The sequence below is a fragment of the Haloarcula sp. Atlit-120R genome (genome assembly GCF_003665885.1).
GTDB lineage: Archaea > Halobacteriota > Halobacteria > Halobacteriales > Haloarculaceae > Haloarcula > Haloarcula taiwanensis.
In genome coordinates this window covers 1-115,343 of sequence record NZ_QPLN01000005.1, presented here as the reverse complement: position 1 = coordinate 115,343, position 115,343 = coordinate 1, and the positions used below count along the sequence as shown (strand labels likewise).

Annotated in this window: 100 protein-coding genes, 1 tRNA gene and 1 pseudogene (1 of these 102 running past the window's edge); 53 read left to right on the top strand and 49 right to left on the bottom strand. The window is 62.1% G+C overall.

Annotated features, from left to right (window positions below):
* A protein-coding gene (locus DVK01_RS17170; RefSeq protein ID WP_121537718.1) for a hypothetical protein crosses the window boundary here: on the top strand, nt 1–437 show its 3' portion. It extends 64 nt beyond the left edge of the window; 437 of the gene's 501 nt are visible here — the last part of the coding sequence; the start codon falls outside the window, past its left edge; it ends in the stop codon at nt 435–437.
* 32 nt (nt 438–469) lie between these two features.
* Here DVK01_RS17170 and DVK01_RS17165 read toward each other — a convergent pair whose 3' ends face one another.
* Entirely contained in the window at nt 470–2,281 is a 1,812-nt protein-coding gene (locus DVK01_RS17165) for an ABC transporter ATP-binding protein (RefSeq protein WP_394337680.1), read from the bottom strand.
* A gap of 148 nt (nt 2,282–2,429) precedes the next feature.
* On the opposite strand from DVK01_RS17165, the gene DVK01_RS17160 reads away from it, so the two are divergent.
* The 4 genes from DVK01_RS17160 to DVK01_RS17145 all read left to right on the top strand — a co-directional run bounded on the left by DVK01_RS17160 (nt 2,430) and on the right by DVK01_RS17145 (nt 5,699).
* Nucleotides 2,430–2,726: a PqqD family peptide modification chaperone gene (locus DVK01_RS17160; RefSeq protein ID WP_101349881.1), complete on the top strand. Its 297-nt coding sequence runs from the start codon at nt 2,430–2,432 to the stop codon at nt 2,724–2,726.
* Complete coding sequence (locus DVK01_RS17155; RefSeq protein ID WP_342764906.1) at nt 2,653–3,144, top strand: lasso peptide biosynthesis B2 protein; 492 nt, start codon at nt 2,653–2,655, stop codon at nt 3,142–3,144. Before DVK01_RS17160 ends, DVK01_RS17155 begins: the two co-directional genes overlap by 74 nt.
* 423 nt (nt 3,145–3,567) lie before the next feature.
* Complete coding sequence (locus DVK01_RS17150) at nt 3,568–4,482, top strand: hypothetical protein (RefSeq protein ID WP_101349879.1); 915 nt, start codon at nt 3,568–3,570, stop codon at nt 4,480–4,482.
* The gene (locus DVK01_RS17145; protein WP_121537716.1) at nt 4,476–5,699 is read left to right on the top strand and encodes a nucleotidyltransferase family protein; all 1,224 of its coding nucleotides are present in this window, start codon (nt 4,476–4,478) and stop codon (nt 5,697–5,699) included. Before DVK01_RS17150 ends, DVK01_RS17145 begins: the two co-directional genes overlap by 7 nt.
* A 77-nt stretch (nt 5,700–5,776) precedes the next feature.
* On the opposite strand, the gene DVK01_RS17140 is transcribed toward DVK01_RS17145, so the two are convergent.
* Complete coding sequence (locus DVK01_RS17140; RefSeq protein ID WP_121537714.1) at nt 5,777–7,354, bottom strand: DUF790 family protein; 1,578 nt, start codon at nt 7,352–7,354, stop codon at nt 5,777–5,779.
* A 68-nt stretch (nt 7,355–7,422) separates the two neighbouring features.
* Nucleotides 7,423–8,757 carry a DEAD/DEAH box helicase family protein gene (locus DVK01_RS17135; protein ID WP_121537712.1) on the bottom strand — a complete coding sequence of 445 codons (1,335 nt, stop codon included), beginning with the start codon at nt 8,755–8,757 and terminating at the stop codon, nt 7,423–7,425.
* A gap of 151 nt (nt 8,758–8,908) precedes the next feature.
* Here DVK01_RS17135 and DVK01_RS17130 point away from each other — a divergent pair, with 151 nt between their 5' ends.
* The 3 genes from DVK01_RS17130 to DVK01_RS17120 all read left to right on the top strand — a co-directional run bounded on the left by DVK01_RS17130 (nt 8,909) and on the right by DVK01_RS17120 (nt 11,618).
* Entirely contained in the window at nt 8,909–9,994 is a 1,086-nt protein-coding gene (locus DVK01_RS17130) for a nitrous oxide reductase family maturation protein NosD (RefSeq protein ID WP_121537709.1), read from the top strand.
* Between the two features lie 95 nt (nt 9,995–10,089).
* A tRNA-Pro gene (locus DVK01_RS17125) sits at nt 10,090–10,160 on the top strand.
* 207 nt (nt 10,161–10,367) lie between these two features.
* Nucleotides 10,368–11,618, top strand: a complete 1,251-nt coding sequence (locus tag DVK01_RS17120; protein ID WP_101349874.1) for a mandelate racemase/muconate lactonizing enzyme family protein — start codon at nt 10,368–10,370, stop codon at nt 11,616–11,618.
* Nucleotides 11,619–11,700: 82 nt separating this feature from the next.
* On the opposite strand, the gene DVK01_RS17115 is transcribed toward DVK01_RS17120, so the two are convergent.
* The 8 genes from DVK01_RS17115 to DVK01_RS17080 all read right to left on the bottom strand — a co-directional run bounded on the left by DVK01_RS17115 (nt 11,701) and on the right by DVK01_RS17080 (nt 21,384).
* Nucleotides 11,701–13,572, bottom strand: coding sequence for a PAS domain S-box protein (locus DVK01_RS17115; protein ID WP_121537816.1), 1,872 nt, complete (start codon nt 13,570–13,572; stop codon nt 11,701–11,703).
* Nucleotides 13,573–13,626: 54 nt separating this feature from the next.
* A complete protein-coding gene (locus DVK01_RS17110) occupies nt 13,627–15,255 on the bottom strand; it encodes an AMP-binding protein (RefSeq protein ID WP_121537707.1) in 1,629 nt (542 codons plus the stop codon).
* Nucleotides 15,248–16,102 (bottom strand): alpha/beta fold hydrolase, encoded by an 855-nt coding sequence (locus tag DVK01_RS17105; protein WP_121537814.1) that lies wholly within the window; start codon nt 16,100–16,102, stop codon nt 15,248–15,250. The genes DVK01_RS17110 and DVK01_RS17105 overlap by 8 nt, the downstream gene beginning before the upstream one ends.
* A gap of 73 nt (nt 16,103–16,175) precedes the next feature.
* Nucleotides 16,176–17,339: a branched-chain amino acid ABC transporter permease gene (locus tag DVK01_RS17100; protein WP_101349872.1), complete on the bottom strand. Its 1,164-nt coding sequence runs from the start codon at nt 17,337–17,339 to the stop codon at nt 16,176–16,178.
* A gap of 136 nt (nt 17,340–17,475) precedes the next feature.
* Nucleotides 17,476–18,465, bottom strand: coding sequence for a branched-chain amino acid ABC transporter permease (locus tag DVK01_RS17095; RefSeq protein WP_121537705.1), 990 nt, complete (start codon nt 18,463–18,465; stop codon nt 17,476–17,478).
* Nucleotides 18,462–19,160 carry an ABC transporter ATP-binding protein gene (locus DVK01_RS17090; RefSeq protein ID WP_101349870.1) on the bottom strand — a complete coding sequence of 233 codons (699 nt, stop codon included), beginning with the start codon at nt 19,158–19,160 and terminating at the stop codon, nt 18,462–18,464. The genes DVK01_RS17095 and DVK01_RS17090 overlap by 4 nt, the downstream gene beginning before the upstream one ends.
* On the bottom strand, nt 19,157–19,969 hold the full coding sequence (locus tag DVK01_RS17085; RefSeq protein WP_121537703.1) for an ABC transporter ATP-binding protein: 813 nt from the start codon (nt 19,967–19,969) through the stop codon (nt 19,157–19,159). The genes DVK01_RS17090 and DVK01_RS17085 overlap by 4 nt, the downstream gene beginning before the upstream one ends.
* A 2-nt stretch (nt 19,970–19,971) precedes the next feature.
* A complete protein-coding gene (locus DVK01_RS17080; RefSeq protein WP_101349868.1) occupies nt 19,972–21,384 on the bottom strand; it encodes an ABC transporter substrate-binding protein in 1,413 nt (470 codons plus the stop codon).
* A 119-nt stretch (nt 21,385–21,503) separates the two neighbouring features.
* Here DVK01_RS17080 and DVK01_RS17075 point away from each other — a divergent pair, with 119 nt between their 5' ends.
* Complete coding sequence (locus tag DVK01_RS17075) at nt 21,504–21,899, top strand: hypothetical protein (RefSeq protein WP_101349867.1); 396 nt, start codon at nt 21,504–21,506, stop codon at nt 21,897–21,899.
* 8 nt (nt 21,900–21,907) lie between these two features.
* Here the strand turns inward: DVK01_RS17075 and DVK01_RS17070 are convergent, their stop codons facing one another.
* The gene (locus DVK01_RS17070) at nt 21,908–22,612 is read right to left on the bottom strand and encodes a helix-turn-helix domain-containing protein (RefSeq protein ID WP_101349866.1); all 705 of its coding nucleotides are present in this window, start codon (nt 22,610–22,612) and stop codon (nt 21,908–21,910) included.
* 153 nt (nt 22,613–22,765) lie between these two features.
* On the opposite strand from DVK01_RS17070, the gene ppc reads away from it, so the two are divergent.
* Both ppc and DVK01_RS17060 read left to right on the top strand, forming a co-directional pair.
* A complete protein-coding gene (gene ppc / locus DVK01_RS17065; RefSeq protein WP_101349865.1) occupies nt 22,766–25,462 on the top strand; it encodes a phosphoenolpyruvate carboxylase in 2,697 nt (898 codons plus the stop codon).
* A 97-nt stretch (nt 25,463–25,559) separates the two neighbouring features.
* The gene (locus tag DVK01_RS17060) at nt 25,560–26,012 is read left to right on the top strand and encodes a universal stress protein (protein WP_121537701.1); all 453 of its coding nucleotides are present in this window, start codon (nt 25,560–25,562) and stop codon (nt 26,010–26,012) included.
* Nucleotides 26,013–26,019: 7 nt separating this feature from the next.
* Here DVK01_RS17060 and DVK01_RS17055 read toward each other — a convergent pair whose 3' ends face one another.
* Genes DVK01_RS17055 through glpA form a run of 3 tightly spaced genes read right to left on the bottom strand, consistent with a single transcriptional unit; the run spans nt 26,020 to nt 30,384 of the window.
* Nucleotides 26,020–27,396 carry an anaerobic glycerol-3-phosphate dehydrogenase subunit C gene (locus tag DVK01_RS17055; RefSeq protein WP_101349863.1) on the bottom strand — a complete coding sequence of 459 codons (1,377 nt, stop codon included), beginning with the start codon at nt 27,394–27,396 and terminating at the stop codon, nt 26,020–26,022.
* On the bottom strand, nt 27,393–28,667 hold the full coding sequence (gene glpB / locus DVK01_RS17050) for a glycerol-3-phosphate dehydrogenase subunit GlpB (RefSeq protein WP_101349862.1): 1,275 nt from the start codon (nt 28,665–28,667) through the stop codon (nt 27,393–27,395). The genes DVK01_RS17055 and glpB overlap by 4 nt, the downstream gene beginning before the upstream one ends.
* The gene (glpA, locus tag DVK01_RS17045; protein ID WP_101349861.1) at nt 28,657–30,384 is read right to left on the bottom strand and encodes an anaerobic glycerol-3-phosphate dehydrogenase subunit GlpA; all 1,728 of its coding nucleotides are present in this window, start codon (nt 30,382–30,384) and stop codon (nt 28,657–28,659) included. Before glpA ends, glpB begins: the two co-directional genes overlap by 11 nt.
* Nucleotides 30,385–30,732: 348 nt before the next feature.
* Between glpA and DVK01_RS17040 the strand changes: the two genes are divergently transcribed.
* The 4 genes from DVK01_RS17040 to DVK01_RS17025 all read left to right on the top strand — a co-directional run bounded on the left by DVK01_RS17040 (nt 30,733) and on the right by DVK01_RS17025 (nt 37,301).
* A complete protein-coding gene (locus tag DVK01_RS17040; RefSeq protein WP_121537699.1) occupies nt 30,733–33,276 on the top strand; it encodes an extracellular solute-binding protein in 2,544 nt (847 codons plus the stop codon).
* A 128-nt stretch (nt 33,277–33,404) separates the two neighbouring features.
* Entirely contained in the window at nt 33,405–34,937 is a 1,533-nt protein-coding gene (glpK, locus tag DVK01_RS17035; RefSeq protein WP_121537697.1) for a glycerol kinase GlpK, read from the top strand.
* Between the two features lie 42 nt (nt 34,938–34,979).
* Entirely contained in the window at nt 34,980–36,071 is a 1,092-nt protein-coding gene (locus DVK01_RS17030; protein ID WP_199722361.1) for a hypothetical protein, read from the top strand.
* Nucleotides 36,072–36,125: 54 nt separating this feature from the next.
* Nucleotides 36,126–37,301, top strand: coding sequence for a Cdc6/Cdc18 family protein (locus tag DVK01_RS17025; RefSeq protein WP_101349857.1), 1,176 nt, complete (start codon nt 36,126–36,128; stop codon nt 37,299–37,301).
* Nucleotides 37,302–37,329: 28 nt separating this feature from the next.
* Here DVK01_RS17025 and DVK01_RS17020 read toward each other — a convergent pair whose 3' ends face one another.
* The 3 genes from DVK01_RS17020 to kdgK1 all read right to left on the bottom strand — a co-directional run bounded on the left by DVK01_RS17020 (nt 37,330) and on the right by kdgK1 (nt 41,204).
* Complete coding sequence (locus DVK01_RS17020; RefSeq protein WP_101349856.1) at nt 37,330–38,301, bottom strand: ROK family protein; 972 nt, start codon at nt 38,299–38,301, stop codon at nt 37,330–37,332.
* 52 nt (nt 38,302–38,353) lie between these two features.
* A complete protein-coding gene (gene pyk, locus DVK01_RS17015; RefSeq protein ID WP_101351421.1) occupies nt 38,354–40,144 on the bottom strand; it encodes a pyruvate kinase in 1,791 nt (596 codons plus the stop codon).
* A 100-nt stretch (nt 40,145–40,244) separates the two neighbouring features.
* Nucleotides 40,245–41,204 carry a bifunctional 2-dehydro-3-deoxygluconokinase/2-dehydro-3-deoxygalactonokinase gene (gene kdgK1 / locus DVK01_RS17010; RefSeq protein WP_121537693.1) on the bottom strand — a complete coding sequence of 320 codons (960 nt, stop codon included), beginning with the start codon at nt 41,202–41,204 and terminating at the stop codon, nt 40,245–40,247.
* Nucleotides 41,205–41,540: 336 nt separating this feature from the next.
* Here kdgK1 and DVK01_RS17005 point away from each other — a divergent pair, with 336 nt between their 5' ends.
* The 6 genes from DVK01_RS17005 to DVK01_RS16975 all read left to right on the top strand — a co-directional run bounded on the left by DVK01_RS17005 (nt 41,541) and on the right by DVK01_RS16975 (nt 49,919).
* Nucleotides 41,541–42,749, top strand: a complete 1,209-nt coding sequence (locus DVK01_RS17005; protein WP_101349854.1) for an ABC transporter substrate-binding protein — start codon at nt 41,541–41,543, stop codon at nt 42,747–42,749.
* A 2-nt stretch (nt 42,750–42,751) separates the two neighbouring features.
* On the top strand, nt 42,752–44,674 hold the full coding sequence (locus tag DVK01_RS17000) for a HAMP domain-containing protein (RefSeq protein WP_121537691.1): 1,923 nt from the start codon (nt 42,752–42,754) through the stop codon (nt 44,672–44,674).
* A 56-nt stretch (nt 44,675–44,730) separates the two neighbouring features.
* Nucleotides 44,731–45,156: a hypothetical protein gene (locus DVK01_RS16995; RefSeq protein WP_121537689.1), complete on the top strand. Its 426-nt coding sequence runs from the start codon at nt 44,731–44,733 to the stop codon at nt 45,154–45,156.
* A 777-nt stretch (nt 45,157–45,933) separates the two neighbouring features.
* On the top strand, nt 45,934–46,404 hold the full coding sequence (locus DVK01_RS16990) for a hypothetical protein (RefSeq protein ID WP_121537687.1): 471 nt from the start codon (nt 45,934–45,936) through the stop codon (nt 46,402–46,404).
* A gap of 2,067 nt (nt 46,405–48,471) precedes the next feature.
* Nucleotides 48,472–48,885, top strand: coding sequence for a DUF5805 domain-containing protein (locus DVK01_RS16980; RefSeq protein ID WP_101351420.1), 414 nt, complete (start codon nt 48,472–48,474; stop codon nt 48,883–48,885).
* Nucleotides 48,882–49,919, top strand: coding sequence for a tyrosine-type recombinase/integrase (locus DVK01_RS16975; RefSeq protein WP_121537683.1), 1,038 nt, complete (start codon nt 48,882–48,884; stop codon nt 49,917–49,919). The genes DVK01_RS16980 and DVK01_RS16975 overlap by 4 nt, the downstream gene beginning before the upstream one ends.
* Before the next feature lie 249 nt (nt 49,920–50,168).
* On the opposite strand, the gene DVK01_RS16970 is transcribed toward DVK01_RS16975, so the two are convergent.
* The 9 genes from DVK01_RS16970 to DVK01_RS16930 all read right to left on the bottom strand — a co-directional run bounded on the left by DVK01_RS16970 (nt 50,169) and on the right by DVK01_RS16930 (nt 59,362).
* A complete protein-coding gene (locus tag DVK01_RS16970; RefSeq protein ID WP_121537681.1) occupies nt 50,169–50,885 on the bottom strand; it encodes a helix-turn-helix domain-containing protein in 717 nt (238 codons plus the stop codon).
* Nucleotides 50,886–50,927: 42 nt separating this feature from the next.
* Nucleotides 50,928–51,914, bottom strand: coding sequence for an amino acid ABC transporter permease (locus tag DVK01_RS16965; RefSeq protein ID WP_121537679.1), 987 nt, complete (start codon nt 51,912–51,914; stop codon nt 50,928–50,930).
* A complete protein-coding gene (locus DVK01_RS16960; RefSeq protein ID WP_101349847.1) occupies nt 51,911–52,663 on the bottom strand; it encodes an amino acid ABC transporter ATP-binding protein in 753 nt (250 codons plus the stop codon). The genes DVK01_RS16965 and DVK01_RS16960 overlap by 4 nt, the downstream gene beginning before the upstream one ends.
* Nucleotides 52,660–53,340: an amino acid ABC transporter permease gene (locus tag DVK01_RS16955; protein ID WP_121537677.1), complete on the bottom strand. Its 681-nt coding sequence runs from the start codon at nt 53,338–53,340 to the stop codon at nt 52,660–52,662. The genes DVK01_RS16960 and DVK01_RS16955 overlap by 4 nt, the downstream gene beginning before the upstream one ends.
* 4 nt (nt 53,341–53,344) lie before the next feature.
* Nucleotides 53,345–54,133 (bottom strand): basic amino acid ABC transporter substrate-binding protein, encoded by a 789-nt coding sequence (locus tag DVK01_RS16950; protein WP_101349845.1) that lies wholly within the window; start codon nt 54,131–54,133, stop codon nt 53,345–53,347.
* 59 nt (nt 54,134–54,192) lie between these two features.
* Nucleotides 54,193–55,515 (bottom strand): aspartate aminotransferase family protein, encoded by a 1,323-nt coding sequence (locus DVK01_RS16945; RefSeq protein ID WP_121537675.1) that lies wholly within the window; start codon nt 55,513–55,515, stop codon nt 54,193–54,195.
* 92 nt (nt 55,516–55,607) lie between these two features.
* Nucleotides 55,608–56,555: an arginase gene (gene rocF, locus DVK01_RS16940; protein ID WP_394337678.1), complete on the bottom strand. Its 948-nt coding sequence runs from the start codon at nt 56,553–56,555 to the stop codon at nt 55,608–55,610.
* A gap of 6 nt (nt 56,556–56,561) precedes the next feature.
* Nucleotides 56,562–57,845, bottom strand: coding sequence for a glutamate dehydrogenase GdhB (gene gdhB / locus DVK01_RS16935; RefSeq protein ID WP_121537673.1), 1,284 nt, complete (start codon nt 57,843–57,845; stop codon nt 56,562–56,564).
* Nucleotides 57,846–58,555: 710 nt separating this feature from the next.
* A complete protein-coding gene (locus DVK01_RS16930) occupies nt 58,556–59,362 on the bottom strand; it encodes an IclR family transcriptional regulator (RefSeq protein WP_101349842.1) in 807 nt (268 codons plus the stop codon).
* A gap of 478 nt (nt 59,363–59,840) precedes the next feature.
* Between DVK01_RS16930 and DVK01_RS16925 the strand changes: the two genes are divergently transcribed.
* The 7 genes from DVK01_RS16925 to DVK01_RS16895 all read left to right on the top strand — a co-directional run bounded on the left by DVK01_RS16925 (nt 59,841) and on the right by DVK01_RS16895 (nt 67,431).
* The gene (locus tag DVK01_RS16925) at nt 59,841–60,566 is read left to right on the top strand and encodes a hypothetical protein (RefSeq protein ID WP_121537671.1); all 726 of its coding nucleotides are present in this window, start codon (nt 59,841–59,843) and stop codon (nt 60,564–60,566) included.
* 239 nt (nt 60,567–60,805) lie between these two features.
* On the top strand, nt 60,806–61,318 hold the full coding sequence (locus tag DVK01_RS16920; protein WP_101349840.1) for a plastocyanin/azurin family copper-binding protein: 513 nt from the start codon (nt 60,806–60,808) through the stop codon (nt 61,316–61,318).
* Nucleotide 61,319: 1 nt separating this feature from the next.
* On the top strand, nt 61,320–63,299 hold the full coding sequence (gene nosZ, locus DVK01_RS16915; protein WP_121512467.1) for a TAT-dependent nitrous-oxide reductase: 1,980 nt from the start codon (nt 61,320–61,322) through the stop codon (nt 63,297–63,299).
* A 29-nt stretch (nt 63,300–63,328) separates the two neighbouring features.
* Entirely contained in the window at nt 63,329–64,120 is a 792-nt protein-coding gene (locus tag DVK01_RS16910; RefSeq protein WP_101349838.1) for a hypothetical protein, read from the top strand.
* On the top strand, nt 64,117–65,508 hold the full coding sequence (gene nosD, locus DVK01_RS16905) for a nitrous oxide reductase family maturation protein NosD (protein WP_121537669.1): 1,392 nt from the start codon (nt 64,117–64,119) through the stop codon (nt 65,506–65,508). Before DVK01_RS16910 ends, nosD begins: the two co-directional genes overlap by 4 nt.
* Nucleotides 65,495–66,490, top strand: a complete 996-nt coding sequence (locus DVK01_RS16900; RefSeq protein ID WP_101349836.1) for an ABC transporter ATP-binding protein — start codon at nt 65,495–65,497, stop codon at nt 66,488–66,490. The genes nosD and DVK01_RS16900 overlap by 14 nt, the downstream gene beginning before the upstream one ends.
* On the top strand, nt 66,487–67,431 hold the full coding sequence (locus tag DVK01_RS16895) for an ABC transporter permease (RefSeq protein WP_101349835.1): 945 nt from the start codon (nt 66,487–66,489) through the stop codon (nt 67,429–67,431). The genes DVK01_RS16900 and DVK01_RS16895 overlap by 4 nt, the downstream gene beginning before the upstream one ends.
* A 12-nt stretch (nt 67,432–67,443) precedes the next feature.
* On the opposite strand, the gene DVK01_RS16890 is transcribed toward DVK01_RS16895, so the two are convergent.
* The 3 genes from DVK01_RS16890 to DVK01_RS16880 all read right to left on the bottom strand — a co-directional run bounded on the left by DVK01_RS16890 (nt 67,444) and on the right by DVK01_RS16880 (nt 70,488).
* Nucleotides 67,444–68,340, bottom strand: a complete 897-nt coding sequence (locus tag DVK01_RS16890) for a hypothetical protein (protein WP_101349834.1) — start codon at nt 68,338–68,340, stop codon at nt 67,444–67,446.
* A 39-nt stretch (nt 68,341–68,379) separates the two neighbouring features.
* Complete coding sequence (locus DVK01_RS16885; protein ID WP_121537667.1) at nt 68,380–69,483, bottom strand: hypothetical protein; 1,104 nt, start codon at nt 69,481–69,483, stop codon at nt 68,380–68,382.
* Between the two features lie 171 nt (nt 69,484–69,654).
* Nucleotides 69,655–70,488 carry an MBL fold metallo-hydrolase gene (locus DVK01_RS16880; RefSeq protein ID WP_101349832.1) on the bottom strand — a complete coding sequence of 278 codons (834 nt, stop codon included), beginning with the start codon at nt 70,486–70,488 and terminating at the stop codon, nt 69,655–69,657.
* A 180-nt stretch (nt 70,489–70,668) separates the two neighbouring features.
* Here DVK01_RS16880 and DVK01_RS16875 point away from each other — a divergent pair, with 180 nt between their 5' ends.
* Nucleotides 70,669–71,118 carry a universal stress protein gene (locus DVK01_RS16875; protein ID WP_101349831.1) on the top strand — a complete coding sequence of 150 codons (450 nt, stop codon included), beginning with the start codon at nt 70,669–70,671 and terminating at the stop codon, nt 71,116–71,118.
* A 111-nt stretch (nt 71,119–71,229) separates the two neighbouring features.
* On the opposite strand, the gene DVK01_RS16870 is transcribed toward DVK01_RS16875, so the two are convergent.
* Nucleotides 71,230–71,628, bottom strand: a complete 399-nt coding sequence (locus DVK01_RS16870; protein WP_008309674.1) for a YlbF family regulator — start codon at nt 71,626–71,628, stop codon at nt 71,230–71,232.
* 218 nt (nt 71,629–71,846) lie between these two features.
* On the opposite strand from DVK01_RS16870, the gene DVK01_RS16865 reads away from it, so the two are divergent.
* From DVK01_RS16865 to DVK01_RS16835, 7 genes are all read left to right on the top strand, one after another.
* Entirely contained in the window at nt 71,847–73,121 is a 1,275-nt protein-coding gene (locus DVK01_RS16865; protein WP_121537665.1) for a methyl-accepting chemotaxis protein, read from the top strand.
* Between the two features lie 55 nt (nt 73,122–73,176).
* Nucleotides 73,177–74,223 carry a diphthamide biosynthesis enzyme Dph2 gene (gene dph2, locus DVK01_RS16860; RefSeq protein ID WP_101349829.1) on the top strand — a complete coding sequence of 349 codons (1,047 nt, stop codon included), beginning with the start codon at nt 73,177–73,179 and terminating at the stop codon, nt 74,221–74,223.
* A gap of 60 nt (nt 74,224–74,283) precedes the next feature.
* The gene (locus tag DVK01_RS16855) at nt 74,284–76,215 is read left to right on the top strand and encodes an ATP-binding protein (protein WP_121537663.1); all 1,932 of its coding nucleotides are present in this window, start codon (nt 74,284–74,286) and stop codon (nt 76,213–76,215) included.
* Nucleotides 76,208–76,654: a response regulator gene (locus DVK01_RS16850; protein WP_101349827.1), complete on the top strand. Its 447-nt coding sequence runs from the start codon at nt 76,208–76,210 to the stop codon at nt 76,652–76,654. The genes DVK01_RS16855 and DVK01_RS16850 overlap by 8 nt, the downstream gene beginning before the upstream one ends.
* Before the next feature lie 2 nt (nt 76,655–76,656).
* A complete protein-coding gene (locus DVK01_RS16845; protein WP_101351418.1) occupies nt 76,657–77,730 on the top strand; it encodes an ATP-binding protein in 1,074 nt (357 codons plus the stop codon).
* A gap of 96 nt (nt 77,731–77,826) precedes the next feature.
* Entirely contained in the window at nt 77,827–79,386 is a 1,560-nt protein-coding gene (locus tag DVK01_RS16840) for an ATP-binding protein (protein ID WP_101349826.1), read from the top strand.
* 50 nt (nt 79,387–79,436) lie between these two features.
* Nucleotides 79,437–80,063, top strand: a complete 627-nt coding sequence (locus tag DVK01_RS16835) for an METTL5 family protein (protein WP_101349825.1) — start codon at nt 79,437–79,439, stop codon at nt 80,061–80,063.
* On the opposite strand, the gene DVK01_RS16830 is transcribed toward DVK01_RS16835, so the two are convergent.
* Both DVK01_RS16830 and DVK01_RS16825 read right to left on the bottom strand, forming a co-directional pair.
* Nucleotides 80,060–81,712 carry a rhomboid family intramembrane serine protease gene (locus tag DVK01_RS16830; RefSeq protein WP_101349824.1) on the bottom strand — a complete coding sequence of 551 codons (1,653 nt, stop codon included), beginning with the start codon at nt 81,710–81,712 and terminating at the stop codon, nt 80,060–80,062. The genes DVK01_RS16835 and DVK01_RS16830 overlap by 4 nt on opposite strands.
* Before the next feature lie 109 nt (nt 81,713–81,821).
* Nucleotides 81,822–82,241, bottom strand: a complete 420-nt coding sequence (locus DVK01_RS16825; protein ID WP_101349823.1) for a DoxX family protein — start codon at nt 82,239–82,241, stop codon at nt 81,822–81,824.
* Between the two features lie 136 nt (nt 82,242–82,377).
* Between DVK01_RS16825 and DVK01_RS16820 the strand changes: the two genes are divergently transcribed.
* Nucleotides 82,378–82,728, top strand: coding sequence for a helix-turn-helix domain-containing protein (locus tag DVK01_RS16820; protein WP_101349822.1), 351 nt, complete (start codon nt 82,378–82,380; stop codon nt 82,726–82,728).
* 46 nt (nt 82,729–82,774) lie between these two features.
* Nucleotides 82,775–83,101, top strand: a complete 327-nt coding sequence (locus tag DVK01_RS16815; RefSeq protein ID WP_101349821.1) for a hypothetical protein — start codon at nt 82,775–82,777, stop codon at nt 83,099–83,101.
* A gap of 1 nt (nt 83,102) precedes the next feature.
* Here DVK01_RS16815 and aglJ read toward each other — a convergent pair whose 3' ends face one another.
* Nucleotides 83,103–84,149, bottom strand: coding sequence for an S-layer glycoprotein N-glycosyltransferase AglJ (gene aglJ / locus DVK01_RS16810; protein ID WP_121537661.1), 1,047 nt, complete (start codon nt 84,147–84,149; stop codon nt 83,103–83,105).
* Nucleotides 84,150–84,477: 328 nt separating this feature from the next.
* Between aglJ and DVK01_RS16805 the strand changes: the two genes are divergently transcribed.
* Complete coding sequence (locus DVK01_RS16805) at nt 84,478–85,326, top strand: TrmB family transcriptional regulator (RefSeq protein ID WP_101349819.1); 849 nt, start codon at nt 84,478–84,480, stop codon at nt 85,324–85,326.
* On the opposite strand, the gene DVK01_RS16800 is transcribed toward DVK01_RS16805, so the two are convergent.
* From DVK01_RS16800 to DVK01_RS16790, 3 genes are all read right to left on the bottom strand, one after another.
* Nucleotides 85,317–86,771: a sulfatase gene (locus DVK01_RS16800; RefSeq protein WP_101349818.1), complete on the bottom strand. Its 1,455-nt coding sequence runs from the start codon at nt 86,769–86,771 to the stop codon at nt 85,317–85,319. The genes DVK01_RS16805 and DVK01_RS16800 overlap by 10 nt on opposite strands.
* 2 nt (nt 86,772–86,773) lie before the next feature.
* Nucleotides 86,774–87,751 carry an alkaline phosphatase family protein gene (locus DVK01_RS16795; RefSeq protein WP_101349817.1) on the bottom strand — a complete coding sequence of 326 codons (978 nt, stop codon included), beginning with the start codon at nt 87,749–87,751 and terminating at the stop codon, nt 86,774–86,776.
* 68 nt (nt 87,752–87,819) lie between these two features.
* Complete coding sequence (locus DVK01_RS16790) at nt 87,820–89,001, bottom strand: glycosyltransferase (RefSeq protein WP_101349816.1); 1,182 nt, start codon at nt 88,999–89,001, stop codon at nt 87,820–87,822.
* A 125-nt stretch (nt 89,002–89,126) separates the two neighbouring features.
* Between DVK01_RS16790 and DVK01_RS16785 the strand changes: the two genes are divergently transcribed.
* Nucleotides 89,127–90,551: a sulfatase-like hydrolase/transferase gene (locus DVK01_RS16785; protein ID WP_101349815.1), complete on the top strand. Its 1,425-nt coding sequence runs from the start codon at nt 89,127–89,129 to the stop codon at nt 90,549–90,551.
* A 13-nt stretch (nt 90,552–90,564) separates the two neighbouring features.
* Here DVK01_RS16785 and DVK01_RS16780 read toward each other — a convergent pair whose 3' ends face one another.
* The 3 genes from DVK01_RS16780 to DVK01_RS16770 all read right to left on the bottom strand — a co-directional run bounded on the left by DVK01_RS16780 (nt 90,565) and on the right by DVK01_RS16770 (nt 95,111).
* A complete protein-coding gene (locus DVK01_RS16780) occupies nt 90,565–92,001 on the bottom strand; it encodes an oligosaccharide flippase family protein (protein ID WP_101349814.1) in 1,437 nt (478 codons plus the stop codon).
* A 164-nt stretch (nt 92,002–92,165) separates the two neighbouring features.
* Nucleotides 92,166–93,305, bottom strand: coding sequence for a glycosyltransferase family 4 protein (locus DVK01_RS16775; protein WP_101349813.1), 1,140 nt, complete (start codon nt 93,303–93,305; stop codon nt 92,166–92,168).
* 105 nt (nt 93,306–93,410) lie between these two features.
* A complete protein-coding gene (locus DVK01_RS16770) occupies nt 93,411–95,111 on the bottom strand; it encodes a glycosyltransferase family 39 protein (RefSeq protein WP_101349812.1) in 1,701 nt (566 codons plus the stop codon).
* 311 nt (nt 95,112–95,422) lie between these two features.
* On the opposite strand from DVK01_RS16770, the gene DVK01_RS16765 reads away from it, so the two are divergent.
* Genes DVK01_RS16765 through DVK01_RS16750 form a run of 4 tightly spaced genes read left to right on the top strand, consistent with a single transcriptional unit; the run spans nt 95,423 to nt 100,241 of the window.
* Nucleotides 95,423–96,349, top strand: coding sequence for a glycosyltransferase family 2 protein (locus tag DVK01_RS16765; RefSeq protein WP_232794535.1), 927 nt, complete (start codon nt 95,423–95,425; stop codon nt 96,347–96,349).
* A 2-nt stretch (nt 96,350–96,351) separates the two neighbouring features.
* Entirely contained in the window at nt 96,352–97,647 is a 1,296-nt protein-coding gene (locus tag DVK01_RS16760; RefSeq protein WP_101349810.1) for a sulfatase, read from the top strand.
* A gap of 39 nt (nt 97,648–97,686) precedes the next feature.
* Nucleotides 97,687–98,790 carry a sulfatase-like hydrolase/transferase gene (locus DVK01_RS16755; protein WP_101349809.1) on the top strand — a complete coding sequence of 368 codons (1,104 nt, stop codon included), beginning with the start codon at nt 97,687–97,689 and terminating at the stop codon, nt 98,788–98,790.
* The gene (locus tag DVK01_RS16750) at nt 98,790–100,241 is read left to right on the top strand and encodes a lipopolysaccharide biosynthesis protein (protein WP_101349808.1); all 1,452 of its coding nucleotides are present in this window, start codon (nt 98,790–98,792) and stop codon (nt 100,239–100,241) included. The genes DVK01_RS16755 and DVK01_RS16750 overlap by 1 nt, the downstream gene beginning before the upstream one ends.
* A 21-nt stretch (nt 100,242–100,262) precedes the next feature.
* On the opposite strand, the gene aglG is transcribed toward DVK01_RS16750, so the two are convergent.
* Complete coding sequence (aglG, locus tag DVK01_RS16745; RefSeq protein ID WP_101351417.1) at nt 100,263–101,198, bottom strand: glucosyl-dolichyl phosphate glucuronosyltransferase; 936 nt, start codon at nt 101,196–101,198, stop codon at nt 100,263–100,265.
* A gap of 96 nt (nt 101,199–101,294) precedes the next feature.
* Here aglG and DVK01_RS16740 point away from each other — a divergent pair, with 96 nt between their 5' ends.
* The gene (locus DVK01_RS16740) at nt 101,295–104,111 is read left to right on the top strand and encodes an oligosaccharyl transferase, archaeosortase A system-associated (RefSeq protein WP_101349807.1); all 2,817 of its coding nucleotides are present in this window, start codon (nt 101,295–101,297) and stop codon (nt 104,109–104,111) included.
* Between the two features lie 134 nt (nt 104,112–104,245).
* Here DVK01_RS16740 and DVK01_RS16735 read toward each other — a convergent pair whose 3' ends face one another.
* From DVK01_RS16735 to DVK01_RS16720, 4 genes are all read right to left on the bottom strand, one after another.
* Entirely contained in the window at nt 104,246–104,425 is a 180-nt protein-coding gene (locus tag DVK01_RS16735; protein ID WP_004593110.1) for an HEWD family protein, read from the bottom strand.
* A gap of 121 nt (nt 104,426–104,546) precedes the next feature.
* Nucleotides 104,547–105,002: a hypothetical protein gene (locus DVK01_RS16730; RefSeq protein WP_121512482.1), complete on the bottom strand. Its 456-nt coding sequence runs from the start codon at nt 105,000–105,002 to the stop codon at nt 104,547–104,549.
* Between the two features lie 111 nt (nt 105,003–105,113).
* A complete protein-coding gene (locus DVK01_RS16725; protein ID WP_121537659.1) occupies nt 105,114–105,557 on the bottom strand; it encodes an acyl-CoA thioesterase in 444 nt (147 codons plus the stop codon).
* A gap of 57 nt (nt 105,558–105,614) precedes the next feature.
* A complete protein-coding gene (locus DVK01_RS16720) occupies nt 105,615–105,890 on the bottom strand; it encodes a PadR family transcriptional regulator (RefSeq protein WP_004515723.1) in 276 nt (91 codons plus the stop codon).
* Between the two features lie 247 nt (nt 105,891–106,137).
* Here DVK01_RS16720 and DVK01_RS16715 point away from each other — a divergent pair, with 247 nt between their 5' ends.
* Genes DVK01_RS16715 through purM form a run of 3 tightly spaced genes read left to right on the top strand, consistent with a single transcriptional unit; the run spans nt 106,138 to nt 109,405 of the window.
* Nucleotides 106,138–107,670 (top strand): TraB/GumN family protein, encoded by a 1,533-nt coding sequence (locus DVK01_RS16715; protein ID WP_121537657.1) that lies wholly within the window; start codon nt 106,138–106,140, stop codon nt 107,668–107,670.
* Nucleotides 107,670–108,344, top strand: coding sequence for a metalloprotease (locus DVK01_RS16710; RefSeq protein WP_101349803.1), 675 nt, complete (start codon nt 107,670–107,672; stop codon nt 108,342–108,344). The genes DVK01_RS16715 and DVK01_RS16710 overlap by 1 nt, the downstream gene beginning before the upstream one ends.
* A 53-nt stretch (nt 108,345–108,397) precedes the next feature.
* Nucleotides 108,398–109,405, top strand: a complete 1,008-nt coding sequence (purM, locus tag DVK01_RS16705; protein WP_101349802.1) for a phosphoribosylformylglycinamidine cyclo-ligase — start codon at nt 108,398–108,400, stop codon at nt 109,403–109,405.
* A 29-nt stretch (nt 109,406–109,434) separates the two neighbouring features.
* Here the strand turns inward: purM and DVK01_RS16700 are convergent, their stop codons facing one another.
* The 3 genes from DVK01_RS16700 to DVK01_RS16690 form a co-directional block, all read right to left on the bottom strand.
* Nucleotides 109,435–109,614: a hypothetical protein gene (locus DVK01_RS16700; RefSeq protein ID WP_121537655.1), complete on the bottom strand. Its 180-nt coding sequence runs from the start codon at nt 109,612–109,614 to the stop codon at nt 109,435–109,437.
* Nucleotides 109,615–109,700: 86 nt separating this feature from the next.
* Entirely contained in the window at nt 109,701–110,243 is a 543-nt protein-coding gene (locus DVK01_RS16695; protein ID WP_005534977.1) for a CBS domain-containing protein, read from the bottom strand.
* Between the two features lie 70 nt (nt 110,244–110,313).
* Entirely contained in the window at nt 110,314–110,685 is a 372-nt protein-coding gene (locus DVK01_RS16690) for a DUF555 domain-containing protein (RefSeq protein WP_004515717.1), read from the bottom strand.
* Nucleotides 110,686–110,958: 273 nt separating this feature from the next.
* On the opposite strand from DVK01_RS16690, the gene DVK01_RS22320 reads away from it, so the two are divergent.
* The 5 genes from DVK01_RS22320 (at nt 110,959) to DVK01_RS16670 (ending at nt 114,709) form a co-directional block, all read left to right on the top strand.
* On the top strand, nt 110,959–111,129 hold the full coding sequence (locus DVK01_RS22320) for a hypothetical protein (protein ID WP_198560228.1): 171 nt from the start codon (nt 110,959–110,961) through the stop codon (nt 111,127–111,129).
* A gap of 90 nt (nt 111,130–111,219) precedes the next feature.
* Nucleotides 111,220–111,942, top strand: coding sequence for an archaeal proteasome endopeptidase complex subunit beta (psmB, locus tag DVK01_RS16685; RefSeq protein WP_101349800.1), 723 nt, complete (start codon nt 111,220–111,222; stop codon nt 111,940–111,942).
* Between the two features lie 132 nt (nt 111,943–112,074).
* Nucleotides 112,075–113,442 (top strand): phosphopentomutase/phosphoglucosamine mutase, encoded by a 1,368-nt coding sequence (locus DVK01_RS16680; RefSeq protein WP_121537653.1) that lies wholly within the window; start codon nt 112,075–112,077, stop codon nt 113,440–113,442.
* Between the two features lie 59 nt (nt 113,443–113,501).
* Entirely contained in the window at nt 113,502–113,888 is a 387-nt protein-coding gene (gene cdd / locus DVK01_RS16675; RefSeq protein WP_004593122.1) for a cytidine deaminase, read from the top strand.
* Entirely contained in the window at nt 113,885–114,709 is an 825-nt protein-coding gene (locus tag DVK01_RS16670; RefSeq protein WP_121537651.1) for a nucleoside phosphorylase, read from the top strand. The genes cdd and DVK01_RS16670 overlap by 4 nt, the downstream gene beginning before the upstream one ends.
* A 233-nt stretch (nt 114,710–114,942) precedes the next feature.
* On the opposite strand, the pseudogene DVK01_RS16665 reads toward DVK01_RS16670, so the two are convergent.
* Nucleotides 114,943–115,343, bottom strand: a pseudogene (locus tag DVK01_RS16665) (NAD(P)/FAD-dependent oxidoreductase); the annotation flags it as partial.

Genomic DNA, 115,343 nt, shown 5'->3' with positions numbered 1-115,343 from the left:
ACCGGGCGACCCGCGACGAAGTGCTTGAGTTCTGGCAGGACCGCTTTGGCGTCCCGGCGGAGACCTTCGAGGGGTACTCCTTCTGGGAACGCGGCGCTGGCAAACTGTGGCTGTATCGGGGTCGCCCGCCGTCACCGGTGGACATCGAGGGGCTTGGGATGACGTTCCTGCGGACGCGCCAGGAACACTGGAAACCGACGCTGGAGGCCGTCCAGCGGTTCGGCGACCGCGCCTCGAAGAACGTCATCCACCTCGATGAGGACGCCGCCCGAGCGTTCGTGGCCGGCGAGGACCGGGAACTCGACTGGGACGGCGACTGGGGGTATCTCGTCGTCACCCACGACCTCGCCGGCGAGGCCGAACCGGCCGGCGTCGGCCTGTACGTCTACGGCGAACTCAGGTCACAGGTGCCGAAAGGGCGCCGTCGAGAGGTCTGATCTGGTGGCCCACCCGTCCCAGTGAGCGCCGCTCAACCGCTTGAAGACTGTGTGGCTGGCGTTCCCTGCATCGCGTACAGCTCCGCGTACGTCCCGCCGTCGTCGAGTAGTTCGGCGTGGCTGCCCTGTTCTGTGACCTGCCCGTCCGCGACGGTGTAGATTCGGTCGGCGTTCGAGACGGTCGAGAGCCGGTGGGCGATTGCGATCACGGTCTGGTCCCCGTCAAGCGTCTCGACAGTACGGTGGATTTGCCGTTCCAGATTCGAGTCGAGGTCGCTGGTTGCCTCATCGAGTACGAGTATCTCTGCATCCGTCAGCAGCGCGCGGGCCAGTGCGACGCGCTGGCGTTGCCCGCCGGAGAGTTTCACGCCGTCGTCGCCCAGCACCGTGTCGAGCCCTTGCGGGAGGTCCTCGAGAAATTCGAGAACGAGGGCCTTCTCTGCGACCTCGTACAGCGTCTCGTCGGAAATATCCCTGCCGATGGTGAGGTTGTACCGCAAGGAGTCGTTGAAGATATGCGGGTCCTGTCGGACCATCGCAACAGCGTCACGCCATTCGTCGAGGGCATATGTCGAAATCGGCGTCCCGTTTGCCAGGATGTCACCACTGTCCGGCTCGTAGAGCCGAGCGAGCAACGAGACGACTGTTGATTTACCGCCGCCGGATTCGCCGACGATGCCAACGAACTCCCCCCGCTCGACAGCCATCGAGAAGTCCGCAAGCACTGGCTCGTCCTCGTAGGCGAACGAGACGTTCTCGAACGCGAGGGCCTCGATTCGGGCCGGAACCGACTGCCCGTTAGTTGGCTCCTGCTGGGCCTCAAGGCGGTCGATAAACTGGTGGGTTCGGACCAGATGTGGGAGCTCCCCCTCGATAGCGTAGATGGTAGAGTTGAGCGAGCTCAGCCGGGGGGCGAGTCGGAGCATCGCGAACAGGAACACGCCGAGTTCCGCGATAGACAGCGCCCGAAAACTGATGGCGACGTAGACGAGCCCAAACAGGAGCAGCGAGACTGAGAGCCGATAGAGGCTTCCGATTGCGACCTGGTTCCGGCGAACGGCGACACTGGTTGCAGTGTATCGGTCGAGTGTATCCCGGAACTCAGCAAGCAGTCCGTCGCGCATACCAAACAGCTTCACGTCACGGATCCCCTGCGTCCCCGCCTGTGTTGTCTCCTGCAGTTGTTCGTTTGCCGTCGCCACACGGTCGCCGACAGCGTAGCCGGGCTCGATGCCGTATCTGATAATCGCCGTGACGCCGCCGAGGGCGACAGCCGCACCGACTGCCAGCACCGGTGCGATAGCCAGTGCGATTCCGATATACACCAGGCAGAGGATTCCCTGCTGGAAGAACTGGATGATCCGACCGATGACACGGCCAGCGTACCGGGTCTGTGTCAGAATCGTGTTCATGATGTCGTCGGACCCCTTGTCGTCGTAGTAGGCAACCGACGCGCCCATCGCCAGTTCGTAGGCCCTGTTCTTGAGATCGCGTTCGTACGTCTGTGTAAGCTTCGCTGCGAGCCATTTCACCGCAAACGATGCCGTGTATCGGATAACCATCACGCACGCGAGGCCGACCAACATGAATTCGAGCGTGAGCGGCAGTCCTGCAGCGGCGTACGCCGAAAGGAACTGACCGGTGACGCCGTCCGCCTGAAGCGGGAGACCCTGCCCGGCCTGTGCGGCGTCGAGTATCGGAAACAGGAACGAGAGGCCAACACCCTCCAGTAGCATCACGAAGAGGCTGGCTGCGACGATACTCCCTGTCAACGCCGGACGGTACAGTGCCACGCGGCGCAACGATGCGTATTTTTCACTGACGGAGGGAGTAGCAGCCACCATTGTTCCCGATGCGGTTTCTATGCGGCATAGTTACCGACTTACTACGGTCGGTTCCTACGGGCGCGAAGGGCACGTCTTACGGTGATCAGAATTGCCACGGGGGTGAAAAGGGGCCATAACAAATAGTGCGAGTATCGCCGATATCCACATGGTCGCAATAGATTCCGGATCGACTGTCGTCGCAACTGACGACTGTGTCACCACAACTATCGACGGCGAGATCGTGCTGCTCAACAACGAGACGGGGCAGTATCAGGGCCTGACAGGGGTTGGCCCGGATATCTGGGATCGGGTTCAGGAACCGACGGAACCAGCGGACATCGTCTCGGCGCTGGTCAGAGAGTACGATATCGACAGAGACCGAGCAGTAAATGACGTGGAACGTTTTCTGGAAACGCTTGCCGCGGAGCAACTCATCAAGGTCGATGAGAGCCCGGCTCCGTGATTTCAGAGCGTTGTCATGGGCGCAGAAGCTATTCCTCTGTGAAGCAGTGGTACTGATCGTTACGAGCAAAGTACTGCTTACAGTCGCTGGGCTGGAAGACGCAGAGCGCTGTTTCGGCACGGTCTCTCAGTTTCTCCCGTGTCATCGTCAGTCTGGATCACCAGAAGTGGTACGCTGGGCGGTTTTGACAGCAGGGTCACATCTTCCGGGCACCTACGACTGTCTTGATCGAGCACTGACTGGTAGCACACTGCTGGAGGCGAGCGACTTGCCACACTGTCTCCGCTTCGGCGTGGATACGCAATCCAACACTTTCGAGGCCCACGCCTGGATCGAGTCGAACGGTGAGGTCCTCATTGGGGATGTCGACAACTTTGGGCGTTTCCAAATACTCACTGAACACGAAGTGCGTGGCTAACGGATAGTAAATACCCTATTCTCTCGAAATTTAGCAGTAATAGATTATATAACAAATACAAAAACATCTGAAAGCAGAGGTGGGGGTAACCCATGAAGGAATACGAAACGCCGTCGGTAGAAACGTACGGAACTGTCGAAGAAAAGACGAACTGGTGGGACCACGACGACGGATACGGGAAGTGGGACTAGCGTCCACAGCCGGTTCACATATCTAACAGTTTCCTTTTTATCGGCACTCGACATTGGCACCGTTCAGTGGATACATCGCGACGGTTTTGTGCCTGTGTGCTGGGAGTAGAGAGTCCATTCTTATCCACCACAGCAGTCAAGCGGTCTGGTATGAATCAGGGGCGCCGTCGATGGGGTGTATTTCAGCATGGATGGAACCAATGGACAGCCACGCAGGGAGGCAACTAGCAGGATGGCAACGGCAAAGACAGCCACGTACGAAGCCTTTGGACTGACAGTCCGCTCTGCTTTCGACGTACCGGAGCTTCCGCTCGCTGAGCCAGCGCCCGACGGGCAGGCTGACGTCACCATCACTGACGAATGTATTCCTCGCCCACTGGCTGCAGACCCCCGGTCGACCTTTCACGCGGTAGACGAGCGCGAATACTATCTGCTATACGACGCCGCAACGGTCAGAATTCTCGACGGGAAATCCATCGCTGTAGACCCGGCCTCGGACGTGCCAAGCGAAGTCCTCCGCCACGTACTGGTTGGCCCGGCGTTGAACCATCTGCTGGATCAGCGCGGCTACTTCGTGCTGCATGCCAGTACCGTCAGCATCGACGGGCGTGCAGTGGCGTTCGTCGGAGAGTCGGGGGTCGGAAAAACGACAACTGCGATGGCCTGCCTGCTCGATGGACACCGTGTCCTCAGCGACGACGTGGCTGCGATAGCGCTGGACGATGAAGGACCGATTGTCCGGAGCGGCTACCCATCGATGAAACTCGACCCGGAGGCGGTCGAGATGTTTGACCCCCCGGTCGAACCGCCGGAACAGGTCCACAGCGGACGCCCTCGACATTTCTACGGACTCAGGCACGACCAGCCCGCGACTCCGGTGCCGCTAGAACGGATTTATTTGCTCGAAGACGGCGAGACAATCGAGGTGGACGCAGTCAGGCCGGACAAACAGGTCATGGCGCTCGTAGATAACACGTATACGCTGGGCGCGCTGGAAGCCGACGGCCAGGCTGTATCCAATTTCAACGCCTGTGGTGAGATTGTCGATGTGACAGATATAAAACGGCTCCGCCGGCCGCGTCATCTCGATGCGATCCCGGATGTCGCAGCCCGGATTCAATCTGATCTCCAGAGTGACTCATGCTGACGGAGGCTGAACCCGAACTCCGACTGGTACTCAATTGTACTCGTACCGCAACTATCACCGGCGCTTCCCCCGAGCCTCCCACGAGGGATGGCACGCCGGACTGGGACCGCGTCGTTGAACTCGCCCGGTACCACGGCGTCGTGCAACTCCTCTATGAGGGGCTGGAAGCGATGGCACGCAAGTGTGGTGATGACTTCACCGTGCCGGAGGCCGTGTTGACACGACTTAGCAGCATCGTACAGGGAAAGCAGATGCGAAATCTCGCGTTCACGACCGAGCTGCAGCAGATACTGAAACGTTTCGAGGCACGCGGGGTGCGCGCGATACCGTTCAAGGGGCCGGCGCTGTCAGCCGCTGCCTACGATGACGCAACGGTGCGTGAGTACAACGACTTGGATCTGCTCGTCCATCCGGAAGATATCCCCGTCGCTGCGGATATTCTGGAAGAGAGGGGATACGAATGGCACGGGGGCACGCCGCGGCTGGACGACGCCGCGCTGTTAGGTGGTCCTGTGACGAAAGCTATCGTTCACGAGTACGAGATGCGAGGTCCAGATTTCGACGTGGAGCTTCGCTGGCGTGTTGGCGATGCCGAGCGACCGTTCTCCATACCGTTCAGTGAACTCTGGGATCACCGCGACACCGTATCGGTCGGCGGTCAACCGCTTCCAGCGCTTGCACAGCCAGACCGACTGCTCGTGCTGGCTTTCCACGGAACCAAGCACCGCTGGTATCTCCTGAAGTGGCTCTGTGATTTCGTTGCGGCACTGGAGTCGACAGAAGCCGACTGGCCACACGTCCTTGCTCGGGCGCGGGAAACCGGCGTTGAGCGGAATCTACTGCTCGGGGCCGCACTCGCCCATTCTGTCTTCGGATATTCCCTCCCAGCGCCGATACTGGACCGCCTTCGCACGGATAGCCGCGTCTCCGAATTAGTCGAGGACGTCGTCGAGTCGCTGGCTGCCGGGACGCCAGAGGCGCCCACGAAGTTCGAAGCCGCTCGGTTTTACCTGACTGCCAGCGATTCGATGACTGCGCTGGTTCCGTTCTTGCTGTTGTATTCGCCACTTCACCCGACCTACTCGGAGTATCAGTTTTACCCGCTTCCTGGTCCATTGCATCCGCTGTACTACGTTATCTGGCCGCTCCGACTCCTCCTCGAAACGCCACAGTGGCGGCGACAGTCTTCTGAGAAGCAACTTGACGAGCCGACCTGAGCGACGGTGGCTCCATTCATTGCGGTGTGGATCTGCTGTATTTGAGAGCGGGTTCCCCGCCGTTTCTCACAGCCCATTCACTCCCGTGGCTGGATTGTCCCCTCACCAAGTCCTTTCCAGACGACGCGATAGCCAAGGCGTGCGAGCGCAGCGCTGTCGTCCTTGATACCGTAGTCGGCCAGCCGGTCGGTCGCCGCCTCGTATGCCATCCCGGGTTCAATTTCATCAGCCAGTTCGTCCAGCACAGTGGGATCGATGAGCGTGCGGCCGACGCGCTCGTGAGCCGGAAAGGCCACGTTTTCTAGCGCATCCTCGCTGACACCGTACTCCGCGGCGAGGTCGGCGAGCGAGATAACGCTGGCATCCGGACGCAGTTTGTCGGGTATCTCCGCAGCGCTCTCACGCACGAGTCGCTCCTCGTAGGGTCGCAGGGCGTCCCGCACGTCTTTCACGCTGACTGTCCCGGCATACGGGATTGCCCGGTTGTCTGTCGCTTCGATTTCCTCCCCGACGCCGAGCGATTCGTCGACGGCGACCAGCATCTCCACGTCCTCCAAGGCGTCGAGGCGGGCGAGTTTTTTCTCGACGTACTCCGGCGTCCAGAAGCCCATAATCTCGAAGAAGACGCGGAAGGGGGCGTCCTCACCGGCAGTCCCGTCAGCCCTGTCCGAATCTCTGCCGCGCCCGGTGTCCCGAACCCCGGTGTCGGCCCCGGGTCGCCACTCGAAGGCGAAGTCCGGGATGACGACGTGTTCGCCCGCGGCCAGGGGCTCCGGCTCGCGGACGAGGTCCCAGTCGAGATCCAGCGCGGCGAATCGGCCCGCGAAGTCCGCTTCGACCCCGCTGTCGTAGCTGACCTCCGTTACGGGCTCGACACCGGGCACGGAGATGTCTCCGTCTGAGACGGTGAGTTCCCGCTCAGTACCCCGGTCGTCGATGGTCGCCGTCAGCTCCCACTCGCTCGCAGCCGCGACCGTGCGCAGGAGGCGGGCGAACCGGGTCCCGTACCGGCGCGTGTTCGAGAACAGTGCGTCCGGCCCCGTGACGACCACTTCGCGGCCGGTCTCCGTCCGGCGAATCTCGTACATCAGCCGGAGGCGTTTGACCGCCGAGACGAGTGCCTTCGGGTCCGAAGAGCGGACCCGAAGTTCCGTTGCGTCGAACAGCGCCGTCTGCGCCAGCGAGAGGTTGTACTGGGTCCGCAGTTCGGCCGGCCCCCAGCGGGAATCGACATCGGTGAGAATCTGTCGTGAGTCCCGGTCGGCGTACAGCGCGTCGGCCAGCGCGGCGGCGTCCGTGTCGAAGTGGTCGGCGGCCTCTGCGAGTGCCTGTTCGCGCTCGGCCTCGCTCACGACGCCGACGCCCGCGGCGGCTTCGAACACCCGGCGACGGGCTCGGACAGGGTCGACCGGTGCTCGCGTCTCGAAGGTGGCCTCTCGCTCGACGAGCTTCGCCAGCCCGCGGACCAGCTTGAAATCGTCGGCTTCACGCTCTACGTCCACAAGTGCCGCCTCCAGCGTCTCGCGGGACTCGCCGACGTGGCCCTGGTAGATCCCGAGCACGCGGGCCGCCAGCCGCTCCGCGTCGGCGTCGGCGAACTGCAAATGATAGCCGCCGCCGGCCCGCGAGACGCGCAGGAGGTCTTTCGTCAGCACACGCGTGCCTCCGCCGTGGAGCGACAAAAACGCTGTCGACAGCCGCCGCGGTGCGGAACGACGGCGCGCTACCGCCGCCGCCTGGCGACCCGCTCTTCCGCGGTCTCTTCGGTCACGAGTTCGTACAGTAGTGCCCGTCCGCTGTCGGCTTTCGGCCGGAGAATCCGGCCGAGTCGCTGGGTAAACTCCCGCTCTGAACCGCTCCCCGAGAGGACTACGGCGACGTTCGCGTCGGGCACGTCAACACCCTCGTCGAGGACGTTCGCCGTCACGACCCGCGAGTACGTCCCGTCGCGGAACCGCTCCAGAATCTCCCGGCGCTCGCTCGCCCCAGTTTCGTGCGTTATCGCCGGAATCAGGAACTGCTCGGAGAGCCGATACACGAGGTCGGTGTGGGCGGTGAAGACGATGATTCGGTCCCCGCGGTGGCGGTCCAGAATCGTCGCCAGCCGGTCGACCTTCCGCTGGGCGTTCATCATCACCTCGCGGGCGCGCTGTTTCGCCAGCAGCGCCTCGCGGGCCGCCGGGTCGTTACCGGACCGCTTCACGAGTTCCTGGTAATCGCTACCCGACCGGAGCTGGATGTTTGACTGCTTGAGGTAGTCGGTGAAGATTCCCTGCTGTTCCTCGTAGCGCTCTCGTTCGTCCGGCGTGAGCGAAACCTCGATCCGCTTGATGTCGTAGTCCGCGAGATGCTCACCCGCCAGGTCGTCGACGCTGACTCGCCGGACGAGCGGCCCGACGAGTTCTTCGATGACCTCGTGGGCTCCGTCCGCCCGCTCGAACGTCGCCGTCAGTCCCAGTCTAGCCGGGGCAGCGAACAGGCGGGCGATGTCGCGGTATCCCTCGCCGCCGAGGTGGTGGACCTCGTCGAAGACCACGAGCCCGAACCGGTCGCCGAGTTCGTCGGCCCGCAGGTACGCGGAATCATACGTCGAAACCGTGATATCCTCGATTCGCTGTTCGCCCCCGCCCATGCGGCCGACCGGCTGGTCGAACTCTCGCTGTAGCTCGCGTTGCCACTGCTCCAGCAGGTCGATGGTCGGAACCACGATCAGGGCTGGCGTCCCCAGCGCGACCAGTGCTGCGATGCCGATAACGGTCTTGCCACTCCCCGTCGGTAATTCGAGACACCCCCTGTCGTCGGCTTCGCGCCAGGCGTCTAGAGCCGCCTGCTGGTAGTCTCTGAGGTCGTACGCCGTCGAGAGCGACAGGGACGGGAGAGAGCAGACGCAGTCCTCGTATGCTAGCCCACGCTCATCGAGTTCGGCTGCGAGTTCGGCGTACCGGTAGGCCGGCGCTCGCCCTGTCTGTGAACGCCGGTCGTACTCGACAGCGGGCAGGTCCGACGGCGGGTCCCCTGACACGCGGATTGTTCCCGACTCGTACCTCAGCTCCAGCACATCCGGTGATTCGCCGGTCCGGCCGATAACGCTTTCGCGGGCTGCGCCGCCACGTGCGTCGCCGGTACTTCCAGCTTTACTGCAGTGTACTGCCGGCGACGAGTAAACGAACACTACGGTTTACATCTATTCGCGCCCTATCATCCCAACTATGAGACGTACGCGTACGAGGCTACGTGCTATCCTGTTGTCGATACTGCTGACACTGGCTGTCATGCCAGCCAGCGTAGCTGGGTCCCAGACAGCAGCGGAGACATTGACCGTCGACAAATCCGGGAGTGCCGATTACCGGTCGATACAGGCCGCCGTGGATGCCGCCGATAGCGGCGACACTGTCGAGGTCAGGCCGGGCACCTACCGTGAGGAGATCCGGATCAACGAAAGTATCACTCTCGTCGCCCCTGACCGGGCGATACTGGACGGGTCGCGCTTCGTCAACGGGACCGGCATCACGGTGGCCGGCACAGCTGAAGCGAACGTCACCGGATTCACCGTACGGAACTACCGCTTCGGTCTCGCGGCCAACGGAACCAGCGGCGACTGGACGGTCACTGATACGACAGTTATCGCTACCGATGTCGGCGTCTACGCGCCCAACACGACTGGAAACTGGACTATCGAGGACGCCGCCGTCGCCAGCACGACCTACAGCGGCGTGTTCGCCCGCGGCACCAGCGGCGACTGGACGATTCGCGATACCCGCTTCGTCGAAGTCGGCGGTGACGGCGTCGACGTCCGCAAGTCCGCCGGTGACTGGACGGTCGCCGCGGTCGTCGTTGACCGGTCCGGCGCAGACGGCGTCGACGCATCCGGAACGACTGGCGACTGGACGGTCCAGAACACGGAGGTCCGTCGTAGCGATACTGGCGTCAAAGCTATCGACAGCGACGGCGACTGGACGGTGACCGACCTGACGGTCACTCAGAGCGACACCGGCCTTGTGACTGCCTTTTCGACTGGCGCGTGGGCACTCGAAGATACCACGCTCGAAACCCGAGATATTGGGGTCTTCACTGCTCGCACGACCGGTGCGTGGACCATCCAGAACACGACTATCGAGAGCCGACTGCAGGGAATCCACGCCGTCAAGACGAACGCCTCATGGACTGTCTCTGACTCGACAATCTCCGTGACCGCAGGGCAAAATGCCATCGGTGTCGATGCCCGGTCTGCGACCGACGGCTGGTCGCTTACCGACGTCACCATCGAAAGCCCCGGTATCGAAGTCGCCGAGTGACCGGCCGCTCCGCCACTGCTCTTCCCCGTCACGGGCTGGCACTCTCGTCATCAAAGCGAAGCTCTTAATTAAAACACCCACCTCTCCCAGAGTGCGGGACCGTGGGGTAGCGGTATCCTCGGCGCATGGGGTGCGTCGGACCTGAGTTCGAATCTCGGCGGTCCCACTTCAACTTCTCTAAAGCTATCTCAGATAGCAACAGCGACACTCGACTAAGTCGACTTCTAACCTATAATCAGGGAGTAACAGGCATCAGCGTAGCAAGGGCGGTGAGCTGAGCGCAGGGCTGTGAGGCAAAGTGAGTGTCGTGTAGCCGTGGCAGTGTGAAACCGATTTCCTCTACACTTTTGTGACGCCACTAGCAAGCGGGGGTATGGGAAAGGCAAACGACGTAGACTACGCTGACCTGCACGACCCGAACGCAGAGTACACAATGCGGGAGCTCTCTGCGGAGACGATGGGCGTCACCGCAAAGCGCGGTGGTGGCCGCGACGTGGAGATCACCGACGTACAGACGACGATGGTCGACGGGAACTTCCCGTGGACGCTCGTCCGAATCTACACTGACGCAGGCATCGTCGGCACGGGCGAGGCCTACTGGGGCGCTGGCGTCCCGGAACTCATCGAGCGGATGAAGCCGTTCGTCGTCGGCGAGAACCCACTGGACATCGACCGCCTGTACGAACACCTGATCCAGAAGATGAGCGGCGAGGGGTCCGTCGAGGGCGTGACCGTCACGGCCATCGCCGGTATCGAAGTGGCGCTACATGACCTCGCGGGCAAGATTCTCGAAGTGCCAGCCTACCAGCTCTTGGGTGGCAAATACCGCGACGAGATGCGCGTGTATTGCGACTGTCACACCGAGGAAGAGGCCGACCCCGAGGCCTGCGCCGAGGAGGCGCGCCGCGTCGTCGACGAACTGGGCTACGACGCCCTGAAGTTCGACCTCGACGTGCCAAGCGGCCTGGAGAAGGACCGCGCGAACCGCCACCTCCGTCCGGGCGAAATTCGACACAAGGCCGAGATCGTCGAGAAAGTCACCGAAGAGGTCAAAGACGAGGCTGACGTGGCCTTCGACTGTCACTGGACGTTCTCGGGTAGCTCCGGGAAGCGCCTCGCAGAGGCTATCGAAGAGTACGATGTCTGGTGGCTGGAAGACCCCGTTCCGCCGGAGAACCTCGAGGTACAGGAGGAAGTCACCAAGTCCACGACCACGCCGATCACCGTCGGCGAGAACCGCTATCGTGTCACTGAGGAGCGGCGGCTTATCGAAAACCAGGCTGTCGACATGATCGCGCCGGACATGCCGAAGGTCGGTGGCATGCGCGAGACGCGGAAGGTCGCCGACGTGGCGAACCAGTACTACATCCCGGTCGCGATGCACAACGTTTCCTCACCGATTGCGACGATGGCGAGCGCCCACGTCGGGGCCGCGGTCCCGAACTCGCTGGCTGTCGAGTACCACTCCTACGAACTCGGCTGGTGGGAGGACCTCGTCGAGGAGACGGTCATCGAGGACGGCTATATCGAGATTCCGGAAGAGCCGGGGCTCGGAGTCACACTCGACCTCGACGCCGTCGAAGAGCACGTCGTCGAGGGCGACACCGTCTTCGACGAAGCGTAAGGTTCAGCCCCCATCTGTTGGTGTTGACTGGGACGGCACCGGGTGACGTGGTGGTCACCCGAGAGTACTCACGGCGGTACAGTTACGCCGTCTCGAACTCGACGCCGGTGACCTCGAAGCGAGCACCGCCGGCGTCGCTTTCCGTGACCGTTATCGACCAGCCGTGGGTACCGACGATCTCACTGACGATTCGGAGGCCGAACCCGGGACCCGAAGCCAGCGAGTAGCCGCCCTCGAACACGTCTTCACGCTCGTCAACCGGAATCCCGACGCCGTCGTCCGCGACGTAGAACCCGCCGTCCAGTTCGCCGATAGTTATCGTCAGGCCGGCGGTTGCTCCCTCCGACTGTGATACCGAGGCCGTCCCCAACTGCCCGGCGGCGTCATTCTGTCTCTGGGTAGGCGGCGTCTGTCCATGCTCCACGCTGTTACGGAGCAGGTTCTCGAACAGTTGCCGGAGGCGGCTTGGGTCCGCCCGGACCACGGCCGAGGTCCGTAGCTCCAGCGTTGCATCGCCAGTCTCGACGGTTTGCCAGCACTGCTCGACGACTGTCTGGAGCGGCACCGGCTCGCTGTCGAGTGCGGCCTCGCCGTTCCGGGCCAGTGTCAGGAGGTCCTCGATGAGCTGTCCGATACGGTCGTGGGCTCGCTCGACTGCGTCGAGGTGCTCGCTGTCGTGTTCCAGCTGTGCGAGCTCTAGCTGGCCCCGGGCAACGTCAAGCGGGTTCCGGAGGTCGTGACTGACGACGCTGGCAAACTCGTCGAGGCGCTCGTTTTGCCGTTCAAGAGCCTGTTGACGGCTGCCGCGGGGAGCGGTCTGCCGTCCGATACCGGCCACGCCGAGCGTCGAGCCGTCAGCAGCTGATATTCGGCCACCGGTGAATTCGTACGGGACTGCCGTTCCGTCGGCAGTCAACAGCTCAGCTTCGAACGACGACTCACCGGTCGCAAGAGCCGTCTCGATACCTCGGCGAACACGTTCACGGTCAGATGGGGCGAAGAGGGCTGGTAGCGCCATCGACGGGAGATCAGCGTCCCCGTATCCAGTGGCTGCCGCCAGTGCATCATTCCAGCGAACGAGATCACCGCTTTCGTCGAGTGCATAGAACAGATCCGGGACTGCATCGACCGGCGCGTCGAGGCTATCCAGTTCCGCGGCGCGTTCGGACTCGCGTCGCTTCCGCTCGGTGATGTCACGCGAGGCGCCGACGATTCTGGCGACAGTGCCATCCTCGATAATTGGTTGGGCCGTGGCCCGTACCCAGCGCTGTTCGCCCTCCGGTCTAGTGATTCGGAATTCGATATCGGCAGAGTCGCCGGCTGAAACGCGCTGCATCGCCTGCATGACACTGTCCTGGTCTGTGGGATGAATCGCCGTCATGAACTCCGCGGGACTGGCCTGCAAGGACTCGACGGAGCGGCCGTAGATGGTTTCGTATGCCGAATTGACGAACTGTATCTCGGACCAGTCCCCGGAAAACACCCATAGCAGTTCGTTCGACTGTTCTGCCAGCTCTGTGAGTTGCTGTCTGGTCCGGCTGGCGAGTTCCGCCGACTGGTGATGTTCGGCGAGCAGCCGAATCCGATTGGCGAGGAGGTCACTACGGCCAGCAGCTGTGTCTCTGCTGAAAACGTCGGTGACACCGTTCGAGAGGACGTCGCTGGCGACGGAGTCCGACTCGGTCAGCAATAGCACCGGGACAGTGCTGTCCCGCTCGCGGACCGCGTCAGCGAACGCACAGCCGGACCGGTCCGGGAGGTCATCCGCGACGACGATGCCATCAATAGCGGTACCTTCGAGGCGTTCGAGCGCTCTGTCTGCCCGGTCGGTTGTGGTCAGCGTAAGCGAGTCCTGGTTTCGACTATCCGGGAAATCGACAGGCTCGTCGAGTAGCGGCGTGTCGTCTACCTGCAACACGTGCATCGAATCTGCGGTCGCATATGTGTCAACCATATTGTGTAAATAGAACTGCATCACCCCTCTTGAAGCTACGCCTGGATTGACGGATTACGACCCAAAGCGGTCCGAGATTGCACCCCGGTCAATCTTGTCCGGGCCGCTGGTCGGCATCGCCTCGAGGAACGCAACCTCGCGGGGGTGTTTGTACCGGGCTAGTCGGTCGTCAAGGAACGTCCGGAGGCCGTCAAGTGTCAGCGGCCGGTCGTCGGCCCCGCCCGTCGTGCTATCGGTCGCAGGTTCGATGACGGCCTTCCCGACCTGTCCCCACCTGTCGTCGGGGACCGGAATCACGACGACTTCACTGACCGAGGGATGGTCGGCGATAGCGTCCTCGACCTCTGCTGGATAGACGTTCTCGCCGCCGCTGACGAACATATGCTTGGTACGACCCTCGATATAGTAGTAGCCGTCCGCGTCGACACGGGCGAGGTCGCCGGTCGACACCCAGCCGTCGCCGAACGTCTCGGCGGTGGCGTCGGGGTTGGCAAGGTAGCCCGTCGCGGCGTGGGGCGAGCGCAACTCGAGTTCGCCGACGGTGCCGGGGTCGACTGGCTCTCGCTGGTCGGGTTGCTTGTCACCATCGCCCGCATCGTCAGGCGCGACGACTCTGGCGTCGACGTGCATCACCGGCTTGCCGACCGAATCGGCCTTCTCACGGGGCCAGCCCTCGGGCATCGCGAAGTTGTTGGGACCGCACTCGGTGAGGCCGTACCCCTGTGAGAGGTCGACGCCGCGGTCCCACCACGTCTCCATCACGCTCTTGCGGCAGGGGCCGCCGCCGGACTTGGCGAAGCGGAGCGTCGAGAGGTCCGTCTCTGCCCAGCGGTCGTGGTCCGTCATCATCCGCAGTACAGCCGGGACGGCGACGAGGACGGTCCCGCCCTCCGCGTCGATGGTCTCCAGTACGTCGCCGGGGTCGAACTCGCGGGCGATGACGACTGTTCCGCCCATGTGCCACAGCGGGACGGTGAGGACGTTCCAGCCGCCGGTGTGGAACATCGGGAACACCATCGGCGTTACGTCGTCCTCGCGCAGCCCCCAGGCCGTGATCGTGTTCAGGGAGTTCCAGACGATACCGCGGTGGGTGATTTTCGTCTCTTTCGGCGTCCCCGTCGACCCGCCGGTGTGGAGGAGGAGGTGCGTGTCGCCGGGGGCCGGAGTGGCGGTTTCGACGGGCCCGTCGTCCTCGGGGAGGGCCGAAGCGTAGGGCGTGCTGTCGAGCGTGGAATCCGAGGACGCGCCGTCGGCGGTTTCGAGATGGATGAGTTCGGGGGCCGTCGCGTCGGCTGTCTCCAGTGCGGTCGAGACAGTCTCGGCGAAGGGGACTTCGACGACGAGGAGGTCGGGGTCTACGCGGTCGAGCAGTTCGGCGAGTTCAGGAGGTGCGAGCCGGTGAGACAGCGGAGCCAGTCGGCTCCCGGTCTTGCCGGTCGCGAAGAAGAGGTCCACGACGGCGGGGCGGTTCCGCGAGACGACCGCAACACTCGATTCATCGCCGACGACGTACTGCCGGAGCAGGCGAGCGGTCCGGTTCGCGCGCCGGTCCAGTTCGGCGTACGTGAACCGCTCGCCGGTCGTCGCGTCCACCAGTCCCTCGCGGTCCGGCGTGAGCGCGGCCCGGCGCTCGCTCCAGGCACTGACCCACTCCTGTGGGGTGCCGGGACCGATTTCAGACATCGTCGATGAACTCCCGAATCTGTGTGTTGACGCGCTCGTACTCCTCGATGAACAGCAGGTGCGGGCCGCCGTGGACGGTGACGAAGTCGGCGTTTGGCAGTCCGCGGGCCAGCAGTTCCCCGTTCTCGTATGGCACCACCTCGTCGGCGGTCCCGTGGATGACTAGGCACGGCTCCGTGATTTCCCTGAGGCGGTCCGACGCGTCGAACGCCTGGACCGCCGCGCCTTGCCACTCCAGTGCCCGGTCGCTCGCGTCGCTGTCGATGCGCCAGTCGACGATGCGTTCGATGAGGTCCTCGTGGGCGTCCATGAACGACTCCGAGAGCGCCGGTTGCATCTTGTACCGCCGGAGTTCCCGCTCGTCGAGGTCGTCGGGGACGGCGAACATCCGCTGCTGTGTCTCCTCGGGCACCGGCCTGGCCTCCGGCCCGCCCGGTGAGGTACACATGAGCGTCAGCGACTGCGCCCGGTCGTACTCTAGGGCGTACTGCTGGGCTATCATCCCGCCCATGCTGGCCCCGACGACGTGGGCCTGTTCGATGCCGGCGTCGTCGAGGACGGCCTCCAGGTCCCCGGCCATCTGGCCCATCGTGTACGGCCCCTCTGGTTCGTCCGAGTCCCCGGTGCCGCGGTTATCCCACACGATGGTCTGGTACTCGTCGACGAGCGCCTCCTGTTGCCACAGCCACATCCAGCGGCCGTAGCCGATACCCTCGACAAAGACGACGGTCTCGGCGTCCGGCGGCCCCTCACGTTCGTAGGCGATGTCGACGCCGTCGTTGGTCGCGTATTGCATAGTGGTCGGTTCTGGTTGGAAATCCTTCAAGTGGTCCGGTTCCTGACTCATCGTGGTTCTGCCTCCGGTTTCGGTCGGTCGGGCTGTCGGGCGGTCGGTCCGGCGGTCGGGTGTCCGGCGTCGGTCATTCCGAGTCACCCCATAGCTTTGCGGGCAGTGCCTCGGCGAACGTGCCGCCGAGCCGGGCGCGAAGCGTGCCCAGCAGGCCGTCGGGGACGTAGAGGACGAACAGCACGAACACGAGGCCGACGTAGAGGCTAGCATGCCCGTTCAACAGCAGGTCGATAAGGCCGCCGATGGTCGTCCCGCCGACCAGCGTCGTGTCCAGCGTCCCCTGGCCCAGCAGCGCGCGGAGGTAGGGCAACAGGCCGCCGCCCTGCCCGGCCTTCGAGAGGAACTCTCGCACCGTTTCGTCGAACAGATGGCCGTACAGCGAGCCGGCGAGCGTGCCGAAGCCACCGATGATGCTCGCCAGCAGCGCGTCGCCGGTCACCAGGAAGTAAAACGAGTTCTCCGGGCTGGCCGAGCGCTTGAACCCGGCGAACAGCCCGCCGGCGACGGCGGCGAAGAACCCGCTGATGGCGAAGGCCCCGAGCTTGTACAGGTAGGTGTTGTAGCCGACGGCGATTGCCCGCTCCTCGTTTTCCCGGATGGCGAGTAACACCCGGCCGAAGGGGGAGTGGATGACCCGCTGCATGGCGAAGTAACACGCGAGGACGACCAGCCCGACCATGTAGTAGGACACTTCCGTCCCGGACAGCGTGGCCCCGAGCAGGGCCACCTCGTCGCCAGTGAGGACGCCGATAGACAGCGACAATTGGTCGATTCCGGGGACTCCGATCTGGAAGCCCTCGGCGTGGCTTGGTCCGACGGCGGGGCCATCCCGGGGGTTGGTCGCCACGTAGTCCCAGCCGCGGACGAACACGTAGAACACCTGCGCGAAGCCGAGCGTGATCATCGCGAAGTACACGCCCGAGAGGCGGAACGACACCAGCCCGACGAGTATCGCCAGCACGATGGCGATGAGACCGCCGACCAGCAACGACAGCATGAACGGCGTCCCGGGACCAAGCAGCGGCACCTTTCCGTTGGCGATGAGGATGACCGTGTACGCGCCGGTGCCGTAGAACACCGCGTGGCCGAAGGAGAGGTAGCCGGTGTAGCCGCTGATGAAGTCAAACGAGATGGCAAAGAGGCCGAAATAGAGGACGCCGACCATCGTCTCCACCGTCGGCAGGAGCATCTGCGTCTCGGCGCTGACCGGCGAGCTCAACAGGGTGTGGTACACCGGCGGATACAGCGCCAGCAGGGCGATGACGAGGATGTGGGCGGTGTGGTCCCGCAGGTACTCTCGGGGCCACCCCGTCTCGACGGTCGTCTCCGGTGGCTCGGACGCCGCCTCGGCGTCGGCCTCGGTCTCGGCGCTAATGGCCCCCCACCTCCTCGACGCCGAACAGGCCCTGCGGGCGGACGATGAGCGTCACCACGAGCACGAGGAACAGCACCAGTTCCGGCAGGCCGGTGAACTCGATGACGTTCTGGAACCACCAGGTCGTCACCGCGTCGGCCATCCCCACTACGAGGGCGGCCACGACGGTGCCCCGAAACGTGCCGAGGCCGCCGACGATGACGACGATGAACGCGGGCAGCAGCGTCTCGGCCGCAAGCGGCACACTCGCGCCCCACGTCGGGTCCCACATCAGGAGCGTTCCGGCCGCGCCGGCCAGGCCGATACCCAGCGCGAACACGACAGTGAACACCTGGCGCACGTCGATGCCCAGCGCCGCCGCCATCTCCGCGTCCTCGCTCCCGGCCCGGATGTACAGGCCGTACCGGGTCTTCGTAAGGAACGCCCAGATGCCGACGACGGTAATCGCCCCCAGGAGTATCTGGAACAGCGACATCCAGCCGGCGCTGACGGGACCGAGAGCGACCGGTTCCCGGAGGAACTGCGGCTTGGTCGCCAGCGCGGCCTGCCAGTCAGACAGCGGCTGGAGGCCGTAGACCCCCAGCACGATGCGGGTCAGCTCCTCGATGACAAGCGTCAGGCCGAACGTCAGCAGAATCTGGTATATCGGCGGGCGGTCGTACAGCGGCCGGATGATGGTCGTCTCGATGGCCCCGCCGAGCGCCGTCAGCAGGGCGAAGGCGACGACGATGGCGACGAAGAACAGGCCGAGGCGAGTCAGCGGCGCTGTCCCGCCGGTGACCGTCACCACCATCAGGAGGCCGCCGAGGTACGCCCCAACCATCGTCAGCGAGCCGTGGGCGAAGTTCAACACGCCCATCAGGCCGAAGATGAGTGTGAGGCCGCTTGCGATCATGACGTACAGCGCCGACTTGGCGAGACCGTTGACGATGACGCCGCCGAGTTCGCCCAGCGTCAGAAACTCCGCGAGAGCTTCCAGTATCATGCCGACAGATACCTCCTGAACCGTTCGTCGTCGGCCGTGACCGCCGCTGTCTCGCCGTCGTCGACGACCCGTCCTTTGTCGAGGATGTAGAACCGGTCGGCCAGGTCCAGCGCCAGCGGGAGGTTCTGCTCGACCAGCAACATCGTCACGTCCTCGCTCGCCGTCGACAGCGCCTCGGCCACGTCCGTGACGATTTGGGGGGCCAGCCCCTCGCTCGGCTCGTCGACCAGCAGGAGGTCGTTGTCGCCGACCAGCCCGCGGGCGATGGCGAGCATCTGCTGTTGCCCGCCCGACAGCGTGCCGGCGTCCTGACCGCGTCGCTCTTCGAGGATGGGGAACGAGTCGAAGGCCAGCCGGAGGCCGTCGCCCACGTCGTCCGGGTCCGGTATCGCTGCACGGAGGTTTTCCTCGACCGTGAGCTGACCGAATATCCGGCGGTCCTCCGGAATCCAGCCGAGGCCGCGGCCGGCGACCTCGTGGGTCTCCAGGCCGACCAGCGACTCGTCCCGGAAGGTAATCGACCCCTCGCGGGGCGGCGTCAACTGCAGAACCGTCCGGAGCGTGGTGGTCTTGCCGACGCCGTTACGGCCGGCGAGCGCGACCACCTCTCCCTCCTCGACCGAGAGGTCGACGCCTTCGAGGATGTGGCTGTCGCCGTAGTAGGTCTGGACGCCGGCGAGTTCGAGCAGGCTCACGCCGTCCCCTCCCCCGAGTCCGGGTCTGACTCGGCCGCTGTCGACTCATCATTCAGACTCCCCGGTTCGTAGCCGCCGAGATACGCCGACTGTACGTCGGGGTTAGCCTGTACCTCTGCTGGCGGTCCGTCTGCGATGACCGCGCCCTGATGCAGGACGACCACGCGGTCGGAGACCCCCATCACGATGTCCATATTGTGCTCGATCAGCAGCACCGGGTAGTCCTCCGCTACCGCTTCGATGAGGTCCCGGATTTCCTCGACGCTCTCCGAGGAGACGCCGGCGTTTGGCTCGTCGAGCAGGAGGACCGCGGGGTCGCCGGCCAGCGCGATGGCGACTTCGAGCTTGCGCTTCGCGCCGTGGCTCAGCGTGCTCGCGATATCTTGCGCCCGGTGGGCGAGCCCCACCCGGTCGAGAAGCTCGTGGGCGCGCTCGGTGAACTCGTCGTAGTGGTCGACGTTACGCCAGAACGTCGTGGCGTCGTCGCTGTGGGCCTGTTCGGCGACCCGGACGTTCTCCAAGACCGTGCTGTTGGGGAAGACATTCGTCACCTGATAGGAGCGGTGGAGGCCCTTGCTGGCTGTCTCGTGGGGTGACGCGTCGGTGATGTTTTCCCACCGTCCGTCACGCTGGAGTTCGACCGTCCCCTCAGTGGGCGAGAGGGTCCCGGTCAGCAGATTGAAGAACGTCGTCTTCCCGGCCCCGTTCGGACCGATGAGCGAGCAGAGTTCGGTGTCGAGTTCGAAGTCGACGCTGTCGACGGCAGTGAGTCCCCCGAACTCTCTGGTCAGTCCCTGTGTTCTGAGCATACCTACAGTGAACAGCCCATCTGATCGCTGTCCTGCGGGATGGTCGTCTCGTCGTCGCTGATGCGGGCGAGCGGTTCACCGGGCATGATGGCTGCGCCCCAGTTGTCGGCCCACTCGTCGGTCGTCGGAATCGGGTTCGCGACGGTCATCGCCGACCGCGCCTGGTTGTTGTACGACTGGAAAGTGTAGCCGTTCTCGCCTTTCGGCGTGTCGGTGACAGTCAGCCCCTTCAGGGAAGTGGCGATGTCTGCACCGTCGGTCGACCCGCTCTCCTGAATGGCCTGATGAATCGCCGACGCGCCCGTGAACGTCCCCGCCGAGAACAGGTCCGGGACGACGCCGTAAGCGTCGGTGTAGCTCTCGACGAACGCGTCGTTGATGGGATTGTCGTACTGATTCCAGTGGTAGCGAGTCGTGAATGGCCCCAGCTGTGAGTTCCGTATCTTCTCCTCGGTCAGGGGTTCGCCGAGTACGCTCTGCATCGTCCCGCCGACAACGCTGTTGGTGATTCGGGTTGCGAACCCGCCGAACACGCGGTAGGAATACTCGCCCGAGAGGAACGCATTGAACATCGCCGGGAGCGTCGCGACCGTGAAGCCGCCGACGACCCCCTCAGCTCCGGCCTCCTCGGCGTTGTCCAGCAAACCGTCCCACTCGGCGTAGCCCTGTTCGACAAAGCGCTCACCGACGATGTCGACGCCCTCGGCTTCGAGTACGTCTCGGTAGTTGTTGACGACTGCGCGGCCGAAGCTGTAGTCCGCGCCGAACAGGTAGACGCTCGATACGTCCGTCTCTCTGGCGACGTACTTCCCGCCCGATCGCGCGTCCATCGCGGTGTTCTCGCTGGCCCGATAGACGAGGTCGCTACAGGTAGCCGAGTTAGACGTGATGTCGGCCGACGCCGCCGGCCCGAGCATGATGGGGACCTGTGCCTGATTGACGACCGTCGTGACGACCCGGCTGGCCGCCGCCGAGGACGTACAGCCCGCGAGCAGGTCCACGCTCTCGTTCTCGACGAGGTTCGTCGCCGCCGTCTGGGCCGTGTCCGCCGAGAACTCCGTGTCCCGTATCAGCAGCCGGTACTCCGTGTCATCAGCAGTGACCGTTATTTCGCCGCTCCCGGCGTCTGTCGGCGGTTCCGTCCCGCCCTTGTACGCCAGCCCGGAGAGGAAGCCCCACAGCGCCTGGTCGCCGTAGTACTTCAGGTCGCCGGCTCGGGGCTGGAGCACCCCGATGGTAACTGTCTGTGCCGAGCCACTGCCGCCCGATTCACCGTTCGTGCCGCTGTCCGTCGCACCGCCGTCCGAATCGTCCTGTTCAGTCATGGATGAGTCGTCACTGACACAGCCGCTGAGTCCGACAACACCGGCACCGAGCGCGCCGAGAACGCGCCTCCGTGTAGCCGTATTCTGCATAACAGATTATCGTAGACTCGCCGGCCACATAGTGTGCTGAGTTAACATGTTAACGCGGCGGGGCCGTCGGGCCTGCAGCGGCCCTAACCTTCGAGTGTGGGGCGGACGGAACGCAATCGATGCCGGGACGAGAGCAACTGTCGCGCTGGCTGCTGGTACTCCTGCTGGGCCAGCTCTCGGTTCGCGCGCTCGTCGGGGGCGCGGCGCTGCTTACCGCTCCCGCCGGCACGCTCGTCGGACTACCGCCGGGGCCGCTCGACAACACGCCGTTCGATACCTTCCTCGTCCCCGGCCTGGTGCTGTTCGTGGTGTTCGGGCTGACAGCCGCGGTCGTCTGTTACGGGGCCTACGCGACTCGCCGGTGGGCACGGCCGGCGGCCGTCGGCGTCGCCGTGGCACTCCTGGCGTGGGTTGCCGTCGAGGTGAGCGTCGGCTTCTCCCGGCCGACGGTCCTACTGAACGTCGGGACCGGAATCGGCGTGCTGGGACTGGTCGCGTTACAGCGGCGGCAGTGAGTCCCGTGTCAGTCCTCGATCTCGTCCAGTGCGTCGACGACGCGCTCGATCATCTTCCGCTCGCCGCGTCGGAGATTCTTCGAGACGGCGGGTTTGGACACGCCGAAGTCCTCGGCCAGCGACCCCAGCGTCGCGTCCCGGGGCGACTCGAAGTAGCCCTCGGAGACGGCGGTCTCCAGCGTCTCGCGTTCGGTGTCCGAGAGGTCCCGACAGCCGTCGACGAGCGTCATCGCCGCGCCGGCGTTCTGGACAAGGTCCTGAAGCTGTGGGAGCGTCGTCGACGTGCGTTCGACCACGTCGTACTCGTTGTCGCGGTCCAGTTCCGAGAGCGTCGTGTCGGCGTCCCGGCCGCGGTCGAAGCCGACGTGCCAGGTTTCGCTGCCCGCCTCGATATGGAACGGGCCGGTGATGTACCCGCCGTTGTCCCTGATGGTCTGCATCGCCGCTGTTTCTTCGATCGTCGTCCGGATGTGCGCGGCGTTTTCTTCGCGGCGTAACAGCACACAGTCGTTCATGTTCTCGTGAGCCTGCAAGCTGTCAAGCCCCGTATCGAGTATCCCCGCGTCCTCGGCTTCAACGACCATCCGCGTTTCCAACTCCCGCGCACGCTGATCGAAGTCCCAGTGTACTGCTGCAAAGGCGACACTGTGGTCTGCCGTCGTGTCGATGAAGGGGCAGTCGTACTGCTCCATGTCCAGAGCGATGTCTATCATTGGCAGTCCACTGTCTCGTATGTGGTTCGTGTGATACGGTAAAGAACCCCACGATTAATAATAGCTGTTTTCCGCAAACGGGTTCTTCACGAACGTCTATCCCTGATACACCGTTTCAATAGTGTTTTAGGGCTCGGTTCTGGATGAAGTGGTATGACTTTGCACGCCAGAGAGATAAACCAGGACGTACGGGAGCTGGGTGCGCTCCTGGGCGAAGTGCTGGAGGCACAGACCTCGACCGAAGCGTTCGAAACGGTAGAAACGATTCGGAACTCGTGTATCGACTACCGGCGCGGGGACGCCGAGACGCGGGACGAGGTCCACCGGGCACTGAACCGGCTGAATCCGGAGACGCAGGACATTGTCGCACGCGCGTTTACTACCTACTTCGAACTTATCAATCTCGCCGAGGAACGCGAACGGGTCCGGGAAATCCGAGAAGGCAGTCAGGAAGGCGTGCTGGCAGACAGCGTCGAGGAAGCCGTCCGGGACCTGGCCGAACGCGGCGCGGACCCGGAGGAGTTCGAGCAGGTCCTCGAAGACGTGCTCATCCAGCCGACGTTCACGGCCCACCCGACCGAAGCCCGCCGGAAGACAGTGAAGGCGAAGCTCCGGTCAGTGGCCCGTGACATCGAACGACTCGACGAGCGGCGACTCACCGAACGCGAACAGAATCGTATCGAGCGGGATCTCGACGCCGAAGTGACAAGCCTCTGGCAGACCCCGCAGGTACGGGACCGCCGGCCGGAGGTCACCGACGAGGCACTGAACGTGCAGTGGTACCTCGAAAACGTCCTGTTCGATGTCATCGACGAGGTGTACGACGAACTCGAACACACGCTCGAAGACGTGTACGACGAGGACATCGATATCGACACCCTCTACGAGTTCCGCTCGTGGGCCGGCTCGGACCGTGACGGCAACCCGTTTGTCACCACCGAGGTGACCGAGGAGACCCTAGAGCGCCAGCGCGATACCGTCCTGCCGCTGTACCGCAACAAGCTCAAGGAACTCTCCGGCGTGCTCAGTCAGGACGCCTCGAACATCGCGACCGACGCGCTGTTCAACGAGCGACTGGACCGGCACAAGTCCAGGCTCCCCGGCATCGCCGCGGAGGCTGAGGAACGCTATCCGGACGAGCCCTACCGCCAGAAGCTCCGGCTGATGCGCGAATCCGTCATCCGGGTCAGCGACGTTCGTCAGGGCGGCTACGAGAACGAGGAGGAACTGCTGACCGACCTCCGCGTCATCGCCGACAGTCTTCGGGAGAACGACGCCGAAGTCATCGCAGAGGCTCACGTCGACCCGCTGATCCGCAAAGTCGAGACATTCGGCTTCACCCTCGCTAGCCTCGATCTGCGCGACCACCGGAAGATGCACACCGACGCCATCGCCGAGGCTGTCGACCGGCAAGGCATCGATTACGCGGCGATGGACGAGGACGAGCGCGTCGAGTTCCTGACCGAAGCGATTCTGCAGGACAACCCCGTCATCGACATGGAAGACACCGAGGGGCTCTCGGAGGATGCTACCCGCGTCCTCGACCGCTTCCGCGCCACCGCCGACTGGCAAAACGAGTTCGGCATCGACGCTATCGACACCTACGCCATTTCGTGGTGTGAGGAGCCCAGCCACGCGCTTGAAGTTCTGTTCCTCGCTGACCAGGTCGACATCGTCGACTTGCCCGGTTACTGCGGGTTCGACGTGGTGCCGCTGCTGGAATCGGAGTACGCCCTCTCGGGCGCGCGCCGCATCATGGGCACGCTGTTCGAGAACGAAGCCTACTCTCAGGCACTGGAGGCCCGGGACAACATTCAGGAAATCATGCTGGGCTACTCCGACTCGAACAAGGAGAACGGCTTCCTCGCCGCCAACTGGTCGCTGTACAACAACCAGAAGCGTCTGGCGGACATCACGGACGACTACGACGTGGAGATGCGTCTGTTCCACGGCCGCGGCGGCTCTATCTCTCGCGGTGGCGGTCCGATGAACGACGCCATGCTGGCCCTGCCAAACGAGACGGTGACCGGCCAGATCAAGTTCACCGAGCAGGGCGAGGCCATCGCCGAGAAGTACGCCAACCACGACATCGCCGAGCGCAACCTCGAACAGATGCTCAACGCCCAGATTCGGGCGCGGAAAAACGCCATCGAGGAGCCGGTCGAGGAGATCCCCGACGAGTGGGAGGACGCAATGGAGACGGCGGCCGATGCTGCCCGCGACGAGTATCAGGACCTGCTTGAGACCGACGGCTTCGTCGAGTTCTTCGAGCAGGCGACGCCCATCACCGTCATCGAGAACCTCAACATGGGCTCGCGACCGGCCTCCCGCAGCGAGGACCGCAGCGTCGAGGACCTCCGTGCCATCCCGTGGGTGTTCTCCTGGACGCAGGCCCGCTGTATCATCCCCGGCTGGTACTCCATCTCGACCGGGCTGGACGCATACCTAGAAAACGGCGGCGATATGGAAACGCTACAGGAGATGTACGAGAACTGGCCGTTCTTCCGGACGAAACTCGACAACGCGTCGCTGGCACTCGCCCGTACCGACCTCGGAATCGCCGAGGAGTACGCCGACCTCGCCGACCCCGAACTCCGCGAGCGTATCTACCCGCGAATCGTCGAGGAGTACGAGGACACTGTCGAGAAGGTGCTCGAAATCACTGGGCAGGACGGGCTCCTCTCGCGGGACTGGCTCAAGGAGAACCTTGAGCGCCGGAACCCGTACGTCGACCCGCTGAACCTGTTGCAGGTCCGCCTGCTCAAGCAGTCCCACCGGACCGAAACCGAGCGCCGGACCCTGCGGCTGACCGTCCAGGGCATCGCGGCCGGAATGAAAAACACTGGGTGAGCCACTGAGCGTCACCGGCTGCGGCATAGCTGGAATAACTTACTACGAAAGTAGTACCCATCGAAGGATTTAGGCGTCTGCCCCCGGAGTAGCCGGTATGGCACTCGAAACCGTTCTTCTCGCAGTCGGACCGAACGACGCCGACCGAATCGACGAACTCGCTGACGCCGTGCTTGATATCGCGAGTCCGGCCGGCGCGACGGTCATCGTTGCACACGTATTCACCGACGACCAGTACGACGGCGTTGTCGACAGGCTCGAATTCGAATCGACCGGCGAAGCCGACCCCGACGAAGTCGCCGACCGCCACACAACCGTCCGGGAACTTGTCTCACGGTTCGACGACGCCGGTCTGTCGACGCAGGTCCGGGGTGCCGTGGGCAACCACGGCGAACAGATCGTCAGCCTCGCAGAGGTGACGGAGTCGGACCTCGTCGTCGTCGGCGGCCGCAAGCGCTCGCCGACCGGCAAGGCCGTCTTCGGCTCCACCGCACAGGAAGTCATGCTGAACGCGCCGTGCCCAGTCACGTTCGTCCGCGGCGAAGAGTAGGAGGTACTTACTCGACCAGCGCGGCTTCAAGGAGTTCGAGCGGGTGGCGGATCTCGTATCCGCTCCCGTGTTCCATCTGCATCGCACAGGTCGGGCACTCGGTCATACCGGTATCGCCTTCGGCGTGTTCCATGTGCTCGAACATCTCCTCGCCGATTTCCATCGACTTCTCGTATTTTTCCTCTTTCCAGCCGTAGGTTCCCGAGATGCCGGAACAGGAGTCGCCCACGTCCTCAACTTCAGCGCCGTCGAGGTCGCGGAACAGTTCGACGGCCTGGCGATCAAGCCCCTGGTTGCGTGAGTGACACGGGGCGTGGTAGGCGAACTCTTCGGCCAGCTCGCCGTCCACGTCAGCCGCCTGCACTTCGCCCTTGAGGTCCTCGTGGATGCGGAGGTACTCGACGGCTTCGAACGTGTTCTCCGCCACTTTGTCGATGCCGTCGATGTCGAACAGTTCGGGGTACTCCTGTCGGAGCGCCATCGAACAGGAGGTACAGGAGGCGATGGCGTGGTAGCCCTCGTCGACGAGTTCTGACATCGACGAGACGTTGGTCTCGGCGTGGCGGCGGGCGTCGTCGAGCATCCCGTTGGCGAACATCGGCGTCCCAGAGCACTTCTGTTCTGGCGCGACGACCTCGTAGCCGAACTCCTCGTACACCCGGACCATGGCCTTGCCGACCTCCGGCGTGTTGTAATTGGAGTAACAGCCGTGGAAATACGCGACCTTCTTGTCGGCGTCCTCGGGGAGTCCGCGGCGCTCGCGCGCTTCCCTCGCGTTCTCACGCGAGGCCGCCTGACCGCCGCGGTCGGCCCACCACTCGCGGAAGGTCTGCCGTGCAAACTCGGGGAAGTCGCGCTCGCTGGTGACGCCAAGTGTCTTCTCCATGACCCAGCGGGCCGGGCCGAAGTTCATGGCGAAGTTGGCCAACCGCGGGACCTTGCTCGCAAAGAACGCGGAGGTGCGGTAGTTCGCCAGAATGCGGTTGCGGATGTACTCGACGGAGAGTTTGTCCATCTGCTCGCTGACATACTCCCCGCGAGCGGTGTTGTGCATCTGGCTGAGCGGGACGCCAGACGGACAGGCGTTGTCACAGCGCATGCAGTTCGAGCAGTCCATCACCGAGTCGTCGACGGTGTAGTCGTCGTCGGACTGCTTGAGCCGCCACTGTTCGGGACCCTGGAACTTCGGGCCGGGGAAGTCGTCGTCGACCTCCGCGACAGGGCAGTTCGTGTCGCAGGTCGAGCATTTATAACAGGAGTCCGCGCCGGGACGGAGGTCGAAGTCGTCGCTGTCGGGGAAGACATCAACTGGTTCGAACTCTTCGCCTGTATTCGGTGCTACCGGGTCAAACTCTGTCTCTGGTGGGGTTTCAGCGTCACTCATCGTGCCTCCTGTGCGGCGCGCTGGCCCGCCGCGTAGCCTGTTGCAATCGAGACCCCGCTACCGGACTTCTCGGCGGCGAAGTCGTACCCGCCAAGCACGGAGCCGGCGGCCCGCAGGTTCTCGAACTCGCTGTGCTCACTCGCGTCGAGGGGGCGCAGGTCGTCGTCGGTCGCCACGCCGTAGCGGGCGAACTCGTGGTCGCCAAACAGTTGGCCCTCGAACCAGTCGTAACGGTCCTCGGCGTGGGGGACGTGGCAATCGAAGATAGGTTCGTACACACCCTCGCGGTCGGACTCGACGCCCTTGCCGACGAAGCCGCCGGTCGCGAGGACGTACTGGTCGGCGCTGTTGGGAATCTTCGCACCGTTCTTCTCGATGAATACCTTCTCGATGCGGTCCTCGCCCTCGAAGTCGACGACGGGGTTGCCGGTCTCGATGCTGGCCCCGGCCTCGTCAAGCGCCGCAAACAGCGCGTCCTCAAGGCGGAGGCCGGGCAGCGACGGCGGCCCCATCGGGACTTCGAACACGTCGACGCCGAGGCGGTCGCCCAGTGCGTCGCGGATCGCGCCGGGATTGTCGTCGCCGAGAATTGCCGGGAACCCGACCCGATCCTCGTCCTCCAGCAACGGGTTCACGCGCTGTGCCAGCGCCTCGCGGGCCGGGACCATGCGCCCGCGGACCGCCACCTCGCTGTTGGTATCGAGCAGTTTGGCGTATCGGGTGACCTTCGCGTCCGCGCGCAGGTCGCCCGGGAATCGGATCGTCTCGCCGCGGACATCGAACGGGACGCCCGTCGCGTCGAGATGGGCAGCGACGTGGGGGGCGTCGAAGTCGACCATCTCCTCGATGCCGACAAGCAGCGTGTCGCGGGTGTCGCTGGCGAGGCCGGCGCTGGCTCCAGCCGGGTAGCGGGCGGTCGGCTTGATACTCCCGCCGTGGGTCGGCAAGAGCGCGTTCGTCTCCGTGTGTTCGCCTTCGTAGGTCGGGACCGCGTCGTCAAACAGCGACAGCGCGTCACGGACCGTCTGGACGCCGACTTTCCGGTACGGGTGGCTCTCCGGGAGCGACGGAATCGCCTCGTACGGGTTGGTCAGTGGGCCGTCGCCGTCTGGCGTGTAGCCGAGCACGTCAACCAGGCCAGACGCCTGGCGAAGCGTGCTCTGCTTGTAGGAAACCAGTCGCACGTCGGCTCCTTCTCGGGCGGCCGCCAGCGCACTGGTCAGTCCGCCGAGGCCGCCGCCGATGACGAGTACCTCTGACTCAATAGCCATCTGTCCCTCCGTCGGCGGCCACGTCCGCGCTGTCGACGCCGCCCGCCTGACTGTGGCCGGTGTCGAACGCCGAGAAGTCGACCGGCTCGCCGTCCGCCGGGTCCTGATCGCGGTTCTGTGTCGTTGCGTGCAACGCGTAGTTCAACGCCGCCTGCGAGAGCTGTTCGCCCCAGAGGGCGTGGCGCTGGCCCTTCCAGCGCTCCTGGAGCAGTTCATCCCAGGCCTCGCGGACGATGCTCTCGTCGTACTCCGAGTGGAGTTCGCTCGCCATCCGGTGGGAACAGAAGCCGCCCTGGCAGTTGCCCATCGACGCGCGGGTGCGGATGCGGACGGCGTTGAGGTCCGAGCCGGACCCTTCGATAGCGTCCTGAATCTCGGCGCGGGTGACGCCTTCACATTCGCAGACGGTCGGGTTCGGGCCGTCCGTTTTGAGTACCTCGTCGGCCCGGGAGCCGAGTCGCTCGACGCTCCGCCGACCGATGGGCGAGCGCAGCCCGAACTCGTCCATGTAGTCTCGGAGCACCGAGAAGTCCTCGCTGCCCGGAAGTGGCTCGTCGGCGGTCCGGCAGTCGGCGTCGATGCCGAACTTCCCGCAGACGTGGTCGCTTATCTGCTCGCCCATCATCCGGTAGGTCGTGAACTTCCCGCCGACAATGCTGGTCATGCCGGGGAGGTCGTCGCGCTCGTCGTGATCGAGCAGGAAGAAGTCCCGCGTGATGTCGGTCGGGTCGTCACTGCCGACGTCCGGCGGTTCGTACAGCGGGCGAACGCCCCAGAACGAGCGAATGGTCCGCGCCTCGTCGAGCATCGGAACCAACTCCGAGAGGGTGTCGATCATCATGTCGACCTCCCACTGCTCCTCGGGGTAGTCTTCGGGGTCCTCGACCTCCTCGTCAGTCGTCCCCAGAATCGCAGTCGTCTCGTGGGGAACGACGATGTCCGCGTCGCCCTTCGGTCGACAGCGGTTGATGACGGTGTCGACCTGACGGATGTTCATGATGGTCATGACACCCTTGGAGGGGCGAACTTCGATATCCAGCCCGGCCATGTCACCGATGCGGCCGGCCCAGGCACCAGTTGCATTCACGACGTAATCAGCGCGGATCTGTTCGGTTCCGCCCTCCGTGCCGTGGACGCGCTTGCCGGGGCCGGAGTCGTGTTCGACCTCGATGCCGACGACCTCGCCGCTCTCGACGAGGAGGTCGGTCACTTTGGAGTGGGTCTCGATGCGCGCGCCGTGTTCCTGTGCGCTCGCGGCGTTCGCGACGACCAGCCGGAACGGGTCGATGGCCCCGTCAGGAACGCTGATTGCCTTGTCGATGTCCTTCGCCAGGTGTGGCTCCATCGCGCGGGCTTCTTCGCCCGAGACGACTTCGGCGGGGATGCCGCACTCCTCACAGCCGCTGAGCTTCTTCTGGAAATACTCCTCGGAGTCCTCAGGTCGCTTGACGAACAGGCCACCGGTCATTTCGACACAGTGGCTTGCGATGTCACGCAGTACCCGGTTTTCCTCGATACACTCGGTCGCGCTGGCCTGGTCCGAGACGGCGTATCGCCCGCCGCTATGGAGCAGCCCGTGCATTCGACCGGTGGTCCCGTGGGTTAGATTCCCCTGTTCTACGAGGGTCACGTCGAGCCCGCGCATCGCGAGGTCCCGCGCGATGCCCGCCCCAGTCGAGCCGCCACCGATGACGGCGATGTGTGGTGTCGGTCCCATCTATCTTTCCGTGATTTTGGAGCGCACACACTTCACTTTACCGTTGCTGGTGCTTGGACAGTAAATTTTCTATGTAATCATGAGGAATACCGTGACACCTACTGTTAATTGTGAACGCACAGCATATTATTTTTCGCTGATTGGCCAGGTAGTGGTTGACCACATTCTCTCAAATTCGAGAGATAACTCCATATTTTCAAATACTGGCGTACTAGAGACGACGTTGTAGAATGGAAACCGCGCTCGCGTATTAATTATCACTCCTACCGTTTCGACAGTAACTATTATATATTTTGATAGTGGACTATTCCCGAGAGCGTGTTGGTCGTTCGGCCAACGGGAGCGACAATGAGTAAATGGAACCCACTTGATTCAGAAGACGGCCCGCCTGACAGGGAGCACACCGACGGCGGCGTCACAGAGGGGCGGGATGGAAACGAGTCTGAGACTGAACCGCCGTCAGCAGAAGCCCTCCAGAAGGACGCAGAGACCGAAAACGACCCTGAACGGGCGGAACTGGAAGCACGATGTGAGCAACTGGCGGCGGAACTCGAACAGGAGCGGGCAGACCGCCAGGCGCTCGAAACCACTGTCGACCGTCTCACGTCTGTTGCCAAGGCGAACGCTAACGGCGACCTGACCGCAAAACCCGGACAGCCACCAGCTGAGGCGGCTGAGCCGCTGTACGACGCATACGAGGAACTGCTCCGGGAATGGACTGACACTGTCGATCGGATGGCGTCGTTCAGCGAACAGGTGACCGCCGCAACGGAACAGGTCGACACCCGTCTCGGATCGGTCAAGTCCGCCAGCCGGGATGTGAGCGGTGCTGTCGGCGAGATTTCGGCTGGTTCGGACGAGCAGCGCGACGAGATACAGTCGATTTCCGACGAGATGCGGAACCTCTCGGCGACGATTGAGGAGATAGCGAGCGCCGCAAACGAGGTTGCGGACACGTCAAGCGAAGCCAGCGCTCGGGGCGAATCCGCACTAGAGTCGGCGTCCTCGGCGATGACGACGCTCGACCGATTGACTGACAACGCCGAAGCGACCGTCGACAAGGTCGAACAACTGAACGACCTGCTGTCTGACATCGAGGAGATTGTGGGCTTCATCACGGACGTCGCGGACCAGACCAATATGTTGGCACTGAACGCCAACATCGAAGCGGCCCGAGCAGGGGAATCCGGCGACGGGTTCGCCGTCGTGGCTGAGGAGGTCAAATCGCTCGCAACAGAGACGAAGGAAGCGACTGACGAGATTGCAGCGTCTATCCAGGAGGTTCACGAACAGGCTGACGCGACGGTTTCGGAGATGTACGATACCCGGAAGAGTGTCGAAGACACCCGCTCGTCAGTCGCCAGTGCGCTTGATGAACTGGATTCCGTCGTCTCGATGGTCGAGGAGGTCGATTCGAGCGTCCAGGAGATTGACGATGCGACGGATACGCAGGCCGACTCCACACAAGAAGTCGTGTCGATGGTCGACGATGTCGAGGATATCAGCGCCCGGACAGCCGAAGAGGCAGCTGTCGCCGCCGACGCCGCAGCGGACCAGACAACGGAACTTGCAGAGGTCTCGACGCGAGTTTCCACGCTTACCGAGCGGGCTGAATCGCTTGAAGCGTCGCTGGGGTCCTTCGAACTGGCGACCGGTTCGGCGGCGGCGACCACGGACGGAACTGTCGTCGAATTCTGGCACGCGATGGGCGGCGAGAAGGCGTTACTGCTGGAAGACCTCGTCCGCGAGTTCGAATCACAGACCGACGGGATCAGTCTCGCGCTGCGGTCGAAAGGGAGCTATCGCGGGACTCTCGATGCGACGCTGAACGCCGCTGAAAACGGTGACCCACCGGCGATCGCACAGATATTCGAGATTGGCACCACGCGTGCGCGCGATAGCGGTCATTTCATCCCGGTCGAAGAACTGCTCCCGAGCGCTCACATCGACGCGCTGCTCGATCCAGTGACGAACTACTACCGTTTCGACGGGACGCTCCACTCGCTGCCGTTCAATGCGTCGAACCCGGTGATGGCGTACAACCGGGACGCGTTCAGACAGGCTGGGCTCGATCCCAGTTCGCCGCCGGAAACCCTCGCTGACGTTCGGAGCGCAGCTGAGACGCTCGTCGACCGGGGTGGCGTGGACACTGGTATCACGTTCGCGAACTACTCGTGGTTCGTCGAACAGTGGTTTGCCGAAGCTGACCAGCTCCTCGTAGACGAGAACAACGGACGGTCCGGGTCGCCGACAGAGAGCTATCTTGACGGGGAGTTCGCCCACGACTTATTCGAATGGTGGCAGACCCTCGAAGCGGACGGACTGTACCACGACCCCGGAATCGAAGCCAGAGGGGCGGCTCGGACCCACTTTGCCGAGGAGAACGCCGCGATGCTCATCGGCTCGACGTCGTCGCTGAACAGTATCGAACGTAGCGCCGACTTCGATGTCGGAACCAGCCAGCTCCCAGTGCTCGACGACCGGACCGGTGTACTCGTCGGCGGCGCATCCCTCTGGGTCGGCGATGCAGTTTCCGGGGCCGTACACGACGCTGTCGGGGAGTTCCTCACCTGGCTTACCGAACCAGCCCAGCAGCGACGGTGGCACCAGGAAACCGGGTACTTCCCGGTCCACGAGGAGACGATTCCACGGCTCCGGGCCGACAACTGGTTTGACCGGAACCCCCACTACAGAACGGCGTTCGACCAGCTCATGGAGACGCGCGATACCACTGCAACGCGGGGCGCGCAGATCGGACCGTTCGATACGGTTCGAACAATCATCGAAGATGCCGTCGACAGTATGGATGGGCCTGATTCGGTTCCGTCTGCACTTGACCGCCTCGACACACAGGTCACAAAGCAGCTTGAGCGGTACAATTCCGGACGGTAGCGCCGTCCCGGCCTTTCTTTACTCCCCAAACATCACCATTAGTAATCTTTATAATGGTTCACTATGTTGTTTACTGGCAAGGTGGTAGCTTTCATAAATAAGCTACCTCCACCACGGAGAACACAACAATGGCAGACACATACGTTGGCGCGATCGACCAGGGAACGACCGGTACCCGCTTCATGGTATTCGACCACAGCGGCCAGGTCGTTGCGAACGCCTACGAGAAGCACGAACAGATTTATCCGGAGCCCGGCTGGGTTGAGCACGACCCCGTCGAAATCTGGGAAAACACGCAGGAAGTCGTGACGAAAGGGCTGGCGGACGCAGGTGTCGGTGCCGAACAGCTCGAGGCGCTCGGCATCACGAACCAGCGCGAGACGACGATCGTCTGGGACAAGGAGACCGGCAAACCGGTCCACAACGCGCTGGTCTGGCAGGACCGCCGAACCACCGACCGGGTCGAGGAAATCCAGGAAGAGGACAAGGTCGAGTGGATCCGGGGGAAGACCGGGCTGGAATGTGACGCCTACTTCTCGGCGACAAAGACTGAGTGGATCCTCGACAACGCGGAACCGCTCAAGATGCAGAGCTCGCGCGGCGCTGACCTCCGCGAACGGGCCGAAGACGGCGAGCTCCTGATGGGGACCATCGACGCGTGGCTCATCTACAAGCTCACCGGCAACCACATCACGGACGTCTCGAACGCATCGCGGACGATGCTTTACAACATCCACGACATGGAGTGGGACGACGAACTCCTCGAAGAGTTCGGCGTTCCGAAGTCCATGGTTCCGGAAGTCCGCCCGTCTTCCGACGAGAGTCTGTACGGCCACACCGACGCGGACGGCTTCCTCGAAGAGGAAGTCCCCGTTGCGGGCGCGCTGGGTGACCAGCAGGCCGCACTGTTCGGCCAGACGTGCTTCGATAAGGGTGATGCGAAGAACACGTACGGGACCGGCGCGTTCTACCTGATGAACACCGGCTCCGAAGCAGTCGCCTCGGACAACGGCCTGCTGACGACCGTCGGCTTCCAGATGTCCGGTGAACCCGTTCAGTACGCGCTGGAAGGCTCCATCTTCATCGCCGGCGCGGCCATCGAGTGGCTCGAAGACGTCGACCTCATCAACAACGCCGCCCAGACCGCAGAACTGGCCCGCTCGGTTGACTCAACCGACGGTGTCTACATGGTTCCGGCCTTCACTGGTCTCGGCGCTCCGCACTGGGACGGGCGCGCTCGCGGGACCATTGTCGGGATGACTCGCGGCACGCGAAAGGAGCACATCGTGCGTGCGACTCTAGAGTCTATCGCGTACCAGACCCGCGACCTCGCGGAAGCGATGGAAGAAGACTCCGGCGTCGAGATGACGACGCTGCGAGTCGACGGTGGTGCCGTCAAGAACAACTTCCTCTGTCAGCTCCAGTCCGACATCATCCAGACGGACATCGCTCGGCCGCAGGTTGACGAGACCACTGCCCTCGGGTCAGCATACGCCGCCGGCCTCGCTGTTGGGTACTGGGACACTGTCGACGAACTCCGGGACAACTGGCAGATCGACGAGGAATTCTCGCCCGAGATGGATTCCGGGAAGGCAGACAAGATGTACGCTCGCTGGGACGACGCCGTCGACCGTTCCCGCGACTGGGCACAGGAGGAGTAATCCATGATAGAGACCCTTCCGCTCCAAATTCCCGTTTTCGGTATGGGAGTTCCGGATCTCCTACTGCTGATAATCGCCGCCTTCGCGGGCGGTGCCTTCGGCGCAGCAGTCGGCGCGCTCCCGGCGTTCTGTTTCACCGGCTTCATGGTCATCGCCGGGCAGGCAGTCGCAATTCTCCGAGGCAGCCTCGTCGGCCAACTCGGAGAACTCGGCGCTGATGGGCTGGCGACCGGCGTGACCGGCGCTATCGCGTTCGGTCCCGTCTTCGGCCCACACATCTCCTTCGCGGGCGGTGCCGCAGCGGCCGCGTACGCCGCAAAGAGCGATGGGATGTACGAGCCGGACGACGGCGACTACCACCCCGCAAAGGACATCGCCTACGCGCTCGGGACGCGACCGGACATCCTCGCAGTCGGTGGCCTGTTCGGTATCTTCGGGATGGTTGTCCAACAACTGTCCAGTGGACTTTTGCTCCCGTGGGACCCGATTGCGCTGGGCGTCGTTCTGTCGGCTGTCGCCCACCGCATCGCGTTTGGCTACCCGCTGATCGGTGCTGGCAGTCGGAACATTCTCGATATGTCGCCGTTCGAGAACGGCGAGAAGCGGATGGCGACGGACGGTGGCAGTGCCGAAGCGACTGACGGCGGCGTGGCAGAATCGTACCGCCTTGCGGTCGAGCCGTGGCTGCCCCACCAGTACCGGTGGGCGAACGTCGCGATGATCGGCCTCGTCGCCGGCCTGCTTGGTGGCTGGATCGCTATCCAGACCGGCAGTGCGTTCCTCGGCTTCGGTATCTCCGCAGCGAGCCTAACATTCCTCAACCTCGGCGTTGAGAAGATTCCGGTGACCCACCACATGACCTTGCCCGCAAGCACGGCCGCGCTGGCCGTCTTCGGCGGTGCGCCAGAGCTGGGTACGATGGCCGCCGTCATCGCCATCCTCGTTGCCGGCGTGTTCGGTGCCTACGGCGCACTCATCGGTGAGGTCGTCCAGCGCGTGTTCTACGCACACTCGGACACCCACTTTGACCCGCCCGCAGCGGCAATCGTTGTCGCGACGTTGACCGTCTTTATCCTCGCTGTCGTGGGCGTCTTTGGCGGCACCTCCTGGGTCCCGGCCCTGGGTATGCTCTAAAGCGGTACCTCTATATTCCCGTCCCAAACGCTATAACACATATCTCTCTGAACGATGGACATTGAAGCGAGAATCAAGCGTCGACAACGCCGGAACGGTGAGCCACGGCTCATTCAGGATTACGAGTCCATCTCACCGGTCGTCCACATCGAGGAGCCGGCCGACCGAGGTCCGGTCCTCGAACGGCTCCTCGACCACCTCGACCCGGTGTTCGATGGCCAGCTTCCGCCCAACGCGTACGTGTACGGCCCCCACGGTTCAGGGAAGTCCGCGGTTATCACGGCGCTGTTCGCCAACTTAGAACAGCTCCCGACGGAGCAACAGGCGATCATCCACACGACGACCCGTGCACAGCCACCGACCTCTCCGTCGTTCGTCTATGTGAACGCCAGAGAGACCGCAAGCGAGTTTGCGTTCTACCACGCAATCTTGGACGCACTCGTTGACGAATCGGTGCCGGAACACGGAATTGGGACGGAGACGCTCAAATCACGGCTCCACGACCTCGTCCGAGAGCAACGCACGGGGATCGTCATTGCAGTCGACCACATCAGCGAACCGGAGAGTATCCAGGCACCGGACCTCGTTGACCTGTTTGCTGGCTTACCGAGCAACGTCAGCTGGCTGGCTATCGGTCGCGACGACCCGTCGGCGACTGAACTGACACGGTACACCGCGGAGTCGATCAGTATCGACCGCTATCAACGGCAGATGCTCGTCGACGTGTTGATGACCAGAGCTTCGAACGGGCTGGCTCAGCAGGGGCTCGACCACAGTCTGGCGAGGCATATCGCCGACTGGGCAGACGGAAACGCCCACGATGCCCTTGCCGCGCTGTTTATTGCTGCAGAGTTAGCCGAGGAGCGGGGTCAGGACCGCATCACACAGGCCAACGTCGACGCGGCTATCGGGGAAGTTCCCGACCCCTGTGTGTCGCTGGGCATCGTCCTCTCTCTGCCGACGAACCGGCAGGCGGTCCTCAGAGAACTCATCGACTTAGAGGAGGGCGAACGCTCTTCGGTAACGGCGACGACTGAGGCGATTGCGTCGGCAGAATCAGTCGAGCTCTCCGCCGGGACCGTCAAGCGGTTCCTCTATGAAATGGCGGAATCCGGCGTCGTCGACCGTGTCGAGGCGACAGTCACCAACGGGCAGGGACGTCCGCCGAGCCGTGTCGAGCCGCGGTTCCCTCCGACGGCCTTCCGGCGGCTGTACGACCTGCAACAGTAACGCGACGGTGCGGTTTTGTCGACGCTTTTCAGACGCGCTGTGACGGGTCGCCTGTGCCGCCAGTCAGCGCGGACGCCAGTGCGCCGCGAACCACGACATCGTCGCCAAACTGCGTCAACTGGATATCCGGAATGTTCGACATCACCATGTCATCAAGTCGGTCCCGGATGGGGTCTAGCACCTGCTCAGGGTTATTGAGCGCAACGGCCCCGCCAACGTAAACCACGAGGGGCGCGTACGCGTGGACAATGTTAGCAACGCCGATTGCGTTCCAGTGACAGATCTGATCGAGAACGTGTGAGGCGAACTCGTCTTCGCCGGCGTACTCGAAGATATCCGCCGCAGAAAACTCCTCTGTCTCGATTGGGAGTGCCGTCTCGACAGGGTCCTCTCGGTGGAGCTGTGTGGCATACCGCGGGATGTTCTCGCCCGAGCAGTACGCTTCCCAGTGGCCGTCGTGTCCGCAGCCACAGGTCATGAACCCGTGCGGGTCAATCGTCAAGTGGCCGACTTCCCCGGCGTTGCCGTCCCAGCCTGAGAGGATGTTCCCGTCGACAGCGACTCCAGCGCCGACTCCGGAGGAGATAGTGAGATACACCATGTCATCGGGGCTTCGGTCCGAATAAAACCGTTCGCCAATGACGCCGGCGTTGGCGTCGTTGTGCAACGAGACCCGCTCGCTGCCGATGAGGTTCTCGACCGGCCCGGTCAGCGGAATCCGGTCGATGGTGTCTGGAAGGTTTGCTGGGTTTTCCACGACGCCTTCAGCCAGATCCATCGGACCGAAGGACCCGATACCGGCGGCAATCACGTCTGTCGGGGCGATATCAGCAGCGTCGCAGGCCTGCCGAATCGCGTCGAGGACCGCTTCCGTGACCGCGATACCTGCCGGTCCACGCGGTGTCTCAGTTTTGTGTGACTCGACTATCGAGCCCGTCTCGTCACCGATAACAGCCCGAATATGTGTCGCTCCGAGGTCGACCCCTGCGTAAGCGCCCATGCTGGTCGAAGGGTTGCCCCACCGATACTTAACTACACAGATTCTACTGCGATTAGTAGTCTCGCTCTCTGCCCGAGATGTCCTCTCGTCCAACGGCCTCTTCGTAGACGACGCCGCGTTCGGAATCCAGTGTGACAGTCGCCCCGTCGGAGACCGTATCAGGCAGGTCCGCGTTCGATATCATCGGAATCGAAAGCTCACGGGCAACGATGGCCGCGTAGCTCGTGACACCCTCGTGGCCGTCGATGATGCCGCCGATGTGGCTGGTGTCGCCGACGAATTCGCCGTCGAATCCCTCCGGAACAGCCAAGATCGCCCCGTCGGGGACGTTTGAGAGATCGCCCGGCGACTCCCGGGGCGGTGCTGTCGAAATCCGATGGACAGGACCGGTCACTAACCCGTCGACGATGGAGCGACCGCTGGTGACCGTTTCGGCCGCGACGTGGACTTTCAGCATATTCGCCGTGTTCATCCCCTCCAGTTCGGTCATCATTCCAGAGAGGACGACGACCGTGTCACCGCTGTCCGCGGCCTCGGTGTCGAGGGCCGCCTGAACTGCCGTCTGGATGACGGCGTCAGCGCCCTCGGTAGTGTACTCGGTCGTTACGGGCGTGATACCCCACGAAAGCGCGAGCTTCCGGCGGACGCGCTCGCTCGGCGTCGACGCGACGATGGGGATCGACGGCCGGTACTTCGCCGATTTCAGCGCGGTGTAGCCGGACTCGGACGCCGCGACAATCGCCGACGCGCCGATGTCGCGGGCGAGGAACCGACCGGAGCGCGCGAGCGCGTCCGTTCGGGTATCACCGGCGTTTGGCACGCGCTGTTCGCGGGACTCGGCGTACTCCTCGCTGCCCTCGACATCACGGATGATCCGGTCCATGGTCTCGACGACGCGGGTCGGATGGTCGCCGATGGCCGTCTCGCCAGAGAGCATCACTGCATCCGTGCCGTCAAGAACTGCGTTTGCCACGTCCGATGCCTCTGCACGGGTCGGCCGCCGGGAGTGGACCATCGAGTCAAGCATCTCGGTGGCCGTGATGACGGGAACACCAGCCTCGTGACACCGGCGGATGATGCGCTTTTGAATGATCGGGACATCCTCGAGCGGGCACTCCACACCGAGGTCACCGCGGGCGACCATCACGCCATAGGCCTCGTCGATGATCGAATCGAGGTTCTCGACGGCCCCGGCTCGTTCGATCTTGGCGATGATGGGGATGTCGACGCCGCGCTCTTCGAGGGCCTGGCTGATCTCGTAGATGTCCTCGCCGTCGCGGACGAACGACGCGGCCACGAAGTCGGGTTCTTTCTCGGCGGCCACGTCGAGTTCCTGTCTGTCGTTCTCCGTGATGGTCGGCAGGTCGAGTTCGACACCGGGAACGTTGACGCCTTTGCGGGCGGACAGCTTGCCGCCGTTCTCAACGGTCGCAAACACTGTATCATCATCGACGCGCTCGACAGTCGTTTCGATGCGTCCGTCATCAAGCAGCACGCGATCACCCGGCTCGACTGCGGTAATCGACTGCGAGAGACCGACCTCCTCCGGCGTCGCGTCGTCACCGACGACGTACCGGATGGTAGACCCTTCCGTGAGCTGAATCGGTTCGTCGATCTCTGCGGTGCGGACCTCCGGTCCTGGCATATCAAGCATGGCCGCGACCGGCTCCTCGACCGCTTCGTCTACCTCACGGATTCGATCAATCATCTCACGGCGGTGTTCCGGCGAACCGTGGCTCGCGTTCAGTCTGGCAACGGACATCCCGGCTTTTGCAAGTGACGCGATGTCGTCGACTGAATCCGACGCGGGACCGAGAGTACAGACGATCTTCGCGCTACGCATTGTGACCTCCGTCTCCGGGGAGCCACAGTTTACAGCGTTCATAGTTAATCATATCCTGCCGTTCCCCGCGAAGGGATAAGAAGCTTGCTGGACGGCGTAGCTACCGCGAAATCGCTTCCGTGTCGCCGCTGAGAATCGAGCGGATTTCGTCGGGGGACACAACGGCAATGTCGCCCGGAATCGTCCGTTTGAGTGCGGCCGTCGCGGCCCCCCAGGCAAGCCCGTCTGCAACGGAGCCACCGGAGAGGTACTGCGAGAGGAAGCCGCCGACAAAGGAATCGCCAGTGCCGACCGGATGTGCATCGGTCGACTCGAAGGTCGGCTGCTCCGTTACGGTCCCGTCAGCGAGCGCGAGCGCCCCGTCGCTGCCGCGGGTAATCACTGTCGCTTCGAACCCGTACTCGGCAGCAAGGTCCCGAGCAATCGTTTCCGGGTCGCCAGTCCGTTCCAGCACGACGTTCGCGTCCCGTTCTGCGACGACGAGCACGTCGACAGACGGGAATAGCTCAGTCAGGACTGAACGGGCTTCGGCTGGCGTCCAGAGCTTCGAGCGGTAGTTCAGGTCGAAGCTCGTGGTCGTACCCGCGTCCTGTGCGAGCGAGAGGAGGTCAGCAGTAGTCGATTTGAGCGTCTCCGACAGCGCCGGTGTGATACCCGAGGTATGGAACCCCGCGGCGTCTGCGATAGTCTCGGTTGGAAGCTCCGCCGGTGTGGCGGTTGTGACACTGGCGTTTTGACGGTCGTAGATGACATCGTTCCCACGCGGTGGACTACCCTGTTCTAGATAGTAGGTTCCCTGTCGGGCGCTGTCCGCGTCGTCCCAAGCGATATCGACCGACACGCCGTGGTGCTTGAGTTCTCCTGTGACTCGTCGACCGACCGGCGAATCGGGGAGTTTTGAGGCCCACAGTGCATCGAGTCCAAGCCGCTGCGCAGCGACCGCAACGTTTGACTCTGCGCCGGCTGCTCTGACAGTGTACTGGTCTGCGGTCTCCAGTCGCTCGTCGTCGGGTGGCGACAACCGCAACATTGTCTCACCGAACGTAACTAACTCCGTCATATCCGACGTTGCTCACTGACTGGGTATAAATCCCGGAGAACCAGCCGCCAGACGGCTTTGTTAGTCTCTCCTTACTGCAGTGGAGCGCGTAAGCTCGTATTTTTCGCCACAGCTTATAGGCAGTATAAGTTTTCTCCAAAAGTTTATGTGCTATACTAATTAAGACACGGCAGTATGGATTCAGGGAGAGATGGAGGTGGACCGTCGGTCTCTAGGCGGAACCTACTCCGTTCGATTGGTGCGGCCGGGCTGGCCGGACTTGCAGGCTGTGGTGGCAGCGAGGCCGGAACAGATGGAGATGGGACACCGACCCCAACAGCGGTTGGAAACTTTCCGGTGTCCGGGGATTCGGTGACATTTGGTTTCAACATCGCTTCCTCTGGGGCGTACTCAACTGCCGGCAAGCAGGAACTCCGGGGGTTCAAACTCGCTGTCAAGCACATTAACAACGGCGGTGGGTGGGTAACGAGCGAGAAGTACGAGTCGCCTCTTGACGGTGACGGTCTTCTCGATAAGGATGTCGAATTCGCTGTCGAAGACACGGGTGGCAATTCAGATACCGCTCGGCGTAACGCACAGCGGCTTGTTGATAGCGAGGAAGTGATTATGCTTGCTGGCGGTACGTCCAGCAGTTCCGGCCTGGCTAATCAGAAGGTAGCCGCGAAGAACCAAGTCGTGTACATGGCGACGATGGCCAACACAAACTCGCTGACGGGGGCCGACTGTAACCGGTACTCCTTCCGCGAGATATTCAACAACCGCATGGCGGCAAAGGCGCTGGCCCCGGCACTCAGTACCGAGTTCGGAGACGACGTCAATTACGTCAAAATCTTTCAGGACAGCGACTGGGGACAGACGCTCCGGGATGATATGGATGCAGCCCTCGGAGATATCGGCTGGGCACCTGTCTGGGACACGACCGCACAGGTCGGGACAAGCGACTACTCCCAGTACGCAGCAGACATCAAATCGGTCGATTTCGACGTGATTGTGCTTGGACTCGGGGGCCTTGACGCAGTAAACGCACTCCGGGCGTTCCGAGATGAGTTCCCGGAGTCGAATATCGTTCTTCCGATGGCTTCGAAGGATATTGCCCAGACCGCAGGCGATGCGATAGAGGGCGTTATCGGAACTGTCGCCTGGAGTCCGGCAATCAACTCGCCGCTGTCCAATACCTTCCGAGAGGCGTTCCGTAAGGAGTACGGCAGTTCGACTGGTTCCTCGAAATCAGCCACTCCATCAGGGCCAGCACATATCGCATATACGCAAACGTTGCAATACGCCAGCGCAGTCGAGCGCGCGGGAACGTTCAACCCGATCGATGTCATCAGAGCGCTCGAAGGGTACGAGTACGACGCCGGCCTCGGACCGCAGACGCTTCGAGCTTGTGATCATCAGGCGATGCGTCAGGTGCCGGTTGTGAGAGGAAAGTCGGAGATACAGCAATCCTATGGTACCTACTACGAGCTGGTCGGGGAACCAGCGGACGTACAGTACGCGTGCGATAGCGACCCAGCGGCGAACTGTTCGCTTGGAGGAAACTAACTATGAGTTCAGGAGACACACAGATACCAGACAGTTCAGAGACCGATTCGAACGCCTCCGGTGGGATTTTGGCGACAGTTGTCCCGGATTTCATCCGGCGGAACTTCGCACTCAAATTCGGCATCGTTCTCTTCATCATGGCGCTGTCGGTTGGGCTCATCGGCCTTGCCGCGACAGAACAAGTCAGAGATTACACTGAACAACAGGTTCTGAGTGACTACCAGAACGCCGCCGCACAGGAAGCGGACATCCTGTCACAGTGGGTAGACCGAAACCGTCTATCGACTCAATTCGTCTCCTCAGATGACATCTGGGCCAGTAGCGATGCCGACGATATCAATATCGAACTCAACAATCGGAAAGCCGCCTTGTCGGCAGACGCTGCTGATATCCATCTGATCGAACGAAACGCCGCCCAGTCTCAAGTTGTCGCCAGCACATCTAACTCACAGGTACTGACCAACTCACCCCTCGAATCGACGAGCAGGGAGTGGCTTGCCGGTACCGACTTCGAGACGGCAAGTGATGTCGTCGTCTCCGATGTGTATCAGACAAACTCCGGCCCAGTCGTTGGCTTTGTCAGCCCTGTCGATGCCTCGCAAAACCGGTATATACTCATCGAATACTCACTCGACGAGATTGCGAACTCGCTACAGGGGAACAACAGGGCCGAAGGTGGATTTACGCAAGTCGTCAACGGGTCGGCGGTCGTCATGATCGACGAGCCCAGAGACGGGAGCCGTGGCCTCGGGGAGAATATGCTGCAGTCGTACAGCGAGAACAGCCGCGCTACCGCGCCGATCAGCGAGGCAAACGACCTCCGGTCCTCGGAACAGCAATCCGGCGTCACCGCTGACATGCCGGCGGCCGACGTCCTCAGCGAACGCTACACCGTCGGCTACGCACCGATACAGGGAACGGACTGGGTCGTCCTCGTGCACGCGCCCAACTCTGCGGTATTTGGGTTCGTCCAGAACGTCCAACAGTACGGGCTCATCGGGACGGCACTGATGGTGTTGCTCATTGCGGGTGTCGGTGCGATACTCGGATACAACACGGCGACGTCGATTGACCGCCTGACCCGAAAAACGGACCAGATGCGACAGGGGAACCTCGACGTCGATATCGCTACCAGCCGCATCGACAACGTGGGCCGCCTGTACAGCGGGTTCGCTGATATGCGTGACGCGCTCAAACAGCAGATCAACGAGGCCGAGCGTGCACAGAAAGAGGCGGAAGTTTCCCGGGCCGAAGCCCTCGAAGTTAACAAGTATCTCCAGAAGAAGGCCGAGGAGTTCTCCGACGTGATGGAGGAGACGGCCGCTGGAAACCTCACCGAGCGGATGGCCACCGACGGCGAGAACGAATCGATGGATCGTATCGCCAGCGAGTTCAACGGTATGGTCGACGAACTCGAAAAGACAATCGGCCAGCTCAACAGCTTCGCCGATGAAGTCGCGGAATCCGGGGATGTCGTTCTGTCCAGTGCAGAGTCCGTCCGTGACGCGTCCGAGCAGGTCGCCGAATCGACACAGAAAATCTCCGACGACGCCTACGATCAGAAGGATCGTCTCGCTACCATCTCGGAGGACCTCGACACCCTCGTGGACACGCTAGAAGAACTGGACGCGGACAATCCGGACATCGATCTGGGTGACTCACTTGACCGGTTCCGAACGGTTGCAACGACACTGCAGTCGGCCGCTGAAACGAGTGACCAGATGATGGCCGAGACTCAGACCGTCGCTGGCGCAGCCGAAGAGCAGGCCGCAGAGCTCAACGAGGTGTCTTCGCGGGCCGAACAGCTCAAACGCTACGCGAAGCCACTCGGTGACATCCTGAACCGCTTCGAAACCGAGGCCGAACACGAGTTCGTCTTCTCGGGTGGTCCGTCACAGAGTCTCGGTGAAGAGGAAGAAGAGTAACCCGCGTCGCCGCTTTCACCGAAACCGACTTTCGCGCTGGCGACGTACCGCATTCAATGAGCGACGACGTAGGCGATATTTCACGGGCTGAACTCGCCGAGTACTGTCGAACACAGGCTGCGATTCTTGCGGGTCACATAGATCGACAGAGCGCGGTGCTCTCCGATTTGCTCGAAGAAATCGAACAGGACACTGCCAACGCTCGCGCGACATTGACCGAGAGTTCCGAGCGCCCCGACAGTGATACGGAAGCTACTATCGGCGAAATCGAGGCTAAGCAGGAGCGAGCGCAATCGAAACAGGCAACAATAGAGGAATACCGGACACTCGCTGAGGGATATACAGATCTTGCAGAGCAATTCGCCGAAGACTCTGGCGATCTCGAAACCGTTCTTGAATTCGAAATCGAAACCGACGCGCCGGCGTATTTCGACGCTGAGACGACGGTTCTGGGCGTAGCGACCGGAAGAATCCGAGACTGACAGGTGTTCTAGCGGAAGTCCGGATCGGTCGACCATACATCGCTGGTTTCGGTTGACAGCCATCGTTTTCACGGGAGCCTAACGCTGAATTCGAGTGGCTCGTGAGAAGAGATATCCTCGCCACGAGGATGAACTATCCCGGCTCGGTCCGTTCAGATCGCTGCCGACATGCTACACCAGATGTCTTCTACTGGGGGGGCGGATCTCCAATCTGAATACGGACTCACAGATTCTGAGGGTAGGGGTAATAACAGACAAACAGGGAGAGAAGCCGGGATTCGAGCTACTAGCTGCAGAAACAATTGCTCGCCAGCACAATCGATACAGAGAACTACGATTTACAGAAGAATGACCGTAAAAACAGGTCGAAATACCGGACGTGTTACTACCGATTTCGGATGAACCCGGAACTTACGCGGTCGCGTCTAGTGGGTCGAAATGATAAATTTGAGCTCACTGTCATCCACAATGTCCTCCACTCGCCTCTGGTGGATAATATTGATACACCGTCAGCGGTTGTTCCCAAGCTCATTCCAAGGACCACTCTTTTGATGAAATCACTTCACACAATAACGCATCACCAGCACAAATCTGGTATGCAACCGCTATCGCATCGGGGAACCCACCACCTTGCGACAACCGCTCGGGTAATCCCGAACAGGAGGCCAACGGTGCCATAACCGATATAAGTTCTTGCACGGAAGATGCGCTTGCTACCTCAGCTGATGTATTAGGAATCTAGAAAACATACTTTATTCATTCCAGACAGGCTACAAAATGGGTTCACCAGCAGGATTTCGATTCAGCGGCCGGGCTCTCAGTATAATTGGAGTAGCAGCACTCGTCATATCTGGCCTACTCCTTTTTGTTGCCCCCGATACGGGAACCCAAGTTCTCGTCACGGAGGTGGATGAATCGGTTGTCTCTCCCGATGATGAGGTGCTCAGGTACAGTGACCTTTCAGAGGGGGGCCAAGAGTTGTTTGACCAAGGACTTCGTGCTGATGAATTTATTCGGGTGTATCAGTCACCACCAGATTTCGAGTATCCAACTGGAGACACATCGGCCACTGCCCTTGTGGAAAAAAACGGGACGGTATACAGTATAATCACCGCCTCAAGATGCAAACTCTGTGGCCTCGTGGATGCACTCGGCTACGGGGCTGGGCTCGCTGGGATAGTCCTATTAGTGCTCGGAGTGTATCGCTTGGTGAATGAGGAAGCCGACCCAACGGCTGACAATCGGTAGTGTATCCTTTTGACGCCTTTAGTTTCAACCCCGAAGTGGGTCTCGGCCAACCTGTGACATTTGTGGCCTTTGAGTTACAATCATTGTATTGACTGGAACGGGACAGGAGTGTGTTACCCAACGAGGATTTCACAGGGCATATTATTTAAGAAACTGGCATTAGTTGACGCTGTTTGTTTGCTGATCTACAGCCTTGGGGCGCTTCAATAACTCATGAGGTATTAACTCCCTATAATAAATATTAGAAATATCTCGGTTTGTAGGTTCCACGTTCCGAACCTGTGCAGGACTGATTGTCCCTTAATTCATATAGTCATATGCAGTTTACTTGTTCTGAGTACATCACCGGGGCGTCCATCGGAATTACTGATAGTAATTAAAGTGTCAGCTAGTTAGAGCGCTTTGGTGAGCCACGCTTACGAATTGAACGTGCGCTCGACGAGATACTTAACCAGATAGAACCCACCAATAAGGGTCACAATCATGACTACCAGAACGATCGCAATCATGAACAAAAGAACAAGTGCGTCGTTAGCCACCGGACTCACCCACCTGAGCGGACGCGTGTCGTCGGGAACGCATATCGCTAGTTTCAGTCTCGACACGCTAATGCAGGAGGGTTTCGGTTCGGTACTCTATAGCCCGATGTTGCGTCCCAGCGATCGGACGCTTGGTGGTACTATACAGGAGCGGACAGAGTCGTACAGACCGCCCCAAGACAGTGCGATGTTTTTTCGATGGCCTGCTACTCAATAGGTGACACGGAACAGCGACACGTGGCACGAATACTTGAAGACGAAGAAAGTCTTCCAGACGGAGGACATCGGTTGCAGAACACCTACCGGATTTCCGTTGCAACGAGGGCAACGGGCGTGTACGCAAGGGCAGCATTCGCAGCATATCGTAGAGCGATAAAAGAGATTGGCAGTCCCGAGGGCCTGAGATGCTGATCGGAAGTTCACTGTGAGCAGACAACCACAGGATGTTTCCAGTTCTACATCGCTGCTAACCCGAAGTAGCTCGACAACACGGGATAGAGTCGTTGGGTTGTGGTACGAAACACCGGGTGCCTCTTCCGAGCTTACTGATGACTGCTTCTGGCGGAGGACACGCAACTGCCCGACGACACGGCCGCTCAGGGAGTGGCAAGGCAGCTACACCATCACGACAGGCAAACAGGTCTGTACAAAAGTCATGAGATGGTCAGTGACGCAATGAAATGACGCGAAAATACAGCGACTATCTGAGAAACGAAGCCTTCCGGAACCGCTGAAGGTGGAGTTTTCCGGACGATTTCCGGGAGGATCGAGACAGTCGTAAGCGTTTCTAGCGACTGTGCTGGAAGCGAGCCCGGGAACCGCGCAGTCACGAGGAAAAGCAGTACGTCGTGCCTGCTGGAATTGCTATACGGAGATGGTGTGGACAGTGGATGTTGATGGCAAGTCGGAGCGTGGCCGACTAAGACTCTCTGCGTGTGGCGGGACAGGCCGGACAACACCGTAGCAGGACCGTCTGCAGTGCGATTCCGCCAGCCGCACGGTGTCGGAAACGAGTCTGAAACGCCAGTAAAACATGCAAATAGATGCATAGCTTTGGATAGGACGACCACGACTGTTGGAATCGCAGCGTCTCAGAGAGTAGTGCAAGAGATGGTGTCGCCCAGCATACTAGAATAGTCTGCCAAGAGCTCAGTGACCGGTTGGGGTGTCTACGGAGAGGACCGAACTGTTTCACCGTAGGATGCCAACAGCGGCAGCACATGTGTCATTGGGGCCGCGGATGTTTGTGCGTGAGACGGCCAAAGAAGCAACCGCGCAGGGCAGCCAGGTCATTCGGAGTACCGTATCGACCCTTCACGGCGTGCCAGATCAACCCCCGTCTGGGCGAACCAACAAATGGGGCCAGCTTTCTGGCATTTGTTATATTTGTGAGTGTATGCTTATATTTCCGCAAAGTTATAGAATATCTGCCACATATGCGGCGAAATAGGGTATCATATACCCAAATAAAGGCTTTTATCTCTGAGTGTGGGACTACATTGAAGTTCCCGGCGTCCGAGGGGAAACTGTGTCCAGTGACAGTGAGCGAACGACGGTTCGAACGTACATTCCGGCCTATCAGAAGGAACAGTGGCAGGCCCACGCCGAGGAGTTGGATATGAGTCAAAGCGAGTTCGTCCGGACGATGGTACAGGCAGGCCGAAGCGGTTTCGAGCCAGCAGTGTCCGAGACGGCTGAATCGGACGCCATAGAGAGCGATAGCGAGAAGCCCCGTTCTCCGGGCGCTACCCCCGGGGGTGACGGGCTGAAAGACCGGGTGCGAGACATCCTGGCTGACGGGGAGTATTACGAGTGGGATGACCTGCTCGCCGAGTTGACCGACGATATCGAGGAACGACTCGAAGACACGCTGCAGGAACTGCAGTCCAACAACGAAGTGCAGTACAGCGGGCGACATGGAGGGTACGTTCGAGACGAATGAGCACGGATACAGCCACACCAGACGCCGAATCGGACCCGATCGGCTATTTCCTCGATGACATCAGGTACCACGGAAAGAGCGACCGGACTCGTGCCTCCTATGAGCGCGTCCTGCGAGACTTCGAGTCCTATCTGTCGGATAGCAGCCAGCCCCTTCCTGTTCAGGAGGCTTCCCACCGCGACTGTATGGCATACGTCCACAGTATCCGTGGAGATGCCGAGGAAAGCACTGTCGCAACGTATGCATCCTATCTGCACCGGTTTTTTGCGTACATGACTCAGGTCGGCGTCTTCGATTCGAACCCGATGACGTTAGTCATGGAGGAGATGGACGAATCGATCAACACCGACCCGACCCGTCGGGAGGTAGACCTCCAATCGATGCGTGCGTTCGTTGATAGCATTTCACACCCACTTGAGCGAGCTATCACAGTGACACTGTTGAAAACGGGAATGCGGGCCGGCGAACTGTGTAACCTCGACATCCGGGACCTCAACCTCGACACCCCCGGCCCCAGACCAGATATTCCGGTCCGACCGGAGCTTGATGGGCGTCCGGACTCATTGTTCATCGCGGCAGACCCGACTCGTGGTGAGGCTAGTAACGGCGAAGAGCGGACCGCATCCAACAAGCGCAAGCGCGAGACAACGATTCCAGTCGACGCAGAGCTAGGCGCAGTGTTGCGACGCTGGCTCGCGATTCGACCGGACACGCAGTCCCCCGCAGCGCCGCTGTTTGTGTCCACAAGCGACAGCTGGGGAGAGCGACTCACGCCGAACATGGTACACCACATCGTCGAATCCCACGCTCGCGAGTTCGGGTGGTACACGGACGGTGGGGGGGCCGAAGAAAACGTGACACCGCACTACTTTCGACACTTCTTCACGACACATCTCCGGGATCGGACTGGCGACCGCGGTGTCGTCAAGTACCTCAGAGGCGACGTGGCACAGGATGTCATCGACACGTACACCCACGAATGGGGGACTCGGGTCAGGGATGTGTACGAGGCTGAAATCTACTCGCTGCTGTGACTGATTTGTTATTTCTATCATGCTTTAGCCGTAGCCGAGATGGTGGGTGCTGGACTTGTAAATCACATACCGCTATATCGAATTAAGCAGATACTGCCTGGCAACTGCACTGGCTCAGCGGACGATTTCAGTTGTCTCAAGCGAGCCAGGCTATCACGGGCTCGTACGAGCTGCCCCGCAAGAAACTGCAGGTGCCATGACTACAGCCGTCTCAGGAAAATCCATCCGAAGAAAGCGCCACTGATAGGGCTACTCGGGATCCAGAAGTTTCGACTCGGCAGTTCGGAGGTGCTCGAGGAGCGTCGTCTTCGAGATATCCATCTGTGCGGCGAGTTCGCGAACCGAGATCCCGCGCGGCCACTGATAGTAGCCCGCTTCGCGGGCCGCTTCGAAGGCTCGTCGCTGCGCCGGCGTCAGCGAGTCAGTTCGTAGCCTACCCACCGACCGGTCAGAATCGCTGTCAGGCGTGACAATGGATTCGACCGACACGTCAGCGTCGGCGTCAGCTTCGACGGAATCGAGTGCTGACTGAATTTCGGGCCGCTCGCCGGTGAAACTCACTTGCCAGCGTTCGCGACCGTCTTCGATACGAACAGGCGCACTGTGGACGAACCCGTGTTCAAGGAGCGTCGGGCAGACTAGTTCGTCTGGATCGTACTCTAGCAGAAACTGTCTGACGACGGTGCCGGGTGCATCGCGCTTGTGTCCGATCCGTGCTTGGAGTTCCTGTATCTCTCCGGCGTGGGGTGAGGCACGGACTGCGTCGAGGCAGTCTTCGACAGCCGACTTCGTAGCTCCATACACTGTAAACACACCGTTGACCGATACTGTCGACGACTGAACGGTCTGTTGGACCGTGTGCGCCAGAATGCCGCCGTCCGTGCGGTCGGTCGCCTCGATAGCCCAGCAGTTCGGGTGCCACAGGTCGAGTGTGAGCCGTGCTCCGGCGCTATCAGCGTGACTCATAGGATGTGTTATAATAGTTGATCGGAGGCCCCAAGAGGGTAATCATTGTCTCGTGTGTCCGACACCGGCGGTTGCAGTGTGCGATTCGACGCGGTCCATCAATGCCGATGCCGACACGACAAGGGCCAAGTACAGTATCGCCACCAGCACGAAGAGTTCCGTATACTGGTACGTTTCGTTCGCGATAGTACTTGTTCTGCCGTACAGCTCCTGTACAGTGATGAAACTCGCCAGTGAGGAGTACTTAATGAGATACACGAGTTCGTTCGTCCAACTGGGCAGCGCGAGCCGAAGGCCCTGGGGAACAACGACGTACCGTATTCCCTCGAGCTTTGAGAGTCCGATGGCGCGTGCGGCAGTCAACTGACCGCCGTCGACTGATTCCAGCGACGCACGCAGGTATTCGGACTGGTAGGCAGCGCTGTTCAGCGTGAAACTGATCACGGCCACCCAGAACGCCTGCGCCGGAACGAAGCCGACACCAACCCCCGGGACACCTCTGAGAACCTGCGTGAGTGAGGTCGCGAAGTAAAGCACGAACAACTGGGCGAGCAGCGGCGTCCCGCGGATGAGTTCAGTGTACGACAGCGCGAGCCAGCGAGCCCACCGTCCACCGTACACGCGAACGACGCTAAGCGGAAGCGCCAGCGTGAATCCGAGACAGACGCTGAAGACCGTGAGTAGAACCGTCGTCCAGATGCCCTGGGCCAGCGCCGGCAGGTACGCCGTCGCGTCGGCGGCGAACCGGAGCGTGTCAGCGACCCACGCGAGTGGCGCTCCGGCCGCACCGAGTGACGCGGCGAGCGAGCTGATAGTGTCCGCTGTTGTCAGAAACGGAGCTGCCGGGATGAACGGTGTGCCGCGGTCGAGCCCGAGTAGCCCTGCGAGGACGAAATCGGTGGTCCAGCGAGCGAGAACCCAGACCCAGAACAGCGCTAGACCCACGGTAAGTGGGCGGATAGTGAACACTGTGCCGACGCGGTCACGGAGTCCCGGGTTCGGTGATGTCGTCGATTCGGCCGTGCTCATGGCGTCGCCTCGTGTGCGTGCAATCTGCTCAGGAACTGTTCGGTTCGGTCCGCTGTGGGGTTCCGGAACAGTTGCTCCGGCGGGCCGTGTTCGACGATTTCACCGTCGTCGAGGAACACGATGTCAGATGCGGCCGACCGGGCGAAGTCCATCTCGTGGCTGACGACGAGCATGGTGATGCCCTCGGCGGCGAGGTCACGCATTACCTCGACGACTTCGCCGACGAGTTCGGGGTCGAGTGCGCTGGTCGGCTCGTCGAACAGCAGCAGCTCTGGGTCCATTGCGAGTGCGCGTGCGATGCCGACGCGCTGTTTCTGTCCGCCGGAGAGTTCAGCGGGGTACGAGTCCGCCTGTTCCAGTAATCCGACCTGTTCGAGGTGGTCCCGTCCGGCCGCCTCGGCGTCAGCAGCGTCCATGCCGAGCACTTTTTTCGGGCCGAGCGTGACGTTTTCGAGCGCCGTCAGGTGCGCAAAGAGGTTGAAATCCTGAAACACCATGCCGACTTGCTTTCGCAGTTCGTTGACATCGGTGTCGGCCCCGGTCACGTCCCGCCCATCGAGAACAATTTGACCACTGTTGATCTCGGTCAGGCGGTTCACACACCGGAGCAGCGTTGACTTCCCTGAGCCGCTCGGGCCGATGAGAACCGTCACGTCTCCCTGATCCATATCGAGGCCAACGCCTTCCAGTACTTCTTCGCTCCCGTAGGACTTGTGCAGGTCGTCGATTGAGAGTAATGGCTGTGTCATGTCGTTCCCTCCGGTACTGCGTAGTAGTCACTGAGTCTATCGAGCGACCGGTTCGTCGCGAACGTCAGCACGAAATAAACGAGGCTGACGGCGAGGAATATCTCCAGCGCCGCGGTCGACTGTCCGCCTTCGTAGAGGTTCTGACCCGTCGTCAGCAGTTCGCCGATGCCGATGACGATGGCGATGCTCGTGTCCTTGAGGACGATAGTGAACTCGTTCTGGAATCCCGGCACACTCCGGCGGAGCGCCTGCGGGACGACGACGTACCGGATCGCTTCGAACCGGGACATAGCGACGGCGCGGGCCGCTTCCAGTTGCCCGTCGTCGACGCTCTGGAGCGCACCGCGGAAAGTCTGTGACTGGTAAGCGGCACTCCGGAGTCCGAGCGCGATAGTCGCCGTGACAAATGCGCTGCTGGAAACGGACAGGCCGAAGTACAGGATCATAATGATGACCAACAGCGGGGTGCCGCGAAGGACAACCCCGACCTGTTCGACCAGCCGACTGGCCCTTTCCGAGCCGTACACCTCTATCGCACCGGCCGGGAATCCGATGGCGAATCCAAGGAGAATACTGGCGACAGTGAGCGCGATGGTGACAGCTGTCCCGCCGAGCAACAGGCCCAGATTGTCGATGACGAACAGCCAGTCAGCGGTCTGGAGTAGGATTGCTGCCATGGCCTCACTTCTGTCCGAACCACTTCTCGGTCAGGTCCCGGTACGTCCCGTCGTCCTCAACTGTGGTCAGCCCGCTGTTGAGCGCGCCCGCGAGTTCGTCGTCACCGGACTGAATCCCGAAGCCGAACTGCTCGCCAGTCTCGTGGACGAACGCAGACTTGATGGGGCGATCTGCCACGAACGAGTTCGCCACGGGGACGTCGATGATGATGACATCGACGTTTTCGTTCAGCAGGTCCTCGACGGCGAGCACGTAGTTGCCGTACGCGTTGTACTGAGACGCCTGAATCGTCCCGGCTTCGATGAGCTGGTCTTTGATCACGGATTCACCGGTCGTCCCTTTCTGTGCCCCGACCGTCGCCCCGGAGAGGTCAGCCAGCGACGACGGCGAGAACGACCCGCTCTCCCGGACGATGATGGCCTGATTCGAGCTGTAGTATGGGTCAGAGAAGTCGATTGCCTCGTCGCGGTCATCGTTTATCGTCATGCCAGCCGCGACGACGTCGACGTTGCCGTTGTTCAACGCGGGAATAAGTGATTTGAACTCCAGTTCCTCCCAGCCGCTCAGCTCGTACTCCGTCGCCGCGACAACGGCTTCCAGTAGCTCGACGTCGAAGCCGACGAGTTCGCCGTCCTGTTTCATCTCAAACGGCGGAAAGCCCGGCGCCGTTCCCGCAGTGAGCGTCTGTGAGTCACCGCTGCCCGATTGACAGCCGGCGACTGACAGGGTCGCGACAGTGCCACCGATTGCCTGCAGATACCTCCGTCTGTCTACGCGTGCCTCTCGTGGCATAGTGCCACAGTCGAATCAATCATATTTTAACATTTCGGTTACCGCAGAAGTAGCGAGAGTCAGGCCGACGCGACAGCGTCTGCAACCTCGGTAAAGACCGAATCGAGGATGTCGACACAGAGTTCCAGCTCGCGCTCGGTGACATCAAGCGGCGGGAGCAGTCGGAGGGATTTCTGGCCACAGCCGAGCGTGAGGAGACCGTGCTGGAGCGCTGTTTCCATCACGGCATCGCGTCGGTCAGCCGTATCGAACTCCACCGCGGTCATAAGGCCGAGGCCGCGAACGTCTTCGACCAGCGGACGGTCTGCCGAGATATCGCGGAGTCGGTCCATGAAGTACGTCCCTTTCTCGGCGGCGTTGTCCAGCAGGTCGTGGTCCTCGATAGCGGCGAGGGTCAGCGCGCCACGCATCGAGCCGAGGATGTCGCCAGCCCCCCACGTTGAGGAGAGCCGCGACGTTTCGGACGGGAAGATGTCCGACCGGGAGATGGTCGCGCCGACCCGGAGCGCTTTGGCGCTCGTGATGACATCCGGTTCGATGTCGTAGTGGTCGACGGCCCACATCTCGCCAGTGCGGCCGGCTCCCGACTGGATTTCGTCGGCGATGATCGGAATGTCGTGTTCCCGGCAGAGGTCGTCGACGGCCGAGAGGAACTCGGGGCTCGGGACGCGGTAGCCGCCTTCGCCCTGTATCGGCTCCAGAATGAGGAACGCGACTTCTTCGGGCGGGATATGGCCGGTATCTGCGTCGAGTTTCGAACGGAGGCGCTCGACGCCGGCCTCTGAGTACTCCACGTCGTGAATCCCGCTGAGTTCGGGGAATTTCTGGCGGTAGACGGACTTCGAACGGTTCAGTGAAAGCGCTCCGAGGGTCCGTCCGTGGAACGCGCCGTCGAAGGTAATGCCGTACTTCGGCGTCTCGCAGTTATCGTAACAGATCTTCATTGCGTTTTCGACGGCCTCAGCGCCGGAGTTCGAGAGGAAGACGGTGTCGAAGTCGTAGTGGCTGGTAATATCGGTCAGCCGATCCATCAGGTGGGCAGGGCCCGGCAGCGACGTTTCGTCGGGCGACCCACCGGTACTGACGTAGAAGTCCTGACCGGCGATTTTCAGCGGGTCGACCATGTCAAACTCGTCGGCCCGGTCGAGCACTTTCGGGTTATTGTAGCCGAGCGGCGACGCGGCGACGTGGCAGGTGAAATCGAGCAGGACGTTGCCGTCCGCGTCTGTGCAGAACGGACCGATTGCGTCTTCGGTGATGTCCCAGACGAAATCGTACACGTACGTGCTCGGCGCGGCGGTCTCGTGGTGGTACTCGACCCACTCGCTGCTCTGTGGGCCAGGAAGGCTATCGACACGCGGCTCTGCAGTATTGCGGTCCATGTTATCACAGTAGCAATCATTGGTAATAAATCACTGTGTTCCGGGCCAGCGTGCGGCCACACGACCGGGTACCTGCCGCGGTTCGAAAAGAGCTACAGAATCCGCTTGCCGAACGCGCTGGCGGCGAGTTCGGCCGCTCGTTCGCCCGTCGTGTTGCGCTGGTCGAGGATGGGATTGACTTCGACGACATCGAGCGAGCGCAGCACCGACTCGGCGGCGTCGCGGTCGGCGACCCGTTCCATCGCCGTATGCGCCTCCCGGTAGGTGACGCCACCGGGTACCGGTGTCCCGACTCCCGGTGCGTCCTCCGGGTCAAGCCAGTCGAGGTCGAGGCTGACGTGGATGTCGTCGACGCCGTCAGTCGCGATGTCGAGTGCCTCGTCGGTGACTGGCCCGATACCCCGTTTATCGATATCTGCCATCGTAAAGACGGAGATATCACTCTCACGGAGGACCGCTCGTTCGTCAGCGTCGAGGCTCCGCGCGCCGACGATGACGGTGTTCTCCTCGGCGACGCTCGGGGCGGTGGCCCACGGCATCTCTGCGAAGTCGCCGTAGCCGTGGGCGGCCGCGAGCGGCATGCCGTGGACGTTGCCGCTGGGCGACGTAGTCGGGGTGTTGTAATCGCCGTGCGCGTCGAACCAGATGACGCCGAGTTCAGACGTCTGGGCTGCACCGCGCATAGTGCCCATGGCGATAGAGTGGTCGCCACCTAACACCAGCGGCACGCTCCCGTCGGCTATCTCGGTCGCCACCCGGTCGGCAAGGGTGTCGGTCATTTCGGCGATCGCATCGAGGTACTTCGCACTGTCGTCGGGAGTCGCTGACTGCGACTGTAGCGTCGGCAGTGCTAGATCCCCGGCGTCAGTGTATTCGATGCCGGCCGTATCGAGCGCGGTACTGAGGCCGCCGTAGCGAATCGCCGACGGTCCCATGTCGACGCCACGCCGGTCAGCGCCGAGCGCGAAGGGGACACCGAGCACCGCGACAGGTGACACGGAACGACTGTGGTCTCGCGAGTGGGTAGACTGAAGCGACATCCGTTGCTACGGCCATAGCCCGCGGGCGTTCATAGCGTCACCGATTCGCGAGAGCGCAACGATGTAGGCCGCCGTTCGCCACGTGACATCGCGGTCCTCGACTTCGGTCTGGAGCGCCTCCCATGCATCGAGCATTTCGGCTTCGAGTTCTTCGTTGACCTCCTCGCGGGACCAGCTCCGCCGGTTAATGTGCTGGAGCCATTCGAAGTAGCTCGCAGTGACGCCACCGGCGTTGGCGAGGATGTCTGGGATAACTGGGATGTCGCGCTCTTTGAACACAGCGTCGGCTGCTGTCGTTGTCGGCCCGTTCGCACCTTCGACGATAATGCTTGCCTGCACGTCCGCAGCGTTTTGTTTGGTCAATACGTTTCCGACCGCCGCGGGAATCAAGACATCGACATCGAGTTCCAGCAACTCGGCGTTGGATAGCTGACGCGGTGCGTCAACGTCCCCCAGCTGGCCGTGTTCGTCGCCGTCAGCGGGGGTTGATTCGACATCGAGGCCGGATTCATCGTAGATACCGCCGTCGACGTCGCTGACAGCGACGACGGATGCGCCCCAGGAATCGAGCAGACGTGCGGCGTTCGCGCCGACAGCACCGAAGCCCTGTACAGCGACGGTGGCACCGTCGACATTTCCGTCATAGTAGTCGAGCGCTTCGCGGGCGACGATGGCGACGCTTCGGCCGGGTGCCTCTTCACGGCCGTGTGTGCCGCCGACCGCTGTTGGTTTGCCGGTCACAATGCCGGGGACTGTCTCGCCTTCTTGCATCGAATACGCGTCCATGAACCAGGCGACGGTCTGCTCGTCGGTCCCCATGTCAGGTGCGGGGATGTCTTTCGTCGGCCCGACGACTTCGCGTAGTTCCTCAGCGAACCGGCGGGTCAGTTGCTCGGTTTCCTGTGCAGTGAGCGTCGACGGGTCGACGACGATTCCGCCCTTCGCACCGCCGAAGGGAAGGTCCATCACCGCACACTTCCACGTCATCAACATCGCCAGCGCCGTACACTCCTCTGCGGAGACGCTCGGGTGGTATCGCATACCGCCCTTGTACGGGCCTCTAACCTCGAAATGCTGGACGCGATACCCGTTAAACACCTCGACACTCCCGTCGGCTCGGCGGATCGGGACAGATACCTCGACGGTTTTCGATGGATGGCGGAGCTGCTCAAGCAGCCCCTCGGAAAGGTCGAGGTGTTCGGCCGCCCGCTCCAGTTGGCGGCGGGCAGTCGCGATTGGCGATTCGTCCTCATCTGGCGCTTGCTCTGGTGGCTCCGTCTGTGTGCTCATGAGTGTTTGTGGGTTCGGCGGTGCGTACGCCCACTCGATTCGGGACCAACGGGGCGAGTACGCTGCGTTGTTCAGCTGCCGGTTCCGTCCTGACTGTCAGCATCCAATGGCTGGAGTGAGACAGTGTATCGGCATCAATACCGGTATTGTTAATAAATATTTGGGAGTGTCTCCGGAGCAAACTATTTGAAAATAGCAAAACCAATCGAAGACTCTCGTGAGAAGTGCTTGCGGGATTATGGGCCAAACTCTCGCTGTCTATGCGGAAGATTTCGCAAAATCGAACTTGGTATATTCAATAGAAAAAGCGACACTGAGCCGATAAAAGTGGACATGACCGCGAAGATATCGACGCGTGTGTGCTGTGATCTAATCTACGTACCGAAGAGAGGGTGGATAGACTTTTTGACCAAATCAAAAATAAACAGAGCACGGCGGTGGCAGACTCCCGTCCATGAGCATACCACCTAGATTCCCCTGTGAGACGCCGGAGACAGCCTGTAGGCCTGCTGTCGGGCTGGAGACGCCCATCCAAGGGTCTTCCTAACGGTGGTACGACTGTTATTGTGGTTCAGTCACCGGGAGAATCGCTCCGTTCCGCAGTCACAGTCGGACAGCAGAGATTTGAGGTATCCAAATCCCGGAGACTGAACGCCGTTGTTGGGTAGCGGTCGTCGCCGACACAGAGCGACAGGTGTCAGACACCGCGATTATGTGCCGCGGTCGAACGACGTCATTTCGAGATTGACTTCGATGAGGTTCGCAGCTTCCATCACCATCTCGGGGATCTCAGTGTCGAAGCGGGCTCCTTTCAGACGGCTGGTCGGTGCAGTCACACTGACCGCGCCGACGACGGTCCCATCGTTGTCCAGTATCGGCGCACCGACTGCCCGGAGACCGCGGATTTCTTCCTCGTCGTTCGTCGCGTATCCCCGCTCCCGGATGGTCTCTAGCTCGTCGCAGAGCGTCTCTCGGTCCGTAATCGTGTGCTGTGTCTGTCGTGAGAGCCCTTCTCGGTCGATAATTCTCTTGACACGCTCGTCTGGGAGACACGAGAGGATCGCCTTCCCAGACGCGCTGTCGTGGAGATGCTGTGGTGCTTCCCGCAGCTGGAGGTGATAGTCCATCCCGACGGCATGCTCCCCTCGCCGCTCGTAGATGGCGACTTCGCGCCCGTCGTTCTCAACGACCAGATGGACGTACTCGCCGGATTTGTCCGCCAGCTTGTCCACTTCCTCTTGGCCGGCGGTATAGAGTTCCGTCTCGTTTCGGACGTGTTCACCCATCGTGACGAACCGAAAGCCAAGCTGGTACGTGTCGTCGTCCTTCGAGAGAAAGCCGCAGTCGGTCAGCGTCGCAAGATACGTGTGAAGCGTTCCCTGGGAGAGTTCGATTCGCTCGCTCAACTCCTGCAACGTCGCGCTATGTGACTCCTGAACAGCTTCAATAATCTCACAGGCGTTCTCCACGGACTGTATCCGTCGGCCCGTGTTTTGTGTGTCGGCGTCGTCGGTCATTACCCGAGTAGAGTTGCCGTCATTATTTAAAAACCCGGATGTGAGCGATGTGCGGCCAGAGCAATCGCTCAGCCGCTACCAACTGACTGGACGACAGGACCGGAATGTATCGAAATGTGTATCCCTGGGAATATGGATCTAAATGAGATTTTTCTATCTTATTATGCCGAGTTTATATAGATATAATTCAATACCACTAACGAATACAGCATTACTATTTCAAAAATCCGTGTTACGGATTTACTGGTGCATATTTGGTCGTATATGGACGTACTCAGATATACCTGCCGGAAAACTAGATAACTCATGCCAGTTCACCGAGGCGCCTGGTATTCTATGAGGATTGAAAATACCAATATATCGAAACCGCACGATGGCCCCGGCAACGACGCCAGGACTATATAAATAGCCGTCCGGAACAGAGCGGTGTTGTCCGGTAACTAAAACACTTATTGTTGTTACCAGACGATACACTAGCATGGCAACGACGCCTGCGCAGGACGGCGCGCAGTGGTTCCTGCACACATGGCGAGACCACATCCTCGAGCCGGTAGAGACGGCTCTCACTGTGCTTGACGAGGAGCATACTGAACTTGCCGCCGAGCAGGCTGGTCTCGAAGAATTCCTGCAGCGCCTCCGCGCCCTCGACCCCGTTGAACAGCCCTCCTCCCCCGTCGGTCCGCGAAGCCGACAACCCGAACCCGACCCCGTCAAAGCGCTACGAGACGCTTACACCGACACGGTGCTAGCTGTCGACCACTACGAGTCAGTGTACGATGAATCGCTGGTCGAAAACGTCGCGATCGAGTTTGGACAGGACTACGCAGCACTATTTCACCCTGAGACGAACGTCGGATTTTCCCCGCCGCTCAAACGGTCACTCGTAGCTGCGGCTGAGCAAGCAATCGACGAACGGACGTCGCTGGACCGCGCTGTCAAAATCGAACAAGAATCGATACAGGAGTACCACGGCAGTCTGCAGGAGATTATTGAGACACTCGACAGTACGGTCGTGCCCGAGTGGTATCGTGAAACGTTCCAGAGCGACATTGCTGCGATTTTACAGGATCGGCAGGATCAACTCCACTCTAGCGTTCACCGGTTCGAAACACACGAGTTCTGCACGTATATGTACGAAGACCAACTCTGGACGTATCCGGTGTTGACCAGTCTCGCACGGCTACAAGAGTCTGTGGACAGTTGAACGAAGGCGGTGCCTACAGCAGACCGTGTCACCGAAGCGCGGTGCATCCGACGCCGGCACCCACCACCCACCCCGGAGAGTACGGAGACGATTGCACAGTTGTTGTACTCTGCGGCGATGTTCGCGAGTAGTCACCATTCACTATTTACCGACGAACATATTCGCCCCACTTCCTGCGAAATGAGAGTGCGGGTCCCTATATATACAGGTAGGTCTTCGAGTTGCAGCCGTGAGCTACCATGGAAACACGTAGAACATTCGTTCGCGGTCTGGCTCTCGCGGCTGGAGTCACACTAGCTGGCTGTTCATCGGGCGGCGGGTCCGACAGTGGCAGTGACGGCGACTCGGGTAGCGGCGGTGACGGCGCAGACGGCGGTGAGACCGAGTCCGGCGACGGCGGGAGCGGCTCCGAGTGGGCCGAGACAAGTACTGTCGAAATGACGGACGGACTGGCATACGAGCCAAAGAAAATCAAGGTCGAGGCAGGGACGACAGTCACGTTCGAGAACGTCGGTAGCATCGGCCACACGGTGACGGCCTATGAGGACAAGATTCCCGATGGCGCGGATTACTTCGCCTCCGGTGGGTTCGACTCCCTGCAGGCCGCGAAGGACGGCTACAGCAACGGGCAGAAAGGAAATATCCCGAAAGGCGAGAGCTACGAGGTCACGCTGGAGACGACCGGAACGTACGAGTACTACTGCATCCCCCACGAGATGAACGGGATGGTCGGCACAATCAAGGTGGTCTGATATGAGTGAAAACGAGACTCCCCGCGACCCGAACGAAGTCCTCGAAGAATACGAAGAAACGCTCGACTCGGTACTGGCTGATGTCGAGTCCCCGGATGAAACGACTGCGGACGACGACATCTCACTGGGACTACCCGGCCTCTCACTCGGCCGCCGGGACTTCATGAAGGCCGGCGTGGCCGCTGGCGCGATGGGCTCCGTCGCCGGCTGTTCGGCGCTGACTGGCGGCGGCGGCAGCGCCGGCAGCCAGTCGACGCCCTCTGGCAGCGGCGCGAGCCACACGGTCGAACCGGGCGAACACGACGAATACTACGGCTTCTGGTCCGGCGGCCACTCCGGCGAACTGCGGGTCATCGGCATCCCGTCGATGCGCGAACTCACCCGCATTCCGGTGTTTAACACCGACTGTGCGTCGGGCTATGGTTTCACCGATGATACCAAGGAACTGCTCGAAGAGAGCGGCGGCTACTCCTGGGGTGACAACCACCACCCGAACCTCTCGGAGACAGACGGGGACTACGACGGCGAGTACCTGTACGTCAACGACAAGGCGAACGGTCGCATCGCCCGCGTGAACCTCACGTACTTCGAGACGGACGCCATCACGGACGTGCCGAACATGCAGGCCATCCACGGCTGCTGTGTCCTCTCGCCGGACACGAAGTACGTGCTCGGCAACGGCGAGTTCCGCGCGCCGCTGCCCAACGACGGGACCGACGCCAAGAACCCGGACAACTACACGTCGCTGTTCGTCGCCGTCGACCCCGAGTCGATGGAGACCCAGTGGCAGGTCAAGGTCGACGGCAACCTCGACATCGTCGACACCGGCAAAGAGGGTCGGTGGGCCATCTCCTCGGCGTACAACAGCGAGGAGGCCACCGACATTCAGGGCATGACGAAGGACGACCGGGACAACGTCAAGGCCTTCGACATCCCGGCCATCGAGCAGGCCGTCGAGAACGGCAACTACGAGGAGGTAAACGGCATCCCGGTCGTCGACGGAACCCAGAGCAGTTCGCTCAATCAGGGCGACCGCCCAATCGTGAAGTACATCCCGACGCCGAAAAGCCCCCACTGCGTCGAGGTCGGACCCAACGGCGACTACGCCTTCGTCGCGGGGAAGCTCTCGCCGACGGTGACGATGATCGACTTGGAGGCACTGGCCGATTCCTCCGACCCGGAGGACGTCGTCGCCGGGCGACCGCGCGTCGGACTCGGCCCGCTGCACACTACTTTCGACGGCAACGGCCACGCCTACACGTCGCTGTTCATCGACTCGCAGGCCGTCAAGTGGGATATTCAGGCCGCCGTCGAGGCCGAGGAGGGGTCAGAAGACCCCATCATCGAGAAACAGGATGTCCACTACAACCCGGGCCACATCCAGGCGCTGGAGGCGATGACGACCGATCCCGACGGCGAGTGGCTCGTCAGTCTCAACAAGCTCTCGAAAGACCGGTTCCTTCCGGTCGGCCCGATTATGCCCGACAACGACCAGCTCATCCACATCGGGCAGGGCGAGGCGGAGATGGAACTGGTCGCGGACCACCCGGCCTACCCCGAGCCACACGACTGCGTCTTCGCCCACAAGGACAAGATAGACGCGAAGAAGGTCTACGACAAGGCCGACTACGAAGAGACCTACATCACCGAGGAGGACTCCGGCGTCGAGCGCACGGGCGAGAACAGCGTCCACGTCAAGATGACGACCAAGCGCTCGGAGTTCGGCCTGCCGGACTTCACGGTCCAGGAGGGCGACGAGGTGAAACTGTCCACGACCAACATCGAGGGCGTGCAGGACATCATCCACGGCGTCGCCATCCCCGAACACGACATCAACTACGCCGTGGCCCCACAGGACACCCGCGAGGTCACGTTCACGGCTGACGACCCTGGCGTGTACTGGATCTACTGCACGTACTTCTGTAGCGCCCTGCACTTAGAGATGCGCAGCCGGATGATCGTCGAACCGGCGGAGGGGTAAGTCACGATTCACCTCGGAGGTGTCCAGCCATGCAACGACCCACCCTTGACGACTTCCGCGAGATCAGGCGGGGCCTCCCCGTGGTAGCGGCGCTGCTGTTCGTCGCGGCGCTCGCGTTCCCGATGTGGCGCATCAGCGTTGATGCGGTGCAGTACCCGAGCACGACGCTCCGCGTCTCTCTGTACGCCTACCCGCACCTGGCCGGGGATTTCACCGAGATGGCGCGACTGAACCACTACGTCGGGTTCTACTTCCCCGACCCGGTGTTAGTCGAGCCCAACTTCCCCGTTGAGGAGAACGCCATCGACGTGCCCGAGTGGGCGCTGGGTCCGGTGGCGTTCATTGGCGTGTCGCTGCTGTCGGTGTTCGTCGCTGTCGCACCGACTACCGAGAAACTCAAACGCGGCCTGAAATACCAGTTCGGCGGCACCGTGTTGGTGTTCACCGTGATGCTGGCCGATATCCAGTACCGCCTCTGGCAGGCTGGTCACACGCTCGACCCCGGAGCGCCGGTGATGGGCGTCGACGGCTTCACGCCGCCACTGTGGGGGCAGTACCAGGTCGCCAATATCACCAGCGTCTCCCGGTTCGGCCTCGGCGCATACATGGCCGCCACAGCTGTTGGACTGCTTGCGGTTTCGTACTACTACCGCGATCAGGCCGCGACGTTCAGCGAACTCCCGGCCCGATTCCGTAGCGGGCTCACCGGGCTTCCCGACGCCGTTCGGGACCGTGACGGCGACACCGACGACGAGGGAGACGCCCCGCACCGCCCGACGACCACTGCGGCTGAACCAAACCACCCGGAAACACACTCATGATCCCACTGTCCCACGATTCCGAGCGTGTGTTCGCCATCGGGACCGCAGCCCTGCTCGTGCTGTCGGTCGTCGCTGTCGGGATGGCCAGCGCCGGCGAAGCCGACAGCGCCCGCGACAGCCTCAACTTCGACCCCGACGTGCCTGACACCGACTCGTTCACCGCCCCATCGGCCGAGGGGACCGCGATGGTCGACGGCGAGACCTACGACAGCGCGCAGGCGGCGGTCGATGCCGCGAGCCCCGGCGATACCGTCACGCTCGACGGTCGCTTTGACGAGACGCTCGTCGTGACAACGCCGAACGTCACGCTGGCCGGGAGCGGTCCCGGATCGGCGCTGCTACACGGCGACGGCGACGGCGATGTGCTCGCCGTCGAAGCACGGGGCGTCTCCGTGACGGGCCTCTGGGTCCGAAACAGCGGCTACAGTACCGCCGACAACGACGCCGCGATATTCGTCAACGCAAGCGAGGTCTCCGTCCGCGACAGCCGCGTGACCGACATGACCTTCGGTATCTGGCTCAACGGCGTCGACGACACCGAGATACGGAGCAACACCATCGTCGGCCGCGAGGAGATACGGCAGTTGACCAAGCGTGGCAACGGTATCCAGATATGGAAGACCGAGGACAGCGTCATCCGGAACAACGACATCACCACCGTCCGGGACGGACTCTACTTCAACTGGGCGAAAGACGTCAACGCCAGCGAGAACACGATGTGGGACCTCCGGTACGGGGTCCACTACATGTACTCGGACGACTCGAACCTGCGGAACAACACCGCCTTCGACAACGACGTCGGGTACGCGCTGATGGTGTCGAAACACCTCGTCATCAAGGACAACGTGGCGGTGAACAACAGCGGGCAGTCCGGCCACGGGATCCTCGTCAAGAGCATCGACGACACGGACATCCGCGGCAACCACCTCGTCAACAACGAGAACGGGCTGTTTGTCTACAACTCCGTCAGCAACCGCATCGTCGATAACCTCGTCGTCGGTAACGATATCGGCGTCCATATCGCCGCAGGGAGTACCGACGGCACCGTGACCGAGAACAGTTTTATCCGCAACGACAGGCCGGTCCTTGCGGTCATGAGCGACCAGGTCCACTGGAACGAGAGCGTCGGGAACTACTGGTCCCAGGCGAACCCGACCGACATCGACGACGACGGCGTCGGCGACACGCGCTACCAGCCAGCCGGGACCGTCCAGCAGGTCACCGCCGAGAAGCCCGCCGCGCGAGTGTTCGCAAGCAGTCCGGCCTTTGATGCCGTTCGGCTGGCCGAGTCGTCCGTGCCGGTCGTCCAGTCGCCCGGCGTGGTCGACGCCCGTCCGCTCACCGAACCGCCCCACGAGGACTGGAGGAAATACTATGAACGTGATTGAAGTCGACGACGTATCGAAAGCCTACGGCGACGTGCAGGCGCTCGACGGACTGAATCTCTCGGTCGAACAGGGGACGACCCTCGGCGTGTTCGGCACGAACGGTGCCGGCAAGACGACGCTGTTCAAGCTACTCGTCGGGCTGAACCGGCCTGACGATGGCAGCGTCTCCGTCGCCGGCGCGGACCCGACCGGCGGTACCACCGTCCGCGAGCGGGTGCGCTACCTGCCGGAACACGCCGGCTTCCCGCCGAGCCTGACCGGACGCGAGATACTCCGCTTCCACGCCCGGATGCGCTCGGTACCACGGGAAGACCGGAGCCACCACGTCGAGCGCATCCTGCACACCGTGGGACTCGCAGACGCCGCGGACCGCCGCGTCGGCGGCTACTCCAACGGGATGAACCGACGGCTCGGCCTCGGCACTGCGCTCGTCGGCGAGCCGGCCGTGCTGATCCTCGACGAACCGACCGCGGGACTCGACCCCGACGGTATCCGGGCGTTCCACGAGGTTGTGGAGTCGCTGGCGGCGGAGACCGACGTGACTATCGTCTTCTCCTCGCACGCGCTCGGGGAGATTCAGCGGCTCTGCTCGGAGGCGGTCATCATCGCGGACGGACAGGTAGCGACTGCGGGGCCGGTCGAAGAGCTTCGCCGCGCCGCCGCCGACGAGGTGACAGTGTCGCTGTCGCTCACGTCTGAGGCGGCTGCGAGCGACGTGGCAGGCATGCTTCGAGACTACGAGGGTGCGTCGAGTGTCAGCCGCGGCGGCGTCGACCTGACTGTCACCACCGCCCCCACCGACGCCTACGACCTCCTGACGGCCGTCGGCGACAAGTACGATATCGACCGTTTCGAGGTCCGCGAACCGGGTCTCGAAGCCGCATTCCACGAGGTCGTCGGGGCGGCCGACGGCGACGAGCGCACCGGTTCCGACAGCACTGCGGCTGCGGCCGCCGAGGACTCGGGAGGCGAGCCGGCATGATGGGAGACGACTCCTCGACAGATCCGACACCCGACGGCGGCGTCGTCGCGGCCGACGCTCCGGGTACCCGGCTGCACGATGGCGGTACCGAGGGAAGCACGACCACAGACGCTGCCGACGAATCGGCGTTCGCCCGACTTGCCGACAGCAGCCTGTTCACCATCGCGCGCCGTGAGTACCGGCTGGCCGTCCGGAGCCGATGGGCGCTCGGCGTGGCGCTACTGTTCGGCCTCTTTACCACCGCCGTCGTCCAGTTCGGGGCGAGTTCAGTCGGCCCGGGTCGCTTCGACGCGGTCATTGCGACCATCGCGGAACTCGGCGTCTACCTCGTCCCCCTGGCCGCGCTGGCGGTCGGTTACGACGCCATCGTCGGGGCCGACGAGCGCGGCTCGCTCGAACTCCTGCTCGCGCTCCCGGTGACGAAAGGCCGTGTCGTCGTCGGCACTGCCATCGGCCGGGCGGCGGTGCTGTCCGGCGCGATGTTGCTCGGCTTCGTTCCCGGCGCACTGTTGACCGTTCGCTATCTCGGTCTCGCCAGCGTCGGCCAGTACGCGGCCGTCGCCCTCGCCGCGGTCCTGACCGCCTGCGCGATGCTCGGCGTCGCGGTACTGGTCTCGACGGTCGCACGGACGAAAACACACGCACTCGGTGCCGCGCTGGCCATCTGGCTGTGGGTCGCGCTGTTGCACGACCTGGTCGCGCTGGGGGCCGTCGCTGGGTTCGACCTCGGGTCCGGCGCTATCGCCGCGGCGATACTGCTCAACCCGGTGGACTGCTTCCGCGTGCTCGCGCTCTCGCAGGTGGACGTGGTCGCCGGCGGCTTCGGCAGCGTGCTTGCACAGGCCGGGCTGACTACGCCGATGGTCGCCGCGGGGCTCCTAGCGTGGGTCGTCGTGCCCGTCGGCGTCGCGGCAAAACTCATCGAGCGGCGGCGTCTCTGAGACGACGGCGTCTCAGACCGATTGCAGCGCCGTCTCTTCGGGGTCTTCGAACAGACTGGCGACCTGTTCCGTCGTCTCGGTACGCTCGTGGGCGTTCTCCAGCAGCACGGTCTCACTGGGGAACAGCCGCTCGCCGAGTTCGAGGCCGTGATCGCGTGCAGTCGACCCCGTGACAGTAAGGTAGACACCGATACCAGTCGCCGCAATGTCTTCTTCTTCCTCGCCGCCTTCGGTGGGATACGTAAAGGAGACACCATCGAGTGCGCTCGTCCCGAGGACGGCTTCGACGAGCCGTTCGTACCGCGGTGAGATACACAGGTCGCCCTCGTAGTTGGTGACGAAGGCCCGGTCGAGAGGACCGTCCTGTGCATCGATGACATCCGGCGTCGCAAGCAGCGTGTGGTACACTGTATCGCCCAGCCCGGTTACGACCCGTACGTCCGTATCAAGCGGGTCGATACGGTCGTTGATTTCGTGGATGGCGGTCAGCGGGTCGTCCCGAAGCTGGACGACTTCTTCGAGTACGAGGTCGGCGCTGTCGAATCCGAGCGCGAATTCATGAGTCCGGAGCGCCCGGAACGGCTCCTCGCGGCCGACCAGTTGGACATCACCGTACGCTGTCGGAATTGTGACGCTGTCGAAGACGATCCGTCGAGGCATCCCGTCGCGGTCGTCACGGAGCAGCGTGTACTCCGGCCTGTATGGCTCATCAAGCGAGGAGTAGTCGCTGATGCGATGGTACACGTCGGCGACCGCGTCTTGGTTGCCCTTGGTGACAGCCTTCTCGTAGCGAAGCGTCGAGATGATATCGTCGACCAGCTCGGTCGTCCCTGTGCGCCCGGCGAGTCGCTCCAGCACTGCTTCGAGGGGCCGGCCTTTGCGCGGCACAGCCACTCTCGTCGTCGTCATTATGCAGGCACAGACGGGGGACCGGTAAAACGAGTTCGGTTAATCGCCGCCGCCGATAACCGACGACAGCTGTTCGCGCCACTGTTTGAGTTCCTCTATTTCCGATTCGGTTTCGTCGATCCGGTCGGCGAGGTCACCGTCGTCGATTTCCGCGCGGACGGTTTCGATGTCGTCTTCGAGGTCGTCGAGCTGCCCTTCGACACTCTCGACTTCCTCGGAGAGGTCGTCGACCTGATCGGAGGCAGACGTGGCTGTCTTCGTCGCCGACTGGACTTCGTCCTGGAAATCCTCAAGAGCCGCTTCGAAGGAGTCGAGACGCTCGCCGAACTCCTGGATCATGTCCTCGCCGGTACCGTTCTCTTCGAGGAACTCTTCGAGCGCGTCGGTGTACGCACGGAGGTCCGCGACGTCGCTCTGGATGCGCTGGATCCGGGCGTCGTTGACGCCGCCGGTGTTACCGTCGTCTTCATCTTCGGAGACGGCGTCAAGCGCACGCTTGAGTAGCTTCACGTCTTCCGGGGAGACGTTCTGATCCCGGATTTCCTGTGCCATCGTCGCGACAACAGCGCCGGATTGGACCTCGGAGTCTGCCGGTGCAGCGTTGCTCGCTTCGGGGGCTTCGACGCCTGAATCCGGGTTGTTCGGGTCCGAGAGGTCGAGGGTCTCGATGTCTTCGTCGTCATCGTCTTCGAGGCCGGGAACGCTGTCGGCGTCACCGGCGATGACGTCCCGAACAGCCTCGTCGCCGCCACCGACGAGGTCTTCCTCGTCCTCGTCTAGAGGCGGATTCACACGCTCGATGTCGGGTTCTGTCAGGAACTTCTCGACGTCGTCAGTTCCCGTCGCACGAATACCGTAGACGGTCGTGTAGTCGGCTTCCGGTTCGAGTTCCTTTTCGAAGGCGATCCGGTCTTCGTTGATGTCCCAGTACTCACTGCCGTACTCGGGGTGAAAGCCCAGGTCTTCGACGGCGACATCCGCCGGCACGGTGTCGACCAGCCTGACTGTCACCGGAACGGACCGTCGCGACGTGAGATTAAATGCTATGGCGGGCACGGGAAACTCGTCCGCCTCGAACCGCTTGGTCACTGTCACGCCATCTGCGGCGACAGTGACTTCATCGTAGGCTTGCGAATTGCTCATGGTCTGTATGGTCTCAGCAATAGTATTAAAGGTACGTACCTGACCAACATTTACGCCTTTTTTCTACAACCTATCAGTTAATATAATCTATATACATACGTTCAGGAACATGAACAGGGCGTGATCCTGGAAGTCAGGGCAGGCCGTCCGTGTGCCACTGGCAGGCCGCTCTCAGTCGAGATCGTACCGGTCGCCGATTTCAACTATTGAAAGCGCCGATGGATATGCGAAGCTGTTGGCGTGGTTGTGCAAGACGGTCGGCTCCGTGGTCATCCCCTTCCACATATCCCAGTGGGTCGGGACAAGGGTGTCAAGCTGGAGTTCGTTCGCGGCTTCGATGATCATGTTCTCATCGTTATACCACTGTGTTCGCGTGGGTTCGCCGGTTTCCTTGTCGTCGATCATCCCGACCGTTCCGAACGCGAGGACGCCGACATCGATGTCGTAGCGCTCGCCGATAGCTTCGAATTCGCCGGGACGGGCGTCGCCGCCGTGGAAGAACGTCCCGGAGTCATGTTCGAACACGTACGACACCGGATGCTCGGCGTCGGGGTCGTTGGCCGGTTCGACGTGGACGGTCACGTCACCGATATCGAGCGTGTCGCCCTCCGTGACCTCGTGGAGTTGATCGTCAGTAACGCTGTAGTTCTCCAGCCACGCCTCCTCGCGGATGACGTCGTGACCGCTGTCAGTGGTGTAGTAGTCCGCGCCCGTCCCGGCGAGAATCGGGGCCTGAGACGGCCCGTGAACGTGGTCGGTGTGTTCGTGGGTGCCCAGAACGGCGTCACACTCAGTGATGTCCTCAGGGTTGAACGGCACTGGAACCATCCGGACGGTTCGCGGCGGGTCGCCCGTACCGAGGTACGGGTCAATGAAGACGGTCGTCCCGCCGCTCGATTTCACGATGAAGCCGTTGCAGCCAAGATACCAGATCGCCAGCCCGTCAGGCGTCGCCGACTCCACCGCACGCGGGAGCCAGTCGTCCCAATCAGATTCGACTGTCATGCCGGGAGATGCCACGCCCGGTCGCTAAGGTGTTTCGAAGACGCTGTGCCGGGGCCGCTGGATGCTGTACGGATGGTTCGGCCTGACATCCGGACCCAGTTCCACGATGGTCGTAGTGTCTCCCGCTGTCTGAGAACGGAGCCCTCAGTTTATTTCCCACCTGAGAGAAATGTGACCTGTATGTACGATCACATCCTCCTCGCATCGGATGGGACAGCAGCGTCAACCAATGCCGAATCCCACGCAATTGCCCTCGCAGCGGAACACGATGCGGACCTCCACGTGCTGTATGTCGTCGACGAAGACGTGTACACGGCCTACAGCGGCGACGAGTACGTCGACGAGTCGGAAGGACCGGAACACGGCCTCGAAGAGACGGGTCAGGAGACGCTGGCCCGGATACAGGCCGACGCGGAGTCGGCCGGCGTCGACGCAACGACGACCCTGAAACACGGACGGCCAGCCGAGTCCATCATCGAAACCGCCGACGAAGCGGACGTCGATCTGCTCGTACTCGGGACGAAGCGGCGGCCGGCGGAGTACCGGAGCCTTCTCGGCAGCATCACAGACAAAGTGCTCAGGCTGAGCGAACGACCGGCGGTCGTAGTGAAAACTGAAGTCGAGGAGTAACCGCCCAGTCGGTCGAGTGGACCGCTGACTGGCGATAGCTGGCGGCGGTATCGCCGCTTCTGACCAGCTGCCTCAGGGTCAGCAGAACCGCGACCGCAAAAATCCCGGTGTTCAGTCCTCGCAGCAACCGCCGGCTTTCTGCCCGAAGTCAACGGCCAGTTCCTCAGAGACAATCTCGTTGAGTTCCTGCAGGCGCAGTTCGAGTTCGTTCTGGGCCTCCAGATAGTCGCTCATTACCGGGATGTCGTGGAGTTCCTCCTGCTTTTGCTGGACTTTCCGGAGGTCTTCCTGCGAAGCGTTCCCGGTCTGACGGGCGAGCATGAATTCCTCTCGGATCTGCTCGAACTCCTTGATAGCCGCCTGCGCCTCGTCGTGGTTCTCGACGGCGTCTTTCGTCTCCTTGAATCGCTGGTACACCGGCAGCTCGGCGATTGCCTCGCCGAACTCTGTAGCGAGCGCTTCGACGTGGTCACCGTCGATATCAGCGGCGGTATCGGTCTCGATGCTCATCATCGTCGTGTATGGGCTCGGGCGGTATAGGCCTGCCGAAACCGGGTTGTTCCGGCCAGGACCGTCGCTATACTGATCGGGCTGTAGCTTCACCCGCGGGAAAGGCGACCCAATCCAGTTATCAACTCGCATAATCGGTCGAAAACGGTATATCCGTTTCCGAGATATCACCCACAATGGCGGAAACTGCACCTGAAAGCGGTCTACTACCAGAGTCAATGGACAACAGCGGAGAGTTCTGGCTCCATGCGTTCGAGTCGCTTGTCGCGGATTTACCCGAGCCGGCGTTCGTGGTTGATGCGGACGGCGATATCACACACTGGAATCAAGCAGTGGCAAACATTCTCGGCCTTCCGGCGAGTGAGGCGGTCGGGATGAACGCCTACGATGTGTTTGGCACAGAAGGTCAAGACGAGACGCTCGCTCAGGAGGTCATCAGGACAGGGGAGCCAGTCCGCGAGGACGAGTTCCGCTCCGCCGAGCGGCCCGACGGGACGATGGCCCACGCGCGGGCGGTTGCTGTCCCACTCATGGGTCCCGGCGGGGAGGCTATCGGAGCACTGGAGTTACTGATCGATTTCAGCGATATCGTTGAACAGCGCGAAGCGCTCCAGAACCTCCAGTCACAGATGGCGACAGACGTCGAGTCGGCGGTCAGCGAAATCAGCGACTCCGCCGCAGCCGTTACCGAGCAGTCCGACGAGATCAAGGAGATGGCCGGAGAGCAGTCCGACAATCTCGACGAGGTCCAGTCCGAGGTCTCCGGATTCAGCGCCACCGTCGAGGAAATCGCCTCCAGCGCCGAGGAAGTGAGCAGCCAGAGCGGTGAGGCCAGGGAACTCGCCGAGGAATCCGTCGAAACAGCCGAGGAAACCATCGAACGCGTCGAGGATGCGACTGAGTCCGCCGAACAGGTCGCGTCGGACTCGGCGGAGCTCCGGGGCCACATCGAAGAAATCGACGAGTTTGTCGAGGTCATCAACGACATCGCGGACCAGACGAACATGCTGGCACTGAACGCCAACATCGAAGCTGCGCGGAGCAACAGCGACAGCGACGGGTTCGCGGTCGTCGCCGACGAGATCAAGGAACTGGCCGACGAGTCCAAGCAGCACGCCGACGAGGTCGAGCGTATCGTGGGGGAGGTCCGCGAAATGGCCGACGACACTGCCGAAAACGTCGAGGAAACGACTGACGCGATCCAGCAGGCGCTTACTGATCTTGAGACGGTGCTGGACAATCAGGAGGCCATTCTCGACGCCGCGTCGGAAACCGAACAGGGCATCGGCGAGGTTGCGGCGGCGACTGACGACCAGGCCGCGAGCGCCGAGGAAATCGCCAGCATGATCGACGAAATCGCACAGCGTGCCGCCGAGGTGTCTGCGTCCATCGACGAGCTGGCTGACGAAAACGAAACCCAACATCAGATGGCCCGGGACTTAGAGGAAAACGTCGAGCGTGTCGAGCGCCGACTCGCCGAGATCATGAGGTGACTGCCCGCTCATCGAAACACGGGGGTTATGACGCTCGAACGGGTACAGGGTTTCAATGAGTCAAGAGCGGACTGACGGCGACCTCCGGAACACCGGACTGTCGCTCAAACACGACCGCGAGTGGGATTACGAGCTCGACCGAATCATCGAAGCTGTCGAGGAGCGCGACGCAGAGAAGGTGGGCCTGCAGTTCCCCGAGGGACTGAAACGCCGCGGCCCGGCCGTGGCCGACGACCTCCGCGAGGAACTGCCTGACGACGTGACGGTGTTGCTCTCGGGCCAGCCCTGTTATGGGGCCTGTGACCTCGATACGTACATGATGCGCCGGACGGACGTGTTCGTCCACTTCGGTCACTCACCGATGAAGGAGTCTGACAAGATTATCTACGTGCCGCTGTTCTCCAACGTCGACGTCTTCCCCATCATGGAGCAGGCCCGTGAGGAGCAACTCGCCGACCCCGAAGAGGACCCCGACGTGGGGCTGGTGACGACGGCCCAGCACATGAACAAGTTCGAGGAGATGCGCGAGTGGCTAGAGGAGCGCGGCTACACGGTCCACACGCGCCGCGGCGACGAGCGGCTGACCCACGAGGGGCAGGTGCTTGGCTGTAACTACGCCAGCGCCGACGTGGACGCCGACCAGATGCTGTACGTCGGTGGCGGGAAGTTCCACCCGCTCGGGCTGGCGATGGAACACCCTGAGAAGCACGTCGTCATCGCGGACCCGGTCAACAACGTCGTTACCGTCGCTGACACGGAGAAGTTCATGAAGCAGCGCTACGGCGCGGTCCACCGCGCGATGGACGCCGAGTCTTGGGGGGTTATCTTCTGTACCAAAATCGGGCAGGGCCGCTGGGACAAGGCCCAGGAAATCGTCGAGAACAACGAGAACGCATACCTCATCACCATGGATGAGGTGACACCGGACCGGCTGACGAACTTCGGGATGGACGCCTACGTCAACACCGGCTGTCCGCGCATCACGACCGACGACGGCCCGCAGTTCAAGAAGCCGATGCTCACCCCCGGAGAGTACGAGATTGCCATCGGCGAGAAGCCGCTAGAATCCCTGGAGTTCGACACCTTCCACGGCACCTGGTAGCGTTCTCAGACCTGAGAACGGCGGGAATACAGTCTTATATTCCGCCAGCCGAATCTCTGTATGGCTTCTACGGAGGACACTACTCTTTTCCGCGACGTTTTCGAGGTGAACCCGGACCCGATTATGATCCACGACGCCGACACTGGGACTGTTGTCAGGGCTAACGAGGCAGCGGGCGCGTTGCTCGGGTGTCCCCCGGCGGATGTCGTCGGGATGCACGTCGGCGAGTTCAGCCCGCCGGGGTTCTCGACGGCGGACGCAAACGCCCTGATTGCGGAGGCAGCCACGTCGGGGTCGACACAGGTCGAGTGGACGACAGAGGGTCCGGATGGGGAGAGCCGGCGGGTCGAAGTGTCGCTCGAGCGCGCCGTTATCGACGACGTAACTCGTGTTGTGGCGTTCATTCACGATGTGACCGAAATCCGGCGACAGGAACGCAAACATACTGAACGGAGCCAGCAACTCCAGACACTGATCGAGAACCTTCCGGTCGTTGTGTTCACTCTCGACTCCGATGGCGTCTTCACCTACTCGGCCGGGAAGGGACTGGCCGAACTCGGTTTAGAACCCGGCGAACTCGAAGGCGTCTCGGTGTTCGAGGCGTACGGCCAGTATCCGGACATCGTCGCCGCTGTCGAGCAAGCGCTGGACGGCGAAGAGGTCCGCGTGACACAGAAAGTGGATGGCCTCGTCTTCGAGACGTGGTATCGGCCAGTGTTCGGCGATGACGGAGAACTGACGCAGGTCGTCAGCGTCGCCCGCGACATCACTGACCTCAAACAGCGTGAGGCGCGCATCGAAACACTCAGCGAAGCGACGAATGAACTGCTGTACACCCGCACGGAGCAGGCGGTCGCGGACACGGTGACACAGATCGCACAGCGCATCATCGACCAGCCACTGGCAGCGATGTGGTCCTACGACAGTGACGACGACACCCTCTATCCGATTGGTGCGACGGACGAAGCGGTCGACTTCGCGGCGGTGGAGGCAGCGTCGGATCTCCCACCGATGGGTCCCGAAAGCGACGAGAACCGCCTGTTCCACGATGGTAGTCCGACCGTCGTCGAGGACTATCAGGCGCTATCGAACCCGTCATCGCCACAGGCATCGTTGCGGACGGTGCTGTTTCTCCCGCTCGAGGACTACGGGATGCTGTGTATCGGCTCGCCGACTGTCGAATCCTTCGACAGCCACGACCGGTTCTTGCTCGATATTCTTGCGAGTACTGGGGCCGCAGCGCTTGACCGGGTCGAACGGGAGACGCGGCTCAAATCAAAGCAGACGGAACTCGAACGGTCGAACGAGGCGCTCCAGCAGTTCGCCTACATCGCCTCACACGACCTGCAGGAGCCCCTCCGGATGGTATCAAGCTACGTGGACCTGCTGGACAGCGAATACGGCGACGAGCTTGATGACGAGGCCGCCGAGTACATGGCCTTTGCCATCGACGGGGCTCGCCGAATGCAGGAGATGGTCAATGCCCTGCTCCGGTACTCGCGGGTCGAGACAACCTCGGGCGAGTTCGAGGAGACGGACCCGGAGGCGGTGATCGACCGGACGCTGGACGCCTTACAGATGCGAATAGAAGAGGTAGACGCGACCATCACAGTGGGGGCACTGCCACCCGTCGAAGCCGATCCGAACCAGGTCGGGCAGGTATTCCAGAATCTACTGGAAAACGCTATCGAGTACGCCGTGGAAGCCGGCATGGAGCCACGTATCGAGGTCAGCGCAGACAGAGATGACGACGATGTTGTGTTCACCGTCTCGGACAACGGGCCGGGGATTCCGGCGGCGGACCGCGAGGAGGTGTTCGACATCTTCCACCGGGCCGGAGCCCACGACACGGAAGGAACCGGCATCGGGCTAGCCGTCTGCCAGCGAATTGTCCTGCGCCACGACGGACGCATCTGGGTCGAACCGTCGGACGACGGCGCGACGTTCAAGTTTACGTTGCCCGCGGTAACGGAGGTGTGCGGCGATGACTGAATCCAGCGAGGGACGGCCGGTGGAGATTCTACTGGCGGAGGACAATCCCGGCGATGTCAAGCTGACCGAGAAAGCGCTGGAGAAGGGCAAGGTGCTGAACAACCTGCACGTCGTCAACAACGGTGTCGAGGCACTGGCGTTCCTCCGTCAGGAAGGCGAGTACGACGACGCACCGCGGCCTGATCTGTTGTTACTCGACCTCAATATGCCACGTAAAGGAGGGCAAGAGGTCCTCGAAGAGATGAAAGACGACGAGTCGCTTCGGCGGATTCCGGTCGTCGTGTTGACCAGTTCTGAGGCGGAGGAAGACATCATCGAATCGTACGACCTCCACGCGAACGCCTATCTGACGAAGCCAGTCGACTTCGACGGCTTCGTCGACATCGTGAGCAGCGTCGAGGAGTTCTTCCTCACGGTAGTCAAGCGGCCACCGAAATGACGATGACTGAGACGATACACCTCAACGTGCTCCTCGTCGAAGACAATCCGGGCGACGCTCAGCTCGTCGAGCATCACCTGAACTCGCCAGCCGTAGCGCACTTCGTCGATGACGTGACGATTTCCCACGTCGAGTCCTTGGCGCCGGTCGGTGAACAGCCGGACACAGCCTACGACGTGGTGCTGCTGGACCTCGGACTCCCCGAGTCAACAGGGCTCGCGACACTCGACCGGGCAACCGAGATGGTCAGGGGAGTGCCGATCATCGTTCTCACGGGCATGCAGGACCGGGAGATGGCTATCGAAGCGATCAACCGCGGCGCACAGGACTATCTGCCGAAAGCGGATCTGGACGGTGACCGACTCGTGAGGGCACTCCGGTACGCAGTCGTCAGGAGCCGCCAGCAGCGTGCGATTCAGCGCCAGACAGACCAGATGGACTTCTTCAACAGCATCCTGCAACACGATATCCTCAACGGGATGAACGTCATTCGGGCACGCGGCGAACTCCTCGAAGACACGCTCGACAGCCAGGAACGCGAGTACGCGTCGACCATCGTCCAGTGGAGCGACGACCTGATCGACCTCACGGAGAAGGTCCGGTCAGTGCTGGAGACGGTCACCGACGAGGACGGGCGAAGCCACGAACACCGGGAGCTACAGGCCGTCCTCACGGCCGCGGCGGAGCGCGCCCGGTCGGTCGGTGACGACTGTACTGTCACCGTCGAATCGGAGGCCGTTACCGTCGTCGCCGACGAACTGCTCGACGACGTGTTCGCGAACCTCTTTCTCAACGCAGTCGAACACGGTGGTGCCGATGTGACCATCGATGTGACGACGAGGGTCGAGGACGGGGTTGTCACAGTCTGTCTCGCCGACGACGGGGACGGCATTCCGAGCAGCGAGGCCCGGCGCATCTTCGAGCGCGGCGAGAAGGGCTCTGAGTCCGGCGGCACCGGCTTCGGGCTCTACTTCGTGGACACGATGGTCCGGAGCTACGGTGGCGATGTCTGGGTCGAGGACAGCGACCTTGGTGGCGCAGCGTTTTATATCGAACTCCCACACGCGACTCCGTAGAGGGAATCGATTGCCACACTGTTACCGGTCAGCCGCATTTCAGCTTCTGAGAAACGGGGCCGAATGTTCAATTCCGGGGAGGTCGAGTCTCCGGCTATGAATGATCCGCTGGACGGTGCCGAGGGTAGCGACCCGGAAGAACAGGATCGCTATCTTGCGGCTATGCAGGACCTCACTGCGGCGATGGCGGCCAGCGGAACCTCGTTTCGGGAGCGCGTCGAGCCAGTTTTGGCCGTCGGTCGAGAACACCTCGGGTTTCCGAACGGACACATCGCAGTGATCGCTGGCGACAGCCACGAAATCGTCGCCAGTAGCGGTCTACAATCCACGATTACGGCGGGTGACGAGACACCACGTTCCGAGACGTACTGTAGACACACCCTCAGCGAATCCGGGATGTACATAGTCACCAACGCAAGTGAGGAAATGGCGACTGACCCTGCCTACGAGCGGTTCGGACTAGAGGCCTACGTCGGCGCGACGTTGCGGGCGGACGGGGCGGAGTACGGAACGCTGTGTTTCGTCAACGACAGCGAGTCGATTTCGGAGTTCTCGGACTGGCAGCAGACGCTGTTCGAACATCTCACGCAGTGGGTCGAAGCAGAGATCGAACGCGAGCTAGCTGTTGATACACGCGAGCAGAGCCAGCGACTGCTGGAAGCGACGTTCAACTCACCGGAGACGTTCATCGGTATTCTCAACGCTGACGGAAACCTTCTCAGGGCGAACACAACAGCCCTCGGATTCATCGACGCCGATGACGACGCCGTCCTCGGGGAACTGTTCTGGGAAACGCCCTGGTGGAACCACAGTGACGAAGTAGCGTGCCGTTGCCAGAACGCTGTTGAGCGGGCGAGTGAGGGCGAGATGGTCAGGTTCGAGGCCGAGCATGTCGGTGCAGACGGCCAGCGTATCTCGACCGCCGTCGTGGCCCGGCCGGTAATGGTCGACGGGACCGTCCAGAAGGTAATCGTCGAGGGGACGGACATCACGGATCTCAAGCGCCGCGAAGAGCAAATGGAGTTTTTCAACAGTATTCTCAGGCACGACATCCTCAACGGGATGACAGTCATCGAGGCGCGCGCAGAAACGCTGGCAGATGCACTTACTGGGACACAGGCGGCCTACGCCGAGACGATTCTGGACTGGAGTCAGGACATCGTCGACCTCACACAGAAGGTCCGGAGCGTCCTGAGCACGATGTCAGACGATGAGCTGACCGAGGCAGAGACGATAGAATTAGGGCCGGTCGTCGAAGGGGCAACGAAAAAAGCGGTTTCAATGGCTGAAGACTGTACGCTCAGAACAGACATCCATGGCGATACCGTGGTCGTGGCTGACGACCTCCTCGACGATGTCGTCGGAAATATCTTGACGAACGCTGTCGAGCACGGCGGTCCAGGCACCACAATCGAGGTGACGACGGACCGCGTCGGCTCGATGGTCCATCTTCGCATCGCTGACGACGGACCCGGGATACCGCCCGCAGAGCGTGAGGCAATCTTCGAGAAGGGAGAGCGTGGACCCGAGTCGACGGGGACAGGGTTCGGATTGTACTTCGTGTCGGTGATGGTCAACAACTACGGCGGCGACATCTGGGTCGAAGACAGCGACCTCGGCGGCAGCGAGTTCGTCGTTACGCTCCCGGTAGCATAACCAGTGGGCATTTCCAAACGTTTTTGAATGATTTCTGCGTATTTCAGGTAATGCCGACAAAGAGTGCGCTCGCCCAGCAACTCGCCGTTGTCGCCGGATTCGACAATCCGCGGGCCAGTCTCGAACAGTACCGGACTCCGCCGAATCTGGCGGCCCATCTGGTCCATACTGCGGATCTTCAAGGCGACATTCAGGGACGGATGGTCGTCGATCTGGGCTGTGGCACCGGGATGTTGGCGCTGGGTGCAGCGTTGCGGTCGCCGGCGCGGGTTGTGGGGCTGGACATCGACCCCGCGCCGCTGTCGACGGCGCGCAAAAACGAGCGGAAGGTCGGTTCGACGACCCCAGTGTCGTGGGTTCGGGCAGATGCCACCACCGCTCCGCTGTCCCCGCCTGTCGAGGAAACGACCGTCGTGATGAACCCGCCCTTCGGCGCGCAGTCGGACAACGAACACGCCGACCGACGGTTCCTCGAAACTGCTGCGTCCATCGCAGCCGTGTCGTACTCGATTCACAACGACGGAAGCCAGTCGTTCGTCGAATCCTTCGCCGGGGACAACGGCGGCGAAGTGACCCATGCCTTCGAGACGGAGTTCGACCTGCCGCGACAGTTCGAGTTCCACGAATCGGACCGTCAGGCGATTACCGCAGAAGTGTACCGCATCGACTGGACCTAGGCCGCTTGCTGGCGGCGCTCCGCAATCTTCACACGAGTCCCATCTGTCCCCGCGTACAGCCGCGAGCGGTTCCGCTCGAAGGTCAGCCCGCCGATTCGCGTCCGCGTCATGTTCGCCGGAAGCGGTGCTTGCCCGACCGTTTCATTCCCCCGTGTTACGACCACGTCGAATCCGTTCTGCCGGGCCGCCACGGTCACGTTCCGCCCGTCGAGTATCACGTCCGCCGTCGATGGCTCCGAGGTGTACGCGGTCCGAGACTGGCCCCTCTCGCGCCTGAGCTGAACCCGGTAGACGCTGGCATTGCCAAGCACCGACCAGTCCGTCCGGTTCGCGTACACCGATTCACGCCAGGTCGAGCCACCGACCGTGACACGCTCCTTGCCGTTAACTGCGAGCTGACCCGGCTGGACGGCGGCGATCCAGACCTCCCGCTCTGCACTAGCGACGATGACGCCGCTGGCGTTGACGGTTGTCTCCGCTTGCTGCGTAGGCACCCAGATACTCTCGAAGTACGCGTTCGGAACGTTCTCGTCATAGGCCACCACGTAGTCTCTGACCTCGATGCCGTCTTCGGGGAGCTGGTCCGCTTGCAGGTCGACGACGTTCGTCGGGACGGCAGCGAGACTCAGTGCACCGAGGACGACGAGCAGCACTATCACTGCGAGTGATGCCGGGTGGCGGTCGAACGACGGGCGAAGGCGCCGGTCAGAGCCGACGGTCGCGGCGGCGACGACGAGCGCGAGGAGAAACACCAGTGCCGTCCCAGCCCAGCGGAACAACCGAAACCGGCCGCTGCCGAGCGGGATGTACACCGCCCAGAGGCCCTGTGCGACGGCGAACACGAGCGTCGCAAAGAACACCCGCAACATGTCCGGGTGTTCGTCCCGGCTCCGAAGCAACGCGAGCGCCACGACGACGCCTGCGAGTATGCCGATAGCGTGCCCCTGGATAGCGATGTTCGACCACCACGGCGTCACAAACCGGGTCTGGCCAGCGGCCGTCGACACCGGATATCGGAGTGCCGAATACAGGAGGTCGAGCACGCGGGTTCCGAGAAATGCACCGAGAAACAGCGTCGGCCGCGTCACGAGCGCGAACCCGGCAATGGCAAACACCACGCCGGAAAAGCCCACAATCGGCCCGATAGCGAACACCGCGGAGAACACACCCACGACGAACATGGCGACGGGAACAACCAGAATCCTGGCAAACGGGTTCGTCCGAAGCGACGTGAAGGTCTGGACACCCCGCTTGCGAGGGTAGTGGCCCCAGACGTACTCCGCGACCGTTCCGTACACCAGTGTGCCCATGAGGTTGCCCGTGATGTGGCCCTGACTGCCGTGAGTGAACGCCCCCGTGAGCATCCCGAACGGGTAGAAGTACGACCACGTCCGGAACGGGGTCACAAGCGGGTCCCGCGGGTGCCACCATGCGCCCTGCAGGAACAGGTACACCGCCGTGACACCCGCAATTGTCACCAGCGTCCCCCACGGGACCCCAAGCAGGAGTCGCGCCCGTACACCATCGCCCAGTCGTACACCCGAGAGTCGGCGGACGGCAAGAAGGATGACAAGCACCACGACGAGGACGACCGCTTCCTGCCATGGGAGCCACGCGGGCATGGCCGGCGTCGGCAGCGACTGCATCATTCACGCACAGTTCGGGTACGCGACGGCTTATGGATGGCGACAGGTGTCACTCGCCAACAGTGACTGATGGTGCTGGGCGAAGGCAACCGACTGTGGTAGACGCGGGACCTCAGAACATAGACAGGCCGACGCTGTACGGCCACGACGTACCAGCTACCGCAAGCAGCGACAGCGCGCCGCCGGCGAGGGCGATGTTCTTGAGGAACTGCGTCATCTCGTCCTGTACCTGCTCGTCCGGGACCGCCCAGAAGTTGTGCATCATGACGGCGGAAGCGACGAGGAACGTCGCCAGCGCCCCGGCCGCGATGACGGGGTACGCGCCGAGGATGACGAGGACGCCGCTGACGAGGAGCAATCCGCCGCTCCCGTAGACCGACGCCGCGGGTGCCGGGAGCCCTTTTGCCGCCGCGTAGGGCGTCATCTGGCCGGCGTTCTGGAAGTGGTTCAGGCCCATGAAGGCAAGCACCCCACCGAACAGGAGTCGGCCCAGCAAGAACAGCTCGCCCGCTCCGGCGGACTCAAACGCCATCAGGCGCTCACCTCCATGGCCGGAGTCGTTTCGCTACGAGACTGTCGAACCGCGATTAGTGGTTTCATTACGTTACTTGGTTCGTATCCGAACCTATTTGTACGTTCCCGGACAATGGGGATACCAGGTAGCACTGATGTCATCTGAAGTATTCACTGCCGCGGACGAGGAAGAGGAGAGCGGGCCGTGTGCCGTCATCGAGTCACTGGAACAGATCGGGTCGCGCTGGCGACTGGTCGTGCTCCACGAACTCCAGAACGGCGAACAGCGGTTCAACGAACTCAAACGGGCCACCGATGCCAGTTCTCGTACCCTCTCGCGGGTCCTCGATGATCTCCAGGAGATGGACTTTGTCGACCGACGGCTCGAAGAAGACGCGCCAGTCGCGACGTACTACCGACTCACGTCAAAGGGTGAATCCCTCTGTCCGGTGTTCGACGAAATCGAGGACTGGGCTGAGGAGTGGCTGGCCGGGTGCAAGAACTGACTGGACAACGCAGACTTTTCTATCCCCCGGCCCCATCGCTTTACCAATGGGAGTACGGCCACCAGCCGATAACAGCGACGAGCCAGACGTCATCGAGTTCGGTATCGCGGCACTCGACGCCCGCCTGTCGGACGTGGACATCGAGTATCCCGCGACCGCGAGGGAGGTCCGGGACGCCGCCGGCCACATCACGGTCCCGTTCGACGCGTCGGGCCACTCGATGACCGTCGCCGAGGCGCTTGACGAGACGAACGCCACGGAATTCGACAACGAGCAGGAGCTACTCAACGATCTCCATCCGATATTCGAGCGCAAACGGGAAGCAACCAGAAACAGTCTGCTCTCCCAGCTCCGCGCGCTGGTCCCGTTCTAAACTACTCGTCGGGCTGGTGCGGAGAGACCGCTGGCGTTGTCTCTGTATCACTCTCTCCGGTGCCCTCCGCGTCACCGACCGGCTGGTCGTTGAACACGTCCGCCGGCTGATCGCGGGTCTCGTGTGTGAGCTGGACAGCAATGTCCTCTAGACGGCGTGTCTGTTCGCGGTTTACCGCCACGAGCATATCAGACAGGACGCCGAACATGAGGAGCTGAATCCCCAGCAGAATGGCGAACGAGCCGACAACTGCGATCACCTCGTGTGAGATGCTGTTGACGACCCAGTCATAGGCCACGTACGCGCCGAGGAGGAACCCGACCACAGTGCTCCCGAGGCCAACGCTCCCAAAATAAAACAGTGGATTGTTGGTCTTTGCCATCTGGTACAGCGTCAGGATGATTGTCGCGCCGTCCCGGAACGGACGGAGGTTCGTGTCGGACTCGTCGGGCCGGGGCTGGTAGGTGATCGGCACCACCGTCGTCGAGATATTGTGTTTGACACACTCGACGGCCATCTCCGTCTCGATACCGAAGCCAGAAGCCGTCAGCGAGCTCCGCTGGAAGGACTGGCGCGTAAAGGCTCGATACCCGGAGAGGATATCGGTGAGGTCCCGTCCGTGAATCGTTTCGAAGGCACTGTTAATGATGCGGTTGCCGATCTGATTCAGTTTCGTCATCGCGCCGGGTCGCATATCCGCAAACCGGTTTCCGATGACGTGGGCGGCCTGGCCTGACAACAGCGGTTCGAGTAGCCTGTCCGCCTCGTCGGGCCGATAGGTCGCGTCGCCGTCGGCCATCAGGACGTACGGCTGCTCGATGTGACGCGTCACCGCCTCTCTGACGGCCTGCCCCTTCCCCGAGCCGGACTGTTCGACGACTCGCGCGCCGGCTGACTCGGCAGCCTCCTGTGTTCCGTCGGTCGAGCCGCCGTCAATGACGAGAACGTTGGTAAAGCCCTGCTCACGAAACCCGGACACGACCGACTCGATGGTCTCTGCCTCGTTGAACGTCGGCAACAGTATACAGACGTCGTCTCGGTCGGCCATTGACTCAACGTCATCCACGCGAAGACAAATAAATGCGGGTCTGCCCGCGTGCGGGTTTTCGGTCAGATTCTCGCAGTCGCCGATAAAAAAGCGGTGACTGCCAGGAAGCGCTGACAACAGCCGTGTCAGTCGTTGCGCTGCTCGCTCATGTGCTCCCAGACCTCCGCACAGCCACAGCCGTCTTCGATGTCTGCCAGGTGATCGTCTTCCTCTGTCTGGGATGTCGCAGTCATGTTACTCACTCTGCGAGTAACTACTCGCCGCCACCCACTAATAGATTTGGGCGGCGGGCGACGCGTTTTACATTCCCTGCCACACATGAGCGTGTATGAGCGACCCTGCGGACGTGTTCGACCTAGTCGGGCTGACCGAATACGAGGCGACAGCGCTGGAACAGCTGCTCTCGCTCGGCCGAACGACGGCCCCGAATCTCGCGGAAGCGAGCAGCATCCCCAAGGCCCGCGTCTACGGCGTGCTGGAGTCGCTCTCCGACCGCGGATTCATCAAGGTGATTCCCGGCCGTCCCAAAGAGTACCAGCCGAAATCGCCTGGCGAAATCCTCGACCGGGCCGTCGAGAACCGCAGGCAATCATACGAATCGTTTGCCACAGACATCGACTCCTACCGCGAAGCCTTCCTCGCCGAGTACGAACCACGGTTTGAACGGGCAAGCGAAGACATCTCGCCGACGGCAGAACTGTTCCACGTCGTCGACGTGGGCGAACCAAGCGAACGCGAGACCCGCCGGCTGTATGATGACGCCGAAGCGACGCTTCGTGTCATCACCAATAGCTTCGCCTACCTCGATAGCGTCGAACGCGCACTGGCGGAGACACTCGACCGTGGAGTCGAGGTCAGCGTTCTCTTCTTGCATCCCGACGAGCTACCAGCGGAGAAGGCTGCTGTTCAGGCCGACATCGTCGACCAACTGGCCTCGGAGTACCCTGCTGTCGACCTGCGATTCAGCACGGAGAAACTCCCCTGGCGCGGGACGCTCGTCGATCCGAGCATGGACTACGACAGCGGTGAGGCGATTCTACTGGTCGAGGAGCCGGACGTTCCCAACCACATGCGGCAGGCCGCACTCACGGACAACGGCTCGTTCGTCGCTGGGATGCAGCGCTACTTCGATCTGATCTGGGAGTATGAGAGCGTCGACACGGCCCGTCAGACGTAGCCAAGGTCCTCCAGTCGCTGGTATGTCCTGTCGTCGAGGTCGTCGAAGTCCTCGCCCGCCGTCTTGACGTCGCGTTCCTTTATCGACTCGAACGCACGGTCGACGTGTTCCGCACCGTCGTCGGAAACCTTGTAGGACGTCTGGGCGTCGCGGCTGACAACTGTGGCGGCGTGGTCGCGGCTAGTACAGTACTTGACAACGCCCTCGCTATCGTCTTCGAACACCGCTCGCGACGTGGCAGTCCACGGCGACAGGTCGTCGACGTACGCACCGGCACGCTCCTGCAGCGGTTCGTCGAGGCCGACCGCAGTGGCGAGGACCGGCCCGTCAGGACAGAAGCCGGCCGGCTGCCGGTCTCCGTCTCGAAGCCGATTCACGACCCGCGGAAATTCGACCAGCGACGCGGGACCGTCGACCCGTTGGGGTTCGGTCTGGCCCGGATGGCGCACGATGAGCGGGACGTGGAGCACGCTGTCGTGAATCGTGACGCCGTGCTCTGCGACCCGGACGCCCGGCCGCACGTCGCTCCGTTCGCCGAATCCTTCACCGTGGTCGCTCGTGATGACGAGGAGGGTGTTTTCGAGTTCGCCACGCTGTTCCAGTGCCGAAACCAACCGTTCGAGCTCCGCGTCCATCTGGCGAATCGCCCCATCGTACAACGACTCCACCGCCTTCTTTTGCCACCACGGCCGGTGGCCGCCGTTGAAGTCCCACTTCTGGTCCTCGAAGGAGGCCTGCAGCGACGACGCCTCCGAGCCGCCCCACTGGTCGTATTCGGGCATCGGTTCGTACGGAATGTGTGCGTCCATCAGGTTGAGACACGCCGCCCACGGCCCCTCCTGCCGGTCGCTCCAGTCCAGCAGCGAATCCACGTAGACGTCCGCCGGCGTCGACGCTCTGACGCTGTCCGGGAGGAGCCGCTTGTAATCGGACTGGAGTTTCGTCGCCACACCGTTTGCCAGCGACCGGAGCGGCGCGTCGTCTGTTAGCGCGAGTTTGACGAACTCCGCGTACTGGCCCCGCCCCTCGTTCGAGACGAACTCGTGGGGATTGACTGCGCCCGGGAACGGGACGTTCCGTGCACCGACGACCTCGTCGAACCCGTCCCGGAGTCCGACATCGACGGCCGTCAGCCAGTCGTTCTCGGTGAACACGCCCGTTTCGTAGCCGTCCTCGCGCAACTGCGAGAATACCGACGCCGAGGGGTCCAGCCGGTGGCCCGCCGAGACGACGCCGTGTTCTTCGACGTGTAGACCGGAGAAGATGCTCGCGTGGCTCGTGACGCTCCGCGCACCGGGGGCCCGGGCCTGCTCGTACAGTGTCGCCCGCTCCGCGGCAAAGGAGTCCAGAAACGGCGTCGTCTCGTTGACGTGGCCGTAGGCGCTGAGGTTCTGTGCCCGGGCGCTGTCGAGGATGACCAGCAAGACGTTTGGATCGTCCGACATAGCTACATATACCCGAGGTCTTCGAGATGCTCCTTGACTTCCTCCCCTGACCGGTCGCCGTCGTGCGACGCCGTCACCTGCGGCGTCGACGTGTGGTCGGTCCCGTCGAGTTCTGCTTCGATGGCCGCACGGACGTCGACGACGCTCTCGATCGCGTCGACCATGGCCGCGTCGGTCCCCGCAATCATCGCCTCGTCGGTGTGGACCCCGTCCTGCAGACCGTGGTCGCTGACGAGCAGTAGCTCGTCGTTGTCACCGAGGTCGTCACGGACCTCGCCGACGAACTCGTCGAGTTCCTCGTAGGCGCGGTCCTGCAGCGATGGCTGTTCGTACGCGACGTGGCCGACGAGGTCGAGCCCGCTCGTGTATGCAAACACCAGTTCGTGTCGGCCGCCTCTGAGCGCCCGTCGTGCGCGAGCGAGGCGAACCATCGACATTTCGAGGCACTGCTCGTAGAACAGCGCCGGGTCCGTCGACGAGTGCCCGCCTTTCGCTTCGAGGTCGCGCTCGAAGAGGTCGCCGAGGTTTCGCCGAAGGCTGTGCTCGCGGTCCTCGGTGTCCGGGTCGATCACGTAGTTCGGGATGCCGATTGGTGCCGCCTCTCGGCCGTCGAACACTGTCGACAGGCCGTTCTCCTCGTAATACGTCGCCGGGATCCGAAACGCGTCCTGTTCGGTGTTATTCAGTAGCCACGCCCCGAGACGCGTCTGCAGCCCCGACGGGAGGAGGTAATCCGCGGCAGCGCTCCCGAATCGGAGGGCAGGGTTCTCCCAGGCGACGCCGTTGTCGAGCGTGATCCCGTGTTCCGGTGGCCTGAGGCCGGTAATGATCGTCGGCCAGAGTTCGTGCGTGCTGGGGCCGCCCTCGACGCTCCTGATCGTCTCGATAGCGTGGTGATCAGCGAGCGTCAAATTCGGATGTGCCGTCGAGTCTACTAGTTCCGGGTCGAGTGCATCGATACCCAGCACTACGAGGACCATATTTACCTCGAACGTCTCAGTCGACGGCTTAAGACCTTTCGATGCACGCGATAGACGTCGGTGCGACCTTAGCCAGACAGCGAACGGTACAGGTCGAGGTACTCCTCCGCGATTTTCTGCCAGTCGTACTTCTCCTCAACACGGTCTCGTGCCTGTCTGGCTATATGTTTCGTGAGTTCGTAATCGGAGAGCAAGGTGGTGACGGCGTCTGCGATTGGTTCCGGTGACTCTGTCGGAACGACAAAGCCCTCCTCCCCGTCGCGGACCATCTCGCGCGCCCCGGATATATCGGTGACGACCACCGGACAGCCGGTTGACATCGCTTCCAGACGGACGAGGGAGAAGCTCTCCGACCGGGACGGGTGGATGAAGGCACGCGCCTGCGACAGGTGTTCCCGGACGATTGACTGGTCGACGTACCCGTGGAACGTGACGTTCTCCTCCAGATCGAGGTGCTCAACCTGCTCGTGCAGTTCGTCTTCCAGCGGCCCATCACCGAAGATGTTGAGATGGACATCTGGATGCTCCTGTCGGATTATGTCAAGTGCATCGAACAGGATATCGTAGCCCTTCCGTTCCCTGAGACTCCCGATAGCCACGAGCACCTTGGAGTCGGCAGGCTCGCTGTACTCGAAGAGATCCGGATCCACGCCGAGCGGGATCGTCCGGAGCTTTGACTCGTCGACCAACTCGGCGTACACGTCCCGAGCTTCCTCGTGGACGACGACGACCCGGTCAGCGGCTTCCAGCGTTCGCTCGAATAGTTCCATCCGGGGCGGGTCCAGAACCGCGTCACGCGTTGCGTCGACAGCCGCGTGTAGCGGGTCCGTAAGTGGACGCGGCAGATCCGACCCCACCCACGAGGAGACCATGCGGTTGAACTCCTCAGCCATAATCGCGTGTCCCGCCTGACATGGTCCGATGACGATCGGGACGTCTCCCTGAAGGCCCGAAACCAGAAGCGGATTGAACCACCGATAGCTAAGGTTCATATGGTGGTATATGTCTACAGGACCAGTGCGTAAATCTCCCAGAAGCGTCCGGTACAACTTCACGTAGTACGCGATCCGGTTAGCGCCACCGAGCGGGTACACAGTGACGTTTTCGGGGTCAAGCCGGTCGGAGACCGTCCGCGTGTACGTGTCGACAGTAAAGTCGTCGTCGTAGAGATTATTCAAGAGATTGTAGCTCTTCCCGTATTCGTCGTTGGACATATCCGCCTTGGTCGGCCCGACGAGAACCCGCGGCATGAGTGGTGGTGGAGCAGTGGTGGAGTTAACCGTTATATCTGGCGTTTTGGCATTGATCACGCTCGGTATTTTACGCGCCGCAGTTCACGAAAGACATATTATTGCCACTCCGGTCACTCAACACAATGGATCCGCCGAACGTTCTCCTCGTCATTCTCGATAGCGTCCGGGCGAAAAACATGAGTCTCTACGGGTACGGTGCCCGGACGACGCCGTTTCTCGAACGGTTCGCCGACGAGGCAGAGGTGTACGAACAGGCGCGTGCGCCGAGTATTCACAGCGTTGCGAGCCACGCGAGCATTTTTACCGGTTATCACGTCCCTGAGCACGGCGTGACCAAGCACGAATCGGAACTGGACCCGGAGAGCACGATCTGGCGCGAGCTCGCGGACGACTACGGCTATGAGACGGGTGTCTTCACCCCAAACGTCGTCGTCAGCGTCTCCTCGAACCTCGTCGAACCGTTCCAGACTGTCGACGGGCCGCGACAGGACCCGGGTCACCGCTACTTTGAGGAGGGAATCGCACCCTCAGATGTCGAAGGGCATCAGACGAACCGCGAGTACCTCACTCGGTGTTTCAACAGCGATGCGCCGCTGCGGTCGGTGATCAACGGGCTGTACTTCCAGTATTACGACGGCGGAACCGAGGCGGAAGACGAGTCAGCCACTGAATACATCGATTCGTTTCTGGACTGGTCAGGGTCCCGGAACGGGCCATGGGCGGCGTGTCTCAACCTGATGGGCGCACACTACCCGTACGAGCCGGGCGCGGAGTACGATCAGTGGGGTGGCGACGAGTTACAGGCCCTCCACGATTCCCTGCCGGCCCCACCGTCACGAGAGATTGCCACCGACGGGGACTGGTGGAAGCTCCGGGCGGTGGAGAGTCTCTACGACGGGTGTATCAGGCAACTCGATGCCGCGATGGAGTCCCTCACAGCGGCGCTCAGGGACCGAGGCGATCTAGACGAAACACTGCTGGTCATCACAAGCGACCATGGCGAGGGATTCGGCGAGCGAAGTCGTATCGACCCCAGTGTTCAGGTCGCGGACCACAGCTGGGGGATCAGCGAGGTACAGACGCACGTCCCGCTCGTCGTTAGCCGGCCGGGCGAGTCAGACGGCGTCGTCGAGAACCGGATCGCGAGCCTCACCCGGTTCCCCGACGTAGTCAGAAACGAGATCGACGGCGAGCGTGGATCGTTCACCGTCGACGATCATGCGATTGCCATGACCCACCGTCTCGAACAGCCGGAACGAGTGTTACCGGCAGCGTGTCAGGACCGGTCGAAATACGGCGGCCCGTGGCGAGCGGTCTATCGACAGGACGGCGACCGCGTCAGAAAGGTCGCCGACCACGGATCGACGGCGCGAACGATACTGATAGAGAACGCTCAGGTGTCCTATCCGCGAGACGACGAGGAATCGTCTCTGGGAGCCGTTTACGACAGCTTCGAAACTAAGGGCGTTCGGAAGGATCAGAAGGACGGACAGGCGCTTGATGATGATGTCGAAAAACAGCTGGAAGAGCTGGGCTATCTCCGGTAATCAGCTTCACCGGTTATCGCAGTGAAGCGACTTGCGGGATGTTGTCGAGGACTACAGTCCGGAACTGAGACGAGATAGACACTAACACTGCGAAATAGGTGGCCGCCCCAAGGATGATAAGTGCGGTCGTCGCGACCTCGTTGGGGAACGGTTCGTTCGCCCGCGTTAGCACACCGTTGAGAACGGTGACGAGTATCCCCATCGCTACCGTCGCACCAATCTGTCGCAAGATTTCGGTGACTGGAACACTGAAGTCGAGATGTCTGCCAAGGATGAGATAGCCACCGATCAGGCTCAGGAGCGAAGACAGCGCGGACGCCAGCGCAGCCCCGGTCATACCGATGGTATAGACAAGCGCCGCGTTCAGTGTCACGTTCGAGGCGATCAGTATCCCGTTTACCTTGAACGCCGCCTTCGGTTGGTCGATCCCCCCGAGCGCGTTCGTGAACTGCTTCTGGTAGCCGTAGAACAACACAGAGAGAATAAGCAGCCCGAGGACCTGTGCCCCCTGTACGAACTCGTCACCGTAGATTCGAAGGATGCGATTGGACAACAACAGCCCGCCGACGAGACCGGGTATCGTCACCAACCCGGTGTACGAGAGCGCATCCTCTACGAGGGATGCGACCTGTTGGTCTCGATCGTCTACCGACAGCTTGCTCAGTTCTGGAAACAGCGCGCCACTGATCGACGTACTGAAGATAATGAGGAAGTTCGCGATGTTCCAGGTGATCCCATAGACGCCGACGAGCGAACTCGGCACGAACAGCCCGAGAATGATAACGTCGGCTTGCTGGAACGTTTTCCCTTCGAGCCGCCCCATCCAAGCGTACTTCGCGTAGTCGACGAGACGCTCGAAGTGTTTCTTCTCCGGAAGGTTGTACGGTCCACCGAGAACGTAGAGCCCGGCGACCACGAGGACGAGGCCACCCAGCGCATACCCCATGACGAGCGCAGTCAATCCGAAGCTGAGAAGTACACCTCCGACCTGCAGGACCGTCCTGGCGATTCGTCGTGCAACCTTGAGCACCGCCGCGACGTGGACCATGTGGGCCCCGTTGAGCATCGCATCGACGTACGACCCGAGTAGTCCAACCGCGAGAAGGATAATTACGAACCCGATATGGTCGACATCAAAGCTGCTGGTGACGACGTCCTGAAACAGCAACAGACCGACAATGATTACGCCACCGATGGCTGCAATTGTGAGCCCCCCCGCAAGCTTGTACTCCCCTATGTCCGTCCCCTCGCTGACCCGTTTCGTAATCGCGCTGCCGATTCCGATAGATCCCAGAAGCGAGAGCCACGCAACGATAGAGAGCAAGAGATAGTATCTCCCGAGGACTTCCGCACCGAGTAATCGTGCGAACAGGATCGTGGCGATGAAGCCGGCCGCAGAAGAGAGCCCCTTCGAAACGAAAGAGATGAACGATGTTTGTCCGATTCGCATCCGTATGCATCAGGAGATGGACAAGACGTTATTAGAACTTGTTGATATCTCTGTGAGTGGGTGTGTAAATCAGCGTATACCGTGGTAACGCGCCTAATCAGCCTGTGAGGCGATAGGTGACGTGCCGACTATCGGAACGCTGGCCAATCAGCAAGATAGCACACCTACAGCCGCTTGAGTATCGACCTGTACCGCTCACAGGCCGCCTCAAAGCTGTACTCAGTCTCGATTCGGTTGCGTCCGTTCTCGCTGATGTTGTCAAGATCGTCTCGGTCCAGACTATCGAGTATAGTCTGTCGAAGCGCCGGCGGCTCCCGTGAATCAAGCAGGAAGCCGGTTTCGCCCTCGCGGACAACGTCTGGAACGCCCGAAACCGGTGAGGCCAGTACCGGCGTTCCGCAGGCCAGCGCTTCCAGTATTGTCGTCGGTAGTCCCTCCGTCGGCTGTGACGGCAACACGAGCAGCGAGAGATCGTTGAGTTGGTCGGGCACATCGTCGTGATCCACCCAGCCGGTGAGTTCGACTGCGCCGCGCTCGATTTCAGACGCGAGTTCGGTTTCCAGCCACTCCCGGAGGTCACCGTCGCCGATGAACCGGAAGGTCACGTCGTCGGGTAGCTCTGTGGCGACAGCAGCGAGTTCGCGGACGTTCTTTTCTTCGTCAAGCCGACCGAGGAACCCGACGATGCGGTCGCGGTCGGCGTAGGGCTGCTGGACGCGAAATTCATCCGTCCGGACGTAGCGCGCCCCCGTCGGATACACGGTCGGGGATTCCGGATGCAGGTCCAGTTGGCGGGCCATCTCGGGCGTGTATGTGATGACCCCGTGAGCCGCGGCGAAGCCGGCTCGTTCAAGTGCACGGACGGCACTGGCGAGCCCGGCAGCCACCGGGTCCGGCAACTGCTGTTCCCAGTTCAGCCGGAGCGTCAGCGGCACATCACCGCGGGGTTCGACGAGAACCGTTTTACCGAGCAACCGAGCCGCGATAATGGGAAGCAGGTACGACGTTGCGCCGAAAAACAGGACTACGTCTTCGTCACGGTCGGCGATGACGCGGCACATCCGGAGCTGGTTCAACAGGAACCGGACGGCGGCGGTGACGACGGAGTCGCCCGCGCCTTTCTGCGTGAGCTCGACGAGTTCGTGCCGGTCGCGAATCTCGGAATCAGCCGGCAGATCAGCCGTCACGAGCGCGACCGATGTCACAGCCGACAGGATGTCGAGCAGGCTTCGTGTGGCGTTCTCGCCAGCAGCGGCGAGGGGATGGGTCACGACGCAGACACTCGGGAGTGATTCGTCAGTCATAGAATCCACTTTCGTTCGGTGTCACGGGTGATTCGCTGGCTACTCTGTAGTGTCTGTGGGCGGAGAGAACGGGTCCCGGGGAGTGATTTCGACATATAGTTGTCATTAGCAAGCCGGTTCATCGTCTATCCGCTTTAGCACGACGATAGTCGGGTTTCCGTCTTCGGGGAACGACGAAAGTCCGGCGCTGTCTCTGAACTTTCGCTCCGCGCTGAGTTCGGTGTCCACCGGCGGACCGAACGTCCGGACGATTTCGTAGTCCTCCTCGGCAAACAGCGCCGACATGCGTTCAGTCACACCCGGGTACACGGACGGATCCTTGAAAAAGCGGAAGTAGTGGTAACTGGAGAGCACGACGTACTCGGGCGCGTTACAGTCCAGTCGTTCAAGCCCCGGCTGCCACTCCTCGCGAGGGAACGTCGAATGAATGACGTACCGGTTCACGGTCGCTTCTTCGGGGAACTCCGGGAGGTACACGCGCTGGGAATACACGTCGACAGTATCAGCGCTATCCAGATTCGCGTGTGTCCACTCAGTTGCCTCCTGCCGGGACTGGCTGACATCGGCGACACCGGCGACAGTGTGTACGCCCGAAAAGACGACGACGAGCGTGAGAAATCCGATGCCGACCACGCGCATTGAGCGATCGGATCGGGTCAGATCGGACCCGGCGACGCCGGCGAGGACCGCGAGAACCGGGAATAACGGCATCACACGCGGGAACTGTGTCATGTTCCCCTGAGTGATGACTGCGAAGTACGGGATAGCATAGAGAAGCAACAACCAGACCGCACTGTCAAGGGTGCCTCGCAAGAGGAAAGCGATGACGAGTAGTACGGACAGTATCGAAAACAGGAACAGTACGATGCCCTGTCCTTCGGCGAGGTGTGCAAGCTGAATGAGCCACCCGGGGTCAGACCAGTTGTACGAGACGGAGTCGCTCGTACTGCGGACGACGTACCGAGAAATCTCATCGGCCCACGACACTGGATGGAAAAAGATTGACGGGGTCGTGGCGATGTAACCGAGTATAGTTAGCGTCGGGTACCTCCAAACCGCTTTGATGAACTCACCGACGGTCCCCGATTCGTCCCAGTGGCGTTCGATGATGACGATAGCAATAGGCAAGACGAGGAGCCCGGCGGTTGCCTTCGTCGACGCTGCTAAACCAGCGACCAGTGCGGCAGCCAACAACGTTCTGGTCTCTCTCGAATGAAACGCACGAACCGTTAGCAGGAATCCGAGCATGAGGAAGAACGTCATCGGGACGTCCTCAGTAGCGTAGTGGGCGGTGAGGACATACCCGACAGAAGTCGTGAGAAAAACGGACGCGAGGATTCCGGCACGGCGGTCCAGTAGTTCTCTACCAAGGTAATAGAGGACGACAACAGTCCCGACACCGAACAAGACAGATACAAGCCGACCGGCGAACAGCACGTCGTAGAAGGCTGTGAGAAGGTCGGGAGACACACCCCAGCTCGGCGAGCTTCCGACGCTGGCTGCGCCCGACATGATGTCGCCGAACTGTCCGGTCACAAGCCAGTACAGCGTCACCGGGACGAAAGAGAGCGCCAGAAGGTAGAGGTGGAGGTTCCCGCCTTTCCGGAAGTTATCGATGAAGGGGTTCTGCTCGTATCCCATCCTGAGAGCGAGTTCGATAGCGCCGGTTTCGTCCGGAAACGTCAGATGCGGCCGCAGTCGCCAGGTACCGAAGACCATCAGCAGGAACGCAGCGAGCGCGATGAGCGGCACAAACGGCTCACGTCGGACCGACTTGCTGATTCTGTTCCACAGGATAGAGGGCATTTCCTCGTGATTGACCACTGACTGTAATAGTCTGTACGGTTCCGGGAGACAGCACCCCGATTACAGGCATGCGTGTTGATTTTGTATACGTCTCTTCATCAGGGGAGTGTCAGCCTGAAAACCACTCTAAAGGACTAATGATCGGGATGTTCGCGGTATCGGCATAATTTGAGCAGGTAGCAAATGGCAACTGTTAATAAATGCGCATCTTGTAGCACATACAGACCCTCAGAATGGCAAAAACAGGGAGTCTACCGGACGGGTCGGCCGTATCAGCGACAGATACCGACAGTGACGTCCAAACGTCTATTGTGCTTCCTGCATATAACGAGTCCGAGAATCTGGAGCCGCTAGTCGACGAGATCCAGTCTACGTTCCGTGAGAATACGACGTACGGCCCATACGAGATAGTTGTCGTTGACGATGGGAGTACGGACGGGACGGCCGAGACGATACAGCAGATCGCGACGGACCGTGACGAAGTGACAGGAGTCTTACTTCGACGTAACTTCGGGCAAAGTGCGGCCCTGGCTGCCGGAATCGACTACTCGATAGGGGAATACATCGTGACGATGGACGCCGACCGGCAGAACAATCCGGCAGACATCCCGAAGCTCCTCACGAAACTCGAAGAGGGGTACGACTGCGTCAGCGGTTGGCGGCGCGACCGCGACGACCCGCTCTCGAAAACTATTCCGTCGGCAATACAGACACGGTTGGCGAAGCTGACAGGGCCGGACATTCACGACTTCGGATGCACGCTGACCGCCTACCGAGCTGCGGGGCTGAAGGAGATAGACCTCTACGGCGAGGGCCACCGGTACATCCCGGCGAAGCTCCACAAGCGAGGGTACAAAATAACGGAACTGCCCGTCGACCACCGGCCGCGAACCGCCGGGGAGACGAAGTACGGGATGAAGCGGCTGGTCAAGGGGTTCGTCGACCTCCTGTTTCACGTCTTCTGGAACCGGTTTTCCACCCGGCCGTCGCATTTCTTCGGCGGTATCGGGCTCGTCCTGATGACGGCCGGCGGCCTCATCGGGTCACACATGGTGTTTCTCAAGTACGCCTTCGGACAGTCGCTGGCACCGCACGTCCCGCGGCTCATCCTGACCGTCGCGCTGGTCCTGTTCGGCGTCCAGCTGGTGATGTTCGGGTTCCTCGCGGAGATGATAGTGAAACAGCAGTACCGGGACGAGCGACCGTACCGCGTCAACGCCATCATCGGTGAGGACTGACAATGCAAGATTTCGACTCACACGCTATCGAGAACGTACTGCTCGTCAGCATCGACTGTCTCCGGGAAGACTGGCTCCAGCGGGGCATCTCGGAGGGCATCGTCCCGACGCTCGAACGGCTGGCGACCGAGGGGTTGTACTTCGACCGGGCGTTCACCGTGGCAAACACCACCGACCCGAGCCTCACGTCGTTCATGACCGCCTCGTACCCCCACACCCACGGCGTCCAGGAGAACGGCTGGGGGCTCGACGAGTCTATCCCCGTCCTCGCGGAGTCGGTACAGGACGCGGGCCACGACACGTTCGGCGTCGTCAGCGTCGACCACCTCAGCGACGAGCACTCGGGGCTGGGCCGGGGCTTCGACGAGTACTGTGACGGCGGCGGCTCCTACGATACGCTGTACCCGATTCTGAGCCGGATATACGACACGAAGACGTTCAACACGGTGTTCGGTGCGGTGAAAGACGTCGGGACCGAGCAGTGGAACCTCAAGTCGCTCCTGCGACAGACGGGACTCATCAGACTGCACTGTCGGACGGCAAAGAGCGTGACACAGGACGCCGTCGAGCAGCTAGACCGCGTCGACGGCCCCTTCTTCGGCTGGGTCCACTACTTCGACATGCACGAACCGCGGAACTACGACCGCGGCGACCTCGACACGCACGACGAGTACACGGCCGCGATGAAGCTCGTCGACGGGTACGTCCAGCAGGTACTCGACGAACTCGAAGCGCGGGACCTCCGCGAGGAGACGCTCGTGATTCTCACGGCCGACCACGGGGAGGCGCTGGACGACCACGGCTACACGGGCCACGGCCGCCAGCTCTACGACGAGGAACTGCACGTCCCGCTCGCGTTCCACCACCCGGACATCGACGCGGAGACCGTCTCCGACCAGGTCCGGACAATCGACATCGCGCCGACGGTGCTCGACCTGCTGGACGTCGAGGTCCCGGACGCGTTCGAGGGGCGGAGCCTCCGCGTGAACGACGACGGGACGCCGCCGGGAGACCGAGACGCGTTCCTGACCGCCTATCCGGAGTTCGCGGAGTCCATCGGCCTCCGCACGCCGGGGTGGAAGCTCATTCGCGAGGGGACCGAGCACGAACTGTACGACCTCTCGGCGGACCCCGAGGAGACGAACGACCTCGTCGCCGCCGGCGCGACGGACGGGACGCCGTACGACGACCTCCGCGAGAAGCTCCAGGCGTGGGACAGCGCCGGCAGCGACGTCAGCGACCAGGACATCGATGCCGACACGCAAGAGATGCTGAAAGACCTCGGCTACGTGGACTGACCGTAGGACTCAAGTGTTTCTCAATCGGTGCTGGTAGCAATGAGGGATGTCATCTTCGTTACTGCGGACTCCGTCCGTCACGATTTCCTAGACGCGATGGAGTTCGTTTCTACGTTCTCGAACCACCGGGGCGTGACCGGGGCCCACTACACGCGACCGAGCCTCGCCAGTATTCTGACCGCCTCGTACCAGGGGGCTATCGAGTCCCGCGCGATGTCCCCGACAGTCGCCGAAGCCTTCTCCCAGGCCGGATACACGACGATTGGCCTCTCCTCGTCTCCCCACACTGACCCGCGGTTCGGGTTCGACGCGGGATTTGACGTCTACGAGAACTACTGCGAGGCGGGCAACCGCGGCAACCCGCTCCGACAGTTCGCCTCACAGTTCGACCTCATCCGGAAGGTCTACCACCGCTTCCGGCCGCCCCACGCGAAGCTATCGAACCGGCTCCCGGACGACGAACTCATCGACAACGCCATCGCGGCGTTCAACGACGAGTCGGGCCCGCGGTTCATGTGGCTCCACATGATGGGCACCCACCGCCCGTACGGCCTCGGCGACGACGCCGTGCCCAAGGAGATAGACCGGAAGGCGCTGTTCGCCCCTGAGAAGCTCACTGCCGACGAGAAGGAGACGATTACGCGGAAGTACCGCCAGACCCTCTCTCGGGCGGACGCCGAGATAGAGCGCCTCGTCGACTCGGTGGATTCGTCGGAGCCGCTCGTGGTGTTCAGTTCGGACCATGGCGACGAGTTCGGCGAGGACGGACACTACTTCCACCAGCCACAGCGGCGGCGGGTGGTCGACGCGCTGACCACCGTGCCCGTGGCGACGAACGACCTCTCGCTGTGTGAGCCACTCAGCGTCCTCGACATCGCCCCGTCGCTGCTTGCCGAAGTCGGCGGCGAGATCCCGTCCGAGTGGCACGGGAAAGACGTCCGCGAGACGCCCCGAGACCAGACGCTCACCATCGCCCCGTGGCACGGCACGACGACCGTCGCGTGGCAGGACTTCGAGACGAAAATCGTGAGCCGCGACGCCGACGTGTCGATGGTGCGGAACGGCGAGACGGTCGACGTCGAGCGCGAGGACGTCGACGAGGACCTCAAACAGCAGATGCGCGACCTCGGTTACGTCGAGTGATGGCCGATGACGACAGCATCCTGAAAGGCTACCTCTCGGTGTTTACCGGCGACCTCGGCCGACTCCTGACCTTCGCCGTCTTCATCCCGTTGCTGGTCCGTACCGTCGGCGAAGGCGGGTTCGGGACCTACGCGCTCGTGATGGCGATTTTCCTCCCGAGCCGGAAGATACTGAACCTCGGGCTGTTCGAGGCGACCAAGACCTACGCCTCGCGGGAGCGCGGCGAGGAGCGAGCAAGCGTTGTCACCACGTCCTTCGCACTCCACGTCGGGAGCCTCCTCGTCGGGATTCCGGCGCTGGTCGGGCTCATAACCTGGCTTACCGACGGGACGCTCCAGACGGCGCTGTACCTGATGCTCGGTGCGGTCGTCGGGGAGCAGCTGTACTACTTTGGGCGCGGCGTGCTCCACGCCTACAAGCGGGAGGAACTCGCCGAACCGCTCGTCCCGGCCCGGTCGGTCATCCTTGCCGTCGTGGGGCTCGGGCTGGCCGGGGCCGGGTACGGCGTGCCGGGTGTCTTCGCCGGGTTCGCGACCGGGTTCCTGCTCACCGGCCTGCTCTCGACGGCACTTGCGTTCCGCGAGGCCGGCGTACTCCCGTCGATACGTAGCCTGGCTCTCCGGACCTACGCGCGGCCGCTCGTTCGGTTCGGGGCCCAGTCGATGGTACTCACGCTCCTCCTGACAAGCATGTACAAGGTCGACATCCTGCTTGTCAGTCACTTCTGGGACGCAACGACAACCGGTCACTACCGGGCGGCACTGCAGGTCTCTGAGTTCATGTGGGTCGTCTCGGTGGCGATGGAGATGGTGATGATTCAGTCGACGGCGGACCTCTGGGCCGACGGGCGGATAGACCGCCTCACGTCGCTGCTGTCGCGGCTCCTCCGGTACGTCGTCGTCCTCACGGTGTTGCTCGTCGCCGGCGTGTTCGTCCTGGGCGAGCAGTTCCTCACCGTGTACTTCGGCGAACCGTATGAGGCGAGCGTCCGACCGCTCCAGGTTCTCCTGCCGGGCGTGCTCGGCTTCGCCATTGCGCGGGTCATCTGGCCGGTGCTACAGGCTGGGGGACACCTGCGGCAGTTGCTGCTCGCGACCGGCGCGTCGGTGGTGGTGAACGTCGTCCTGAACCTAGCGCTGATACCGCGAATCGGCATCGTCGGCGCGGCTATCGGCACCTCAACCGCATACGGGCTCATGGCGGTGACTCACGTGGTAGCGGCGCGTAACGTCGGTCTCAAGCCACTCACCGGGTTCCCGGCAGTCCGGGTGCTCGCTCTCGGCCTCGGCACGACGCTGTTGTTGCTCGCGCTGGAACCATACGGGCCGTGGTTCATCGACCTGAGCATCCTCCCGCTCGTGGGCCTCGGCGTCTACGCGCTCGGTAGCCACGTCTCCGGCGTCCTGACGTTCGACGAGGCCACCGAGGTACTGGACTCGGTGCTGAACTGAGTCAGTGGGGCGCGGCTGAGGCTACCGCCAGACGTACATCCCATAGAGGTAGCCGACGCCGACGCTCCCCGTGAGCAGAAAGAGGAAGAGGAACTGCAGGACGGCCCCGAGCGACGGGGACGTGACGATATCGCGGAGACGCGACGGGGCGAACCGGAACAGGAGGTCCCCCAGGAAGTCCGACTCCGCGCCGGTCGATTCAGGGACGAACACCTCCATCCCGCGCTTGGAGTAGCCCTGCCAGAACGCGCGGTCCACGAGCCACCCCGGGTCGGTCCGGTAGTCGAATATCTTGTGTGCGACCAGCGCGTCGGGGGTGTAGTACACCCCTTTGTCGTATTCGCTACGCAGGCGCGCACAGAGTTCCGTCTCGCCGCCCTGGAGGTTCTTCTCGCCCTGTCGGCCGCCGATGTCGTCCTCAAAGCCGCCCAGTTCAAGGAACACGTCCCGTTTGAAGGAGATGTTCGAGCCGAAGGTATTGCGGACGACGCCGGATTCGTCGGGGTCGCCGTTCGGTCCAAATCCGCGGTGGGTCACACCGATAAGCCAGTAGAACTCCGCAGGCAGAAAGCTGGGTTTGCCGGCGACCCACGCTGGCGTCATTCGGCCGCCGACCGCGAGCGCGTTCTCCTGTTGGTAGGCATCGACTAGCGCCATGACCCACTTCTCGTCAGCGATGGCGTCGTCATCGATGAATGCGACAACGTCCCCGGTGGCGACTTCGGCCCCATTGTTCCGGCTCTCTAGCAGTCCGACGTTCTCGTCGTTACAGTGTATCAGGACATCGTCTCGGTTGCCGAAGTCGGATTCGTACTGTTCGTACACGTCCCGGTTCCCATCCGAAACCAGTACGAGTTCCACGTCGTCGTAGGTCTGGGCTAAGACGCTCTCGGCCGCCGCTCGACAGTCGTCGTATCGCTCCATCGTGTGCGTACAGAGCACGACCGAGACTCGCATGGTCGGTGGTGTGCCACCGGTACTGTTAGGCGTTTCCATCCTGCGCCCGCATAGAGGTCAAAAGGCTTATGCGCGCCTTGGCAGTTTTTCCGTGCAATGAGTCAATCACGGGGCTATCTTGACGACAACCCCGAACTCGAGTCCGCCCTAGAGTGGGCCGAGCGCTGGTACCACATTCCGGTCCTCCTGGTACTGCTCGGGTTCATGCTGTGGAATCGCGTCCGGAGCTGGGAGAACTTCATTGTTGACGGCGAAGTTCTCTTCAGCGGGAACGATGCCTGGTATCACTACCGTTCGACCCAGTACGTCGTACAAAACTGGCCCTCGACGATGCCGTTCGATCCGTGGACAGCGTTCCCATACGGGACCAGTAACGGGCAGTTCGGGACGCTTTTCGACCAGATCATCGCGACAGTGGCCCTGATTATCGGCCTGGGTTCCCCCAGTGACCAGACAGTCGCGATGACGGTTCTGTTCGCGCCGGCCGTGTTCGGGACGCTAGTTGCCATTCCGACGTATCTTATCGGACGGCGACTCGGCGGCCGCCTCGGCGGCGTAACTGCGGTTACTGTGATGGCATTCTCGACCGGGTGGCTCTTGCAGCGGAGCCTCGTCGGTTTCTCTGACCACCACGTCGCCGAAGCGCTCTTTCAGGTACTCGGTGTCCTCGGTGTCATGGTGGCGGTCAGCGTCGCCGCACGTGACAAACCGATTTACGAGCAGTTCACCGAGCGAGACATAGACGCACTCCGGGACACCATCAGCTGGTCCATGCTGGCCGGTGTGGCAATTGCGATGTATCTCTGGGTCTGGCCCCCGGGTGTGCTCCTTCTCGGGATACTCGGTGTCTTCTTCCTGCTCCGACTGTGTCTGGAGTACGTTCACGACAGCAGCCCAGAACACACAGCTATCGCGGGCGCAATCACGATGGCGACTGCCGCCGTGGTGAGTGCATCGAGAATCAACGTCCTAGAGATCACAGCGACCGCCCAGTCGCTGCTCCAGCCGGGGCTGGCGTTGGCCGTTTGCTTCGGTTGTGTGTTCATGGCGTGGCTAGCCCGCTTCATGGAGCAGCGCAAATACGGCCGGTACGTGTATCCAGCGGTCGTGTTTGGAATCCTCGCGTCCGGGGCTGTTCTGATGGCATTGCTGACTCCCAGCCTGTGGGACTTCTTCACGCGAAACGTAACGAGAGTCATCGGGTTCACGATCAGTGAAACGGCCGGAACCGTCGGCGAGGCCGCGCCGCTACGGGGCGCTGGGGTCCTGTTCGAGGCACACGGGTTTGCTGTCATCGTTGCGGCTATCGGTGGAATCTTTCTGCTCGCAAAACAGTTCCTCTCCGACGATGCGCCCGCTGAAGAACTGCTCGTCGTCGTCTGGGCACTGTTCATTCTACTTGCCGCGTTTACACAGCAGCGGTTCGCGTATTATCTGGCCGCGCCGATTGCAGTGCTATCGGGAATGGTCGTCGGCCAATTCATCCACTGGTTCGATTTCAGCGCCGACGACGGGATCGAATACTATCAGGTCATGACGATTCTCACGGTACTTCTCGTCATCGTCGTCCCACTATTCGCGTTCGGCACAGCGCCGGTCGAAGCCGGTTCGACCGGTCCCGGGCCGAGTATTCAGGGCTGGGACGAGAGCCTACAGTGGATGGAAGGGAACACGCCCGCGGAGGGCGCGTACGGCACCGGTGGTGACGCGACTCTCGATTACTACGGCACCTATCAGAAACAGGACGACTTCGACTACCAGCAGGGGCAGTACGGCGTCCTGTCGTGGTGGGACTACGGGCACTGGATTACGACGCGAGGCGAACGGGTGCCGAACGCGAACCCCTTCCAGCAGGGAACGGATACGGCCGCACCGTTCCTGATCGCACAGAACGAGACGCGGGCCAACAGTATCCTCAATAGCACAGACGAAGACGACGCGAAGACGCGGTACGTTGCCGTCGACTGGAAGATGGCTGAGACCAACGGAAACCTCGGTGGCAAGTTCTTTGCACCACCGGCATTCGTTGACGGAGTACAGACTAGTGATTACTACAGTCGGCTGTACATCCAGTCCCAAGCCGGTGGGGTCCGCCAGGTGACGTTCCAGCACCAGGCCTACTACGAGACGATGGTCACTCGGCTGTACCGTTTCCACGGAAGTGCCGCCGAGCCTCAGCCGATTGTCATCGACTGGGAGAACAAACAGACGAGCCAAGGCGTGCAGTACCGTGGTGCACCGACGAACGAACAGGAGCCGGAGGGCCAACAGCAGGGCCAGGTCATCCGCCAGTTCCAGTCACTTGAACTGGCCCGTCAGTACGTCGAACAGGATGCGACCTCGCAACTCGGCGGCTACGGCGACGCACCTGGCGAGCGTGTACCGGCGATGGAGCACTACCGTCTGGTCGGTTCCAGTGAGACTGAGGCGTTCCCGAACAGTCCGCAATACCAGCACTCCGCCTGGACGAAAATATTCGAGCGCGTCCCCGGTGCGACGATTGAAGGGACCGGACCGGCCAACACGACAGTCCAGACCGCCGTCCAGATGCGCAACCCAGCCACGAACAAGACGTTCATCTACCGCCAGCGGACCCAGACAGATCAGAACGGGAACTTCGAGATGACCGTGCCCTACTCGACGACCGGCTACGACGACTGGGGAACTGACGAGGGCTACACGAACGTGAGTGTCCGTGCCGAGACCCAGTACCAGTTCAGCGCAGTCGGTACTAACAACGGTAACAGGACCGGCTTTACTGGCACGACCGAGGTCACCGAGGGACAGGTTATCGGTGAGGACGACTCCGCCGCGACCGTCGAGCTGGAACCGGTAACGATTCAGCAGGGCAACGAGACCAGCGGTGAATCACGCGCACCAGTGACCGAAGGCGTGGCTGAAGCGGGGGCATAGCTGCGTCCCGGCGGTTGGTCACTGGCGGAGCCTGTGCGGCCTACCCGAGACTTTTTGTTGGATTCTGTCGGCTGACTCCGTTCTAACAGTGACAGGCCTGCCGGTCGAAAAGTCGGGAGCAGCGGGCGGCGAACTCACTCGGCCAGCGGATTGAACGTGCCGTTGATATCCCACTCGTGGAGACAGTGTGGGTCGCCAGATTGCTTGGTGCCGTCGTCAGTGACGATACGCCAGCTGTGTTGGTCCGGGTCCCACTCGTCGACCCGCCCACACCGCTCACACTCGCGTTTGCGTGGGGTGACGATTTCAGCCATATCTGGTCCAAGCGCGTGGGTCGTTATCAGGCTGCCGGTCCCTGACCGGTCTTCGGGACGAGTCAGAGCCGACAGCGTTGGAGTGCCACACCGGCACTGACGACAGCAACCGCTACCGCGCTCAAAAGTCCGGGAGGTCGTCCGCGCTGACTTCTTCCGCTTCCCAGTCGATGTACTCGTCGGCCAGCACCTCACAGACGACCTGTCCGAACTCGGTCAGTCCGGCGTTGATACCCGAGACCGTCCCCCAGGAGTCGATGCCCGGATGGATCTCCCGCTCGCGCCAGTCCTCGGGCAAGCCCGGTGCGTGGTAGCCGACGCGACCTGCGAAGGAGTCCCAGAAGAAATCGAACTCCTCGATGAGTCCCAGGTCGGTGACGATTTGCCACTGGTCGGCATCGAGCGACGCGTCCGCGGCCCATTCTTCGAACGCGTCGGCCCACGCGCCGTCGTCAAGGGCCTCGGCGAGTTCCTCGCGCCGGTATTCGTCGCCCTGTACGTCCGCATCGTCGTACTCATCGGCAGCGACGCCGGTAGACAGCGCCGGCCGCTCCGGCGTCTCAACATCGAGTGTCATAGTCGTGGTACGTGGCGGAGCCGAATAAAGCTCATACTGTTGGCTGTCCCGTCGTGACGGTACGGTAGTCGTCGCTCCGAGGTGACAGTGTGGTAATTGCAGCAGACAGTATCAGCGGTTCGCTTCCCCGTCGAGGGCGCGCTGTCGCAGTTGTTCACCACGGTCAGTCTCGGTCGCCACGTCGGGTACGGGAACCGGGTTCCGGTCCTCGTCGACCGCGACATACACCGAGTACGACTCAGCGGTCGATTCAGTCTCGCCGGTTCTGATGTTCTCTCGGGCGGCCCGGAGCCGAACTTTGACACTCGTCTCGCCAGCGTCGTAGACAAACGCCTCAATAAGAGCCGTGTCACCGACAGGGATGGGTCGCTTGAAGTTTACCTGGTCCATCCGCGCGGTGACACAGGTTTCACCGGCAAAGCGCATCGCCGACATCGCCCCGAGTTCGTCCATCCATTTCAGGACGTTTCCCCCGTGGGTTGAACCCAGATGATTCGAGTGGTTGGGCTGGACCATCCAGCGGTTCTCGATATAGGTTTCCAGTACCGTTGGCATGGCCCGAGGTTGGCCAGCACTTGGGTTGAGTCTGTCGAACGGGCTTCGAAAACGTGGCTACGCCGAAACGTACTGTGCTTCCCACTCTTTCCGGGCGTCAAGTTCGCGCTGGCCGCGCTTGGTCAGCGTGTAAAAGTTCGTTCGGCGGTCGCGTTCGCCCTTCTCGATGAGTGCCTTCTCGACGAGCGTGTCAAGGTTCGGATACAGCCGGCCGTGGTTGACCTCGCTTTCGTAGTAGTTTTCGAGCTCTTCCTTGATTGCTAACCCGTGGGGCTCGTCAAGGCCTGCAATGACGTACAGCAGGTCCCGCTGGAATCCAGTCAGGTCATACATCGTATATCCGATACAGTTTGACTCTATACATATCAGTCTTTTGAATCAGCAAATCTATTACGTATTTACAGATGCCGTCACCGTCCAGTAGTTACCACGGCATCTCTGGCTGTATTAACACGAGAGTCGGTAATAGCTTCGCCCCGTGGCGGGAACATACAATGCCACAAACATGATTTCGGTCGGTGTTTCAGCGTAGTCACCTGGACCCGACAAGGGTAAGGGAAGCGAATGTGTAACGCGGGTGATGACCGAACACGCGGAGTCGGCGGCAGACGAGTTCCCGGAACCGTCGGGGGCGGGACGCGTCGATGTCGTCGGAACCGCTCACGTTTCCGAGCACAGCGTCAGGGAAGTGGAATCAGCGATTGAGGACTCCGAGCCCGATATCGTCGCCGTCGAACTCGACGAGGGTCGGTATCGCCAGATCAAAGGCGAAACGCCTGACGACCTCGATGCGAGCGACCTCCTGCGCGGGAACACCGTCTTTCAGTTCCTCGCGTACTGGATGCTGTCGTACATCCAGACCAGACTTGGCGACCGGTTCGACATCGAGCCGGGTGCGGACATGAAAGCGGGCATCGACACCGCCGAACGGCTCGGCCTCGGCGTCGCACTCGTCGACCGGGATATTCAGACGACCGTCCAGCGGTTCTGGGCGCGGCTGACGGCCGTCGAGAAGCTCAAGCTCGTCGGCAGTCTCGCGGCCGAGATGGGGCCGCCGTTGACCGTCGGGCTGACTGTCGGCGCTGTCTTCGGCGGGCTGTTTGCGGTCGTCGCCGGGGCCTTCGGCGGTCCGTTTATTGTCCCGAGTGGGGCGCTCTCGGGGGTTCTGCCGGGCGGTCTCGGCGGGACCGTCGAGGGCTTGCTCGATACGCTGTTGCTCATCTGTGTTGCCGCGGCCGGTTTCGGAATCCCTATCGCCGCACTGCTGGTCCAGTTCCGCGGCGAGGCCGACGTTGAGGAGTTCGACATGGAGAAACTGACGGATACCGACGTGGTCAGCGCGATGATGGAGGAGTTCCGTCAGTTTTCTCCCGGCGGCGCGGAGGCGCTCATCGACGAACGCGATGCGTTCATTGCACACAGACTTATCGCCCTCCGCGAGGCCGGCTATCACGTCCTCGCCGTTGTGGGTGCTGGCCACCGTGAGGGCATCGAGAACTATCTCGACAATCCGGAGACGCTCCCGCCGATGGAGTCGCTCACCGGCACCGAGGGGGGCCGTCGTGTGTCGCTGTACAAGCTCGTCGGCTACGGCTTCGGGGTCGTCTTTCTCGTCTTCTTTGGCCTGCTCATCCTCGGCGGCGCGAGCCAGGCGGTACTGCTGGAGCTTTTCGTCGCCTTGGTCGCCGTCAACGCCGTGCTGGCCGGCGGGCTGGCGAAGGTGGCCGGCGCACACTGGTCGAGTGCGGCCGCCGCCGGTGCCTTCGGCTGGCTGACCAGCCTGTTCCCGCTGCTCGCGGCCGGCTGGTTCGCGGGCTACGTCGAACTCCGGTACATCTCCGTCAACATCAGCGACATCGCGACGCTCAACGAGATACTCAACGACCAGGAGTCGCCGGTCATGGACCTCGTCAGCCGGATGCGTGCGGTGCCACTGTTCCGGCTGATTCTTGTCGTCGCGCTGACGAACGTCGGCAGCGCCATCGCGTCGTACGTCGTTTTCCCGGTGTTGATCCCGTACATCTCGTCGGACATCGGCGGAATGCAGGGCGTCTCGCGCCTGCTCTGGCAGGGCGTCCGCGAAGGAACGCAGATACTCGTGGGGGTCCTCTGATGGCGGGTCGACGACGGCGAACCGCTGCGGGTCGGACCATCGGCGGCCTCAGCTTCAGCCAGCGCGAACTCCGGGACCTTCTCGTCGCCTGGCTCGCGCTCGGGCTGGCGTTCACGTTCTTCCTTGAACGGGAGTTCCGGCGCATCGTCTTCGGCCAGTTCGGCGGCCTCTCGGGTGCCGAAATCGCCAGCACGTTCGCAGTCAGTCTGCTCACCGTCGGTGTCGGCTTCCTGCTACACGAACTGGCTCACAAGGTTGTCGCCGTCCGCTTCGGCCAGATAGCCGCGTTCAAGGCCGACTACCGGATGCTCGGGTTCGCGGTCCTGGGCGGCCTCGTCGGCTTCCTGTTTGCCGCGCCGGGTGCGGTCGTCCACCGCGGCCGCCTGACGGCCAAGCAACACGGCCTCATCGCCGTCGCCGGGCCGGTGACGAACCTCGCGCTCGCCGCCGTCTTCCTCGTCCCGTTCGTCGCGGCGCTACTGTCGGGCACGGGCGGTTTCCTCTGGGAAGTCGCGCAGATGGGCCTGCAGATCAATCTCCTGCTCGCCGGCTTCAACATGCTGCCCTTCGGCCCGCTCGACGGCCGAACGGTCCGAGAATGGAGCACGCCGGTGTTTCTCGTCGTGGCGATTCCGTCGATTCTGCTCGGTGTCGGCGCGCTGTTTGTCCTCTAAGCCGCCTCCGCCGGAACGACGCTCTTTTGCCCGCGCCACGCGCGCTCTCGGGTATGACCGACAGCGAGTCCGCGGACGACACCGAGGGCGAGGAGGGACTGACCTACGCAGAAACCGGTGTGGACATCGACGCCAGCGAGGCAGCGACGAAGGCGCTCATCGGCGCGGCCGGCGAGTTCGAGGGCGACTACGCCGGGCTGGTCGACATCGGCGACCAGTACCTCGCGCTCGCGACGGACGGCGTCGGCACGAAACTCCTCGTCGCCGAGGCCATCGACGACTACTCGACTATCGGCATCGACTGCATCGCGATGAACGCCAACGACCTCATCGCGGCCGGCGTCGAGCCGGTGGCGTTCGTCGACTACCTCGCGGTCGAGACGCCGGACGAGGAGACGAGCGAGGACATCGGCGCGGGGCTCCGAACAGGGGCCGAGCGGGCCGACGTGGCGCTCGTGGGTGGCGAAACTGCCGTGATGCCGGACGTGATTAAGGGGCTGGACATCGCCGGGACCTGCGCCGGACTGGCACCGAAAAACGCCGTCTTCCCCGGCGAGGCCGAGCCCGGCGACGCCATCGTCGGCTGGCCCTCCTCGGGCATCCACTCCAACGGGCTCACGCTGGCGCGCGAGGCGGTCACGCGCGACCACGAGTACGACGACCCGTTCCCGCCGAACCCCGACAGGACCATCGCCGAGGAACTGCTGACGCCAACACGGATCTACAGCGAGGTGCTGGCCCCGCTCCGGGCCAGCGAGACCCATGCGGCCGCACACGTCACCGGCGGCGGCTGGACGAACCTCACGCGGATGGGGAGCTACCGGTACGAGATTACGGATCCCTTCGAGGCCCAGCCCGTCTTCGAGTTCGTTCAAGCGGAAGGCGAGGTCTCTGACGAGGAGATGCACCGGACGTTCAACATGGGGACCGGGTTCGTCGCCGCAGTGTCCGAGGCCGATGCTGCGGCAATCGTCAACGACAGCGAGGACGCGCGCGTCATCGGCAAAGTGACTGACGGGGACGAGGCGGTCTCGATTCGCGGCCTCGGACTTACCGAGTGAGCGGCGCGACGGATGCCCATCGGGCGCGTTCAGGCTGACAGGATGTCTTTGCCGGCGGTCTCCTCCGCAATCCGAATCTGGAGTGCTTGGCGGATATGGTATCTGGCCGCTTCAGTTTCGGCGGTTTCGAGTGCCTTTTCGAGTTCGGCGTACAGTGGGTCGCTGGGATTGGCCATGTGAGTACGTCTATCGTTGGTGAGAATAGACATATACCCCTGACACTGTTTTCGGTAGTAAGCCCCTCCTACGGGGAGTACGGCCCCACTATCCCTATTCGCGTTTGTGAGAATCAGAGTTAGCTGACCGTACGCGCGATGTCTGCTTCGGTTATGACACCGATAGTTTCTCCACCTTCAACGACCATCACAGCCGCATTATGGTTCAAGTAAGCGTCGACTTCGTCGATGGGTGCGTCTGGCTCAACGGTTGCGATAGATTCGTTCATCACTTCAGCCACTGGAAGGTCGCCGACGTTCTCCTCGGGCCGCTGACGGATATCGGAGTTGCCGATGAGGCCCTGCGGGGCCCCGTCCCGGATGACGGGGACCTGTGAGTACCCCTTCTCGTCCATCACGTCTTTCGTCTGGTGGACGGAATCGTCGGGCGCAACGCCAACGACAGGCGAGTTCATCAGGTCGCGGGCTTTGATAATGCCGCCCTCGGCCTCTTCGAGAGCAGTCACGATGCGACGGAGTGTCGACAGCCGCGGGTCCACGTCACCACCTTCGATACGAGCGATAAGGGGTTGGGAGACGTCAGCCCGCTCCGCCAGTTCACTCTGGGTCAGCCCGAGTTCGTTGCGGCGTTCCCGCAGGTCCTGTGGCGTCGGTAAGTCCATATCCGCTAATTACCAGAGGTAATATAAAAAGCCCACGGCTACCGCGGCAAGCGAATCAAGGTGGGTTTAGTTATGCCTCGGCTTCGGCTTCGTCCTCGTCGGCCTCGGTCTCAAATACCTCAACGACTTTCAGCGGGACATCCCGGAGTGCACCGCCGATTTCGCTTTTGGCGATCCGCTGTGCGTGTTCCGGGGATTCGGCGTTGAACACATCCATCTCGAGTACCAGTCCGACGAGCGCCGTGTCGGCCGCAATGAACGCCGAGTCGAACGGTTCGCCACAGGCCGGGCAGCCGGTCGCGCCGACCTCGACCTCGACGTAGTCCATCTCGGCCTCGTTGAGCCGCTTCCCCGCTTCGCTCACTGCGACACCGATAGCGTCGTCGATGTCGTCTACATCACGAACCAGCCAGGCTGCTTCCATCGCCACGAGGTAGTTCATACATTAGCTCTCGTGGCCCGACTATTCGATAGTTTTGATTCGCTTCTGTTGCGCACGTCACCGTTACTATCTCTATAACTTATGCAAACCAGCCGTCTGACTCATCCCCCCATTATATCTGTTCAGAGAGTTGTCCAGTCGGTTGCTCGTCTTCTCGGGCGTTTGAGTAAACCGCAGGACCGCGGCCCATCAGTTCTTCATAATCGATAATTCTTGACTGAAATGTGGCAGCAAGACTTATATACAAGTCTCTCTCTGAAACGACCGAGGAAGATGGTAGCTCGACTGTACACCGCAACGCTGTTCGCACTGTATCAACTTACCCTGCTCCTGGGCATCGTGCTGCTACCGGTAGCGATGCTCACGGAGCGGTTCGGACTCCGACTGCCGATGGACCGGGCCGTGTCAGGACTCAACGAGGCCTACGATCAGGCGAGCGCGTAAGACGGGACAGCCGACTGAGCCTACCGACGGTTGCGGTCAGGCTCATCAGGAAAAGAGGTTTTATCAGCGCCCGACTAGTACCCCACAGTAATGCGAGATATGACTCCGGGGCCGGATCTTTCTGGACCCCAGGCTGCTGACGAGTTCCAGAGCGACCCGTACGCACCCGAAGTCGGCGAGCTCCCCGCACAGTCCACACAGGATTCAGAGAAGGTGAACAAGACCGGAACGACCACTATCGGTATCAGCACGTCCGAGGGCGTCGTCATCGCGACGGACATGCGCGCCTCGCTTGGCGGTCGCTTCGTCTCGAACAAGAACGTCCAGAAAGTCGAACAGATTCACCCTACGGCGGCGCTGACCCTCGTTGGGAGCGTCGGCGGCGCACAGTCGTTCATCCGGACGCTTCGCGCGGAGGTCAATCTCTATGAGGCACGCCGCGGTGAGGATATCAGCATGAAGGCGCTTTCGACGCTGGCAGGTAACTTCGCCCGCGGCGGCCCCTTCTTCGCTATCAACCCTATCCTCGGCGGCGTCGACGACGACGGCAACCACGTCTACTCCATCGACCCGGCCGGCGGCGTCATGAAGGACGACTACACTGTCACCGGCTCCGGGCTCACCGTCGCGTACGGGACACTCGAAGACCGCTACGAGGAAGAGATGACAAACGAAGAGGCAAAAGAAGTCGCTGCCGCCTCGATCAACGCCGCCGCCGAGCGTGACACCGGCTCTGGTAACGGTATTTACCTCGCCGATGTCACTGCCGACGGCGTCGACATCAACGGCTACGATTTCGACGAACTGCTGTAATCGGCTTTTCCCAGTCTCTTTTCGACCGCTTGTCTCCGACGCTAACCACAGTTCTCGACCAGCCGTCCACGGGGCGTCTCTGAACTGACGTGCGAACGAGAGAATTATACGGTCGGCTTCCGCATCGCCGGTATGGAACTGTTCGGGACCGCGGGGATCCGCGGTGATGTTGTATCGAAGGTGACGCCGGACCTTGCACTGCGAGTCGGACAGGCGACTGGGCAGGACGGCGAGACGTTCGTGCTTGGGTACGACGGGCGCGTGACCTCGCCAGCGCTCGCTGATGCGACGGCCGCGGGACTGCAAAGCGCCGGCGCGCGAGTCGTCAGAATCGGCCGCGTGCCGACGCCGGCGCTGGCCTACGCCTCGCAGGGCCGCCACGGGGTGATGATCACCGCGAGCCACAACCCGCCGACGGACAACGGCATCAAGGTGTTCGCCGACGGCACCGAGTACGGCGACGACGACGAGACGCGAATCGAAGGGCGAATCGAGGATGGTTCGACGCCGACGGCCTGGCGCGACTGGGGCGACACAGAGTCGGTCGACTACCTCGACGAGTATCGAAGCGCTGTCGCCGACTACGCTGAATCGCTCGGCGGTGACCCGTCTGGACTGACAGTCGCCGTCGACTGCGGGAACGGGATGGCCAGCGTGGCGACGCCGCAGGTGCTCCGGGAGCTGGGGGCCGACGTGCTGGCGACGGAGGCAAACGTTGACGGAACCTTCCCCGGCCGCGAGAGCAAACCCACGCCGGAGACGCTGGCCGATTTCCGCGAGTTCGTCGCCGAATCCGACGCCGACTTCGGGTTCGGTCACGACGGCGACGCCGACCGTATCGTCGTCGTCGATGCCGACGGCGATGTCATCCACGAGGACACGATACTCGCGATGCTGGCCGAACACTACACGCGTGCCGCGGACGTTTCTGACCCAGTCGTCGTGACGACGCCCAACGCCTCCGGCCGCATCGACGAACGGGTCGAGGCTGCCGGCGGCCGCGTCGAACGCATCCACCTTGGTTCCCTCCACGTCGGAATCGCTGACGTTCGCGCGGACGCGACCGATGAAACCGAAGTCGTCTTCGCCGCAGAACCATGGAAACACATTCACACCGCCTTCGGTGGCTGGATAGACGGCGTGGCCAGTGCGGCCGTGCTGACGCGTCTGTTCGCCGAACAGAGCGTCGCTGACAGGCGAGCCGTCATCTCTGAACGGCCGTACGAGAAGGTGAGCGTTGAGTGTCCCGACGATGCCAAGGTCGAGACGATGGCCCGACTCGAATCCAGCCTGCCGGACGCGTTCCCCGAAGCGGATGTCTCGACCGAGTACGGCGTCCGGCTCTCCTTCGACGACGGGTCGTGGACGCTCGTCCGCCCGAGCGGCACCGAGCCGTACGTCCGGGTGTACGCAGAGAGCGACGACATCGACGCGCTGGTCGCCGACACCACACAGGCGGTCCGCGACGCCGTCGAGGCCGTCAGCGCCGCCGACGCCTGACACCACCGACCGCTATAGAGACCGACAGAATTTCTACACGGCCCTGCGACGCCCAGTGCATGGAGGATCTCCTCGACGCAGCGAGAGATGCTATCGACGAGGCGTACGCGCCGTACTCGGAGTACACCGTCGGCGCAGCGCTGGAAACGAGTGACGGTAGCGTCTACACCGGCTGTAACATCGAGAACGCGAACTACAGTAACAGCTTACATGCCGAAGAAGTAGCCATCGGCGCGGCTGTCAGCGACGGGCACCAGTCGTTCGAGCGTGTTGCCGTCACCTCGGGCAAACGCGACGGCGTCACTCCCTGTGGGATGTGCCGCCAGACGTTCAGCGAGTTCTGTGACGAGTCGTTCGAGATCATCACCGACGGCGACGAGCCGACGGTGTACGAACTCGGGGAGCTCCTGCCGACGACAATCACCAGCGACCATCTCGACAAATGACAAGCGATAGTGAAGACCCGAACGACGACGTACAGTACCATCTGGAAGTGAGCGAGGCCGACGTGGCCGACAGCGTCCTACTGCCGGGGAACCCCGAGCGCGTGGAAAAGGTCGTCGACTACTGGGACGACCACGACATCGTGGCTGAACACCGCGAGTACCGCACGGCCACGGGCACCCACGACGGCACGCCCATCTCGGTAACTTCGACCGGTATCGGCGGCCCGTCGGCCGCAATCGCGCTCGAAGAACTTGCCCGTGTCGGCGCGGACTCGTTCATCCGGGTCGGCTCCTGCGGGGCCATCCAGGAGGACGCCAGCATCGGCGACCTCGTCATCACCACCGGCGCGGTGCGACAGGAGGGGACCAGCAAGGAGTACGTCCGCGAGGATTACCCCGCCAGCGCCGACCATCGAATCGTCTCGGCGCTCGTCGCCGCCGCCGAGGAGCTCGGCTACGACTACCACCTCGGCGTCACCTGCTCGACAGACAGTTTTTACGCCGGGCAGTCACGCCCCGGCTTCAAGGACTTCGAGGCCAGCGGCAGCGACGAGCGCATCGCGGCGCTGCAAGAGGCCGGCGTCCTCAACTTCGAGATGGAGGCCGCGACGATTCTCACGCTCGCGAACCTGTACGGACTGCGGGCCGGCGCTGTCTGTACGGTGTACGCCAACCGAGTCACCGGCGAGTTCCGAACCGAAGGCGAGCGCAAAGCGGCGAAATGCGCCAGCCTCGCCGTGTCGTATCTGGCCGAGATGGACGCCGCTGTCGAGGAAGCCGATGCCGACAGCTGGCACGCCGGTCTGTCTATTGACCGCTAGTCCGATTTCCAATCGCTGCTAATCGGGACTGGATGCTATTGCAGAAACAGTGCGGCAGCGGCAAATGCTGTGTAGTAGCGGTGCAGTCCGGCAGAAACAGCATACCGCGCGAGCGGAACGAAGCGCGGTTTCCCCGGACTCGCCACCTCGCGGCGAGTCCGGCCTTGTTCGCCCACGTTTTTCAAGGAGTGGTTCGCGCTATCAGCGCGAACCCGACGCTGAAAAAGGTGGTCTCACATGTCGGGCCAGGCCTTGGCGGCCCGACCAACGCCGGTCACGTCGTTGATCCAGCGGGCGGCAATCGCCTTTTTCAGCAGTTTCGCCGGCAGCCCGCCAAACGTCTCAACTGGGACGTTCACCACGTCGTGGGCAACGGCTTTCTCGCCGACCGAAACAACCGTCCCTTTGTCCTTGTGGGTCCAGGTCTTTAGCGGCTGACCCCGTGCCGCCCGGGCGAGGTTCTCGCCGGCCACCTCGGCGGCCTGCCAGGCGGCCTGAGCGGTCGGTGGCGCGGGCTGGTCGCCCGGCTGGTCGATCAGCGCCGAGTCGCCGATGGCGAAGACCCGCTCGTCCTCCGTCTGGAAGTTCCCCTCAGCGTGGACGCGGTGGTTGCGCTCGTCCTTGTCCAGATCCA

Excerpts from the sequence above, each read along its gene's own strand:
- aglG (WP_101351417.1), bottom strand. The coding sequence starts at position 101,198 with ATGCGAGTCTCGGTCGTGCTCTGTACGCACACGATGGAGCGATACGAC.
- DVK01_RS16885 (WP_121537667.1), bottom strand. The coding sequence starts at position 69,483 with ATGAGCAATTCGCAAGCCTACGATGAAGTCACTGTCGCCGCAGATGGC.
- DVK01_RS16785 (WP_101349815.1), top strand. The coding sequence starts at position 89,127 with ATGGATCCGCCGAACGTTCTCCTCGTCATTCTCGATAGCGTCCGGGCG.
- DVK01_RS16755 (WP_101349809.1), top strand. The coding sequence starts at position 97,687 with ATGAGGGATGTCATCTTCGTTACTGCGGACTCCGTCCGTCACGATTTC.
- DVK01_RS16875 (WP_101349831.1), top strand. The coding sequence starts at position 70,669 with ATGTACGATCACATCCTCCTCGCATCGGATGGGACAGCAGCGTCAACC.
- DVK01_RS17055 (WP_101349863.1), bottom strand. The coding sequence starts at position 27,396 with ATGAGTGACGCTGAAACCCCACCAGAGACAGAGTTTGACCCGGTAGCA.
- DVK01_RS16990 (WP_121537687.1), top strand. The coding sequence starts at position 45,934 with ATGGGTTCACCAGCAGGATTTCGATTCAGCGGCCGGGCTCTCAGTATA.
- DVK01_RS16800 (WP_101349818.1), bottom strand. The coding sequence starts at position 86,771 with ATGTCGGACGATCCAAACGTCTTGCTGGTCATCCTCGACAGCGCCCGG.
- DVK01_RS17105 (WP_121537814.1), bottom strand. The coding sequence starts at position 16,102 with ATGAGTCAGGAACCGGACCACTTGAAGGATTTCCAACCAGAACCGACC.
- DVK01_RS17155 (WP_342764906.1), top strand. The coding sequence starts at position 2,653 with ATGACGTGGAACGTTTTCTGGAAACGCTTGCCGCGGAGCAACTCATCA.
- cdd (WP_004593122.1), top strand. The coding sequence starts at position 113,502 with ATGGAGGATCTCCTCGACGCAGCGAGAGATGCTATCGACGAGGCGTAC.
- dph2 (WP_101349829.1), top strand. The coding sequence starts at position 73,177 with ATGAGTCAAGAGCGGACTGACGGCGACCTCCGGAACACCGGACTGTCG.
- DVK01_RS16720 (WP_004515723.1), bottom strand. The coding sequence starts at position 105,890 with ATGTATGACCTGACTGGATTCCAGCGGGACCTGCTGTACGTCATTGCA.
- DVK01_RS17060 (WP_121537701.1), top strand. The coding sequence starts at position 25,560 with ATGGCACTCGAAACCGTTCTTCTCGCAGTCGGACCGAACGACGCCGAC.
- DVK01_RS17115 (WP_121537816.1), bottom strand. The coding sequence starts at position 13,572 with ATGGTTGACACATATGCGACCGCAGATTCGATGCACGTGTTGCAGGTA.
- DVK01_RS16850 (WP_101349827.1), top strand. The coding sequence starts at position 76,208 with ATGACTGAATCCAGCGAGGGACGGCCGGTGGAGATTCTACTGGCGGAG.
- DVK01_RS16865 (WP_121537665.1), top strand. The coding sequence starts at position 71,847 with ATGGACAACAGCGGAGAGTTCTGGCTCCATGCGTTCGAGTCGCTTGTC.
- ppc (WP_101349865.1), top strand. The coding sequence starts at position 22,766 with ATGACTTTGCACGCCAGAGAGATAAACCAGGACGTACGGGAGCTGGGT.
- DVK01_RS16960 (WP_101349847.1), bottom strand. The coding sequence starts at position 52,663 with ATGACACAGCCATTACTCTCAATCGACGACCTGCACAAGTCCTACGGG.
- DVK01_RS16670 (WP_121537651.1), top strand. The coding sequence starts at position 113,885 with ATGACAAGCGATAGTGAAGACCCGAACGACGACGTACAGTACCATCTG.
- glpA (WP_101349861.1), bottom strand. The coding sequence starts at position 30,384 with ATGGGACCGACACCACACATCGCCGTCATCGGTGGCGGCTCGACTGGG.
- DVK01_RS17075 (WP_101349867.1), top strand. The coding sequence starts at position 21,504 with ATGCCGGGACGAGAGCAACTGTCGCGCTGGCTGCTGGTACTCCTGCTG.
- nosZ (WP_121512467.1), top strand. The coding sequence starts at position 61,320 with ATGAGTGAAAACGAGACTCCCCGCGACCCGAACGAAGTCCTCGAAGAA.
- DVK01_RS16995 (WP_121537689.1), top strand. The coding sequence starts at position 44,731 with ATGAGCGACGACGTAGGCGATATTTCACGGGCTGAACTCGCCGAGTAC.
- DVK01_RS16930 (WP_101349842.1), bottom strand. The coding sequence starts at position 59,362 with ATGACCGACGACGCCGACACACAAAACACGGGCCGACGGATACAGTCC.
- DVK01_RS17110 (WP_121537707.1), bottom strand. The coding sequence starts at position 15,255 with ATGTCTGAAATCGGTCCCGGCACCCCACAGGAGTGGGTCAGTGCCTGG.
- DVK01_RS16715 (WP_121537657.1), top strand. The coding sequence starts at position 106,138 with ATGACCGAACACGCGGAGTCGGCGGCAGACGAGTTCCCGGAACCGTCG.
- DVK01_RS16835 (WP_101349825.1), top strand. The coding sequence starts at position 79,437 with ATGCCGACAAAGAGTGCGCTCGCCCAGCAACTCGCCGTTGTCGCCGGA.
- DVK01_RS16895 (WP_101349835.1), top strand. The coding sequence starts at position 66,487 with ATGATGGGAGACGACTCCTCGACAGATCCGACACCCGACGGCGGCGTC.
- DVK01_RS16945 (WP_121537675.1), bottom strand. The coding sequence starts at position 55,515 with ATGGACCGCAATACTGCAGAGCCGCGTGTCGATAGCCTTCCTGGCCCA.
- rocF (WP_394337678.1), bottom strand. The coding sequence starts at position 56,555 with ATGTCGCTTCAGTCTACCCACTCGCGAGACCACAGTCGTTCCGTGTCA.
- DVK01_RS16950 (WP_101349845.1), bottom strand. The coding sequence starts at position 54,133 with ATGCCACGAGAGGCACGCGTAGACAGACGGAGGTATCTGCAGGCAATC.
- DVK01_RS16920 (WP_101349840.1), top strand. The coding sequence starts at position 60,806 with ATGGAAACACGTAGAACATTCGTTCGCGGTCTGGCTCTCGCGGCTGGA.
- DVK01_RS16775 (WP_101349813.1), bottom strand. The coding sequence starts at position 93,305 with ATGACTGACGAATCACTCCCGAGTGTCTGCGTCGTGACCCATCCCCTC.
- DVK01_RS16730 (WP_121512482.1), bottom strand. The coding sequence starts at position 105,002 with ATGACACTCGATGTTGAGACGCCGGAGCGGCCGGCGCTGTCTACCGGC.
- DVK01_RS17120 (WP_101349874.1), top strand. The coding sequence starts at position 10,368 with ATGGGAAAGGCAAACGACGTAGACTACGCTGACCTGCACGACCCGAAC.
- gdhB (WP_121537673.1), bottom strand. The coding sequence starts at position 57,845 with ATGAGCACACAGACGGAGCCACCAGAGCAAGCGCCAGATGAGGACGAA.
- DVK01_RS17085 (WP_121537703.1), bottom strand. The coding sequence starts at position 19,969 with ATGCTCAGAACACAGGGACTGACCAGAGAGTTCGGGGGACTCACTGCC.
- DVK01_RS17040 (WP_121537699.1), top strand. The coding sequence starts at position 30,733 with ATGAGTAAATGGAACCCACTTGATTCAGAAGACGGCCCGCCTGACAGG.
- DVK01_RS16750 (WP_101349808.1), top strand. The coding sequence starts at position 98,790 with ATGGCCGATGACGACAGCATCCTGAAAGGCTACCTCTCGGTGTTTACC.
- purM (WP_101349802.1), top strand. The coding sequence starts at position 108,398 with ATGACCGACAGCGAGTCCGCGGACGACACCGAGGGCGAGGAGGGACTG.
- DVK01_RS16855 (WP_121537663.1), top strand. The coding sequence starts at position 74,284 with ATGGCTTCTACGGAGGACACTACTCTTTTCCGCGACGTTTTCGAGGTG.
- DVK01_RS16910 (WP_101349838.1), top strand. The coding sequence starts at position 63,329 with ATGCAACGACCCACCCTTGACGACTTCCGCGAGATCAGGCGGGGCCTC.
- pyk (WP_101351421.1), bottom strand. The coding sequence starts at position 40,144 with ATGCGTAGCGCGAAGATCGTCTGTACTCTCGGTCCCGCGTCGGATTCA.
- DVK01_RS17165 (WP_394337680.1), bottom strand. The coding sequence starts at position 2,281 with ATGGTGGCTGCTACTCCCTCCGTCAGTGAAAAATACGCATCGTTGCGC.
- DVK01_RS16780 (WP_101349814.1), bottom strand. The coding sequence starts at position 92,001 with ATGCGAATCGGACAAACATCGTTCATCTCTTTCGTTTCGAAGGGGCTC.
- DVK01_RS16820 (WP_101349822.1), top strand. The coding sequence starts at position 82,378 with ATGTCATCTGAAGTATTCACTGCCGCGGACGAGGAAGAGGAGAGCGGG.
- DVK01_RS17070 (WP_101349866.1), bottom strand. The coding sequence starts at position 22,612 with ATGATAGACATCGCTCTGGACATGGAGCAGTACGACTGCCCCTTCATC.
- DVK01_RS17000 (WP_121537691.1), top strand. The coding sequence starts at position 42,752 with ATGAGTTCAGGAGACACACAGATACCAGACAGTTCAGAGACCGATTCG.
- DVK01_RS16695 (WP_005534977.1), bottom strand. The coding sequence starts at position 110,243 with ATGGACTTACCGACGCCACAGGACCTGCGGGAACGCCGCAACGAACTC.
- DVK01_RS17160 (WP_101349881.1), top strand. The coding sequence starts at position 2,430 with ATGGTCGCAATAGATTCCGGATCGACTGTCGTCGCAACTGACGACTGT.
- DVK01_RS16805 (WP_101349819.1), top strand. The coding sequence starts at position 84,478 with ATGAGCGACCCTGCGGACGTGTTCGACCTAGTCGGGCTGACCGAATAC.
- DVK01_RS17130 (WP_121537709.1), top strand. The coding sequence starts at position 8,909 with ATGAGACGTACGCGTACGAGGCTACGTGCTATCCTGTTGTCGATACTG.
- DVK01_RS17020 (WP_101349856.1), bottom strand. The coding sequence starts at position 38,301 with ATGGGCGCTTACGCAGGGGTCGACCTCGGAGCGACACATATTCGGGCT.
- DVK01_RS17150 (WP_101349879.1), top strand. The coding sequence starts at position 3,568 with ATGGCAACGGCAAAGACAGCCACGTACGAAGCCTTTGGACTGACAGTC.
- DVK01_RS16735 (WP_004593110.1), bottom strand. The coding sequence starts at position 104,425 with ATGGCTGAAATCGTCACCCCACGCAAACGCGAGTGTGAGCGGTGTGGG.
- DVK01_RS16825 (WP_101349823.1), bottom strand. The coding sequence starts at position 82,241 with ATGGCGTTTGAGTCCGCCGGAGCGGGCGAGCTGTTCTTGCTGGGCCGA.
- DVK01_RS16845 (WP_101351418.1), top strand. The coding sequence starts at position 76,657 with ATGACTGAGACGATACACCTCAACGTGCTCCTCGTCGAAGACAATCCG.
- kdgK1 (WP_121537693.1), bottom strand. The coding sequence starts at position 41,204 with ATGACGGAGTTAGTTACGTTCGGTGAGACAATGTTGCGGTTGTCGCCA.
- DVK01_RS16955 (WP_121537677.1), bottom strand. The coding sequence starts at position 53,340 with ATGGCAGCAATCCTACTCCAGACCGCTGACTGGCTGTTCGTCATCGAC.
- DVK01_RS16740 (WP_101349807.1), top strand. The coding sequence starts at position 101,295 with ATGAGTCAATCACGGGGCTATCTTGACGACAACCCCGAACTCGAGTCC.
- glpB (WP_101349862.1), bottom strand. The coding sequence starts at position 28,667 with ATGGCTATTGAGTCAGAGGTACTCGTCATCGGCGGCGGCCTCGGCGGA.
- DVK01_RS16970 (WP_121537681.1), bottom strand. The coding sequence starts at position 50,885 with ATGAGTCACGCTGATAGCGCCGGAGCACGGCTCACACTCGACCTGTGG.
- DVK01_RS16795 (WP_101349817.1), bottom strand. The coding sequence starts at position 87,751 with ATGGTCCTCGTAGTGCTGGGTATCGATGCACTCGACCCGGAACTAGTA.
- DVK01_RS16870 (WP_008309674.1), bottom strand. The coding sequence starts at position 71,628 with ATGAGCATCGAGACCGATACCGCCGCTGATATCGACGGTGACCACGTC.
- DVK01_RS16790 (WP_101349816.1), bottom strand. The coding sequence starts at position 89,001 with ATGCCGCGGGTTCTCGTCGGGCCGACCAAGGCGGATATGTCCAACGAC.
- DVK01_RS16840 (WP_101349826.1), top strand. The coding sequence starts at position 77,827 with ATGAATGATCCGCTGGACGGTGCCGAGGGTAGCGACCCGGAAGAACAG.
- DVK01_RS16710 (WP_101349803.1), top strand. The coding sequence starts at position 107,670 with ATGGCGGGTCGACGACGGCGAACCGCTGCGGGTCGGACCATCGGCGGC.
- DVK01_RS17095 (WP_121537705.1), bottom strand. The coding sequence starts at position 18,465 with ATGATACTGGAAGCTCTCGCGGAGTTTCTGACGCTGGGCGAACTCGGC.
- DVK01_RS16690 (WP_004515717.1), bottom strand. The coding sequence starts at position 110,685 with ATGAACTACCTCGTGGCGATGGAAGCAGCCTGGCTGGTTCGTGATGTA.
- DVK01_RS17080 (WP_101349868.1), bottom strand. The coding sequence starts at position 21,384 with ATGCAGAATACGGCTACACGGAGGCGCGTTCTCGGCGCGCTCGGTGCC.
- DVK01_RS17030 (WP_199722361.1), top strand. The coding sequence starts at position 34,980 with ATGGGAGTTCCGGATCTCCTACTGCTGATAATCGCCGCCTTCGCGGGC.
- DVK01_RS16880 (WP_101349832.1), bottom strand. The coding sequence starts at position 70,488 with ATGACAGTCGAATCTGATTGGGACGACTGGCTCCCGCGTGCGGTGGAG.
- DVK01_RS16815 (WP_101349821.1), top strand. The coding sequence starts at position 82,775 with ATGGGAGTACGGCCACCAGCCGATAACAGCGACGAGCCAGACGTCATC.
- DVK01_RS16965 (WP_121537679.1), bottom strand. The coding sequence starts at position 51,914 with ATGAGCACGGCCGAATCGACGACATCACCGAACCCGGGACTCCGTGAC.
- glpK (WP_121537697.1), top strand. The coding sequence starts at position 33,405 with ATGGCAGACACATACGTTGGCGCGATCGACCAGGGAACGACCGGTACC.
- DVK01_RS16700 (WP_121537655.1), bottom strand. The coding sequence starts at position 109,614 with ATGTCTATTCTCACCAACGATAGACGTACTCACATGGCCAATCCCAGC.
- DVK01_RS16725 (WP_121537659.1), bottom strand. The coding sequence starts at position 105,557 with ATGCCAACGGTACTGGAAACCTATATCGAGAACCGCTGGATGGTCCAG.
- DVK01_RS16975 (WP_121537683.1), top strand. The coding sequence starts at position 48,882 with ATGAGCACGGATACAGCCACACCAGACGCCGAATCGGACCCGATCGGC.
- DVK01_RS16900 (WP_101349836.1), top strand. The coding sequence starts at position 65,495 with ATGAACGTGATTGAAGTCGACGACGTATCGAAAGCCTACGGCGACGTG.
- nosD (WP_121537669.1), top strand. The coding sequence starts at position 64,117 with ATGATCCCACTGTCCCACGATTCCGAGCGTGTGTTCGCCATCGGGACC.
- DVK01_RS16890 (WP_101349834.1), bottom strand. The coding sequence starts at position 68,340 with ATGACGACGACGAGAGTGGCTGTGCCGCGCAAAGGCCGGCCCCTCGAA.
- DVK01_RS16680 (WP_121537653.1), top strand. The coding sequence starts at position 112,075 with ATGGAACTGTTCGGGACCGCGGGGATCCGCGGTGATGTTGTATCGAAG.
- DVK01_RS16770 (WP_101349812.1), bottom strand. The coding sequence starts at position 95,111 with ATGCCCTCTATCCTGTGGAACAGAATCAGCAAGTCGGTCCGACGTGAG.
- DVK01_RS16830 (WP_101349824.1), bottom strand. The coding sequence starts at position 81,712 with ATGATGCAGTCGCTGCCGACGCCGGCCATGCCCGCGTGGCTCCCATGG.
- DVK01_RS22320 (WP_198560228.1), top strand. The coding sequence starts at position 110,959 with ATGGTAGCTCGACTGTACACCGCAACGCTGTTCGCACTGTATCAACTT.
- psmB (WP_101349800.1), top strand. The coding sequence starts at position 111,220 with ATGCGAGATATGACTCCGGGGCCGGATCTTTCTGGACCCCAGGCTGCT.
- DVK01_RS16925 (WP_121537671.1), top strand. The coding sequence starts at position 59,841 with ATGGCAACGACGCCTGCGCAGGACGGCGCGCAGTGGTTCCTGCACACA.
- DVK01_RS16760 (WP_101349810.1), top strand. The coding sequence starts at position 96,352 with ATGCAAGATTTCGACTCACACGCTATCGAGAACGTACTGCTCGTCAGC.
- aglJ (WP_121537661.1), bottom strand. The coding sequence starts at position 84,149 with ATGGCCGACCGAGACGACGTCTGTATACTGTTGCCGACGTTCAACGAG.
- DVK01_RS17025 (WP_101349857.1), top strand. The coding sequence starts at position 36,126 with ATGGACATTGAAGCGAGAATCAAGCGTCGACAACGCCGGAACGGTGAG.
- DVK01_RS17145 (WP_121537716.1), top strand. The coding sequence starts at position 4,476 with ATGCTGACGGAGGCTGAACCCGAACTCCGACTGGTACTCAATTGTACT.